Source organism: Providencia sp. AGC89, from assembly GCF_053543535.1.
The window spans coordinates 1-91134 of the sequence record NZ_JBIXLP010000072.1; the positions used below are offsets into that span (position 1 = coordinate 1).

General features: G+C 38.8%; 79 protein-coding genes and 1 pseudogene. 45 read left to right on the top strand and 35 right to left on the bottom strand.

The genetic code is table 11. The annotated features are described in order from the left end of the window. On the top strand, positions 1-407 hold a 407-nt coding region (locus ACIPUA_RS16155; protein WP_449059346.1), incomplete at its 5' end, for an IS1 family transposase. 6 nt (positions 408-413) lie between these two features. Here ACIPUA_RS16155 and sctW read toward each other — a convergent pair. From sctW to ACIPUA_RS16170, 3 genes are read right to left on the bottom strand one after another with little or no spacing between them, the layout of a single operon-like run. Next, positions 414-1259 carry a type III secretion system gatekeeper subunit SctW gene (gene sctW / locus ACIPUA_RS16160; RefSeq protein ID WP_449059869.1) on the bottom strand — a complete coding sequence of 282 codons (846 nt, stop codon included), beginning with the start codon at positions 1257-1259 and terminating at the stop codon, positions 414-416. Continuing rightward, positions 1250-2947, bottom strand: a complete 1698-nt coding sequence (gene sctC / locus ACIPUA_RS16165) for a type III secretion system outer membrane ring subunit SctC (protein WP_449059870.1) — start codon at positions 2945-2947, stop codon at positions 1250-1252. The genes sctW and sctC overlap by 10 nt, the downstream gene beginning before the upstream one ends. Next, on the bottom strand, positions 2937-3716 hold the full coding sequence (locus ACIPUA_RS16170; protein ID WP_042843339.1) for an AraC family transcriptional regulator: 780 nt from the start codon (positions 3714-3716) through the stop codon (positions 2937-2939). Before ACIPUA_RS16170 ends, sctC begins: the two co-directional genes overlap by 11 nt. A 194-nt stretch (positions 3717-3910) precedes the next feature. Between ACIPUA_RS16170 and ACIPUA_RS16175 the strand changes: the two genes are divergently transcribed. The 11 genes from ACIPUA_RS16175 (at position 3911) to ACIPUA_RS16225 (ending at position 10912) form a co-directional block, all read left to right on the top strand. Further along, on the top strand, positions 3911-5089 hold the full coding sequence (locus ACIPUA_RS16175) for a PrgH/EprH family type III secretion apparatus protein (RefSeq protein WP_449059871.1): 1179 nt from the start codon (positions 3911-3913) through the stop codon (positions 5087-5089). A 24-nt stretch (positions 5090-5113) separates the two neighbouring features. Further along, on the top strand, positions 5114-5437 hold the full coding sequence (locus ACIPUA_RS16180) for a type III secretion apparatus needle protein (RefSeq protein ID WP_042843337.1): 324 nt from the start codon (positions 5114-5116) through the stop codon (positions 5435-5437). 55 nt (positions 5438-5492) lie between these two features. Further along, complete coding sequence (gene sctI, locus ACIPUA_RS16185) at positions 5493-5789, top strand: type III secretion system inner rod subunit SctI (RefSeq protein ID WP_048605523.1); 297 nt, start codon at positions 5493-5495, stop codon at positions 5787-5789. 3 nt (positions 5790-5792) lie between these two features. Further along, on the top strand, positions 5793-6542 hold the full coding sequence (sctJ, locus tag ACIPUA_RS16190; RefSeq protein ID WP_129466904.1) for a type III secretion system inner membrane ring lipoprotein SctJ: 750 nt from the start codon (positions 5793-5795) through the stop codon (positions 6540-6542). After that, the gene (locus ACIPUA_RS16195) at positions 6526-7098 is read left to right on the top strand and encodes a hypothetical protein (RefSeq protein ID WP_042844294.1); all 573 of its coding nucleotides are present in this window, start codon (positions 6526-6528) and stop codon (positions 7096-7098) included. The genes sctJ and ACIPUA_RS16195 overlap by 17 nt, the downstream gene beginning before the upstream one ends. Then, positions 7076-7726: a hypothetical protein gene (locus ACIPUA_RS16200; RefSeq protein ID WP_042843333.1), complete on the top strand. Its 651-nt coding sequence runs from the start codon at positions 7076-7078 to the stop codon at positions 7724-7726. Before ACIPUA_RS16195 ends, ACIPUA_RS16200 begins: the two co-directional genes overlap by 23 nt. Continuing rightward, positions 7707-8192 carry a hypothetical protein gene (locus ACIPUA_RS16205; protein WP_048605527.1) on the top strand — a complete coding sequence of 162 codons (486 nt, stop codon included), beginning with the start codon at positions 7707-7709 and terminating at the stop codon, positions 8190-8192. Before ACIPUA_RS16200 ends, ACIPUA_RS16205 begins: the two co-directional genes overlap by 20 nt. Positions 8193-8495: 303 nt before the next feature. Continuing rightward, positions 8496-8924: a winged helix-turn-helix domain-containing protein gene (locus ACIPUA_RS16210; RefSeq protein WP_048605529.1), complete on the top strand. Its 429-nt coding sequence runs from the start codon at positions 8496-8498 to the stop codon at positions 8922-8924. Positions 8925-8938: 14 nt separating this feature from the next. After that, on the top strand, positions 8939-9370 hold the full coding sequence (locus tag ACIPUA_RS16215; protein ID WP_042843331.1) for a hypothetical protein: 432 nt from the start codon (positions 8939-8941) through the stop codon (positions 9368-9370). A 205-nt stretch (positions 9371-9575) separates the two neighbouring features. Beyond that, the gene (locus tag ACIPUA_RS16220; protein ID WP_042843330.1) at positions 9576-10205 is read left to right on the top strand and encodes an inverse autotransporter beta-barrel domain-containing protein; all 630 of its coding nucleotides are present in this window, start codon (positions 9576-9578) and stop codon (positions 10203-10205) included. A gap of 122 nt (positions 10206-10327) precedes the next feature. Beyond that, positions 10328-10912: a hypothetical protein gene (locus ACIPUA_RS16225; protein ID WP_449059872.1), complete on the top strand. Its 585-nt coding sequence runs from the start codon at positions 10328-10330 to the stop codon at positions 10910-10912. A gap of 60 nt (positions 10913-10972) precedes the next feature. Here the strand turns inward: ACIPUA_RS16225 and ACIPUA_RS16230 are convergent, their stop codons facing one another. Then, a complete protein-coding gene (locus ACIPUA_RS16230; RefSeq protein WP_042843327.1) occupies positions 10973-11434 on the bottom strand; it encodes a MarR family winged helix-turn-helix transcriptional regulator in 462 nt (153 codons plus the stop codon). A 109-nt stretch (positions 11435-11543) separates the two neighbouring features. On the opposite strand from ACIPUA_RS16230, the gene ACIPUA_RS16235 reads away from it, so the two are divergent. Next, positions 11544-13385, top strand: coding sequence for an FUSC family protein (locus tag ACIPUA_RS16235; protein WP_048605534.1), 1842 nt, complete (start codon positions 11544-11546; stop codon positions 13383-13385). A gap of 3 nt (positions 13386-13388) precedes the next feature. Here the strand turns inward: ACIPUA_RS16235 and ACIPUA_RS16240 are convergent, their stop codons facing one another. Both ACIPUA_RS16240 and ACIPUA_RS16245 read right to left on the bottom strand, forming a co-directional pair. Next, positions 13389-14903, bottom strand: a complete 1515-nt coding sequence (locus ACIPUA_RS16240) for an MFS transporter (RefSeq protein WP_042843325.1) — start codon at positions 14901-14903, stop codon at positions 13389-13391. Between the two features lies 1 nt (position 14904). Then, positions 14905-15987: an HlyD family secretion protein gene (locus ACIPUA_RS16245; RefSeq protein ID WP_042843324.1), complete on the bottom strand. Its 1083-nt coding sequence runs from the start codon at positions 15985-15987 to the stop codon at positions 14905-14907. 140 nt (positions 15988-16127) lie between these two features. On the opposite strand from ACIPUA_RS16245, the gene ACIPUA_RS16250 reads away from it, so the two are divergent. Then, positions 16128-16766 (top strand): TetR/AcrR family transcriptional regulator C-terminal domain-containing protein, encoded by a 639-nt coding sequence (locus ACIPUA_RS16250; protein ID WP_071547578.1) that lies wholly within the window; start codon positions 16128-16130, stop codon positions 16764-16766. 22 nt (positions 16767-16788) lie between these two features. Here ACIPUA_RS16250 and norR read toward each other — a convergent pair whose 3' ends face one another. Continuing rightward, positions 16789-18303, bottom strand: coding sequence for a nitric oxide reductase transcriptional regulator NorR (gene norR, locus ACIPUA_RS16255; protein ID WP_042843321.1), 1515 nt, complete (start codon positions 18301-18303; stop codon positions 16789-16791). Between the two features lie 179 nt (positions 18304-18482). Here norR and norV point away from each other — a divergent pair. Further along, positions 18483-19679, top strand: a pseudogene (gene norV, locus ACIPUA_RS16260) (anaerobic nitric oxide reductase flavorubredoxin); the annotation flags it as partial. 59 nt (positions 19680-19738) lie between these two features. Further along, complete coding sequence (gene ytfE / locus ACIPUA_RS16265; protein WP_449059873.1) at positions 19739-20401, top strand: iron-sulfur cluster repair protein YtfE; 663 nt, start codon at positions 19739-19741, stop codon at positions 20399-20401. A 47-nt stretch (positions 20402-20448) separates the two neighbouring features. On the opposite strand, the gene ACIPUA_RS16270 is transcribed toward ytfE, so the two are convergent. The 9 genes from ACIPUA_RS16270 to ACIPUA_RS16310 all read right to left on the bottom strand — a co-directional run bounded on the left by ACIPUA_RS16270 (position 20449) and on the right by ACIPUA_RS16310 (position 30399). Continuing rightward, positions 20449-20793 (bottom strand): hypothetical protein, encoded by a 345-nt coding sequence (locus ACIPUA_RS16270; RefSeq protein ID WP_042843316.1) that lies wholly within the window; start codon positions 20791-20793, stop codon positions 20449-20451. A 193-nt stretch (positions 20794-20986) separates the two neighbouring features. Then, complete coding sequence (locus tag ACIPUA_RS16275) at positions 20987-22357, bottom strand: class-II fumarase/aspartase family protein (RefSeq protein ID WP_042843315.1); 1371 nt, start codon at positions 22355-22357, stop codon at positions 20987-20989. Positions 22358-22371: 14 nt separating this feature from the next. Then, positions 22372-23928: a PTS transporter subunit EIIC gene (locus ACIPUA_RS16280; protein WP_042843314.1), complete on the bottom strand. Its 1557-nt coding sequence runs from the start codon at positions 23926-23928 to the stop codon at positions 22372-22374. 180 nt (positions 23929-24108) lie between these two features. Further along, entirely contained in the window at positions 24109-24849 is a 741-nt protein-coding gene (locus ACIPUA_RS16285) for a MurR/RpiR family transcriptional regulator (protein WP_042843313.1), read from the bottom strand. A 272-nt stretch (positions 24850-25121) separates the two neighbouring features. Beyond that, positions 25122-27677, bottom strand: coding sequence for a fimbria/pilus outer membrane usher protein (locus ACIPUA_RS16290; protein ID WP_449059874.1), 2556 nt, complete (start codon positions 27675-27677; stop codon positions 25122-25124). Positions 27678-28012: 335 nt separating this feature from the next. Continuing rightward, a complete protein-coding gene (locus ACIPUA_RS16295; protein ID WP_042848885.1) occupies positions 28013-28558 on the bottom strand; it encodes a fimbrial protein in 546 nt (181 codons plus the stop codon). 5 nt (positions 28559-28563) lie between these two features. Further along, on the bottom strand, positions 28564-29127 hold the full coding sequence (locus ACIPUA_RS16300) for a hypothetical protein (protein WP_449059875.1): 564 nt from the start codon (positions 29125-29127) through the stop codon (positions 28564-28566). After that, positions 29102-29776 carry a fimbrial biogenesis chaperone gene (locus ACIPUA_RS16305; RefSeq protein WP_048609192.1) on the bottom strand — a complete coding sequence of 225 codons (675 nt, stop codon included), beginning with the start codon at positions 29774-29776 and terminating at the stop codon, positions 29102-29104. The genes ACIPUA_RS16300 and ACIPUA_RS16305 overlap by 26 nt, the downstream gene beginning before the upstream one ends. 77 nt (positions 29777-29853) lie before the next feature. After that, a complete protein-coding gene (locus ACIPUA_RS16310; RefSeq protein WP_071548542.1) occupies positions 29854-30399 on the bottom strand; it encodes a fimbrial protein in 546 nt (181 codons plus the stop codon). A gap of 862 nt (positions 30400-31261) precedes the next feature. On the opposite strand from ACIPUA_RS16310, the gene ACIPUA_RS16315 reads away from it, so the two are divergent. The 4 genes from ACIPUA_RS16315 to yjiA all read left to right on the top strand — a co-directional run bounded on the left by ACIPUA_RS16315 (position 31262) and on the right by yjiA (position 35600). After that, entirely contained in the window at positions 31262-31711 is a 450-nt protein-coding gene (locus tag ACIPUA_RS16315; RefSeq protein WP_042848245.1) for a hypothetical protein, read from the top strand. 430 nt (positions 31712-32141) lie between these two features. Beyond that, the gene (locus ACIPUA_RS16320; protein WP_042848244.1) at positions 32142-34295 is read left to right on the top strand and encodes a carbon starvation CstA family protein; all 2154 of its coding nucleotides are present in this window, start codon (positions 32142-32144) and stop codon (positions 34293-34295) included. Between the two features lie 102 nt (positions 34296-34397). Then, positions 34398-34601, top strand: coding sequence for a YbdD/YjiX family protein (locus ACIPUA_RS16325; protein WP_042848243.1), 204 nt, complete (start codon positions 34398-34400; stop codon positions 34599-34601). A 36-nt stretch (positions 34602-34637) separates the two neighbouring features. Continuing rightward, positions 34638-35600: a GTPase gene (gene yjiA, locus ACIPUA_RS16330; protein ID WP_048608108.1), complete on the top strand. Its 963-nt coding sequence runs from the start codon at positions 34638-34640 to the stop codon at positions 35598-35600. Between the two features lie 106 nt (positions 35601-35706). Here yjiA and ACIPUA_RS16335 read toward each other — a convergent pair whose 3' ends face one another. Together ACIPUA_RS16335 and ACIPUA_RS16340 are read right to left on the bottom strand one after the other, a co-directional pair. Continuing rightward, entirely contained in the window at positions 35707-37026 is a 1320-nt protein-coding gene (locus ACIPUA_RS16335; RefSeq protein ID WP_449059876.1) for an L-cysteine desulfidase family protein, read from the bottom strand. A gap of 210 nt (positions 37027-37236) precedes the next feature. Next, positions 37237-38583, bottom strand: coding sequence for an MATE family efflux transporter (locus ACIPUA_RS16340; RefSeq protein WP_042848235.1), 1347 nt, complete (start codon positions 38581-38583; stop codon positions 37237-37239). A 197-nt stretch (positions 38584-38780) separates the two neighbouring features. Between ACIPUA_RS16340 and ACIPUA_RS16345 the strand changes: the two genes are divergently transcribed. The 3 genes from ACIPUA_RS16345 to ACIPUA_RS16355 all read left to right on the top strand — a co-directional run bounded on the left by ACIPUA_RS16345 (position 38781) and on the right by ACIPUA_RS16355 (position 41291). Beyond that, positions 38781-39677 (top strand): diaminopimelate dehydrogenase, encoded by an 897-nt coding sequence (locus ACIPUA_RS16345; protein WP_042848233.1) that lies wholly within the window; start codon positions 38781-38783, stop codon positions 39675-39677. Between the two features lie 176 nt (positions 39678-39853). Next, a complete protein-coding gene (locus ACIPUA_RS16350) occupies positions 39854-40591 on the top strand; it encodes a hypothetical protein (protein ID WP_042848231.1) in 738 nt (245 codons plus the stop codon). A gap of 4 nt (positions 40592-40595) precedes the next feature. Then, a complete protein-coding gene (locus tag ACIPUA_RS16355; RefSeq protein ID WP_048608106.1) occupies positions 40596-41291 on the top strand; it encodes a hypothetical protein in 696 nt (231 codons plus the stop codon). Positions 41292-41347: 56 nt separating this feature from the next. Here the strand turns inward: ACIPUA_RS16355 and ACIPUA_RS16360 are convergent, their stop codons facing one another. Continuing rightward, a complete protein-coding gene (locus ACIPUA_RS16360) occupies positions 41348-42175 on the bottom strand; it encodes a phosphoenolpyruvate hydrolase family protein (protein WP_042848226.1) in 828 nt (275 codons plus the stop codon). 12 nt (positions 42176-42187) lie between these two features. Further along, positions 42188-43408, bottom strand: coding sequence for a Tm-1-like ATP-binding domain-containing protein (locus ACIPUA_RS16365; protein WP_042848224.1), 1221 nt, complete (start codon positions 43406-43408; stop codon positions 42188-42190). Positions 43409-43788: 380 nt separating this feature from the next. Here ACIPUA_RS16365 and ACIPUA_RS16370 point away from each other — a divergent pair, with 380 nt between their 5' ends. Beyond that, positions 43789-44415 carry a TetR/AcrR family transcriptional regulator gene (locus tag ACIPUA_RS16370; protein ID WP_042848223.1) on the top strand — a complete coding sequence of 209 codons (627 nt, stop codon included), beginning with the start codon at positions 43789-43791 and terminating at the stop codon, positions 44413-44415. 185 nt (positions 44416-44600) lie between these two features. Then, complete coding sequence (locus ACIPUA_RS16375) at positions 44601-45641, top strand: AbrB family transcriptional regulator (protein WP_042848222.1); 1041 nt, start codon at positions 44601-44603, stop codon at positions 45639-45641. A 104-nt stretch (positions 45642-45745) separates the two neighbouring features. Here ACIPUA_RS16375 and ACIPUA_RS16380 read toward each other — a convergent pair whose 3' ends face one another. Further along, the gene (locus tag ACIPUA_RS16380) at positions 45746-46093 is read right to left on the bottom strand and encodes a YacC family pilotin-like protein (RefSeq protein WP_042848221.1); all 348 of its coding nucleotides are present in this window, start codon (positions 46091-46093) and stop codon (positions 45746-45748) included. A gap of 240 nt (positions 46094-46333) precedes the next feature. Between ACIPUA_RS16380 and cueO the strand changes: the two genes are divergently transcribed. Further along, positions 46334-47968 carry a multicopper oxidase CueO gene (gene cueO / locus ACIPUA_RS16385; protein WP_042848220.1) on the top strand — a complete coding sequence of 545 codons (1635 nt, stop codon included), beginning with the start codon at positions 46334-46336 and terminating at the stop codon, positions 47966-47968. 127 nt (positions 47969-48095) lie between these two features. Then, positions 48096-48632 carry a hypoxanthine phosphoribosyltransferase gene (gene hpt, locus ACIPUA_RS16390; RefSeq protein WP_042848219.1) on the top strand — a complete coding sequence of 179 codons (537 nt, stop codon included), beginning with the start codon at positions 48096-48098 and terminating at the stop codon, positions 48630-48632. Between the two features lie 79 nt (positions 48633-48711). On the opposite strand, the gene ACIPUA_RS16395 is transcribed toward hpt, so the two are convergent. Next, positions 48712-52896: a two-partner secretion domain-containing protein gene (locus ACIPUA_RS16395; protein WP_449059877.1), complete on the bottom strand. Its 4185-nt coding sequence runs from the start codon at positions 52894-52896 to the stop codon at positions 48712-48714. A gap of 426 nt (positions 52897-53322) precedes the next feature. After that, positions 53323-53976: a carbonate dehydratase gene (gene can, locus ACIPUA_RS16400; RefSeq protein ID WP_042848217.1), complete on the bottom strand. Its 654-nt coding sequence runs from the start codon at positions 53974-53976 to the stop codon at positions 53323-53325. 257 nt (positions 53977-54233) lie between these two features. Between can and ACIPUA_RS16405 the strand changes: the two genes are divergently transcribed. The 8 genes from ACIPUA_RS16405 to ACIPUA_RS16440 all read left to right on the top strand — a co-directional run bounded on the left by ACIPUA_RS16405 (position 54234) and on the right by ACIPUA_RS16440 (position 62678). Beyond that, entirely contained in the window at positions 54234-55175 is a 942-nt protein-coding gene (locus tag ACIPUA_RS16405) for an ABC transporter ATP-binding protein (RefSeq protein ID WP_042848216.1), read from the top strand. Continuing rightward, positions 55172-55942 carry an ABC transporter permease gene (locus tag ACIPUA_RS16410; RefSeq protein ID WP_042848215.1) on the top strand — a complete coding sequence of 257 codons (771 nt, stop codon included), beginning with the start codon at positions 55172-55174 and terminating at the stop codon, positions 55940-55942. The genes ACIPUA_RS16405 and ACIPUA_RS16410 overlap by 4 nt, the downstream gene beginning before the upstream one ends. Positions 55943-56652: 710 nt before the next feature. Beyond that, positions 56653-57198 carry a fimbrial protein gene (locus ACIPUA_RS16415; protein ID WP_042848214.1) on the top strand — a complete coding sequence of 182 codons (546 nt, stop codon included), beginning with the start codon at positions 56653-56655 and terminating at the stop codon, positions 57196-57198. Between the two features lie 49 nt (positions 57199-57247). Then, on the top strand, positions 57248-57925 hold the full coding sequence (locus tag ACIPUA_RS16420) for a fimbrial biogenesis chaperone (RefSeq protein WP_042848213.1): 678 nt from the start codon (positions 57248-57250) through the stop codon (positions 57923-57925). A 129-nt stretch (positions 57926-58054) separates the two neighbouring features. Next, a complete protein-coding gene (locus ACIPUA_RS16425) occupies positions 58055-60529 on the top strand; it encodes a fimbria/pilus outer membrane usher protein (protein ID WP_226619096.1) in 2475 nt (824 codons plus the stop codon). Between the two features lie 15 nt (positions 60530-60544). Next, a complete protein-coding gene (locus ACIPUA_RS16430) occupies positions 60545-61567 on the top strand; it encodes a fimbrial protein (RefSeq protein ID WP_129466338.1) in 1023 nt (340 codons plus the stop codon). Positions 61568-61583: 16 nt separating this feature from the next. Continuing rightward, on the top strand, positions 61584-62129 hold the full coding sequence (locus ACIPUA_RS16435; RefSeq protein WP_042848204.1) for a fimbrial protein: 546 nt from the start codon (positions 61584-61586) through the stop codon (positions 62127-62129). A gap of 9 nt (positions 62130-62138) precedes the next feature. Further along, entirely contained in the window at positions 62139-62678 is a 540-nt protein-coding gene (locus ACIPUA_RS16440; RefSeq protein WP_449059878.1) for a fimbrial protein, read from the top strand. Between the two features lie 57 nt (positions 62679-62735). On the opposite strand, the gene panD is transcribed toward ACIPUA_RS16440, so the two are convergent. The 7 genes from panD to sfsA form a co-directional block, all read right to left on the bottom strand. Further along, entirely contained in the window at positions 62736-63116 is a 381-nt protein-coding gene (gene panD / locus ACIPUA_RS16445; protein WP_042848200.1) for an aspartate 1-decarboxylase, read from the bottom strand. A gap of 140 nt (positions 63117-63256) precedes the next feature. Next, positions 63257-64120, bottom strand: coding sequence for a pantoate--beta-alanine ligase (panC, locus tag ACIPUA_RS16450; RefSeq protein WP_048608094.1), 864 nt, complete (start codon positions 64118-64120; stop codon positions 63257-63259). Positions 64121-64151: 31 nt separating this feature from the next. Further along, positions 64152-64943 carry a 3-methyl-2-oxobutanoate hydroxymethyltransferase gene (gene panB, locus ACIPUA_RS16455; RefSeq protein ID WP_042848196.1) on the bottom strand — a complete coding sequence of 264 codons (792 nt, stop codon included), beginning with the start codon at positions 64941-64943 and terminating at the stop codon, positions 64152-64154. Positions 64944-65001: 58 nt separating this feature from the next. Beyond that, the gene (gene folK / locus ACIPUA_RS16460; protein WP_042848194.1) at positions 65002-65493 is read right to left on the bottom strand and encodes a 2-amino-4-hydroxy-6-hydroxymethyldihydropteridine diphosphokinase; all 492 of its coding nucleotides are present in this window, start codon (positions 65491-65493) and stop codon (positions 65002-65004) included. Between the two features lie 20 nt (positions 65494-65513). Next, the gene (gene pcnB / locus ACIPUA_RS16465; RefSeq protein WP_206074972.1) at positions 65514-66857 is read right to left on the bottom strand and encodes a polynucleotide adenylyltransferase PcnB; all 1344 of its coding nucleotides are present in this window, start codon (positions 66855-66857) and stop codon (positions 65514-65516) included. A 742-nt stretch (positions 66858-67599) separates the two neighbouring features. Next, complete coding sequence (dksA, locus tag ACIPUA_RS16470) at positions 67600-68055, bottom strand: RNA polymerase-binding protein DksA (RefSeq protein WP_042848193.1); 456 nt, start codon at positions 68053-68055, stop codon at positions 67600-67602. A gap of 195 nt (positions 68056-68250) precedes the next feature. Next, positions 68251-68961: a DNA/RNA nuclease SfsA gene (gene sfsA, locus ACIPUA_RS16475; protein WP_071548538.1), complete on the bottom strand. Its 711-nt coding sequence runs from the start codon at positions 68959-68961 to the stop codon at positions 68251-68253. Between the two features lie 116 nt (positions 68962-69077). Between sfsA and hrpB the strand changes: the two genes are divergently transcribed. Both hrpB and mrcB read left to right on the top strand, forming a co-directional pair. Then, complete coding sequence (hrpB, locus tag ACIPUA_RS16480; protein ID WP_181468702.1) at positions 69078-71537, top strand: ATP-dependent helicase HrpB; 2460 nt, start codon at positions 69078-69080, stop codon at positions 71535-71537. 188 nt (positions 71538-71725) lie between these two features. Further along, a complete protein-coding gene (mrcB, locus tag ACIPUA_RS16485; protein ID WP_042848190.1) occupies positions 71726-74248 on the top strand; it encodes a bifunctional glycosyl transferase/transpeptidase in 2523 nt (840 codons plus the stop codon). A 979-nt stretch (positions 74249-75227) separates the two neighbouring features. Here mrcB and hemL read toward each other — a convergent pair. Further along, entirely contained in the window at positions 75228-76517 is a 1290-nt protein-coding gene (gene hemL / locus ACIPUA_RS16490; RefSeq protein ID WP_042848260.1) for a glutamate-1-semialdehyde 2,1-aminomutase, read from the bottom strand. Positions 76518-76729: 212 nt separating this feature from the next. On the opposite strand from hemL, the gene erpA reads away from it, so the two are divergent. Continuing rightward, entirely contained in the window at positions 76730-77074 is a 345-nt protein-coding gene (erpA, locus tag ACIPUA_RS16495) for an iron-sulfur cluster insertion protein ErpA (RefSeq protein WP_042848258.1), read from the top strand. A 483-nt stretch (positions 77075-77557) separates the two neighbouring features. Here the strand turns inward: erpA and btuF are convergent, their stop codons facing one another. Together btuF and mtnN are read right to left on the bottom strand one after the other, a co-directional pair. After that, complete coding sequence (gene btuF, locus ACIPUA_RS16500; protein WP_042848188.1) at positions 77558-78388, bottom strand: vitamin B12 ABC transporter substrate-binding protein BtuF; 831 nt, start codon at positions 78386-78388, stop codon at positions 77558-77560. Positions 78389-78459: 71 nt separating this feature from the next. Further along, positions 78460-79152 (bottom strand): 5'-methylthioadenosine/S-adenosylhomocysteine nucleosidase, encoded by a 693-nt coding sequence (mtnN, locus tag ACIPUA_RS16505; RefSeq protein WP_048608086.1) that lies wholly within the window; start codon positions 79150-79152, stop codon positions 78460-78462. A 244-nt stretch (positions 79153-79396) separates the two neighbouring features. Here mtnN and dgt point away from each other — a divergent pair, with 244 nt between their 5' ends. The 3 genes from dgt (at position 79397) to relA (ending at position 84676) form a co-directional block, all read left to right on the top strand. After that, positions 79397-80923, top strand: coding sequence for a dGTPase (dgt, locus tag ACIPUA_RS16510; protein ID WP_042848185.1), 1527 nt, complete (start codon positions 79397-79399; stop codon positions 80921-80923). A 173-nt stretch (positions 80924-81096) separates the two neighbouring features. Then, positions 81097-82428, top strand: a complete 1332-nt coding sequence (gene rlmD, locus ACIPUA_RS16515; protein ID WP_071548533.1) for a 23S rRNA (uracil(1939)-C(5))-methyltransferase RlmD — start codon at positions 81097-81099, stop codon at positions 82426-82428. A 16-nt stretch (positions 82429-82444) separates the two neighbouring features. Further along, complete coding sequence (relA, locus tag ACIPUA_RS16520; RefSeq protein ID WP_042848182.1) at positions 82445-84676, top strand: GTP diphosphokinase; 2232 nt, start codon at positions 82445-82447, stop codon at positions 84674-84676. A gap of 60 nt (positions 84677-84736) precedes the next feature. Here relA and ACIPUA_RS16525 read toward each other — a convergent pair whose 3' ends face one another. Beyond that, positions 84737-85366, bottom strand: a complete 630-nt coding sequence (locus tag ACIPUA_RS16525; protein ID WP_042848180.1) for a hypothetical protein — start codon at positions 85364-85366, stop codon at positions 84737-84739. 362 nt (positions 85367-85728) lie between these two features. Here ACIPUA_RS16525 and mazG point away from each other — a divergent pair, with 362 nt between their 5' ends. The 4 genes from mazG to ACIPUA_RS16545 all read left to right on the top strand — a co-directional run bounded on the left by mazG (position 85729) and on the right by ACIPUA_RS16545 (position 90756). Further along, positions 85729-86523 (top strand): nucleoside triphosphate pyrophosphohydrolase, encoded by a 795-nt coding sequence (mazG, locus tag ACIPUA_RS16530; RefSeq protein WP_042848178.1) that lies wholly within the window; start codon positions 85729-85731, stop codon positions 86521-86523. A 569-nt stretch (positions 86524-87092) separates the two neighbouring features. Then, the gene (pyrG, locus tag ACIPUA_RS16535; RefSeq protein WP_042848176.1) at positions 87093-88730 is read left to right on the top strand and encodes a glutamine hydrolyzing CTP synthase; all 1638 of its coding nucleotides are present in this window, start codon (positions 87093-87095) and stop codon (positions 88728-88730) included. A 65-nt stretch (positions 88731-88795) separates the two neighbouring features. Continuing rightward, positions 88796-90097, top strand: coding sequence for a phosphopyruvate hydratase (eno, locus tag ACIPUA_RS16540; protein ID WP_042848174.1), 1302 nt, complete (start codon positions 88796-88798; stop codon positions 90095-90097). 230 nt (positions 90098-90327) lie between these two features. Then, positions 90328-90756: a hypothetical protein gene (locus ACIPUA_RS16545; protein WP_449059879.1), complete on the top strand. Its 429-nt coding sequence runs from the start codon at positions 90328-90330 to the stop codon at positions 90754-90756. Here the strand turns inward: ACIPUA_RS16545 and ACIPUA_RS16550 are convergent. Beyond that, positions 90728-91134: IS1 family transposase (locus ACIPUA_RS16550; protein WP_449059346.1), on the bottom strand; the 407-nt coding region annotated here is incomplete at its 5' end. The two genes, ACIPUA_RS16545 and ACIPUA_RS16550, sit on opposite strands and share 29 nt — an antisense overlap.

Below are 91134 nucleotides of genomic sequence, written 5' to 3' on the forward strand. Positions count from 1 at the left end.
ATAATTTGCACATTGAACTCCTTTGTGAAGTCGATGAACAGTGGTCTTTTGTGGCTAATAAGAAACAACAACGCTGGCTTTGGTATGCCTGGGAACCTCGCCTAAAACGGATTATTGCTCATACGTTTGGTCGTCGAAACAAGAGAACTCTTCGCCAGTTACTGGCTTTACTGTCTCGGTTTAATGTGGCTTTTTGGTGCACGGATAAGTTCAGTGCTTATGAGATATTACCTAAACAAAAACACGTAGCAAGTAAGTTTTATACCCAACGAATAGAAAGAGAGAATTTGAATTTAAGAAATCGCTTAAAGCGTCTTAACCGTAAGACGTTAGGTTATTCGAAGTCGCCTGAAATGCATGATAAAATCATCGGCACATTCATAGAGCGGGAGTATTACCTATTGTGATGATCTCTATATTGAATACACGACCAATTTTTGGTTATCTATTTGATAACGAAAAAAATCCGCTTGAAAAATTTTCTGGCTAAAGATGCAATCAAGAGATTGCAGTTCACGTAAACGACCAACTCGAATAAAAAAATTACCAAATTCACTGATATTCACATCACCAAGCGGCAATGCTTGTAGATCACACGCTAAGGCTCGAGACAAATAACGCATCATATTTTCCCGCTCTTGGAGTTCCATGACTTCAACCCATTGTTCATATAAATATACGACAGGGCCGTCATAACCAATGAATTCACGGTAAACACTACGCAAGTTCCCTGCGCTTTGTTTCAATTTTTGAGCAAATGCCTTGGCAAGTAATGCCACGTTAGCGCCAGCTTGTGCACTACGCGCATTTTCTTCATTCAATAATTGCTCATAAAGTGTTTCGAGATATGCTATTTGCTCATTTTTAAACTTTTTGCGATGAATTAATGAAGCAAGCGCCATTAATAAATCACTAGGATCTGGAAAAAATTGCAATAATAAACTGCGTAATTGCCGAGGATTCACTAACTGCTTATTTAGCAGAGCCTCAATTTGGGTAATTTTTCCATCTGCATTGCTATCTAAAATACGCTCAGCAAAGCGCATCCATTCTTCTTCAGGGTCTTTACGAGAACTTCCTCTGCGAATATGGCTTGCCGCTAACATGGCCATTGAGGCATATTCGCTGCTGCTGTCAATGACCCCTAACCCTCGGGTTACCTCGTCACTGTCGTCAGTATTACTCTTCGCTGACGCCCTGCTTTTATCTTGCGTACCAACCGAAAAACGGTTGCTATAGTTCAGTGGCGTTATTGCCATGACTCGCTCATATACTGTTGGAGAAATTGTACCGTGCCATGCAACTGACTATTGTGCTGTGTAATACGCGTTTTTTCTGAAAACTGACGCCCATCCCAAGCTTCGTTTTCATCTAATAAACGCGGTTGGATCAAAAACAACCTTACCATTTTTTGCTGATTAACTGACGAGCTACTAAATAAGCCGCCAACAAAAGGAATATCGCCTAGTCCAGGAATTTTGCTTTCATTTTCAATATATTGTTCACGCGTATAACCACCGATAAGTAAACTGCTGTCTTTCGCGATACGAGCAACAGTATTAATGGTCGTGCGGTTAATCGATGGCAACCCCTCAACACTTGAAGCTTTACCATCACTTCCATGACTTTGTGCACCGTCTTCAATGTTAACTTCCATTTCGACCTGATGACCCGCAGAAATACGAGGCATCACACTGATCATGGTTCCGTAAGTCACTTGCTCTAATGTCGCAATGCGCTCACCTTGTAACTTAGCGTAAAAACTGGTGTTGTTATCGAATAAAGCAGGAATGTTTTCTTGAGTCAGTAAAACAGGACGTGACACAATATGCCCATTTCCCTTTTTACTTAATGCATCAATCTGTAATAAAAAATCTTGGCTATTTGATAGTGTGCTACGGTTAAATGCGACAGCCCCTCGACCCGCTTTAAAGGTGCCAACTTCCCAATTCACCCCCAAGTTGTCTAACTCTGATCGTGTTATGTCAATAATCCACAAAGATAATTCGACTTGTCGACGACGAGTATCTAAGGTCCTAACCAGTTGCCTAACATAGTTAATTTGTTCTTGGCTACCTTTGACAATCAAACTATTGCTATCAGAGTGCGCCACCAGAGAGAGTACATTTCTCCCTGACGAGCTTTTCACTATCACTTGTTTCTGTGATGGAACACTTTCACCAATAGGAGCATCTAATAATTCATCAATTGAATCTTCTACTGAGTTCAATTTGGCTGGCTGAACATTAATCGTTTCTTCAACGGTGTTTCCGTTATCTTTAAATAAAGCCGAAATGACCGTTAACATGCCAGGTACCGTTGTACTTTGGCCGCGCGATGTATAGCTTCGGTCAGTAACTGAGGCATGTTTTAAAGAGATAACCACAACCTCACTGCCCACTTGTTCTTCTTGTTGAATCTGCTTATCTAAATACAGTGCCGCAGCCTTAATTAGCTCAACATATAAAGGCGGCCCCGAAACAAACAATAAGCTATCACCTCCTTGAGAACGAACAGGAAAGCGTTCATCATAAATGCCATTACGTTGAATATAATTGAGAACCTGCCCACTACTAACACCATGAGTCGGTATAATCGTACTGCGCATTTCACTATTATCGTAAACATAAATACTGGCACCATCGTCATACCACACTAATGCAATACGGCGAGTTAATGCTTTAAACATCTCATCCGCATTGGCTAGATTAAAATTGCCCGTTACTTTTTTCTGTGCCGCTAATTTACTTAAAATAATAGGCTTGTTTAATTGCTCAGCGACCGCCTCAAAAACTTTGCCAACAGCAATATTATTTGCAACAAATGTGTCATGGTTTTTTTCTTGAGCTACCGGTTGTGCAACAAAAATTTCAGACTGAGCTGAATAACCACTCATCGATAATAAAAGGAGTGCCAGTAATACCACTCCTCTTTTGTTATTGCTCATATAAATTGTCTCCAAGATGTCTTATTTCTGAAGGGGTAAGTCCCAACTCTTTTTTAAGATCATTGGTGAAGTGTGAGGCAGAGCAGTAACCCGCTTCTAATCCCACATCCAAAATTGAGCTTTCACTTTCAATTAATTGCAAAATAGCGTTTGCCATGCGAACACTCATAATCTTTCGCTTCGCTGTTTTATTAAAGTTTTCTCGATAAAGCTGTCTAAAATAAGAGGCTGAAACTCCATAACGAGCACAAAGCTGATTAATATTGGCATTTTTATCACTCTGCGCTGCAGAAAGAATAAATCGCATCATTCCGTAGGCTTCATATTTACGCAATATATTGCACCAAAACTCAAATTCAGGTTGCTCTCTAATGACTAAATCGATGACAACATTTTTAACTGATATGGTTGTAAAAAACTCTTCATCCAATGGAATATATTCTTGTACTATTTCATTACTAGAACCACATTTCGCTTTCTTAGAAAGGAAAGATTGCTTTGTTGCAGTATCAATAACAGCAAGAATTTCAACTAACTCTGATAACTCTATTGAGTAAATATCCCAGTTTGGGTTGTTATTAGTACTCAACACTGCATCATTGGCGATAAATATAGCGTTTTTTTCAAATTGAATATTTAAGTTTGAATATGGAGATTTATAACAAAAAGTCGCTGCTCCCTCAGAGGGAACTGCCAAAATCAGTTTATCCTGCAAAGAAAAACAGAGATCCCCATGTTTCAATAATGCAGCAATGTCTTTCTTTAGCATTATATAAGCCCTTTCTATTGATTAATATTTAGAATCAGGGTGCGGGATGCTCGCACAAAACACAAAGGAATAAAGCAGAATACTTCATACTTTGCCTCCTCACCCCTTAGTGTAAATGAATAAGATCTATTCAGCTGACTGAATAATATTTTCACTGTTTAATACGTTTAAATAATTTTATTGAGATTACATGTATGACAGACATAAATAACCGCACTTACATTATGAGGATCGCCAGTGGTGAAATGTGCGATCAGGAAATAATAATAAATTTAGATGCTAACTTGATTATTATTGGTGAGGATAATGATTATAAAACTAATATTTCTGATGAAGGGTTCACGAGTTACTCGATACCCAGCCATCAGGAAGCTTTTACCTTCTCAATCATTTCCTATGAAGACCAGATCGCGATTGACCTTCATACTAAAAATCAAAGTAAAATCATCCCAATCAATCTGCATGAGACTGTTTTAAAAGAGCTATTTCCTTTTGCGATTAAACGTATCGATACACCTTGGGAGCTCCCTCTTATGGAGGAAACTATTCCAGACAGTACTATTAAAACAGAAAAAATGAGGCATAAATTTAAAAAATCGCCATACGCCAGCAAAATAATAATCGGTATATCAATAATCACACTGGCATTTATCGGTTTCATGTCTATTCCCTATAATTCCGAAACAACAAAAACAATAGTAGAGAAAAAAAGACACGCTATTGAAGAGTTGATTAATGGAAACCATTACCCAGTCGTGGTCACTGAAGGCAAAAAAGATGAAATGCTGGTTTTAGTTAAAACTCAAAGGGATTTGGATTGGAGCATGCAACGTTTATTAAAATCTAAGTATCGAAACCAATTTAAAATTAATAAAATCAGTCATATCGAATATGAAATAGAAAATAAACTAGCAGAATTCATTCCTAATCTGTTAAAAATAAACATTGATAACCCATGTAACCCTACTATAAAACTATTAAATGGAAAAATATCAAGTAAAGAAACCGAATTTATTAACCAAACATTTTCAAGTTATTTTCAATGTTATAGTAAAAGTGAATTTAAAAATCTAAGCATCGCTGAATTAATAAAAAAATCCGAACTAGGATTAACAGAAAGTAATGTTCAATGGCATAAAATAACTGAAAACAATAAAACAATTTTTATTATTAAAGATAGCTTGAATGATAAACAAACTATTTCATTAATAACTTTTGCAAGTTCGTTTTATCAGCAATGGGGAGAAAGACAAATTCAATTTTCTATTTCATTAGCCAATAATGAATTAACAGGCAAGTCTTTTATCACAAAATCCAATGGTTATATTTTATTAGGTAACAACCATTGGTTATTCAATTCAAATAGATTTTAATATTAACAAAAAAGAGGAAATATTATGTCAACTAATGGTATGGCTGTAGATGCAAAGGGTAATTCAACTACGGGAGAATGGGTCTCATCGACTTTCGAAACCACCGACCCTATAAATAGTAAATATGGGATGATGTACCGTGCTTCCGCTGGCGTCAGTGCAAGAACAAAAGTGATTGCAGACGAATTACATACTATGCTTAATGATGGCAATCTTGAAGTAGATAACCCACTAGTGCTCGGTAAAATTACCGCATTAAGTGGTAACTATAATATGGCACGTCAATTACAAAGCAACGTCATGAAATCAATTAAAGACGCCGCTCAAGCAATCATTCGTAACGTTTAATAAGCATATAAGGGGCTGTTATGTACAGTACCCTTATTTTCTATAGGATAAATTTATGATTACCCCAATATCACTTTCTACATTGCCTAATATTACCGATGATATTAAAACAGCAGTACCGATAGGTTCATTTGAAGACAAAATAAAACAATTATTTTCAGAATATACAGCAGCAGTTAGTAATGAAAAAGCCAATTTAATTAATCAAGCTAATAATACAGATGTCAGTAATCCAACTAAATTACTTGAAATTCAAAATCAAGTCGGTAATTACAATTTAGCCATGAGCATGGTGAGTACACTAACACATAAAAGTGTTTCCGCGATTGATACGGTATTAAAAGCACAATAAGCCATGAATATTTTAAAGAAACTACTGTTAATTAGCTTTGTAGGTTTATTACTGGGGTGTGATAACCAATTACTACTCAGTAACTTAAGCCAACGGCAAAGCAACGAGGTGCTAGCGATCTTGCAGGAGCATGGCGTTGAAGCTCACCGTAAACACGATAATAAAACGGGAGACTCCATTCGAGTTTCCCCCGACAACTTCGTGATTGCTGTCGACTTATTGCGCCAGTATAACTTGCCATCAAAAGACCCAGTCGAAATTATCCAAGCCTTTCCTGGTGATTCACTGGTCGCTTCTCCGCAAGCAGAGCGAACACGTTTACTTTCTTTGATTGAACAACGCCTTGAACAATCATTACTGTCTATTCCACAAGTCGTCAATGCCAGAGTACATGTCAGCTACCCATTAAATGGCAATGGTTCGGCTAAACAAGTACAAAAAATATCAAGTCTGGTGACATATTCAGGGAATGAAGACCCCAAGATGATGATGAATAAGATCAAACTGTTTTTAAACAGTAGCTTTGCAGAAACCACTTACGATAATGTTTCTGTGGTGATTGTTAACCGACCACCATTGCAATACCAAATTAAATCAGAACCGACAGGTTTAATTAACCCAATCATTCTGGGTGCCATTATTAGCATTATCGTTTTATTGTTTGGCTTATTAGTTTTTATCTGGAAGCGCCAAGCAAATAAAAAAGCCCCCATAAAAATGGTTGAGAATGCGCCCAATGCAGAGACTAAATAAACTCCTTATTCAACAGCAAGATATTTTTCTTGCACCTGGTAGCTATTTCCACTCAGAATTTAATGGTGATTTTTATCATCAATTACCCGTTTTATTACAGGAGCAGCATAACCAAAAGTTGATAGAACAATACGCATTACCCAGCGCAAACCCTCGTACTCCCTTATTACCTAACGTACTATCCATACACTGGAAGCAATTACCCATTGTGGCAGTGCACATTGGAGGGGTAATGCAAACTGAGTCTCAGCAACAATCAAGGAAATTACCAAATAGTGAAACATTACGCCGATATTTCCGCAGGCCATTAAATGCCCAAGATATATTAAACAATAATGCACCTACCGCATTAATTGCATTAGGTGCTGCAAAGGTTTTATCGAGTTTAGCCCCTTTTGGCAGCGCTTATATCCTACGTGCTAAGTATATGTTTAATCGTGAAATTCAGCAAATGATCCCAGCACATAGAGAAACAATGTTGCCTTGGAATATCATTGAAGAAATATGCCATTATATTAATAGAAACAAAAACAATGAAAATACCGCCATCAGTTAAAGAGACTTCACAAGAAAGAGTGTTAATTAAAAAACGAGCTTTAAGTGCCTCTCAATACCAAAAAAATGTAATTCAATATGCTCAATCTAAGGCAAATGATTACTACCAGCAGGCAGTAAGTGAAAAAGAAAGCATATACCAAACCGCTTATCAGCAAGGTTATAATGATGGTGCTAAACAATTACTTGCCGATTTCATTGAAAGCCTTAATAACAGCGAAATCGCATTACAAAAACGACTTAGCCAAAGTGCAGAACAACTTGAAACGTTACTCGTTAAATTGTTTAGTGACCCACGCATAAAGGATATTGTGGCAGATTATTTTCTTCATCAACAGGAAAACCCTTGTAATATAAACCTACACCTTCCTGCTGATATGCAACCCTTTTTGAAAGAGCAGCATTCTGGAATACAAGTTCAAACAAATACAAGTAGCGCAACCATTGCATTAGAGGTAGATAATAAAATTTGTTATTTTTCGCCATCAATTGCTGCCAAAAATACGTTACCGCAAATTTTTTCTGTCGCTAACCGCTGCCTAATTATAGAAAAACGGAAAAAAGCGTATCAAGCGCTAATTACATTATTGAACATTCATCGAGGCGAACATGACTCTATTAGTAAATAATCTAAACTCATCACCACTGTTGACGTTAACGCCAGAACTTACTTTGTCATCGAAGCAAGACATTCAACAAAAAATGACAGCGGCGTCAAACCCAACCTCTTCATATACTTTAAATGATAAAAAAACTACGGCTATCCCCATGTCATCGGAGGCAAAAATGAAAATTGATCTTTTCATTAATCAATTAGAACAAAAAGATAGCGAGAAAGAGTTCTTTGCCTACTTTTTTAAGACCATGATCCACTTAAGTAAAAATGAAAAAGAAGAGTTTATTGCTGGAGCTTCTCAAGCCCTTTCATCACGCCCAGATGAAAAAGTCCCGTCACTTAGTGACCGATTTAATAAAGCTTTAAAGCGTTATATCTCAATCAGCCTGATGAGTGCACCTATATCAGAACAACTAAACCGTAATATTGGTCAGATAAAATTAGAAACTGATGATGAGGATGATGTTGAGATCATTTAATTTTACCGCCCCCATCAATTTCAATTGTTGGGGGTATTATCAATCATTAATAAATTTCGTCTTAATTTTTAATAAAAAACATACGACCTGAACTCGCCCAACAAAAAAATAAAAAATATCACTATTTTTTTGATATATATCCCCACCATAAATGCCTTAAATTTACCCTGTTGTCATAATATGTCTTAATATAAAAAAACGACCTTATTTTTATGTAACATCATTTTTTTATATTGAAGCATATATTATCGCTAGTTAGGGTAGATATGACTTATTATCAATTTATTAATTATGGAAAAATGTATGAGTAGTGTTGATTACAATGAAATCGAGCCAACGGTCTTATTAGCTGAACAAGTCGTTTATGACCCATTAAAAAGAACCCTTTCACGAGGGAAAATATCCGCTAATCTTACCGAAAACGAGTCTTGTTTATTAAAAATATTATTAACTAAGACAAGCAACAAGAGAGAAGTTATGTATGAAATTTGGGAGAAAAGAGGAACTATTGTGACTGAAAGTAGCTATTACAAGCTAGTTAGGCAATTACGCCAATCTTTTAAAAAGGTTGAGTTAGACGAAAATTTGATTATGACCTTACCTAGAATTGGCATTTTATATACTGGGGAAAAATCAGAGATGCCTATTTTATCAAAATACAATTTAGGAAACACATTATATTCTTATATTAAATGTTTCTTCCAGAAAGTCTTTGTCCGTTCATTCCAATAAGTTGAGTTATTATCATGCTAATTATTAAAGCATTAAGAAAAGCATATAAGTCTTTGTTACCTATATTATTTATTAGCACATTGTTAGGCTGTAGCTATTTTCCTAAAAACTTTCTAAGCAACACAGACCACCAATTACAAGGGGAGATTTATTCACAGTCAATCATTCCTGAAAATTCAGAAATTACTTTATCTATCAGCCCAATAGATACATTAGCATCACCAAAAGAGAGTTTATTAAACTATCAACTACACACCAATGAAGCGAGCAAGGTCATTAGTTTCAAACTCGATTTACTTGAGGAGCTTGTTAATAATGCTCCAAATTTAGGCATTAGCATCCGAGTTGAAAAAAATGGTGAGTTAATCTTGATGAGCAATAAAGTAACAGAATTACCTAGGAATTTGTCAGAAAAAATCACACTTTCAGTATCATCAACAAAATAAGTATATAAATAATAATTCAATTAAAATTCCGTGACGAGTTTATACAAAAATCAATATCATTAATGAAATAACCGCTCAAATAAAACCATAAAATAAATTAATTATCACTCTATGACGTTTATTTTAGCCCCAAGGATGGAGCTAGGTATTTCCATTGAAATACACCATAAACATATTCTTAATTTATTCTATTCGGAGCTATTTGATGAAAACCGGAGCACGGGCCCCTATTCCTAAACATTACAAAATAATAACTTGGCTAAATATTATTAGCCAAATTAGTTTTCCTTTGGCCTGTACCTTCACCCCGATTATGGCGAGTAGTTCAAATAACAATAACGTTAAATGGTTGCCAAACACCGCCTCTCTAAACTACCGTCAAACCCAACCCTATGTTTTAAAAGAGGGAGAAAGCACGGCGACCATCGCTAAACACTATAATATGTCCGTGGATTCACTAAGGAAATTGAATCAATTCCGTACCTTCGCCCATTCATTTGAACAATTAAAGCCGGGTGATGAATTAGATATCCCCATGGCTCCCCTCCCAACAATCCAGTGGGATGATATAAAACAGCCCCAACCGGCAGCAACGCCAACCCCCGAAGAAATGAAGTTCGCTCAATTCACCACTCAAGCGGGTAAATTTCTCTCAAATAAACCCAGTGTAGATTCAGCCGAAAAGCTAGCTCGCAATATGGCGATGTCAACAGCAAGTGATTCTATTCAACAATGGCTAAATCGAACTGGCAACGCTCAAGTTCGGCTCAAGGCAGACAAGGATTTTTCACTCAGCAAGATTCACGCATTGGCCTCAACATTAACTATTATTTAGGAAAAACGTGAAAACAACATATTGACTCAGAAGCTGTTAGTAAGCTTCGTTCATTAGTTGGCAGTCGCTACGATTTTGTTAACCGAAATAATAATATCATTCTACAATATCAAAAAAGTGATGTGATCCACCTGTCATTCACTGATGTTATCACTGGTTTTGCGGGAGAGAAAAAACCTTTACCTTTCAATGTGAATAGCAAGAATGGCTTCGATCACGTCAAATCGTCAGCCCCTCAAGTCGTTGCAGCCGTCGGTCAAATTATTGATGAAAAAAATGGCAAATACAGCATCATAAAGCCCGACTATAAATTTGAAGTTAATAAAGATGATAGCAATAATAAATGTAAAGCGAATTTGGATATCTTTAGAAACCCGCGACATTTTATGATCCAGCCAATCACTAAACTGGATATAGGCAGTAAAAAATTACTGACGCCACTGCGTATTAACCATACCGTTGAACACGTCAAAAATAATGCAGATAATGTTGATTTTCATAACTATTTTGAATTTACCACGTCAGAACGATATAAATTCAATAGTATCGAGAGAAAATACTCTGTACTAAGTAATTGTTTACGCAGTGAGTATGGAACGGGGAATCTAAAAACTCATTTGAAATTTGGTGATAAATCAGCAACTGTTAACGAAATAGAGTTTTATTGGGAAGGAGGAAACCGATATCCTCATAAACCTAGTATTTAAATAACAACTTGATTTAACCACTAAGCCAGTTGCTAAACTCAACTGGCTTTTTATTGAGTCTCACTGCGTTTTCCCTTCGCATATCAAAGGAAAATCATCTGCTGAACTTTCAACCGCACGCTTAGCTAGGCTCTCCAAGGAAGCAAATAATTGCTGCGCTTCCAGTTCAGATAGATCAGCGGCTAAGTAGTCATTCCACTTATCTAACTTATCATTCAATTCACCCACGATAGTGTGACCAAGTGGCGTCAACGATATATGGTAAGCCCGTTTATCAGTTTGGCTATTGGTTTTCACTATCCAGCCTTTGTCTAAAAACTTACCGATCCCTCGCGTTGTTACCGATTTATCCACCACCATCGCTTTCGAAATTTGTTCTAGTGTAGAGGCATCATATTGATGAACATGTAAAATCATCAAACATTCAATCGCATTGAGCCCATAAGGCTCCCCCATCCATTTCATATAATGGTGAGCCGCTCGACTGATCACCCCAAATACCCGAGCCTGTTCTGTACGCATAAAACCCTCTTTAGTTGATTTTATCAACTAATTAGTCGATAATCACACCGCAATTGGTTGATTTTATCAACTACTAACCCATTTAACACGCCAAATTTATCGATAATCTATGCCACATAATACAAATTTACTGCTTCGCTTAGGGTTTAACCCTATGCGCTTTCGTTTTGCTATCATTACCGCTTGCGCATCGATTGCCGCCCTTTTTATTGCACAATATTTACAACTTGTTCACCCACAATGGGCCGCTATGACCGTCTGGGCCTCAGCACAACCTTGGCGTGAAAACCTACTGGAAAAAAGTTGGTGGCGTTTCGCGGGAACCGTGATAGGCGTATTAGCTGGGGTGGTATTAATTCAACTACATCTCATCAACCCCTTATTGTTTATCGTAGGATTAGCTATGTGGTTAGGTGCATGTAGTGGCATAGGCCAACTACAAAAAGGCTTCGTGGCCTATGGCACCTTTTTGGCAGGTTACTCTGCGGTGATGGTCAGTATGCTCAGTGTTCACAGCACCGATGACTTGTTTATGGTAGCTTGGGATAGATTGTGGACAATCCTTGTCGGAGTGCTTTCAGCGGTGGTATTCAATTTTTTGTTTACCCCAAAACGTGAACAAGAACCTGTGATTACCCTTAAAAACCAAATTGATACGCAGTTTTATCAAGTTATGCACCAAGTGATCGAGAAAAAAAAGCCTATCAAACAACAGGATATTGAACAACTGTGGCAGGCAATGGTGAGCTATGAAGATATTTTAGAAGCTAACCGTATTGGCTGGCGTTATCACCGTAAACAGGTCGCCAAAGCACGGCAAAAACTCATTTCCCAAAGCCAGATATTGCTACACTTAGAACAATTTCAATCCATGCCATCTTTCTATTTCCCATCACAGGAGCCCACGGATACCCAATGGAAACATATTTTATCTTTGTGCCCGAATGGTGCGCTCAAAACACTGCTAATCCCCCTTTACTACGCAATGTTAGGTAAATCAATCAAACGCACGAATCAAAATGACCCGCTAAAACTTCATCAAAATAAGATTTCTGCTTGGCATGCTTTTACGCGTTCCTTTGTTACCATAGGTGCCGTGGGGGTTTTGTGGCTATGGACACAATGGCAAGCTTTAGCCTATCTCACACTCGGTCTTTCCGTAATGTTAGCACTGTTTGCTTCTATCGATTACCCAGCAAAGTTTATGAAATACATCTTTACCGGGCAATTTTTTGGCGCGATTGTCGCATTAATTTGCACTTGGTGTTTATGGCCTTTCGCCTCATCATCATGGCAGATGACATTGTTAATCATCCCAGTAATCATCAGTGGCGTTGTGATTTATTCACACAATAAATTAATTCTGATCGCATTTGACTACATCATGGTTTCGCTGATTTTACTACAACCTAGCTACCCATTTCCCCTCACATTTACGCAAAATGTGGGTAATGCCATCGCAGTGGTATCCGGCCCGCTCGTCGCGATGGCGGCTTTTGCTTGGATTTTCCCAACCAACCCTAAAAAACGTTACCAGCAATTAATTCATCTCTCAGAACAGCAATTTAAGCAAGGGATAAATTTGCTATTAAAAGGCAACAAACCCTCAACAACCCAGATAATGCATCGCTTACTTAGCGGGTTATTACTAGCAAGGAAAAATAAACAACCTTTTACCTCTACAATACATTTTTTTGAAATCAACCATGGTATTTGGCTAAATTTATTTATCCTTAACAAAAAATTTGCCCATTCTCCATCCAAGAAACGTGCATTACTTGTCCTTGAAAAACGAATACAGCAAAATCGCTTAGAACCTAATAAGCTAAACCAACTTATTAATCGGTTACAAAACCAAAATAAGCCGATTAAAGAACTTGAACAATTGAAAGAATACTTAATCAAGAAAAACTCAATGCATTGTTTTCTCTCTCCCCCTGAAGGAGGTTAGAGATTAGCGACTAAAAGGGACAATATGATTCTCTGGGCTAGGTTTTAAAAAACAAATCAGTACAAGTACGATGATAGCAATGACGAAAATAAGACTAAATCCATCAATAAACGAGCCAACATATGATTCTCGATTAATTAACGATACTATAGACATAGTATTATTTTCAGTACTTAGCATTTGTTCACCTGTTTGAATAAACGCAGTTTTATGGCCAAAATGCTCATCAAAAGAAATACGTAAATACGTATTCATTAATGCCCCAGCAAGCCCGGGCATTAGTACTCTTGCAATTGAAACATAAGCACCTAAATGCAGCGCAAATTGCGGTTGCATATTCACGACAAATAACGAAATTAACCCGATTAATACTAAACATTCACCAACGGATTGTATGATCATTAACGGAATAAATTCATGTATACGCCATTGGTAATCAATTTGCATACCGAGCAGGCAACTATAACCCATTAATACAACACCAAGCGTCATTAGTAATCGGCCATCAACCCGCTTAGCAAACCAAACGGCAATTGGGCTAAAAATTAAATAAGCGATAAACGCAATATTCGTGACTTCACCAATTTGGAATGGTTTTAACCCCCCCACAGACGATAAAAATGAAGGAATAAATAGGGAATTAGTCAACATTAAGAAACCGTACAAACAAGAAATAATAAAACAAATACACAAATTTCGATTAGCTAACCAATTGGGATGAGCAAAGGTCTGCTCAAAATATAATGCTCGCACGATAAAAATAGTAAACAGTGAAGCACTCCCGATAAGACAAGAAATAATAAAGCCGGAATCCCCCCAACCCAACATCTCACCTTGTACAACACCTATATATAATAAAACCAAACTTAGAATTTTAAGGAGCATTCCTCCCCAATCTGTTTTCTCAAAAAGCCCATAATTTATTTCACTTAGCGGTAATCCTTTCCATGCGAATATGCATATCATTGCAGCAAACAATGCGCATCCCCAATACAGCCACTGCCAGCCAATAACCTCAATAAATGACCCAGAAACACCAACCCCCGCATCCATTCCTAAAGAAACCCTTAAGCTGTAAGCGGCCATGACAATCAACCAGACATTAGGTTGTAAATTTCTTAGTGCTAAAGAAATTGTCATTGGCAAATAAACACCTAAGCTCAAACCAATAATAAAATGAATAACTAGTAATTCTGTAAACCCATAATTTCCTCCAATAATAGGAAAAACAACAAAAACACCCAGTAAAATAGCACTTGTTGCCATCAATATCCTTTCAGCGCCTAAAATAACCATAAACCAAGGGGTTAATGTCATACTGGTTAATTGAGCTGCATTTAAAGCAATGTTTAACCAACTCCCCTCCTGAACACCAAGCGCAAAAACACCCCGTAAATCACCTAATGAAAGGGAAAACATACGAGTAAATAATGTCGATAAAATAGCGCCAAGAAAAACAGAAACTACAGCTAATAAAGGTTTTGTTTCCTTTGCACCGTGAAATAAGCTTAAGAACATCTTATTTACCTTTTCTAGCCATACTTTGTGTATCAATATCCACAACTACTGACATACCTGGACGCAACCTATCTAAATGATTTTGTTCAGATAAAAAACTAATATAAACCGGTATACGTTGAACAACCTTAGTAAAATTCCCACTACTGTTATCCGCGGGAATTAATGCGGATTCCCCACTGCTTTGCGCTCCAATATCGCGCACAACACCTTTAAAAGTGGAATCTGGAAAAGCATCAACCATGATAGATACCGCTTGCCCCGCATAGACATTTTTCAGTTGTGTCTCTTTTAAGTTTGCAATGATATAAGGCTGCTTATTAGGTGTGACAGTAACAATCTCTGTACCGGGTGTAACAAGGCTACCAATATTCAATTTAACTTTATTTAATTGCCCATCAAATGGAGCGGTAATAGTGGCATAAGAAGTTTGAGTCTCCGCTTGTTTTAAATTCGCAAAGGTAATATCCCGTTCTGCGACCCGTATTGATTCTTGCTGGCTTAATATATGTAACGATTGTTTGGCTTGTTCCCATTCCGCTTTCGCTGCTTGTTCTAATTTCATTAAGCGTTGTAGATCTGAATTGGCATCCAAATAATTTTGTTGGGTAATTGCGCCACTTTTAATTAATGCTTTACGTAGCAATGGGCTCCGCTTCATTTGCTGAACTTCAATACTCGCAGCTTGGTAACGGCTAAATAACATTTGAACAGTCAGGTCTTGCTCTTTAATTTCATCCGCTAGATTGCTGAGATTTTGTTGAGCCTTTTGGTAATTAGCTTGCGCTATTTGCTGCTTGAAATGCTCTTCTTGATTATTAATTTCTGCGATAACGTCACCACGCTTAACCAATTGATAATCATCAACTAAAATACGAGAAACATACCCTGTCATACGCGACTTTAAGATAGCTGAATCTGCTTTAATATAAGCATTATTTGATTCTTGGTAACGTTTAGTTCCCTGCCATTGGTCCCAATTCAAGGTTGCAAAAAAGATCAAAAAACCAATGCATAACACACTAAGCCACGGTGTTAAGGAAATGATTCTTTTTGATAATGTTTTAGATTCATTTGTCGTCATTTTATTAACCTCAATGCGGCCTAACAGTATGTTAAGCATTGCCGACTGGATGAATAATATTGATAATCTAACATTGTTAGGTTTATAAAATATGTTAAACTAACATTGTTAGATAATAAAGAACAAAATGAGAATTATTTATGAGAACGCCAAAAATCACACGTTTACAGGTACTTGAAACAGCCTTAACACTGCTTGAAACTGAGGGGATTGAAGGGTTAACCATGCGAAAACTTGCCGATGCCATAGGTATTAAGGCAGCTTCGTTATACTGGCATTTCAGTAATAAACAAGCCTTGCTTGAAGGAATGGCTGATCACATTGTCGCGACAGTGGCGATTAATTTTCAATATAAACAAGATTGGAAAGCGAATCTGATTACGCTCACATCTCAACTAAGAGATGCATTATTACAACATCGAGACGGCGCCCGTGTTTTTGCTGGAACCTATGTTATTTCCGATAACGTATTACGCATTAATAACGCGTTGATTAAAACATTTGTGCAATCAGGGGTTTCTGCCAATCAAGCCGCTAGCAGCACCATGACTGTTTTCTATTTTATTTTAGGTTGCTGTATTGAACAGCAAGCCGCTATTTTTTCTGCTGATAGCGATTTAATTAATAAAGAGTCTGAGTTTAATCAGTTGTCGCAAGACAAATTCCCCTACACATGGGAAGCAAAAGAAATGCTATTTTCTAACAACTACGACCAGCGATTTATTGATGGGCTAAATCTTATTATCAATGGGTTAGAGAAAATAAGCACCAAAGGCTAACAAACTCTCAGTATTCTAGAGCTTATTTAAGGCCTAGTCGTTTTGCTAATCGGTGTAAGTTGGCAATATCTAAAGAGAGCTCCCTTGCACAAGCAGACCAGTTTTGATGGTTTTGCTCTAATACCTGTGTGATCAGTTTGCGCTGAAAATCATCTGTCGCATCGCGTAAATTTTTTATCGTTGGAATTGCTAATGGAGCCGTAGTTGTTAATTCATGGTCATGGTAATCAAATGTGAAATGTTGTGGCTGTAAAATAATATCGCCAGTCTCACTTGATGCACGAGTCAAAACTATCGCACGATGTATCGCATGCTCTAGTTCACGGACATTGCCCGGCCATGAATAGTTAAGTAAATACTGCTGCAATGGCGAACTCAATACCACACTAGACAACCCAAATCGCAGCCGATACTGTTCACAAAAATAGCCTGCTAATAACATAATATCTTCGCCGCGCTCTTTTAGAGGCGGCACAAATAATGGGAATACACTTAAACGATGAAATAAATCTGCACGGAACCTTCCTGCCAAAACTTCTTCACGTAAATCTCTGTTCGTTGCAGCTAATACACGCACATTTACCCGTAAACTACTGTCATCCCCCACTCTTTGTATATCACCATATTGTAAAACTCGCAGTAATTTAGCTTGCAATGATGGTGACAATTCACCAATTTCATCTAAGAATAGAGTGCCATTATCGGCCATTTCAAATTTGCCCCTGCGGTGGGTAATTGCCCCCGTAAAAGCCCCCTTTACATGCCCAAATAATTCACTTTCTGCAACACTTTCTGGTAATGCCGCACAATTTAAATAAATTAATGGATGGTCAGCACGAAGGGATTTTTCATGGATGGATTTTACAACGAGTTCTTTGCCTGTTCCGGTTTCTCCCCCCACTAAAACATTTAATTCAGAGGTCGCAACAATCTCAATTTCTTTCTTCAACTGTTGCATACGGATTGATAAACCAATAATTTCAGTCTGACCTGTCGGTTTAAATAAAGCGGGCTGGCTGGGGAGTATATTTTGCTTTTCAAGCTGTTCAATCAGCAATGCATTATTTAATGCTCCTGCGGTTAGTGCGCTAACCAATCTTAACGCTTCATCACTAAATGCATCGAATTGGTCTGGCTCCATACCATCTAACGTCAACGCACCAATTAAATTTTGCCCTGCATACAAAGGTAAGCCGACACAAGCATGAACTTTAAGGTGTTGATGATGCGGTATTAGTCCATCGTAGGGGTCTGGAAGTTGGCTGTCGGCAGGAAAACGTACGACATCTCCGGCCCTTGCAATGGCTTCAAGGCGTGGGTGAGCGTCTAATAAAAACCGCCGCCCTAAAACATCAGGCATTAACCCATCAATAGCCAACGGAATAAATTGACCCGATTCATAACGCAACAAAGCACAGGCGTCACATTTTAGTGATTGCCTTAACGTGGTGATCAGGCGCTGAAAGCGGTCTGAATGCTCGATGCCACTTTGTAACTCTATTGCGATTTTTGCCAAGGCCTCTACGGAAAACCCCATCATGCATCCTTATAGTCAATTTGACTAAAATTATAGTCATAATGACAACTCTAAGTATAGTCATTATGACCTATATTTAATTCTCAAAATACAAAAAACGCATAAAATCAATAAATTATATTATTGGCATGAATATTGATTATGTATCTCTATATACCGAAAATATAGGGAAAATTAAGATGGCTATTCATGTAAAAAATAATATTCAATGGGTTGGGCAACGTGATTGGGAAGTACGAGACTTTCATGGAACTGAATACAAAACACTGAAGGGAAGCAGCTATAATAGCTATTTGATTCGTGAAGGAAAAAATGTACTCATTGATACCGTCGACCATAAATTTAGCCGTGAATTTGTTCGTAATCTCCGTGCACAAATAGATTTAAACACGATTGATTATATTGTGATTAACCATGCAGAGGAAGACCATGCGGGTGCATTGACTGAACTGATGAGCTATATCCCTCGCACTCCTATCTACTGTACCGCCAATGCCATAGACTCAATCAATGGTCACCATCATCACCCAGAGTGGAATTTCCAAATTGTTAAAACCGGTGACACCCTCGATATTGGCAATAATAAGCAATTAATTTTTATTGAAACGCCAATGCTGCATTGGCCAGATAGCATGATGACTTATCTTACTGAAGATGCAGTACTTTTTAGTAACGATGCTTTCGGACAGCATTATTGTGATGAACGCTTGTTTAATGATGAAGTTGACCAAAATGAACTTTTTGAACAATGTCAGCGTTATTACGCCAATATCCTGACGCCATTTAGCCGTCTTGTCACACCAAAAGTGAACGAAATTTTAGGCTTTAACCTACCCGTCGATATGATTGCAACCTCTCATGGTGTTGTATGGCGCGATAACCCAACACAAATTATTGAATTATATTTAAAATGGGCTGCGGACTACCAAGAAGATCGCATTACTATTTTCTACGATACGATGTCTAATAATACGCGTTTAATGGCAGATGCAATTGCCCAAGGCATCAATGAAGCAGATCCGAACGTTGCAGTTAAAATATTCAATGTCGCTCGCAGTGATAAAAATGACATTATTACTCATGTATTTAGGTCTAAAGGTACACTAGTCGGTACCTCAACGATGAATAATGTCATGATGCCTAAAATTGCAGGAATGCTAGAGGAACTTACGGGTTTACGTTTCTTAAATAAAAAAGCCGCGGCTTTTGGTAGTTTTGGGTGGAATGGCGGCGCTGTTGACCGCGTGCAAACTCGTTTAATGGATGCTGGCTTTAATACCGCCTTGTCTTTAAAAGCCAAATGGAAACCAGATACAAAAACGTTAGATGACTGCCGTGCATATGGACGAGATATTGCTCGTCAATGGGCGCTGTCAGCTTAAAACCGACTCACAATAACAACCTCAAGGCTGTATTATTTTTAAAGGACCCCAACATGCAATTAAGAGATAAAACACTCGGACAATTGGCGTTATCTATTCCAAGAGCCTCATCATTTTTTCGCCAATATAATATGGATTTTTGTTGTGGTGGAAAGCAAACACTAAGCCGTTCCGCGGAAAAGTTAAATTTAGATATTGAGCTGTTAGAAAACCAATTAGCTGAATTATCTACAGAGACATTAGAAAAAGATTGGCGAGAAGCACCACTTAGTGAAATTATTGATTTCATTGTTGTTCGTTATCATAACAGGCATAGAGAACAGTTACCCGAGCTCATATTACAAGCGCAAAAAGTAGAACGAGTTCATGCCAACAAACCCACGGTACCCAATGGGTTATCCAAATACTTAGAAGCTCTACTTGAAGAGCTTGCAAGTCATATGATGAAAGAAGAACGTATTTTATTTCCAATGATCAAAAATGGATTAGGGCAAAATGCAGCTGGCCCCATTGGTGTTATGGAGCAAGAACATGATGACGCTGGCGATTTATTAGAAGCGATCAAAAGCATTACTCATAATGTAACGCCACCACCAGAAGCCTGTACGACTTGGCGCGTTTTATATAATGGTATTAATGAACTAATCGATGATTTAATGAACCATATTAATTTAGAAAATAATTTATTATTCCCTAGAGCATTAGCTGGAAATTAAAATTATCGTCATAGCATATCGCTACTCAGCAGTGAGTAGCGATGGTTTTACGACGGCCAAAGCCCCTCAGATTCAATCGCTAACGAAACGATATCATAGGTATTTTTATTCCATTTATTTTCTGTACAAGTGAAAACGAGTTCAGTTGGAGGAACAAAGCCCGTTTTGGCATCAACCCCTTTTGAACCAAAAACAAAGGCGAGCAAAGCCGTAAATGGTGCTGAGTTTACGGCCAAATCAGTGAGATCTAATTTGATTTTTTTTATTTCCTCGTCATTATCAAAATAGCCCGTAGCATAAATATAAATAGTACTTTGTTTTTCTGAGGCGTGGTTAATACTCGGTAATAAGAAATCAATTTTTTTCGCAGTAAATCGATATTGTTTTAACATAGATAATATCCATCTTGATGAGATAATAATTACCACCAATTTAAAAAGTATATCTATATATAATGAATAAGTTTCTTATATTCAAACATATCAATTAACACAAACTATAAAATTATATAACAGCACTGTTATATAATTAAAAAGAGTTACCTAATAAAATAGGTAACTCTTAATTTAGAAATGACTAATGATTTTATTTATAGTGTTGCTTGATTTGTTGCGAAATAGCCAATCCACGCCTTGCTTCTTTTTCCGCGATTTCCACCGATAAACCAATATAGGATCTTGGGTCCAACATGGCTTTGATTTCGTCATCACTGAACGCTGCGGTGATCACACTATTTTTAGTCAGGTTGGTATAAAAATCTTCACCATCAGCTGCCGTCTTAATCGCTTCTTCGTATAACAGTGCGTGAGCTTTATCTTTACCTAATTTTTCTGCCATCTTCATCATGACGTACTCAGTATTATCTAATCCTTTATTTCTAAGTACGTTATGTAGCATTCTGTCCTCATGAGGAACGATGGTTCTAGACAGCTCTTCCGTCCTTAAGAGAATTTCTGTCGTCAATTCTAAAGCTTCTTCTATTAGCCCATCGAATAACATATAGGAACTACTGTCCCCTTCATATGGTCTTACTGCAGAATACATTCCTACACTTGGTAAGGAATAAAGTTTCTGCGAATTAGCAATAATTCCCTTGGCTAATTTTGGGTTAATTTTATGGGGCATCGTACTACTGCCAACGGTACCCTTAGTAAACCCTTCAGAAACTTCCGCTATTTCTTCTAAGGTTGTGCTATAAACTTCTTCGCCGATTTTATGACAAATGTTAGCCATCAGTGCCAAATTCGCCATATATTCTAATTTATGGGTACTGAGGTTTCTTGATGGCACTTCCATCGCTTCCATTCCAGTTAATTCAGCGACTCTTTTTTGCACTGCCATGCCAACTTCTGGCATCGAGTTAAATGCACCAACCGCCCCTCCCATCATAATGGTGAATACGCGTTTTTCACATTCTTGCATGCGCTGATAACAATCAATGAAATCACTGATCCAAACTGAAACCTTATAGCCATAGGTAATCGGAATAGCATGACGCCCATGAGTTCTTCCTGGCATGACCATATGTTTGGTTCTTTCGGCTAAATTCGATAAGTTCTCAATAATTTCGCTCAGCAACAACATAAATTTGTTGTGTACTGTTTTCATCATATACAGCTGTGAACTTTGCTGAATATTCTGCGTAGTAATACCGTAGTGAATGTATTTACCACTTTCTTCTGAGCAGGCGTTCACGAGTACCTTCAAAAAAGGTACAAAGCCATGGCCAATTTTTTGGTAAATACGGTTCATTTCTTCAAAATCAATATTCTCTATAACCGCTTTTTCTTTTATTTCATCTGCCGCAGACTGGGGAATAAACCCCAACTCTGCTTGCGCTTGAGCTAACATTGATTCAAACATTAACCAAGTTTTATATTTCGCTTCATTAGATAGCAGATCTTTTATACCACGGTCATCAATTGTTTTACTTTTAGAATCGTATAATGCTCTCATTTTGTGTCCCTTCTCTATTTCTTCATTGCTTCATCAACAGCATTGCGAACAAACTCAACCTTCGGTCCATAAACAACGTGGACATGGTTTGCCGATGGAAAGAAGAATGCGGTACATCCTGATTCCAACATTAAATCTTTATTGATTTTATTGACTTCTGCGACATCGATACGCATACGGGTAATACAGTTATCTACGTTACGAATATTTTGTTTACCGCCTAAAGCTTCAACCAGAATTTCCGCAATTTCCCCATAACGCTTTTCTTTAATTAATGTATTTTTCAAGTTACTCGATTCTTCACGTCCTGGCGTTTTAATATCAAATTTGATAATCGCCCAGTAGAAGATGAAATAAGTGACAACCGCTAAACAGCTCCCGATGATGACTAAGAATATCCAATTAGTGTGCTCGTACAGCAATCCAAAGATAGTAAAATCGAATACTGTTCCTCGAATATAACCAATAGCGACTCCAGCCAAAGACAGTAATACCGCGCCGATACCTACAATGATGGCGTAAATTAAATACAGTAAAGGTGCAATAAATACGAAAGTAAATTCGAGTGGTTCAGTCACGTTTCCGAGCATCGCAGTTAATACCATCGTAACTAACATGGATTTCACTTCTGCACGGTTTTCTTTTTTCGATGTTTTATAAATCGCTAATGCGATCGCTGGGAACAAGAACAAGGTCACTAACATTTGCTGCTGTGCCATAAAGCGAGTCAAGCTTGGCATCATAGCCCAATATTCACTGTCAGGGCCTTGTTTAAATAAGACTTCTGTTAATGCAGGAACAACACCGACAAAGGTTTGTCCATCAATAACATACGTACCACCCGCTTCTGTAAATCTAAATAATACGTTCCAAACGTGGTGTAAACCAAAAGGAATAAATAAACGCTCACCACCCGCAGTAAAGAACGGACCTACTGGGCTTAAAAAGACGGCTGATAGTTTCATTAATCCCATAACTAACACTTCCCAGATGAAAGGAAGTGTCGCACCAACTATGATCATCAAGCCAATCATAATGATGGAAACAGATTTCTTACCTGAGAAAAATGCAAATGCGGTTGGTAGTTCAAGGTTATAGTATTTTTCGGTTGCCCATGATGCAATTAACCCTGTAATGATCCCCCCCGCAGCACTGATATTTAAGGTTTGTATGCCAAGTACTTTTATCTGCCCCACTTGACTCATGATTGCTGCATCAGCAAGTTTACCTGTTAGAACTAACCAGATATTCATGGTAATCAACAAGGTCAAGTAACCGACTACGGAGGCAAAAACCGCAATCCCCTTATCTCTTTGGTTCATACCATAAGCAACCCCCATGGCGAACAAAAGAGGAATATTATCGAAAATTACCCCTGCAATAGAACGAATACTGATGAGTAATGCGTTAACAGTTTCATTTCCAAGGAATGGAAAACGCGCGATCATATAGGTTTGAACTAACGCGCCACTGATGCCCAATATCATACCAATAGGTGCTAAAACACCGATCGGAAGGAGTAATGTTCTCCCAAAGCGTTGAACAGATTCACCAAACTTTCTTCTGGCCATACTTTTTCCTTATGACTTCTATTATTAGAATTAAAGGCATACTAGCTCGGGGGTTTTATAAAAGAAATGATGTCTCGGTTTTAAAGATTATCTTAGGTCATGATTTATGACCTAGGTCATTTTGAAACGACACTTTTTAAAAGCGTGTTAAGTGAAAATTAAAACTAAGTGGAGCAGTAACTAAAGTAAGCTTTCTAGTTCATTAATCAGTAAATCGACGAGAATAAAAAAACCAATTCTCGATTTTGTGTCATCGCGCTTAGTGTCATAACTATCAGCAAAGCAGAAAAGCGAGTTATCAGTATAGGTGGTTAACTCATTCGTATTAAATGCAGTCATACTAATGATATTCGCCCCTTTTAACTGAACAATTTTAGCCGTTTCAATAATTTTTTTAGTCCCACCAGATAAAGAAATAAATATCACGGTATCATCTTTGCTGACTAACCGAGTGAAGGAATCAGAAAGATTGTAGTCATTGATAAAAAAGCAGTGTAAACCGAGTGCAAAAAGTAAATGCTCAAGGTAGTAGCCAACCGCTTTGCTTGTCCCTCTTGCAACAATAAAAATATTTCTAGAGCCATGCAGAATCTTAGCGCAATCCTTAATTTGTTCTTCATTTATTAAGGTAAAGCTCTTATTAATATTCTTTTCTAACTGTTTTTTATACGATGATATATTTACTTTTTCTATTTTATTTTGTTCTAAAATAGAGTTGTTAATTTGAAACTTAAGCTCTTTGAACCCACTAAACCCTAATTTTTGGGATAAATTAATAATTACCGTTTTTGATACAAAGGTTTTAGCAACTAATTCATTGATATTTAAATAAGGGATATCCGCTATATTATCTGTAAGATATTTTAATACTTTCTTTTCGCTAATGGTTAAATTATCGTAATTTTTCAAAAAATCTAGCATACCCCCTCCTATCAATGTGATGAGTTAACCCATCATATTATTGACCTAAAAATAACTTTAGTCAGTCACATTAAATCAATGTAGGTGCTCAATCCGCCGATTATACGATAGATCATAGTGCGATGGGGGAGTTAAAGAGAGTTTTTTGTGAGTTAGCCCGACAATTTAATGAAAGCAAAAAAATTACCTATCTTTTGCTTAGTATCGATGAATGAACATAAGCAAAAAATAGGTAAAAAATAAATAATAATGTGTCTTTTTAGCCCGTCTGACTACTGGCATTCCGCCGTTAAAGTTCTTACTGGCGAATCTGCAGTAACTGCAATCGTGTCTAATGCAGAATAGTTAATGGTACACTGACCCGATTGACCACCCCATTTAACGTTAATACGACCAGTATTTGGTAACCCACTCATGTAAAGTTGGCCATTTGAACCCACAATTCCGGTATTGATATCGTTTTCATCGTCTTCTGATACTAACGTCGCGATCGCCCCAAAAGGTGGGATTTTCCCCGTAGCTTTCAGATTAATAATCGCTTGATAACCAATTTTGGTTTTAAACTTACGCTTAATAACCGCCCCTTCCGTTGGATATACCATCATCGAGGTGTCTTTAAAGGTCGTATCATCCGGTAATGTGTTCACATTAACCGCAATTTGGTTAGCCGTGTTACTGGATAACTGAGGAATAATGGCATTCCCAAAGCGGTCAAATTGCGCGCCAGAGGATAATGACGCCCCTTTTGCCCCCTCTGCGGTGATAATCGCAATCGTATCCCCCACGTTTGGCGACAATGTGATCCCATCTGAATGCGCAACTACACCGCCACTTAGGGTACCGTTCATTGAGCGGCTCATATCTGAATAGCTGTAACCGGCTGATAATGTTGCGTTATTCGCGGAGTAAGTCCCATTCAGGCTTCCCCCGTAGTTGTTATTGTAACTGTCATAGTTCTGGTAGATACCATAACTAAAGCGACTCTTCATCGCGCTACCAGTTAACCCTGCTTGATGACGAGTTTCACCGTGCTGATCTACACTGACCCCATAACGCGCGCTCATGGTTTGTGCCATTTCACTGTTCGTTAATAAGCTGAGCGGCACAGACACATCAAAGGAAACCACGCGGTTCTCAGGCCAAGTATTGTTATAGCTCTTCACGCGGTCAACCATATAACTGAGACTATAAGAAACCCCTTTATAGTTATTGTTATAAGACACCCCAACCGAGGTATTTGAGTTTTGGCCGCCCCAATAAGTATTTTTTGACGCTCTTAAAGAAAGGGAACCATAAGAGTCAAAAGATTGGTTAATTGAGGTTTGGAAACTATAACGTTGACGCGCTCCCGTCCAAGGCGCTAAGTCATCTTTAATCGCATAACCGGCATTATTGTAATCTGAGAACGAATAGAAGTTCTCAGAGGTATAACGTAATGCCGTTAAGTCAAATGAGGTCCCCGTTGACAACAAACTTTTTGAGTAACGGATACGATAGGATTGCCCTTTGAGGCTTTTCCCTGAAAACCGAGCATCCGAGTGGGTAATATCGGTAGATAACGCCCCTAATACACCCAACGATAAGCCGACCCCACCCACAAAGGAGTTATACCCATTAGAAACTAACACCCCACCATAAGTGGTAATGTTATGTGGTAGCCCGATGCTGAAGGAACCAAGCGTAAAGTTTTTCCGCTCAGAGTCCACGGCAATTCCGCCATTGTAGCGACCCGCGGAAATTTCATAATTATAAGCGCCTTGGCGCTCCATCATTGGCAGCGAGGAATAAGCCTGAGTGAAAACGGTTTGTTTGCCGTTTTCTTCTTCAACCGTGACTTCCATATCCCCGGCTAAGCCGCTGGCAGGGATGTCACGAATAATAAAACGCCCTGGCGCCACAAAAGTTTGGTAGACCACACTGCCGTTCTGGCGCACAGTGACAGTCGCATTGGTGTTCGCCACCCCTTCCACTATAGGTGCAAACCCTTGCATGCTGCTAGGGTCAAGCTGAGGGTTTGATTTTAGCGTGGCGCCTTTCATAGGAATGGCGTCAAAAATATTCCCACCGGTCGAGATTTCCCCGGCTTTTAGCGTTGATTTAATCGCATTAATGGTGCGATAGATATAAGTATTGGAAAAGTTGGAGTCACTTGTGCTGGAAGCCCCACTGCTTTTACTGTAGTTATATAAATAGCTCGTTCTTAGGCGCCATGGCCCCATGTTAATCCCTGCATTGATATTACTAAACAGAGAATCACTGGTACCTGCTTTTTGGTGATATTTGCCCAGTTGGCGGTTATTACTGTAGTTAAAGACATAGTCCATCACTAACGCGGTAACACCATCATCGCGTAATTCAGGCGGTACATAGCCAGCAAAGTTTGGCACCATGGCAATTTGAGGTACGGATAAATTCACCGTCAGCGTTTGTACATCAAAGGTGATGGCAGCATCGGCAATGTAACTGGATAAGTTTTCAATCTTCGTGTCTTCACTCAAATCTCTTAACTTGGGCAGAGATGCCGTATTAACACCCAGTTTTTTCAGTTCGCCGACTGTAAAGACAGGGGCAACATGACCATCTTGCTGTTTTTCAAATGCGAGATTAAATTCCCCTGACGGGATCATGTTAACATTAACGACCACGTCATAGACGCCGGGCGTTAATGTATTGTTATCCGCAAAGTCATTTAAATCGAGTTGAGAAACGTCTATCCCACTGCCGTGCATTAATAGGCCGGGGTCAAAATACGATTCGGCATGCATAAAAGAGGGGGCCATTGCATAGCAACAAATAAAGACCTCTAATGCAATTAATTTTATTTTCATCCCTTTCACTGCATCACCTTTCGTTATTTATTCTTGTTATTTATGTTTCAATCGATGTTTATTCTATGGATTGAGGAGGTAACTCCATTAAATTTTCATCGGTAAATCGCCATTCGATTTTTCCAGTTTGCGAGTGAACTTCATTTGTTTCGCTAAATAGTTTTTTGTTTATTTAATCGATTTAAGGCGATATAGATATTTAAAATAGAAATTAATAGCGAGTTGAAATCTATTTTCTATTTTAATTTATTATCAATAACAAGATTATTTTTTAATGGAAATTTATAATGAAATATAATTATAAATGGTTATGTTCAATAAATATTATCTATATATCAATCGGCATAATAGCCAATAGTTAATGTTGCAGAGAAATCACCATCGCTAGGGTTACAATTGCTTTCAGCGCAACGTAATTTGGCTGTCACCATTTTTGTTTCACTGACACTTTGAATATTATCCCAAATTATTGAGGCTGCATCTGGCTTTAATAATGAGCTCTGATTAACATCAATAACCCGATTTCCTTCTAATAACTGAACACCAATGACACCATTTGGGTCATCATTGAAGAAGTTTTTGCTGCCATTTAATGTATTACCTGATGCTAAATAAACCGCCGCCGTTTTTTGATCCGTCGTAGTACAATTTCTTAAACCAATCGAGAAATTCTTTGCCACTGTATCCTTTTTAATTTCACTGACGGTTGTGACACCAGATGCATTACCAAATATAATTTCATTTGGGACATCAATTTCACAGGTTTTAGCTAAAAATAAAACAGAAAATTGGTATTCTACCTTGTAATCATCTGCCGCCATCACGGGGTAATGCATGAGGAGCATTAAAAAAGTCAGTAACCCCTGTTTTATTTTTTTCATGGCTCTTAATCCTGATAATATTCAAAAGTAACCGCAGCATTAGCATCGCCTGGCTTAACGTTATTCTCTCGTTTGACAAGGCTAACTTGGTAATTCACAACAATTGAATCGCTGGTTGTGGAAGGAAATGTGGAAATCCCTTCATCTTTCACCGCCTGACAATTTTGGTTGTTATTGTCGCAGGATTCAAGTAAAAAACCCGTTTTAGTTGTATCTGCTAATCCAAAAAAAATACCATTATTAAATGTTGTTGATGCGGCCGATTTAGATTTTATTTTAATTTTTTTTTCAGTACCTGCCGGGAAATTCTGACAAGTAATGGTATAAGAAAAACTTTCAGTTTTTATCGGTTGATTAATTGGGCTTTTGTCAACATCAGATGCTGTTAGCATTCCACTTTTATTAAAATCAATATATTTATCTAACTCACTGTTATCATCAAACTCACAAGTTCCTTTTATGATTTTGGTTTTGAACTGTATTTGCCCATTCTGAGCAATAATTGAGCCTGAGAATACAATGACACTTAGCGCTAATATCCCTTTACTCAACAGTCCCATGATATTCATTGTATCCTCCAAGGTCGTTGATAACAGCCCACTTAACAGCGCCCACTTTTGATTGAGAAACAAAGTTCATTTCAGCAAATGGGGCAATAACATTATTTTGTTTATTAAGCTTAATCGCTTTGTTATTAACAGATAAACCAGCCAAATTGATATAGTAAGGCGAGTTATTGACTACCTTAACGCCATTGGAGGTACTTTTAGTTTTGATGCCTTTAAATGCTTCTTCTTGCTGCATCGGCAGATTAGCCGGTCGATAGAAAATTTTAATAACACTTTCTAACCCGACTTTTACCCCATCCGCTTTATCGGATTCAGGGACATTTCTTGAGTGAAAGTAATACATACTTTCACGATCTTTTGGAAACTTGTGTGTGAGCGCTTTTATTTTAATAATATTACGTTGTTTTGGCGCTAATTTAAAAATAGAAGGTGTAATGACAAAGTAACCTTCAGAAGGTGTTTTGCTGTCTAATTTTTGTGTAATAAAACTGGCGACTAAATACGATTTACTGTCTTCATTTCGTGCAGTAATTGCAGCAGAGTTTGTTGCTTCATCAATAACAATACGCGTTTGACTTAAACCGACACCCGCTTGAGAAGAAAACGAAAAAGCAAATAAGATAAAAAGTAAGGATTTTAATTTTAGCATTCTTTTTTTCTCTTATAATTTGCAGGCAGCAATAAATCACTGCCTGCTTTACTAGCTAAATTAACGCACGACGGTGATTAGTCGTATGCTACGCTGAATGTTACTGGCACATTTAAGTTTTGTGCGACAGCATCAGAAGCCGTTGCGTACAGACCAGCAACAACTGGGATGACGTAGTCATTTTTACCCGTTACTTTCAGGTCAGTAATTTCAGTTGCGATGTTAGGTTTAACTTCAGTTTTTGCTTTACCAGCAGCTAATTTAACACCGATTTGTGATGCTTGAGCGTCAGCAAACATATCTGAGTGACCAGTTAATGCTTCACCAGTTGCTAAGATAGAAACAGTCGTTGCATCAGCAGTTTGGTTTGTAGAATCGTCATAAACTTTAGTACAGTTATTTAAAACTAAGTTAAAGTTTGCTTCAGATAATGCTTTAGTAGTGTCTAGGTTTTCAGTTGAGTGTGTACCTAAGCTAACTAAATCTTTAGAAGCGCTGATATCACAAGTTGCAGCAACTAAACGTGCATTAAAGTTAACAGTTGCATCTTGTGCAGCAAAAGCTTGAGAAGAAAGAGTAGCAACCGCGAATGCACCAACTAAAGCAAGTTTATTCAATTTCATAATAATCATTCCTAAGTATGTGAGAACGTCTTAATTTAAAGATTAAATTAATGGGTATATAAATTTTAGAATTACAGATTAAGTTTTTATTTTATTAATGTAGATTTAATATGATTTATCTCATTATTAAACCCAAACAAATAAATATATTTATTCGGCCATTTAATAAAAATTAAACTAGCTTATAAGTAAAAACTTAACTTTAAAATATCTTCATGTCTATTTAATTAACTCTTGTCTACCAGAGTTCGTGGATAATATTAATTCTACTCATATAGGTTGTCAAACTGGTGAAAAATCCATTTTTAGGGTTTTTAAATAGTTTTCAAATTGTTATTTTCAGTTAATATCAATAGGTTATGTTTTTTATATGTAGCTTAACTAATATTTCGAGTTGTGATTCAGTTATATATTCTAAAAATAATTTAATTAACATGTTAATTCAGACATAAATGTTGAAATTAACATTTACACACAATTTGTCGCTAAAAATAACACACAAGATGCGTATGCAGGCTAAATGTTACGAATAACTACGAGGTGTGATAAAAATGCCTATTATTTATTTTCTATTAACACTTAAATTAATCTTGATCATTTTTTTGGTAACTTACATAGAACACCATTAATTAAAAGAAGATAGTTGTTAGCCTCATCGAAATAGAGGGAAATGTGAAAACAATGTTTTTCTATTTTTTCTCTGGGATTATTCTTATAAAAATTTGCTATTTCTGTTTATTCTGAGTTTCACACGGGGAGATACTCGTTATAGTATCTAGTGTATAAGTGAAATCACTAAGCGATAGTGTCTGATTATCATAAAGAACAATTGATACAGGCTGACTTAAAACAAGGGAAAACCATGATGCATTATTTTATAAGTGTTCTTTCATTAGTTTTTGTCTCTTTTTTGTCTGTTGGGCAAGGCCTTGATGAACAATTTCGTTTATGGGTTTCTGGTGAGAAAGACAATATTCAGTGTTTTGACAACCAATCTTATTTTCAATATTGCTTACGCAAACTACCGAATAAGGGGTTAGTTGTGGTCGATAAGAAGGGGGATGAGGTTTATCAACTTTATTATTTTGATAATTGGCCTGATGAACCTCAAGAGGGGTTATATCGGTTTCGTAAAGGGAACAAAATAGGTTTTGCAGACGAAGTCACAGGGAAAATTGTATTCGATGCTATTTATGATTGTGCTTACCCTTTTAAAGGTGGGAAAGCGAAAGTCGGTATTGGTTGTGAAACACAAACGGATGGCGAGCACAGTTGGTGGGCAGGTGGTAAATGGACAACAATTACTCACTAGTAACGTGTTTTGATATTTAAACACATTAATTACGAATGATTGGCTGTTTTTACGTTTTATTTGCCATTTATTTACAATAATACTCATTTTAGTTAATTAATTTATAGTAATTAACTAATTGAAAACTAATTGTAATTGTTATTTAGATCACAGTTTTTATCTTGTTTAACCCCCCTAAAAACCATTCACAGCAAAAAATAAACCGCTTAAGTCTGTATAACACCGCTTAGCATAACTTTAAACAATGACGGCGTATAATTTATTACCATAGACCCCATGGCAGAACTCATTTTTATTTTTACCGTTCAACCACTGCCAATAAAAAATCATCAGTGATGAATGACACGCTAGCAATAAATAGTTATCCATTTTTCACTGATGGTAAATACAAAATCAAAGGCATGTTCGTTTTACCTCAGAAGGGTGTTCTATGAACAAAAATGGCATTTTAAAGCATATTCCGTGGATGATCCTTGGAATTATTGGTGCAGTCTGTTTAGGTGTAGTCGCGCTTAGACGTGGCGAGCACATCAGTGCGCTATGGATAGTTGTTGCTTCTGTAGCGGTCTATCTCATTGCATATCGATATTACAGTTTATACATCGCTAAAAAAGTGATGAAGTTGGATGAAACTCGTGCAACACCCGCCGTCATTAATAATGATGGATTAAATTATGTACCAACAAATAAAAACGTTCTTTTTGGTCACCACTTTGCTGCAATTGCAGGGGCGGGGCCATTAGTTGGACCGGTGCTTGCTGCTCAAGTTGGTTATTTACCCGGTACGTTATGGTTATTGGCCGGGGTTGTGCTTGCGGGCGCGGTGCAAGACTTTATGGTGTTGTTTATTTCTTCACGCCGTAATGGGGCATCATTAGGGGAGATCGTTAAGGAAGAGTTGGGGCCAATCCCAGGTACTCTAGCACTTTTTGGTTGCTTCCTTATTATGATCATTATTCTTGCTGTATTAGCATTGATTGTGGTGAAAGCTCTAGCGGAAAGTCCATGGGGGGTATTCACTGTTTGTTCTACAGTACCAATCGCATTGTTTATGGGGATATATATGCGATATATCCGGCCGGGACGTGTGGGTGAAGTTTCGGTTATTGGTATTGTATTACTTGTCGCATCAATCTGGTTCGGTGGGGTGATTGCTCATGACCCATATTGGGGACCTGCACTGACCTTTAAAGATACAACTATTACCTACGCATTAGTTGGCTATGCATTCATTTCTGCATTATTACCTGTTTGGTTAATTTTAGCGCCACGTGACTATTTAGCGACCTTCTTAAAAATTGGGGTCATCGTGGGTTTAGCCATCGGTATTGTTATTCTTAACCCTGAACTGAAAATGCCAGCAGTAACACAATTCGTTGATGGAACTGGCCCAGTTTGGAAAGGGACATTATTCCCATTCTTGTTCATTACCATTGCATGTGGTGCCGTATCTGGTTTCCACGCATTAATTTCTTCGGGAACAACTCCGAAATTATTAGCAAACGAAAAAGATGCGCGCTATATCGGTTATGGTGCCATGTTAATGGAATCTTTCGTTGCTGTTATGGCGCTGGTTGCTGCTTCAATTATCGAGCCTGGTCTGTATTTTGCTATGAATACACCGCCAGCGGCTTTAGGTATTACAATGCCTAACTTGCACGAACTCGGTGGGCCTGACGGCGCAGCTATTATGGCTCAACTGAAAGATGTTTCTGTTCATGCGGCGGCAACAGTCAGCTCTTGGGGCTTCGTAATTTCACCTGAACAAATTATGCAAACGGCGAAAGATATTGGTGAGCCGTCTGTTTTGAACCGTGCGGGTGGTGCGCCAACTTTAGCTGTCGGTATTGCATTTGTATTCCATGAAATTATGCCAGCGGCAAATATGGGCTTCTGGTATCACTTTGGGATCTTGTTTGAAGCGCTGTTTATCTTAACTGCACTTGATGCAGGAACTCGTTCTGGCCGCTTTATGCTGCAAGATTTGTTAGGTAACTTTGTTCCATTCCTGAAGAAAACGGACTCATTGGTTGCGGGTATTATCGGTACCGCAGGGTGTGTTGGTCTATGGGGTTACTTACTGTATCAAGGTGTTGTTGACCCTCTGGGTGGTGTTAAGAGCTTATGGCCATTGTTCGGTATCTCCAACCAGATGTTAGCTGCGGTTGCATTAGTCTTAAGTACAGTTGTTCTGATTAAGATGAAGCGCAGTAAATATATAATGGTTACCGTATTACCAGCAGTATGGTTATTAATCTGTACTACTTGGGCGCTAGGTCTGAAACTATTCAGTGATAATCCACAATTAGAAGGCTTCATGTATTTAGCTAAATCTTATAAAGATAAGATTGCAGCGGGTGGTGCGGAATTAACGGCACAAGAAATTACTAATATGAATCACATTATTATTAATAACTACACCAATGCTGGCTTGAGTGTTCTATTCTTAGTGGTTGTTTACGGTATCATTTTCTATGGTATCCGCGTCGGGATGAAAGCACACAAAAATCCGCAGCGTACAGATAAAGAAACACCTTATGTTCCTGTACCGAAAGAGGGCGTGAAAGTTTCATCTTCACATTAAGTCACCCTTCAATCATGCTGAGTTACCGAAAGGTACTCGGCAACTGAAAGGTCGCCCTACATTGTGTATTCATAATGTAGGGCATTTACATTGGAGAGGCTGATGTTTGGAAACCTCGGCAAAACAGGTAAGTACCTTGGGCAAGCTGCGCGTATGTTAATCGGTATCCCTGACTATGATACTTATGTGCAGCATATGAAAGATAATCATTCCGATAAACCGGTGATGACGTATAACGAGTTTTTTCGTGAAAGGCAGGATGCACGATATGGTGGCAGTGGCAAAGGCGGGTTTCGCTGCTGTTAATGATTACTTCGGTAAATGAATGCGGTGGGGGTAATAATGAAACCAATTAATGTCACAATTTTAACCGGTTTTCTCGGTGCAGGTAAAACGACACTCCTTAGTCATATTCTTCATACAGAGCATGGCCATAAAATAGCGGTGATTGAAAATGAATTTGGCGAAGTGCCTATTGATAATGCATTAATTGGCGATCGAGCGACACAAATTACCACATTAAGTAATGGATGTATTTGTTGCAGTCGTTCCAATGAATTAGAAAATGCATTATTAGACCTATTAGATGGGTTGGATAGTGGGAAATTAGACTTTGACCGTTTAGTGATTGAATGTACTGGCATGGCAGATCCAGGGCCAATTACTCAGACGTTTTTTTCCCATGAGGTATTGTGTGAACGTTATTTGTTAGATGGTATTATTACTTTAGTGGATGCCGTTCATGCAGAGAAACAACTGAATGATTTTGCTATTGCTCAAGCGCAAATTGGTTATGCTGACCGCATTTTACTCACCAAAACAGATATTGAGCCGAATACTGAAGCTTTAATTGAACGCCTACAACGGATCAATGCGAGAGCTCCGATTTACCCTGTTATTCATGGGGACATCAATTTAAATTTATTATTAGATATTGAAGGTTTTTTACTCGATTCAACACTGAATGTGAAACAACCTACTTTCCGTTTTGCACCTAAACAACAAAACGAGGTGGGGTCGATTGTACTTGAATTTGATTACCCTGTTGAACTGATGGAAGTTTCCCAAGTGATGGAAGATTTGTTGCTCAGTTTTGCTGATAATCTATTGCGGTATAAAGGTATTTTATCCATTAAGGATGAACCTAAGCGGCTCTTATTTCAAGGGGTTCAGCGTCTTTATAGTGCAGATTGGGATAGAGATTGGGAAGAGGGTGAACAACGTAGCAGTGTGTTAGTCTTTATTGGCATCGACCTTCCTGAAGCGATGATCCGTGAAAAATTTGCGGCATTAGAAGCCAAATAAAGCATGGCTGAAAAACGGATTTAAAGCGGTTTATTTCAACGAAAAGTCATTAGCGCTGATGGGGAGCAATGAATTTTAAGGTACCATCAGCGTTCAAGACGAAGAGTTAACGTGCTTTAGCAGCCATAATCTCAATGATTTGCACATCCGTATATTTCATTGAACCAGCAGCAAGTGAGCATAAATTAGCGATAGATTGGTCAACATCGTCAGAAACAATCCCATCAGACCCTTTGACACAGCTATTATCTAACGCCATGAGTACGGCTTTATAGGCTGCACTTGCACTCGTGGAAACTTTCATTGCACAACTGTTTGATGCACCGTCGCAAATCATCCCACTGACATCGCCAATCATGCTAGAAATTGCCATAGCGACAACTTCATAGCGGGATTCTAATAACCAGGCTATCCCCGCGGCAGCACCCATTGCAGCGGTAGTTGCTGCACATAGCGCCGACAGGGCTGGGAGTTGATTATGGATGTAAATTGCTATTAGGTGCGACAACATTAATGCACGAGCCAGTTGCTCCTCAGAGGACTGTAAATAATCGGCGGTGACAACAACAGGCATGGTTGCGGCAATACCTTGGTTACCCGAACCTGAGTTGCTCATCGCGGGTAAAACGGCCCCTCCCATTCGCGCATCAGAGGCAGCGGAGGTGCGGATCATAATTTCTGACATTAGATCTTTTGACAGCAAGCCACGGTCACGTTGAGTTTGCAGTGTTTTACCAATATGTAAACCATAGACATTACGTAGCCCTTCTTGAGATAACGCTTCATTTAAATGTGCGGCTTCTAAGATGAAACGAATATCTTCCAGTGGTGCTTGGGTCGCAAATTGATAAACTGACTTCGCGGTGACAGGGGGAAGGGCAACATCTGCTGCACAGTCAGCAGCATCATCGGATTGAGGTTTGTTTAATGTAGCATCGAAGCATATTTGCTGGTTATGAATGATTTTAACGATATTTGTGTGAGAACCCGCAATAATAACGGTAGCTGAACCCGTTTGTGTATACACCGTTGCTTCTGAATATATAACGTCATTGCATGGATGTTTAATATCAACGGTGATAGCTCCTTGTTCTAACATCGTTTTACTTAGTGCAATGGCCTGCGCTGATGCGGATTTTAGAACTTCTAAACCCGCTTCTGCATCACCACCAATGGCGCCTAATGCTGCTGCGATAGGCAAACCCACCATACCGGTTCCAGGAACGGTGACACCCATACCATTTTTCATTAAGTTTGGTGAAACAAAGGCACAAACACGAATAACTTGCCCATCAAGGAGGGACGCCGCTTTAGCGGCTGCATATGCCAATGAAATTGGCTCAGTACAACCTAAGGCTGGTTTGACTTCTTGTTTTACCGCATTGATAAAATATTGCCAAAGTAATGGTTGTGATTGAGCATGCATGGCAAGTCCCCCTTAATAAAATCTTTTTTGATTTTGTTATTTTAAACAACAAGCTGGAGAAAAACTTCGCTATGTTTGGGGGGATATAAGATGCAAAGAGAAAAATTTTCCCTAATTTAATTTATAAAGAATAAATTTTCCCAATGTTGAACTCGGTCACTTTGCCCTGCTGCTTAAAAATGAGCAAGACAAAGTGATCATAGTAGGTTACTAACTTTCAAGGTCTAGGCGTTTGCTTTGCCATTTGCGTGAACGCCAGCGCCATGCATTGGTTAAACCACGTAACCATTCATCGGCGAAGAAACCGAGCCAAATACCGAGTAAGCCCATTTCCATTTTAATGCCTAAGAAATAACCTAACGGAATGGCGACACCCCACATAAAGATAATTGCAGTGCATAGTGGAAAACGGGCATCTCCTGATGCGCGTAATGCATTCACCATCACAATATTAATGGTCCTACCTGGTTCTAAAAAGACAGACAGTAAGAACAGTGGCAATAGTAGTTCAATAATACCTTGGTCATCAGTAATGTTATTTAGGATAGGGTCACGTAATAACCAAAAGGCGATCACCACACCAATAGTGACGTAGAACCCCATCTTGAGGCTTTTCACTCCCCGATTAAAGGCATCTTCAAAACGTTTTGCACCAACAAGGTGACCAACCATAATTTCATTACCAATACTGATAGAAATACCAAATAGCATGATAAATAAGGATAATTGAAAATAGAGTGTCTGCGCTGCTAGTGAGGTTTCGCCCATTAAACCAATAAAGGCAGAAGCCGTCATAAAGTGTAGGATCCAGACAAGGTTTTCCCCTGCAGAGGGGAGACCAATATGCAAGATTTTGCCCAGCATTTTACGTGACCAGTGGACCAACATTATCGGCACAAATTTGATACGTAGGCCATAAAACAGCAGGCAAAAGAGTAGGATCACGGCAACAACACGACCGACAACTGTCGACCATGCAACGCCTTCAAGACCGTATTGAGGTAAGCCAAAGAAACCATAAAGTACAATAATATTTCCAAAAACAGTAATTACGTTGGCAATCAATGTAACCCACATGGCTGGCTGAGCCTTTCCATAAACCCGCAAGCATGCGGCTAAAATAATGGAAATAGCTTCAGGTATTAAGCAAATACCTAAAATACGTAAATAAGTATAACCGTCAGCCATCAAATGTGATGGCATATTCATAATGGTTAAAATACTGTAACCAAAAAATAAAGCGACGAGGGCACTAGAAAAGCCAAGAATAAAGTTAAATGCGATAGAAATATGGATCGCTTGGCTTGCCTTTTCACGGCGTCCAGCCCCTAAATATTGAGCAATAACAACACTGCACCCCACACTAATAAAGTTAAAAATAGTAATAAAAAGGTCAAACACTTGGTTACCTACACCCATTGCAGCTAAATAGGCAGTAGAAACGTGGCTGACCATATAGGTATTAATTAATAAAGTGGCCAAATGGAGAAAAATATCGATAAAAATTGGCCAGCTGAGCGAAAAGAGTGATCGCTCAGTCACATCGGATTGATGCATTGAGAACCTTTATATTCATAAGTATTTGGGAAAGTATTCTGAACCGCTAATTCTACATGGATTCCAACAATGAAAATAGGGTTAAAATGCTTCCATCTGAATAAAGCTAATGTTTTGTTTACTTTTACTTATTCTGTTAGATTTAATTTCGCTATAAATTAATTAATAAGCAACATCAGAACTGTATAGGAGTAAAAATGACAAAAATTAAAGCAGCAATAGTGGGCTATGGCAATATTGGTCGCTATGCACTAGAAGCTGTTCTAGCCGCTGAAGATTTTGAGCTGGTTGGCATCGTGCGTCGTAATACACAAGATATTCCTGCTGAACTTTCCGCTTATAAAGTGGTTGATGATATTGAAAAGCTAGGGAAGGTAGATGTTGCTCTACTGTGTTCGCCAACGCGTGCGATCGCGCCATTAGCAGAAAAAATACTGGCCAAGGGGATTAATACTGTTGATAGCTTTGATGTTCACTCAGATATTGTGGCGTTAAAACATCGTTTAGATGACGTGGCTAAACAGCATAATAGTGTGGCGGTTGTCTCTGCTGGCTGGGACCCCGGCTCAGATTCTATCATGCGTACTTTAATGTTAGCTATGGCGCCAAAAGGTGTGACTTATACTAACTTTGGTCCCGGTATGAGCATGGGGCACAGTGTGGCAGCCAAAGCCATTGATGGGGTAAAAGATGCTCTATCTGTGACTATTCCGTTGGGAACAGGGGTTCACCGCCGCATGGTATACATTGAACTTGAAGCGGGTGCAAAGTTTGATGATGTGGCTCAAGCCATTAAAGCGGATAGTTATTTTTCATCAGATGAGACGCATATTCGCCAAGTCGATAGTATTGATGCACTAAAAGATGTTGGTCATGGCGTTCATATGACCCACAAAGGGGTTTCAGGGGCAACACATAATCAGTTATTTGAATACTCAATGCGCATTAATAACCCGGCGTTAACCTCACAGTTTATGGTTTCTGCTGCTCGAGCTACCATGAAGCAAGCTGCGGGTGCTTATACTGTGATTGAAATCCCACCAGTGAATTTCCTGCAAGGTGACTTAGATACATTAATTGCCAAATTGGTTTAATCACAATAGGTAATTTTTCATTAATGGCATGGAGGTTCATTCCATGTCATCTTGTCTTAATTTATTACAGTTGTTCTTACGCTAAATTTGTTATTCAGATTTAAGGCACTGTTTATTATTTGTATTATCAAGTAGCTTATAAAGAAAAAATATATTGTTGAAAACGGAGTAAGATAATGGCGAAGTCGTCAGGGAATGGACAAGTGGAAACCAAAACAAATAAAAACCAAGGTTTTTTCCCAAAAGAACCAGCAGTAAAAAGTGTGCAAGAAAGTTCACATTCTTTTAGTCTTATTCGCGTTTTTTCAAAGCTAATTAATTATGGTTTCTCTCTTTTCTATGTTGGCTTTATTTTATCAGTGTGGTTTTTTCCTGAGTATTACACGGTGGAAATTATCTATAACCTAACGCTGATCCTGATCTTTGAATTTATTTTAGTTCACTCCGGTGTATTTATGGCGGTATTTCGTGATTGGCGGATATTAATGCTATTTGCGTTGCTATATGGTTTATTTGCATTAGCAATTAATATGGCAGTATTAGGTGACTCTCCGCTAATCTTATACTTGTATAGTGCTACTGTGGCGAACCGAATGCTTTTTGGTATCAGTAGTCGTACAGAACAAGAACGCGGAGAAAATATGGGCTATTCGGCTTTGATGGCATTAAATTTCATGTTTTGTATTTTCTTTGTAATTATTTTGTCTTTTCTTGTTCCTTATGGTGGATTAACGCCAGAGTATTTAAGGTCCATTGATTATTATTCCAGTATTTCTTCAGGCGGTGAATTTCCAGAAAAACCTCATGTGGCTTTTGCTTTTGGTGTTCTTTACTTTGGAATGCCGTTATTTATGGCCTGCCTAATGCATTTTTTGTGTAAAGGGCACTCTATTTACCAAAAAAAAGAGAAGTAATATTGTGGCAAGGAAGATCAGAAATAGAAAACATGCCAATAAACGCTCGACATCATTTACAGCGAAAGGGAAACGTCATTTTGTTGCATCAGACAAACAGCAAGGAATGATGAGTTTTTTACCTGAGTTAGTGGATCACGGCTTAACTATTTTTTATATCGGTTTTTTATTGTCTTTATGGTTTTTCCCCGATTGGTCGGGGGTTGAAGTTGTTTACAATATGGTGTTGATTCTGCTGTTCGAATTTATTTTAGTGCATATGGGCACGATGATGGCAGTGTTACAACGTGGTTTTTTCTTTGTTTTTGTGGCTGCTATTTTAGGCGGTGTGGCCTATATTTTTCATACAACACAGATTAATTCTTCTGCTATTCTTTATATTTACGCTGCTACGTTAATTAATCGAATTATCATTGGACGCCAACAAGGGAGCCAATTTGATAATTTTAATGCCTTCGATGAAGGGCTTGCAAAATTACGCCATTATGTTGCGTGTTTTATCATTGCTGTATTTCTAACGCATTATTTACCCCAAGGGGGGCTCACTGAGCAATACCTTGAAGAGAATAATTATTATGGCATGTTAAAAATGACAGGCATGACAGAAAACCCATTAATCATTATTCAATTTGGCGTTTTGTACTATTCTACTTCTCTGCTTTGGGTGTTGTGGCGTTTTTTAAAACGGCATAAAAAATAAAAAAGCGCCTATCGAAATAGGCGCCTGGTGTTGGCAAAACAAAAAAATAATAAAAATTAACGTGTTATTGTTTTAAATTGCTGTGTAGTCTTTGTGAGTGCGACTTCGGTAGGCAAACGTTCCATTGAACTTGCGCCATAAAAACCATGGCAGTCAGGGCAGTTTGCTAAAATATATTCGGCATCTTCAGGTGTTGCGATAGGGCCACCGTGACAAAGCACAATAACATCATCACGTACTGCTTTAGCGGCTTTAGCCCATTCATTGATTAGTGGCACACAATCTTTCAGTGTCAGTGCGGTTTCTGCACCAATATTACCACCTGTTGTTAGCCCCATGTGTGGCACGATGATATCAGCGCCTGCTTCAGTCATCGCTACAGCATCTTCAGCGCTAAATACGTATGGCGTTGTCAGGAGGTCTTTTTCATGTGCCATACGGATCATATCGACTTCTAGGTCATAACCCATTCCCGTTTCTTCCAAATTAGCACGGAAATTACCATCGATTAAGCCAACTGTTGGGAAGTTTTGTACGCCCGCAAAGCCTGTTGTTTTGATGTCATCTAAAAACTTATCAAATTGGCAGAATGGGTCAGTACCGTTTACACCAGCAAGAACAGGGGTGTGCTTAACTACTGGTAATACTTCTTTTGCCATATCCATGACAATTTCATTGGCATTGCCGTAAGCGAGTAAGCCTGCGAGTGACCCACGACCCGCCATACGGTAACGGCCTGAATTATAAATAACAATTAAATCAATACCGCCAGCCTCTTCACACTTAGCAGATAGACCCGTACCAGCACCACCGCCGATAATTGGTTCGCCACGAGCAATCATTGCTCTGAATTTTTTTAATAAATCTGCGCGGTTATGTTTCATAATTAACCTCTATTATTTGTTCAAAATATCCTGGTGTAGTTGAATAACCTGCTCACAAAACTCTTGGGAGTTAATGTGATAAGGACTCAAAATAAGCTGTCTTTTTTCTGTTTTAATTAAATTTTCATTGAGCGCATCAATAAAGGCTTGGTCAGCAATTGGGTCCCAGAAAGGAGCCCCATCGATATCTAATGCTGAAAACCCTGCTGTTGGAACAATAAAACGGATCTCTCCCTCACAACGATTTAATTTTTCGGCGATCCAGCGGCCCATCTGTTGGTTTTCTTCTTTTGTTGTTCTCATCAATGTGACTTGGGCATTATGATGATAAAATAAGCGGTCTTGGTAATGTTCGGGAACCGTAGAAGGGCGGCCAAAATTGACCATATCCAAAGCGCCACAGGACATAACGCAAGGTGTCTGAGTGCGTTCGATAGCGCCAAAACGATCTTCATCACAGGCTAACACGCCGCCAAAAAGGTAATCACAAACCTCAGTCGTCGTGATATCTAATACGGAATGAAGTAGCTTACTATCAATCAGTTTTTCCATCGCTTTACCGCCACTGCCCGTTGCATGGAATACAAGGCAGTCATATTGTTCTTCTAATTGCGCGGTTAATTGCTGAACACATGGGGTGGTGACACCAAACATAGTTAAGGCAATTGCTGGTTTCAAATCAATGTTTTCTTCGGTGTCTTGATCAAACCAAACAGCCCCAGCGATTTGGTTCGCGGCATTTTTTAATACCTTACGGGAAATTACATTTAATCCTGATACATCTGTTACGGAGTACATCATAGAAATATCACTGGCTCCGATATAGCCAGAAATATCTCCTGAGGCCATAGTGGATACCATGAGCTTAGGAATACCAACGGGTAATACTTGCATTGCTGGTGTGATTAGCGCAGTACCGCCTGAGCCGCCTAAACCAAGAATTGCAGCTACATCTGTTTGGGCTGAAAGATATAAGCTAAAGGCTTGTGCCATCGCTTCTATTGCTTTACCTCTATCGCCACAGAATACGGCGTTTGCACCAAGAGGGTGAAAACTTGCTACAGTACTTGCACTGACATCTGCATTTTTTTCTAATTGAGTCTTTTGTGTTGTCAGGTCAACAGTACGCACAGCTAATCCGGCACTTTTTATTAATTCACTGACATAAAAAACTTCAGCGCTTTTGGTATCAAGTGTTGTTGCAACATAGATAAAACCCTGATTTTTTTTCATTGAAAAATCCTTTCAGATAGAAGCGGGTCGTTGAATTTCCCATCACAATGAGACTATAGTATCATTTTGGATAAATGTAAAATGAGACTATCGTCTCATTTTTAGGTTTGTTGTAGAGGTAAATAGTTGTTAGTATCTATATCTTATTGATAAATATTAGTAATTGTTTTTTATGATGGTGAATCAATGATTAGGTTGGTAATACAAAGTTACAGTATAATTTATCATGAATGATAATTTGTTTTATGGAGAGCAGGGAAAAGCTCGAGGTGACAGCGTAAATTCATCTTTTTAATAGAGATGGTTACTTGCTTGTTGTTGTGCTTTATTAGTGACATTGACTAAACTTGTGGTAAGAAACAGTATTTTAAGGGTAAATAATGCCGAAGATTAATTCAGAACTACAATATAAGGGCACTCGAAAACGTACCTATGTACTATTGGTCACTACGGCTTTAGATTTATTTGAAAAGGGAGCTATGCCTTCTGTTTCGGAACTCGCTTTAGAAGCAGGAGTTTCTCGTGCAACTGCATATCGATACTTTCCAACACAAACTGATTTAATTACCGCAGTAGTTAATGAGAGTTTAGGGCCTATTTTAACTTGGCGCCCACAAAGCGTAAAAACGGAAGAGCGCATTGATGAGCTATTAACATATGCTTTTCCTCGAATGTTTGAACATGAAGGAGTATTGCGAGCGGCGTTACAAGCATCATTACAACAATGGGCTCAAGGTCGGTCTACCCCACTCAGTATAAAAGACAAACGGCTGGAAAGAGGTAACCGTAAAGATATCCTAACGATGGTGACGTCACCAATGAAATCAGAATTTCCGCAAGAAATTATTGATAAAGTGATCCGTGCTTTTTCTGTTATTTACGGCTCTGAAATATTTTTAGTGTTGAAAGATATTTGGAAAATGGAAGATTCCCAAGTCACCGAATTAGCGCAGTGGATGGCAAAAGCGATCATGAACCAAGCCGTTGCAGATAATGCGAATAAGTAAATATTCGTTAACGGACTTAACTGGTTTTTATCGACTGAAGTCAAAAAGATAAAATCAAAGTCTGATAAATAATCAATTAGTAGTGAATAATTACTATGGTGATAATTAAATCGATACTAGCCCCATATGGCATCGTTAATATGATATAAACTAAGGCTATAAATAATCTGAACGGTTAATGCCATATGATGAAGTTATTGAAAATGATAGGTGGGATTGCCATCTGTTCATTGATCGGCGGTGGGCTTACTTACCTAGGTATCCCACTTGCACTTATGTTTGGGCCGATTATCGCTGTTATTATTTTTCATCGTTTTGGTGTTTCTTTTGCTGTACCTAAGCATACGATTACTTTCGTTCAAGTTACCTTAGGGACTTCTGTTGGCTTGATGTTTAATCAGGTTTCCCTTAATGAGGCAGATAATTTATTTCTTTTATTATTAATGTTAGTTGTATGTTTAGCGGTACAATTTTCATTTAGTTTTTTTTGGTTTTATCGAAAAGTTGGTTGGACGAAACAAGAAGCAATGCTTGGCTCAGTGCCTGGGGCAATGGCCGCTATTTTAGCCTTAACTGACCATACCCATACGCCACCACAAAAAATTGTTATTTCACATACAATTCGCTTAATTATCCTGATTCTATTAGCAGGGATTGTTGTAGGTAGTGATGGTGATCCGCAACCTATCATAGAATTACCAGTACTAACTTTAACCTCAACGCTATGGTTATTGGTGATTATAGCGGTTGGTTTGGGGGCAGGGCTTATTTTGCAGCGTTTAAGGGTTCCAGCCCCTTTTATGCTAACGTCATTAGCTGCAGCAACGTTGATTCAAAGTTTTCTAGATATCCCATTAAGTTTCCCATTGATGTTAACTGAACTGAGTATGGTATTAATTGGGATGAACATTGGTAATCATTTTATTGTTTTCCCACTTTCCTCATTGATTAAAAATATTTACTCCTCTGCACAAGTGGTTATCATTAATATCGCATTAACTTTCCTGATTACTGTATTTGCCTCTTGGGTAACGGGTTATGATATTTCTGTACTCTTACTGGCTTGGGCTCCAGGTAGTATGGAAGCAATGACCTTTGCTGCGATTACGATGAACCTTGATGCTGGCTTTGTTATGTCAAACCATATTATCAGAATGGTTATTATCCAAAGTATTCCATCGATTGCTTTATTTTGGCAGGAAAAAAAGGCTAAAAGGCAAGGTTAATGTAGCGTGGTAAAAAGAAAGAAAACAGACAGAAAAGGTACGGGTGTGTTTTCTTTCTTTTGTTATACTTGGTTTTAAACAACCTGTATTAATTCATTTTAGGGTTATTTAACGTAAGCAAAAAGGCCGAGGGAATCCCGAGCAAGTGATTGGCATTTAAACTCGGTTGTCAGTGGTATTCCTTTTAAGTCTTTATAACTTTCTTTATTGAGAACGGTCATTTTTTCAGAATTATAATTGCTCAGATCCCATTTATTACTTTTAGCGAAGTAAACAATAGCCCGTTCGATTTCCCTGTCAGGGATTTGGGAGTACCCACAGTCATATTTTAGATAAATGAAAACAGCCGTCAGATCAGCGAGATCTTCAGCTTCATTGTTAGAAAGTGCTCTGGAAGAATTGGTTATCCCTAACAGAGTCATCAGGCATGACATCAATATAAATTTGCGCATTCGTTATTCTATCTGTTTTCTATGTCAAGTTACGTTAGCATAAGAATAGAATTGTTAGTCAACTATATTTTTCTTAAATCCATGTAATAAACCCACAATTATAGAGTGGATTTATTGACCTTCCTGTAAGGGGAGGCTTTATCATTCCTTTATTAAACCATGTTTTGCATAGAAAGGGTAATTTGCCATAAATTACTCTGATAATGATTATTTATTTGATAAACAAAAGGAAGGTTATCAATGCTACGTCGCGATTTTCTTAAGTTAAGTGCTATCACATACGCTGCAAGTGCGCTGCCTATTTGGAGCCGCATCGCGGTCGCAGCCGAAAATTACCCAACTCTTGCTATTCCGCCATTACTAGAGCCTGATGAGCAGGGAAATATTCAGTTAGCAATTCAGCAAGGTGTTTCTCAATTTGTCCCTGGAAAGAAAACGACAACATGGGGCTATAACGGAAATTTACTGGGGCCTGCGGTTAGTTTGAAAAACGGGCAAAGTGTGAATGTGAATATTATTAACCAGCTACCGGAAGAAACCACTGTTCATTGGCATGGTTTAGAAATCTCAGGTGAACAAGATGGTGGTCCGCAAGCGATTATCCAACCAGGAGCAAGCCGTAAAGTCAATTTTACGGTTAATCAAAGCGAAGCAACTTGCTGGTTCCATCCTCATACTCATGGAAAAACAGGCCACCAAGTGGCGATGGGGTTAGCGGGCTTAGTGATAATTAAAGACGATGATAGCACCAAGCAGGGGCTGCCAAGTTCTTGGGGAGTGGATGATATTCCTGTTATTTTACAAGATAAACGTTTAAAAGATGATGGTCAGATTGATTATCAACTCGATGTGATGAGTGCTGCGGTGGGTTGGTTTGGCGATATGATGCTAACTAACGGGGCTGTTTATCCAAAACATGTGGCACCTAAAGGCTGGCTACGCTTGAGATTACTGAATGGCTGTAATGCTCGTAGCTTAAATATTTCGACCAGTGATGGGCGTAAAATGTATGTTGTTGCCAGTGATGGCGGTTTACTCGCTGAGCCAGTTGCTCTAACTGAATTACCTATTTTAATGGGTGAACGCTTCGAAGTACTTATTGATGCTTCAGATGGTCGCGCTTTTGATCTTGTGACCTTACCTGTTGGGCAAATGGGTATGACTATCGCACCTTTTGACCAGCCATTACCTGTTTTACGTATCGAAACAACATTAACACCGAGTGAAGGAAAACTGCCTTCAACGCTTGCTGCAATACCGGCTATCCCTTCTCTTGCTGGTTTAAATCGCCGCCGGTTCCATTTAATGATGGATATGCGTTTGGATATGCAAGGTATGATGATGTTACGTGAAAAATATGGTCCGCAAGCGATGGGCAATATGGGCGGACATGGCGCTATGATGGGAAATATGGGTCATGGGGCGATGATGAATAATGGAGAAATGAACCATGGGAACATGGGACAAGGAAATAAACGTGGTGGGATGGGAAATGGAGGCCATTGTGGAACTAATTCAGGTGATTTAGACATTCACAATGCAAATACTATTAATGGACAAGTTTTCTCAATGACGCATCCTGCATTTAATGCCCCAATAGGTAAGCAAGAGATTTGGGTTGTTTCAGGGCGTGGTGACATGATGTTACACCCATTCCATGTGCATGGAACGCGTTTTCGTATTTTGAAAGAAAATGGCCAAGCGGTAGCGCCACACCGGCAAGGTTGGAAAGACATCGTTAAAGTTGAAGGGCAAGTGAGTGAAATTTTGGTGGAATTTAATCACCCTGCAACACAGCAGCATCCTTTTATGGCTCACTGTCATCTACTTGAGCATGAAGACACCGGCATGATGATGGGCTTTACTGTAAGTTAAGCGATATCCTAATTTTTAGGACAAAATGCAGTACTAAATTTTAGTACTGCATTTTCCTTTATTAGTATCTAGGTTCTGCCTATGCTAAAATTACGCGCTTTCCATTTCCATAGATGCGTAATTGAAGATGAAACATACCCTTGAAGTCATGATCTCTGAAGAAGAGATTGCACAACGAATCAGTGAATTAGCAGATAAAATTAGCACTCATTATCAACAAGTTGATGGTGAGTTAGTCCTTGTTGGTCTGCTAAAAGGTTCCTTTATTTTTATGGCTGATTTGTGCCGTAAAATTAATGTTCCCCATGAAGTCGATTTTATGACTGTTTCAAGTTATGGCAATGCAATGACATCGAGTCGTGATGTGAAAATTGTCAAAGATTTGGATGAAGATATTCGTGACAAACATGTCTTGATCGTGGAAGATATTATCGATTCAGGCAATACCTTAAATAAAGTCCGTGAGATTTTCGAATTACGTGGCCCTAAATCAGTCGCAATTTGTACATTACTTGATAAGCCTTCACGTCGAGAAGTGGATGTCCCTGTCGAGTGGATTGGCTATTCAATTGAAGACAAATTTGTGGTTGGTTATGGTATCGATTACGCTCAACAGTACCGTCATTTACCTTATATTGGTCATGTAACCTTACTTGAAGATTAAGGTATAAACAACGAATAACTAAAAAGGACAGCAATGCTGTCCTTTTGTTTATTCTCATTGAAATTTCAATGAATTATTTTTAGTTATTCTCGATAATTACAGGATAACCAGTAATCTTTCCATTCTTATTATCAAGGTAAGGCGTAATCAGTGTAGTGATATCTCCTGAACTGATTTTTCCATAATAATTAGAAATAGAATAGTCTGCTTTAGCCGTTAAATCAAGACCTGCACTCATAATACCGTCATAGTTAGAAATCTCGTTCGCACTCGCATTTAGATTTCCTGCACTATTAATTTGAGCATAGTTATTAATGATTTCGTTGCCCATTGTAATATCAATGTCAGCTTGCCCTGCTGCGGGGAAGATAGCATTTGTCTGAATAATCCCTGACTTATTATTCAGCTGATAACCTTTGATATTAATGCTACCATCATTAGCGATAATTCCGCCTTTTTGAGATGATGATAAGCCAAGGTGGAAGGTACCTCTTTTAAAGTCGGCAGCATTGGTATTGCTAACGTATTCAGCATTCATCACTATATTATTGTCAGCTTTAATTAATCCACTACTATTATCTAGATACTTAGAGATAAAGTTAAGATCAAAACCTTTAATATAGCTTAAATTGTTTACCAAATTACCAATGTTGAATGTGGACTTACCATTGTTAGAAACAATAGTACTACTCTTAACATTGGTTAGCTTCGGTGATGTGATATTCATCAATTTGTCGCTACTAATAGTCGATACAGTATCGTTGATGATTTCTCTGCTGGCGGTGATGTCCATTCGACCCGTTTCCGCTTTAATTACCGATTCTTTGTTTGATAGGTAAGTACCGTCAATATTCACACGACGATTAGCATTAATGGCACTAGAACGATTCTCTAATTCAGTGCCCGTAAAGCTAAAGTCCCTCCCAGCTGTTATAGCTGAATGTTCATTTATTATCCGAGCATCAGTAATATTGATATCTCGGCCTGCGATCAGCCTATTTTTTCCGTATTTACTATTGCTATTTTGCCTATTATAAACAAGACCGTTCTTAACATTAATATCGCCTTGTTCAGCTAAAACTAAACCGCCTGTATTGTTAATGGTGGAGGTGGAGTGAAGATTCAGGTTGACGTTTTTCTTTGCACTGATTAAGCCATCATACATATTAGCTATGTAACCAGTAATAGCGGTAATAGTGATGCTTCCATCAGTTGAAATAATGGTTCCTTTATCATTCAGAAGCGCCATTTCAGTTCCATGAAGGTAGTTGACATCTGGGGTGCCAGTTATATTAATATCCCCTTTACTTTTTATGGTTCCTGTATTATTTATCGAATAAGAATCCACAGTTAACCCACCGTTTCCAGCATTGATTAACCCTTTATTCTTTAAATAATTGTGTTTAACATTAACATTCAGGTTTATTTTGTTGGCATTTAAGCTGCCTTTAGAGTCAACAGTGATACCATTGAAATTTGGATCATAAGAAGCTTCCGACAAGCTAGAAAGTGTCTTACCATTTGGGTCAAACAGACTCGCGCCTGCTGATATATTTAGCTCATTGGCTTCGACCTTACCCTTAACCAATACAGCAGAGGAAATAAGGTCAATAGTATTATTGGATGTTAGGTGGTTATTAACTGTGATTTTGCCTTTATTGACGTTATATCCAATTAAGTTATCACCAGCCATAAGAGGGGTGCCTGCTACAAAGGCACCACGTGATGCATTAATAAACCCACAGCTATTACAGGTAATACCGGAAGCATTAGCTACAATCACTTGCGCTGTTTTGCCTGCAACTTCCATCATCCCATTTATAACACTAGTTTTGTTAGAAACTACTTCATTTAAAATAACTTTAGCTTCATTACCAGCAGTTAAGTTACTATTACCGAAGATGCTTCCTGCTAATTGAGTGTTAGTCGTTGAACTACTGTTATTGAAAATAACACCCTTTTCACTCACATTGAAGCTGTCAAAAGTATTATGTGAAATACCTTTATCAGTTGGTTTTTTAATGTGAATAATATTAGGGCCATTAGTATTATAAATGATACCTGTACCATCTAGACTATAAGTTTGATTGTAATCAGTAGATGAAAAATAAGGAGTGTATAACTCTGTTACATCTTTAGAATTAAGCTCACTATAGCGGTGATAGATTCCATCAGAGCCTTTCAGTTTTATTTTTGCACCTGAATTTATTTTAGCATCATAGTTATATATCTCTTTGGCATTAATAACGATATCTCTATCGCTGTTTAGTTCACCTCTTCTATTATCAAAGTTTCCTGTTAAATTAAACTCTATTCCACCTTTGCTAGCAGCTCTTTCTCTTATTTCGCTTTTAAAGAAACCATAGTCGCTGGATATTATATCACCATTGACAGTGATACCGCCATCTAAAGTTTCAATCCCACCAACGTTATTAGCTAATCCAAATTTGTATGCAACTTGATTGAAATTATTCGAGTATGTGTTATATAACTGATTAACATTAAGCGTTATATCATTATATGAACGAATATATCCGCCACTGTTGCTTAGTGAGTTAGCATCAACATTGAGTTTGTTTGCATTAATAAAACCCAGTCCATTATCAATGGTGTTTGACTCAATATTTAGCTGGTCACCTGAGATATGCCCACCGTTATTCTGAATATTATTGGCTTTAATATTGGATATATAGGTTGGTGTGGTGCTAGCTGTATTTGTCGCAGAAACTATTTTTCCTTTATTGGTAAGCTTATTAGCGGTAATATTTAATCCTCTTCCACTACTAATAATTGAGTTTGCATCATTACTAATTTCATCTGAAACGATTAAATCTAATTTAGCATTCTTCGCAGTAATTGATGATGCTTTATTTTTTAGTGTATAAGCATTAAGTGCTAGTTTACGATTGGCAGTAATGGATGAGTTAGTAATTTCACTATAACCTGCAGTTATATTGACATCTCTACCTGCTTTAATTTTTGCATTTTCGTTATAAATACGGCCAGCATTAATATTGACATCTCTGCCTGCAATAATTCTATCTTCAGATCTTGAAGTATCACGCCATTGATAAAGAGTGTCTCTAGTATCGACATTAATATCGCCTGTTTCAGTTTTAATTAAACCACCACCATTCTGAATAACATTGGACTTAATGCCAACATTATTTTTAGCATTAATTATGCCACCCCTGGTATTTGATATCAGGCTATGGGATGTTAAATTGATATCACCAGAGGTTGAAGTAAGGCGGCCTCCCTGATTATTAAAAGTCGTATCAATTTCACCAGGTTTTCTAGCGATTATATTAAGATCTTGTTTGGCAGTAATAGCAGCTTCACTGTTATTCAAGGTGTCAGCATTGATATTAATATTACCAGAAGATTCAATTCTCTTATAGTTAGTCAACCCACCTGCCGTGTTAACGGATAGCCCTTGATCTCCGGCTAAGATAGTTCCTTGGTTTTTTACACCCACTCCACCTTCTGTGGTAATTAAGGTAATTTTATCCGCATACATACCACCTAACGCAGAGACATCAATACCGACAGATGGACGACTTCCTGTACCCGCAACAGACGTTACTGCAGTTCCATTCGCATCAACAAAATTATTGCCGGTAACCACTTTAATTTCTTCAGCTTTTAACCGCCCATTGATGAGCGCAGAACGAGAAATAAGCTCTGTTGGTGAGTCTGAATTTAAACTATTATTGACAATGATTTGCCCTTTGGCAACATTATAGCCAAGGAGTTCACCATTTGAAACCAAAGGCTTACCAGTCGTCAATGTTGTACTTTCAGTATTAATAAAACCACATGAGTTACAAGTAATACCTGATGGGTTAGCGACAATAACTTGAGCTTTCTTACCCGCAACTTCAACCATACCATTCAGGGTAGTTGCATTATTAGAGTTAACCTCATTTAGGATAACTTTTGCTTCACCACCTGATAGATTAAGGTTCCCGTTAATTAAACCGCCTAATTGTGTATTAACATTATCTTTACTGTTATTTAGAATAGCGCCGTTTTTATCAACATCGAACTTACTGTATATATTGTGAGAAACACCTTTATCACTAGGTTTGTTAATATGAACAATGGTAGGACCATTGTTTTGATTCATGACACCAGCACCGTTAGTATTGATTATTTCTGCGTGAGCAATAGAGGTAACTCCTAAAATTGCTGAAACGCATAAAACGATTGGTTTTAGTTTTAACGTGGGGGTTGATGACCCACTTTTAATAGGCAAACTCATAGAAATATCCCTAAATATAATTGGAGATTGATATTTATAAACTAATAATATTCCATTATAGCCAGTAAATTATGATAGAATTAAAAAATAAGTATATTTAAAAGTGTTTAACTGACTTTGTTTTTTATTTGATAAAATTAAATACCATTAATAAACTAAATATGGATTAAAATGTAGTTTTTTTTACTAAGTCCTTTAGTATCAATGAATAAGGTTTACTCTGCGGCAGGATAATTATGTGTTAATACTTAAATGTCTATACTTACATAATTTTTCTTATTTGGAGTTAATGTTAAGTTTCATTGAATATATATATTTTGTTTTGTTATTTATTACCTTTAATGAATCTCTATTTTATTTTATTTTTATATTACTCTAATTTTGGATTAAATAAAAAAGCCCTCATATGAGAGCTTTGAATTTAAATTATTTTTTTTGAGTTAATGTTGCAATAGCTTCTCTATAACAGAGTTCAAGTTTTTCTCTGCTGTCTGCAGTGATATGTAAATCTTGTAAACGACCATTATTAATCCCGTAAACCCAACCGTGGATCATAACATTTTGTCCACGCTTCCAAGCTGATTGCATAATTGTTGAATGGCCTAAATTATAAACTTGTTCAACTACGTTTAGTTCGCATAAGCGGTTAAGGCGCTCGCATGGTTTGAGTTCACCTAACATTGAGCTGTGGCGATACCAAATATCACGTATATGCAGCAACCAGTTATTAATTAAACCGAGCTCGGTGTTATCAACAGCAGCTTCAATCCCACCACAGCCGTAGTGACCGCAGATAATAATATGTTCGACTTGAAGCACATCAACCGCATACTGTATAACTGACAAGCAATTGAGGTCTGTGTGTATAACCAAGTTAGCGACGTTACGGTGAACAAATAGATCACCAGGGGCTGCGTTAATTAATTTTTCTGCAGGTACTCGACTGTCTGAGCAGCCTATCCATAAGAATCTCGGCTTTTGCGCTTTTGATAATTCTTTGAAGAATTCAGGATCTTGTTCTTTTACTGATGCTGACCATGCTTCATTGTTAGCAAACAGCTCTTCGATTTTTCTCATCATGACTTATAGCCTAGTTGTGTTACTTTGCGATAAAATCTTATACAACATTTATTGATTAAATAATAATTAGTTATACTAATTACAGTATCCTTATGATGAACCTCTCTTTTAGACAAGACAACCATTAATTACTAACTCATTGAATTATTTTAAATAAATCAATTATCTCTTTTCTGCATAACATAGAACAGAAAAAAGTGGCATCATAAGATTATATTGCCTGTAAACCGTCTTAAGAATAAAGGTTTTTTTTACATATGACATATGCACTTGAGTTATCACAGTTAACCAAAACCTACCCTGGTGGAGTGAGAGCCCTAAGAGGAATAGACCTAAGCGTTGAAGATGGAGACTTTTATGCTTTGTTAGGGCCAAATGGCGCGGGTAAATCTACAACAATTGGCATCATCAGTTCATTAGTTAATAAAACTAGTGGTTCTGTAAAAGTTTTTGGCTACGATTTAGAAAAACAAGTTGTTCAAGCTAAGCAGCAACTTGGTTTAGTCCCTCAGGAATTTAATTTCAACCCATTTGAAACAGTATTACAAATAGTGCTTAACCAAGCGGGTTACTATGGCGTAGCTCGGCCCGTGGCTGTACAACGTGCCGAGCAATATTTGTCGCAGCTTGATTTATGGGAGAAGCGTAACGAGCGTGCGCGTAATTTGTCTGGGGGTATGAAACGCCGTTTAATGATTGCTAGAGCATTAATGCACCAACCGAAACTGTTAATTTTGGATGAACCAACCGCTGGAGTTGATATCGAATTACGCCGCTCAATGTGGACATTTTTAAAAAGTTTAAATGCGCAAGGGACAACCATTATTTTAACGACACATTATTTGGAAGAAGCTGAAATGTTGTGCCGTAATATTGGTATTATTCAACATGGCGAATTAGTTGAAAATACCAGTATGAAACAATTGTTAAGCCAACTGGAATCAGAAACGTTCATTTTCGATTTAGTACCCAAAAGTCCTATCCCTCAGTTATTGGGGTATGAGTCCCGTTTAATTGATACATCAACTCTTGAAGTTGATGTCAAAAGGGAACAAGGGCTGAACAGTGTTTTTAGTCAACTTAGTGAGCAAGGTATTCAGATTTTAAGTATGCGTAATAAAGCTAACCGTTTAGAAGAGTTATTTGTGAACTTGGTTAAAAAAGAAAATAATGTGACTGAAAAGGGGATAGTGTCATGATCTCATTATATTGGGTTGCATTGAAAACCATTTGGATAAAAGAAGTTACTCGATTTGGTCGTATATGGGTACAAACCTTGTTACCACCAGTTATTACAATGTCATTGTATTTTGTCATTTTTGGTAACCTGATAGGTTCTAGAATTGGTGATATGGGGGGCGTGGACTATATGCAATTTATAGTACCAGGTCTGATAATGATGGCAGTGATCACGAACTCATACTCAAATGTATGTTCTTCATTTTTTGGGTCTAAATTTCAGAAAAACATTGAGGAATTACTTGTTGCTCCAGTTCCAACCCATATTATTATTGCTGGTTTTGTTGGTGGGGGGGTTGCAAGAGGGATTTTAGTTGGCTTCTTGGTTACTTTAGTATCACTATTTTTTATTCCATTACAGGTTCACTCATGGGTTATGGTCATAGTGACACTTCTATTAACTGCAATTGTGTTTTCATTAGCTGGGTTATTGAATGCTATTTTTGCCAAGACATTTGATGATATTAGCATTGTTCCTACCTTTGTATTAACACCACTAACTTATTTGGGGGGTGTTTTTTATTCATTGTCATTACTACCGCCATTTTGGCAAGCAGTATCCAAGCTGAATCCCATCGTTTATATGATTAGTGGTTTTAGATACGGTTTCTTAGGTATTGCTGATGTTTCTATCGGAATTACCCTTGGGGTGCTTATGATTTTCTTGGTTGTTTTCTATTTGCTGACTTGGTATTTAATTGAGCAAGGTAGAGGGTTACGCAGCTAACTTAGCATATTTTATTTTTCTTAAGGCCATATCTAAATTTGTTATTTAATTAATTAGATATGGTCAGTTTTTAAGTATAAATACGCAGGTGATTTAAAATTAAATTAACTGGTAAAAATACTTAGTTTATTAGAGATTAAGTTTGGTAGTATAAATTTTGGAATAAATTTAGCGATTATTTACATATGAAATAGTTTTATTGGGAAACTGCAAGGTTTATAACATCTCATTCGGAATATTCCGAACTAAATCTATAGCTTTTTTCAATAAATAAACGGTTATTTATAACACCCCCTTCAAAATATATAGTTATTTATCTCTGATGTAATTAAAATTTAGAGTTAAAGACTCAAAATACAATTAAAGTATTTATATTATTAACTCGTGCTTATTATAAGTAGACAAAGTAGTTGTTATAGCTGGTTATAATTATATTTTAACTTAATTAGCTTGTTTTGTTATCGTTAACAAATGGTTTTTCTTTATTTTTTGATATATTTCTCTAAATGATCATTGTCAATAAGTTTAATTATGGATTTAATTCTTTCCTTAAATTAAATTTGCGAGTTTACTCTTAATATGGATTTTATCTAAAAAAGCTAATATACTTTTTGTGAATTAAATATATGGGGTATTAAGTATTTAAAAGTAATTTAACTACTAGTCTTGTACATAATTAATAATTATTTACTGGTATATAAGAGGTTTATATGATTTTAAAAAAATCTGTATTAATGACATCAATTATTATTGTGTCATTATCGGGCATGGCACATGCAGCGGTTGATAGTGGTAATGCTAGAGGTACGATAAATTTTAAAGGGCAATTTATTGATACAACTTGCACTATTGAAGTTAATAATACAAATAAAAATGAAGGTACTGTGCAACTGGGTACTTGGATGACAAATACCTTTGATAAAATCGGTGAATTAACAGAAGCTGTTCCTTTAACAATAGGCTTAAGTGGCTGCCCTGCAACATTAACTCGGGCACGAGTTACTTTCGGTGGGACGGCACATGCTGATGACAACAAACTATATGCGGTTAGTGAAGCAACAGGTGTTGGTATTGGTATTTCTGGTGATGTAAATGGAACAAATTTTTATACTCCAGACACTGAAGCTGATGGTATTGATTTAACGAGTAATGGCGGTGAGAAAACCTATTACGCACGCTACGTTACAACTGCGAATGAAGTTACAGCAGGTAAAGCGAATGCTGATGTCACAGTAACTATTCAATACAACCAATAATTAACTTAATTAGGGAACGATTGTTCCCTCTTTTTGATAGGGGAAAATTTTGAAAAAATCTCTTATTTTGCTAGTACTTCTATGTATGACAGCAGTTAACGTAAATGCTAGTGTGGTTTTAGGTGGTACGCGCGTCATTTATGAAGGTAATAAAAAAGAAGCCTCTATATCAGTTCGGAACGATGAAAAAATCCCTTTTCTTGTTCAGTCGTGGGTGAATAGTTTTGATGATAGTGAAAAACAGAAAATACCATTTACAGTAACACCGCCTCTTTTTCGTATTGAGCCTGAATCAGTAAATGCAATTCGAATTGTATTAACGGATCCTAAATTACCATCAGATAAAGAGTCTATTTATTGGTTAAATGTTAAATCAATACCGCCGTCTGACCCTAATGCAACAAATAATTTAACTATCTCAATTAATAATAAAATTAAGTTAATTTATCGCCCAGTGGATTTACCAACAGCAGATGCATTTACTGCCTATGAAAAGCTCACCTTTGAAAAGAAAGGAAATAGCTTAAAATCTAAAAACCCAACACCTTATTATGTGTCATTTGGTGAACTAAAAATTGGCAATAAAAAAATTACTGATCCTGGCATGGTGCCTCCAATGGGAGAAGCAACTTGGAATATTTCAGAAATCCAAGCAAATCAGGTGACTTGGAGTGCTGTTAATGATCATGGAACGATAACAAAAACAAAAACTCAGACATTAAAATAATTCGTTGGAAGAATATACATTATGCGTTGTATTCCAAGAAAACAACTCTTATCAATTTGTTGTGCTAATGCTATAACCTGTTCGCATAATTGGGTAATGTATTTTCGGTTAAAGAAAGTATGTCAGGCAGTGGCTGCAATTATTTTCACTGGTATGAATGTTAATTATGCATTTGCTGATGACTATTTTAGCCCAAGCTCATTAAGTGTGGTTGATGGTCAAAATATTGCAGATTTACCGAATTTAAATCAATTTGCTAATCCGGGTGGCCAGCTTGCAGGGGAATACCATGTTGATGTAATTGTAAATGGTATTTTAATGGAATCGAAGGTCGTTGAGTTCATTAAGGATAAGTCGTCAAATCAGCTAATTCCCCTATTAACGAAAGAAGAATTAGCACTTTGGGGTGTTAAAGTTGATGCAATTCCTGCGTTAAAAGCTCTTCCTGAAAAACAAGAAATTGTTCCTATCAGCGAATATATACCTGATGCAAAATCTATATTGGAATTGAATCAACAAAAGTTAAATATTTCGATCCCTCAAATTGCGATGGACAAGCAAGCATTAGGTACTGTGCCAACAAGTCAGTGGGAAAACGGTGTTCCCGCTTTGGTCTTAAATTATTATTATAGTGGTTCAAATAATTGGAGCCGCAATAAGTCTAAAGACTCCAATTCTCATTACTTTAATTTGCGAAGTACTGGAAACCTAGGTCCGTGGCGTTTAAAAAACTACTCAACCTATACAGATAATAATGGGAAGCGTGAGTGGGAGAACATTGAAACCAGTTTAGAAAGAGGAATTAATTATTTAAAATCACAATTAACAATAGGTGATACTGCTACACCAAGTGAAATATTTGAAGGATTTCAATTTCGAGGCGTACAGTTACGAAGTGATGAATCTATGCTACCTAGTTCAATGAGGGGATTTGCACCCGTTATTCGTGGTATAGCACAAAGTAATGCAGAAGTTACAGTTAAACAAAATAACTATGTTATTTACCAATCTTATGTTTCGCCCGGAGCATTTGAAATTGATGATTTATACCCAACAGGAACCAGCGGTGATTTGACTGTTTTGATTAAAGAAGCAGATGGTTCTGAACGTTCATTTGTAGTTCCTTTTTCATCAATTGCCATAATGCAACGTGAAGGACAGCTCAAATATTCACTAACTGGAGGGAAATATAAGTCTAATACTTCAGGTGAGGTTGAGCCAAACTTTTTGCAAAGTACATTTATTTATGGATTACCCAAAAGTATTACGGGGTATGCAGGGACTTTATTATCCAAAAACTACCAGTCTTATGCGGCAGGAATGGGGATTAACTTAGGAAGTTTTGGGGCATTATCGGCAGATATAACACAAGCTAATAGCCAAAACTTATTAGGGAAAGACAATACTGATAGCGGGCAGTCATATCGTTTTCAATATTCTAAAAATGTCACGTCTACAGGTACTTCAGTAACGTTAGCAAACTATCGTTATTCAACTGAAGGGTTTTATACATTTAGTGAAGCAAATAGCAATCAGCCTAAAATCTATCGTAATAATAAAAAAAATCGTTTTCAGGTTTCGCTTAACCAATCACTAAATGAATTCGGTAATGTCTATTTTTCGAGTTATCAGCAAGATTATTGGAACCGTTCAGGTAAAGAACGCTCATTGAATGCAGGTTATAATAATAATATTGGCGGGATCACTTACAATTTTAGCTACAGTTATACTGATAGTGCTTATCAACGTAAAGCGGATAACTATTTTTCTTTTTCAATGACTATTCCTTTGAATGATTCATCAGGCAACTACACATCGATAAACAGCAGCGTTACAGCTGATAACAGTGGTAATACGGATGCAATGATGGGGATAAGTGGTACTTTAGGTGAGAGTAATAATTTTAATTATGCTATTCAACAATCCTATGGGAATAAAGAAACACGTGCGAGCGGAAATGCATCAGCATCTTATCGGGGAAGCTATGGGGTTGCAAATGCGGCTTATGGATATGATAAATATTCACAACGAGCGAACTATGGTCTAACGGGGGCCGTTGTCGCTCATCCACATGGAATCACATTGTCTCAGCCAATCAATGATACTTTTGCTATTGTCCGTGCTCCTGGGGCGAAAAATGTACAAGTTTCAAACCGAGCAAATATTTCAACGGACTCTCGTGGTTATGCAATTATTCCTTATTTAAACCCTTATACGAAAAATGAAATTACGCTCAACATAGATTCATTACCAGATAATGTTGAATTAAAAACGAATACCGTGAGTGTCGTACCAACGAAAGGTGCAGCGATTCTGGCAAGTTATCAAACGCATGTGGGTTACAGACTATTATTTACTGTAACGCATAATGGCAAACCTGTGCCTTTTGGTGCAATGGCACAATTCTCTCAAAGTGATGATCAAAATATAAGTACAGGTATTGTGGGCGATAATGGTGATGTTTATCTCAGTGGAATGCCGGAACAAGGGCAATTACAGATAAAATGGGGTAAAAGTTTACAAGAACAATGCATTGCAGAATACCAATTAACCGCGGAACAATTAAAACAGCATTTACCTATATTGCCTGTTAATTGCCACTGAGAATAGGTTTTTAATATGAATATAAAACAGATTATTACTTCGATTGGTATTACATTGTTTTCATTTAGTGCATGCAGTATTGGGCAATTTCGTGTCAATTTAGGGGATTTAGAAATTGATTCAGCGGCACATAAACTTCCCCGTGAATCTATACTCGGTAATGGATGGAAGCAATTTGAACCTAGCGCTAACCATGAATTATGTGTTGCAGAAAATTCGGGAAATTTTAAATTTATGTTACAAGCTAATAGTCAGCCGACCGGAATGACTATTAATGATGGTTCAGGTAGTTACCCTGTTTTTAGTACTGGGATTGATGGTGTTGGTTATGTGGTTGGTGTAAGGCAAAAAGGAACGAGTCAATGGTATCCATTAACGGGAAGTAATAGCGAAATTAATGCAGTTGATGGCTCATCGGCACTACAACTTGAAACGCGGATGATGTATATCAAAACGGTTCAAGGGGATATTGAAGGGTCAGAAAAAGTTGCTACACATTTTAGCACAATTAAAGTGCAATGCACTGGTGATATGAATTGGATATCATCAGTTGGCGAAATATTACCTGCATCAACTTTAATTTCATGGGCACAGCGTACTTGCTCTATTTCATCTGTTCGTCAATCTGTTGATCTTGGAGTTCACGATATTGCTAAAGTTCGTTCACTTAATATAGGTGATACTTTTGGTCATGCTCAGCAGTCGATCACGATTAATTGTCCAAAAATAATGTCTGTTGCCTATACGATCGCAGATAATTTGCACCCCAGTAACATCAATACAGATATCATTTATTTGGAAAATAACAATGAGAACCCAGGATTTGCTGTACGTGTATATGAATCTGGGAAGTCATCTCCGTTGAGGTTGGGGGGAGATCGCTCATTATCTAATAGTTATGTATATTCTCTGCTAGATAAAACGAGTCTAAGCCCGATTATTACAAAGACATTTGAATTCAAGTACGTCAAAACGTCTAATGAAGTGAAAGCGACTAATGGTAATGCACAGGTCACGGTTACCCTTGTGTATAAATAGAAAAGGTAAATTATCAATGAATTATATAATTAATTTGCTCGTTTTTTTATTTTCTTTAACCTATATGAATGTTCTTGTCGCGGACGAATATATCAAGGTGAATTTTAGCGGCTCAATCAAAGCTAAGTCGTGTACCGTGTTCTCTGCAGCACAGAATATTGATTTAGGGACTTGGTTTTTAGAGGGAAATGGGCGTAACTTTGCTCGCGATTCAGTCACTGATTGGGTGGAATTTGATTTGGCGTTTAATTGTTCACCGGACAAGCGGCAAGTGGTCGGTGTATTAGAAGGTACGCCAGCCGAGTTAGATAATAAACTATTTGAGTTAGATAAATCAGCTGGTTCAGCAAGCGGAATGGCCATTCAAATTGAAGCTTATTCACCAGAGAATAAGCGTTGGGAAGAAAAAAATGCGAATGAAGTGAGCACATTAATTAGTTTTGCGGGAACAACATCAGGAATGAATACGGTTCAATTGCGCGCACGTTATAAGCAACTAGCAGACAGTGCAACAGGAGGAGATGCAAATGCCTCTATTACATTTGTTGTGCGAAATAACTAAGGAAAAGCAATGAATCAAAATATTAGATATGCGACTTATGTTTTTGCAATAGCACTGCTCTTTTTTTCTACAAAATCTATGAGTTATGATGCTATTTTTAATATTACAGGGCGAGTATCTGCAAACACGTGTTCAGTTCAATCTGCGAAAACATTCAATGTTAATCTTGGTGACAACATAATTGGTTGGAGTGGTTTTGGTTCTGGTATCAATACGAAATCTAAAAAGGTAGATTGGCGGATTGATTTTAACTGCGATAAAGATGCTACCATTTACTTTAATTTTCGGGGAAATAATTCTAGTAGAGATCGTGAATTACTAATGTTGAGTCCTTTGCCTGGAAGTGCTAAAGGGGTCGGAATAAAGACGGAATTGGATTTCGGAACTAGCAGTGTAACCATAGGATTTTATAGCAGTATATTGGCATCATATAGTGGCGTTGAAGGAAAAAGAACACTTATACTTAGATCGTATTATGTACAAACAGATAGTGTAGTTACTCCTGGTATCGCGAATGCTTCGATGGATATAGAAGTGACCTATCAATAAATAATAGATATTGAATAAACTAAAGCGCCATTAATATGATGACGCTTTAGTCTTATGTTAAGCCACTTGCACGGGTACCGCTTTTGCCACACGACTCATGACGTTATTTTCATCAAAGTAAGCGACTTTAGGCTTATGAAGGCGAGCATCTTCATCTTCAATCTGTACATAAGAACAAATAATAAGTTTATCCCCAACAGCGGCACGACGTGCAGCCGCGCCATTCACAGAGATAATCTTCGAACCTCGTTCACCTGAAATCGCGTAAGTTGAAAAGCGTTCCCCGTTATCAACGTTATAAATATCAATCGCTTCGTATTCAAGGATACCGGCTGCATCCATGAAGTCTTGATCAATAGCACAGGAGCCCTCGTAGTGTAAGTCAGCCTGAGTAACAGTGACGCGGTGTAGTTTTCCTTGCAACATTCTTCTTAACATTTTTTCTTCCTCATTCGGCCCACAGCGTTGTTGACGTTCTCCCTCCCTAGTCTTAATCTCCTAGAGATTCGTTTATTGAACGCCTAGCTGTAAACTCTGTAATTGCAGTGTGTTGTTTTATTGTTATAAGTACTTTGTTTTTATGCAATATCGACGGGAAGGTCAACTTGCAAATTGTCAATTAGTCGAGTCTGCCCTAACCATGCTGCCATCAGGATGACGGCTCGTTTACTCGACCCATTAAGGGGTAACAAGGTTTCTGCATCACGAATAAATAGCTCATCTGGTGTAAAACCAGCTTGGCGTAAAGACTCTTCCATTTCATTGACAAGGTCATTTGCAATGCTAGGGGTTTCTGCTAATTTTTGCCCGGCTTGTAACATAATTTGATAAAGCTGAGGGGCTATTTTTTGCTCTTCAGCAGATAAATTATTATTGCGAGAACTTAAGGCTAGCCCATTTTTTGCTCTAACTGTTGGAATACTGATGATTTGGGTATCGAATGATAAATCATTAACTAATTTACGAATCAATTGTAATTGCTGATAATCTTTTTTACCAAACAGCGCAATATCAGGTTGTACTAAGTTGAACAGCTTAGTAATAACAGTTGCGACACCACGGAAATGCCCCGGACGACTTGCGCCTTCTAGTATCGTTGATAGTTCAGGGACTTCAACATATGTCTGCTTTTCCATCCCGTCAGGGTAAAATTCGAGAGGAGAAGGTGCAAAAACTAAATTGATACCAAGACGTTTTAATTTCTCACAGTCTTCTTGCAACGTTCGCGGGTAATTTGCTAAATCAGACTGCCTATCAAATTGCATTGGGTTAACAAAGATACTGGCAATAACAATATCAGCTTGCTGTTTAGCTTGGTCAATGAGTGTTAAGTGACCATCATGCAAATTGCCCATTGTTGGCACAAGTGCAATACGTTTGCCTTCTTGTTTCCAGCGACGGATTTCACGGCGTAGTATAAGTGCCGTTTCAACGATAAGCATACGTGTGTTCCTTATGGTTTTTTGTAGTCAATTAGGAAAAGGAGTGAGCTTCACTTGGGTAAATCCCATCTTCCACTTCTTGAATATACATGCGGATAGCATCATTGATATTACCCGCTTGCGCTAAAAAGTTTTTAGCGAATTTTGGTGGGCGGGCTGTAATACCAAGTGCATCATGCATAACGAGAATCTGACCATCAGTTTCATTTCCTGCGCCAATACCAATAACGGGGAGCAGTAATTCTTCAGTGATATGACTCGCTAATGAAGTAGGAACACATTCAAGTACTAATAATTGCATTCCTGCATTTTCGAGGGCGATTGCATCTTTCAAGACTTGATTAGCAGTCACTTCATCACGCCCTTGGACTTTATAGCCCCCGAGTATATTGACGGCTTGTGGTGTTAAACCAAGATGGCCACAAACAGGAACGGAGCGTTCACATAGCATTTTTACGGTGTCACACAACCAACTGCCGCCTTCAATTTTTACCATATTGGCGCCTGCTTGCATTAAAATAGCGGCATTTGCACAAGCTTGTTCTGGTGTGGCGTAGCTCATAAAAGGCATATCAGCGATGATAAAGGCGTTTGGAGCCCCTTTACGAACACAACGTGTGTGATAAGCAATTTGTTCAACGGTAACGGGTAATGTGGAAGACTCGCCCTGAATAGTCATGCCAAGTGAATCGCCAACGAGCATGACTTGAATTCCTTGCTCATAAAATAATTGAGCAAAACTAGCATCATAGGCTGTCATGGTTGCGAACTTGCGTTTGTCTTGTTTAAACTGACATAAATCAGCCAGAGAAATTGGTTTCATTATAATAACCTCCGGAAATGATCTCCTTGCGACCATACCTCATAAGAGGTTGCACACTTTAAGGGGTAATGTCCCAAAGCGTCAGGCCATTGCGAGGAACTTGTGTGAGTCTTTCCAAAAGCGTTTCGCCATCAGGAAAAACTAGGGTGGGGGCAATTTCACTGAGCGGATACAACATAAATTCCCGCTCTTTTAGCCCGTAATGTGGAATGGTTAACCGGGGGGTATGGATAACTCGGTTACCAAAAAGCATGATATCAAGGTCAAGAGTGCGAGGACCCCAACGTTCTTCTTTACGCACTCGTCCAAGATCTAATTCGATTTTTTGTGTGTGATCAAGTAGCTCTTCGGGCTCGAGATCTGTTTCTAGTAATACAGCCAGATTGAGAAAATCTGGCTGATCCTGTGGCCCTAAAGGCTTAGTTCGATAAATAGAAGAGATTGAAACGACACGACTGTTAGGAATCGCATCTAATGCTGCAATAGCTTGCTGAGCCTGTTGTAGTGGCTTACCAAGGTTACTTCCTACAGCAATATAGACTTGTTCCATGGTACTCTCTCTATGTATTACTATGACTTATTAGGCTTGCGAGCCCCAGCGTTTGATGAGCGTTGTGGGCGGTGACGCCGACGCGTTGGCATATTGCCTAATTCGGAAATCATCTCACGCTGCTTGCTATTATTAGCTTGTTGGAAATCCGCCCACCACAATGTTAATTCTTGTAGTTCATTCCGGTTTTCGACATTGGCTCTTAGTTCTAATAAATCAAACGCAGCACGGAATTTAGGGTGCTCCATTAGTTTATTTGCACGGCGGCCTTGACGACGAGGTAATCGAAGTTGTAATAACCAAATATCACGCATTGTGGTTGTGATACGTTTCGGTATTGCAATCGACCGACATTGTTCGTCTAAAATGTCATTCATGGCCAGCGCAAAGGCATCATAATAAGCCAATCCGCCCTCCTGAGTAAGCTTTTCAGCATGCTCGGTTACGGGGTACCATAACATAACCGCAAATAAAAAAGCAGGGTTAACGCGTTTATCATTTTTAAGCCTGAAATCGGTATTTTTCAGGACTTGCTCAATGATTTTTTCCATTGGTGAGTCACCGTTTTCAGTGAAACGGCTAGCAACAACAGGGAATAGCTGCTCAAATAAACCATATTTTTTGAGCATCATATAAGTGGTATAACCTTGCCCAGCTTGTAGCAACTTAAGTGATTCTTCAAACAGCCTTGCCGACGGTATCTCTTTTAATAAATGAGCGAGTGAATAAATAGGATCTGCGGTTTTTGGCTCGATACTCATATTGAGTTTGCATGCGAAGCGTACCGCTCTTAGCATCCTAACTGGGTCTTCACGGTAACGGGTTTCAGGGTCGCCAATTAAGCGAATAACCCCATCCTTTAAGTCTTTTAACCCATTAACGTAGTCACGTACGGAGAAATCATCAATATTGTAATAGAGACTATTCACTGTGAAGTCACGACGAATCGCATCTTCTTCAATAGAGCCGAAGATATTATCACGCAGCAACATGCCGTTTTGTGCTTGAGAAGACAGGTTTTTATCTTCTGAAGCATTTTGGTCATGATTCCCCCGGAACGTTGCCACCTCAATAATTTCAGGACCGAACATGATATGAGCCAAACGGAATCGGCGGCCGACTAGGCGACAATTACGAAATAGCTTACGAATTTGTTCCGGTGTTGCATTGGTGGTGATATCGAAGTCTTTAGGTTTTTGACCTAAAAGTAAATCGCGAACCCCTCCGCCGACTAAATAGGCTTCAAAGCCACTTTTATTTAATCGATAGAGGACTTTTAGAGCATTATCACTAATATCACTACGGGAAATAGAGTGCTCCGCACGGGGAATAACAGTAATGTTTTCGTCGTTAACGGTTGTCATTATGGTGTGTTTCTCAGGCGTAGGGTCGGCACGTTGAGATTGACGAACCGTTTTTTTAATAGGCGCTGTTTTATGAGTTTGCTTAGTGTTCTGTTCTTTTGATGCAGTTTGCGCATCAGCAGAATGAGTGACTGGCCTTTTACCGGCTGCCTGAGTATCTCGTAAAATGTCACGATGCTGTGATGCATCTTCATCTGATGCATTTGTATTGCGAGATAAAATATTACGGCAGAAATTTGCTACACGGTTAAAAATAGTACACCTCGATGTGATTACCAATATTCATTAAACAAAATAAGCGGCTAATCATAGCTCACAGAAGTTTCTTTGAGAATGGTTAAACGCATAAAAGTCATGTCTAATCATTAATTTTACCAATAAAATTAACTCAAAAAATAGCATAATTTATTTTTGCTTTCGTAAGATATGACCTGCAATGCCTTATTTTAAGCTATTTTAGGGCGTTAGGTTATTTGTTTTTTTTAATCATTGGCCAAAAAAATGGCTAATTTTAAGCCCTCTAAAATTTTAGGTGTAATGGATGAGTATTATTTAGTATTAATGATAATACTAAATTTAGATAAAACAGCAAGATAGCTTAAAAATACCATAAAAATGCAGGGGGTAACCAATATAAACCATGACTAACGGGGAGGAGAATGCTGGGAGAGCAAGTTTTCACGGTGACAAAACCTTATAACGGCGCACGTAATATGCGCCGTTTAGGACTCCATCTGAGCTATTAGCCTGCCATTTGCTTTTCGCGAATTTCAGCTAATGTTTTACAGTCGATACATAAATCAGCAGTAGGACGGGCTTCCAAACGGCGGATACCAATTTCTACGCCACATGATTCACAAAAGCCAAAGTCATCATCTTCAACTTTTTTCAGGGTTTTTTCTATTTTCTTGATCAGTTTACGCTCACGATCCCGGTTACGTAATTCAAGGCTGAACTCCTCTTCCTGAGCGGCTCTATCAACGGGGTCTGGAAAGTTAGCTGCCTCATCTTGCATATGAGTAACAGTCCGGTCCACTTCATCTCTGAGTTGATTGCGCCATGCTTCGAGAATGAGCTTAAAATGCGCCAACTGGGCCTCGTTCATGTACTCTTCGCCAGCTTTTTCATGATAGGGTTCAACCCCAGCAATGGCGAGAATGCTTAAGGACGATGTCTTACGTTTTTGCCCTTCTTGCATAATGCTTCTCCTACACACGCAAATTTTACAAAAACCCCAAAGGGGAAAAATTAAGGTCGCTATAAATAGCAGAAGAGAGCTCTCTTGGCAATCGTTCCTGCAATGAGTTTTGTAATGCTGTGAGGGCGAGCGTGTTTATTCCCTTTCTAGCGCCCAGAACTCAGCGGCCTCGTATAAAAATTGGTTAAAAAAACTTTATTTAATAGAGTTAAAGCAAATCTGCTTCCCTAACGCCATTTGTTGAACAGTTATATCAGCTTGATAACAAAGTACTTCAACACCACTTTGCCGTGCCTCCTCTAATAACTGCGCATATTTTTTATCAATATGTGCAGCCGCAGATGCTACGTGAATACCTGTGTGTAAAGCAACAAACAATAGTATGGCTCTTTTTCCTTCTTTAGCAATCTGTGATAGCTCGCGTAAATGTTTTTGCCCTCTTAGCGTGACGGTATCAGGGAAAAAACCGTGGCCATTTTCAAGTAAAGTTACTGATTTAACTTCAATAAAGCAATCTGGTAATTCACTGTTTGAGAGAAAAAAGTCAATTCGGCTATTTTCTGAACCATATTTCATTTCTGGCTTTATTATGCTGTACTCGGATAATTCTGGAATGTGTTTTTCGGCTAAAGCTTGAGCAACTAATTGGTTCGCACGCAGCGTATTAATACAAATAAAATCGCCATTAGCTGTTTGGGTAAGTTCCCAGCTGTAGGGATATTTACGTTTTGGGTTATCAGATGTGGAATACCAAATAGTATCACCCGGTGTCGCACAGCCAGTCATTGCGCCGGTGTTAGCACAATGAATAGTGATTTCTTCACCATTAGGCAGGGTGACATCAGCCAAAAAGCGTTTATAGCGCTTAATTAGCGTGGCCGATTTTAAACAAGGATTAAACTCCATATATTCTCCGCTGTCATACGAGGTGAGTTGTCAATACACTGATTTTAATATGATTGAAAGTGGCTAATGCTACAATGTCTGATAGTAAAAGTTAAATGCATGGAGTGATAACCAAAGTGTTCCCCATATTAGACGTCAGAGAATCACTAATTACCGCATTAAAATCATCCCCTCAAGTGCTATTACATGCACCGACGGGAGCCGGTAAATCCACCGTTTTGCCATTGGAAATCTTAAAAAGCGGGGTGGTTAATGGGCGGATTATTATGTTGGAACCTAGGCGTCTTGCGGCTAGAGCAGTTGCCGCGCGTTTAGCGGAGCAACTTGGGGAAGAAATTGGCCATACCATTGGTTTACGTATGCGTTCAGAAACTAAAGTTAGTCGTGATACTCAGTTAGAAATCGTAACGGAAGGCGTCTTAACACGGCTATTACAAAATGACCCTATGCTTGAAGGGGTTGGGTTGGTGATTTTAGATGAATTTCATGAACGCAACTTACAAGCAGACCTTGGCCTTGCATTATTACTTGATTCACAACAAGCTCTACGGGATGACCTGCGGGTGTTATTGATGTCTGCTACCCTTGATAACCAAGGGCTCTCCCAGTTGTTCCCTAATGCTCCAGTGATCACTTCACAAGGACGCAGTTTCCCCGTTATTCGTGAATATCATCCCATAAATCCTAATAAATTATTTCATAAAGAAGTCGCGGCGGCAGCATGGCTGTTTTTGCAGCAAGAGAAAGGGTCACTATTATTATTTCTCCCGGGCGTGGGGGAAATAGAAAAAGTAAGAGCTGAATTAGCTTCGATAGTGAGTGAGGACATACTTTTGTGTCCTTTATATGGGGCTTTACCTCTTAAAGCACAGCAGCAAGCAATCCAAATAGCCCCCGAAGGGAAACGTAAAGTTGTGCTAGCGACTAATATTGCGGAGACCAGCTTAACTATAGAAGGTATTCGCTTAGTGATGGATAGCGGCCTGGAGCGAGTAGGGCAGTTTAACCCTCGTTCAGGGATAACAAAATTAGTTAAGCAACGCATTAGCCAAGCATCAATGACACAGCGAGCTGGACGAGCGGGGCGCTTAGAAGCTGGGGTATGTTGGCATCTATTTAGTGAAGAGCAAGCGGAGCGTGCGGCTCAATTTAGTGAAGCACAAATCAACCAAAGTGACCTCAGTGGGCTATGGCTTTCTTTACTACAGTGGGGCTGCCATGATGTGACACAATTATCATGGCTCACCTTACCCCCAGCCCCCGCGATTGGGGCGGCAAAAAATCTACTTGCTAAACTTGGCGCGATTGATGCACAAGGGAAACTGTCTATCATGGGACAGAAGATGGCAGAACTAGGTAGCTCAGTACGTACTGCCGCGATATTGTATAAAGCACAAGTCGCTAAAGATGAGTCAGTTTTGCAATTAGCCGCATTATTAGTGGCTATTATTGAAGAGCCGCCAAGAGGTGGTGAGTGCGACTTACGTTATTACTTAGACCGGCCAAGCGAAAGCTGGTGCCGGCGTGCGACCATTTTAAGTGGGCGAAAAGTTAACGCGAGTATAGGGCAGCAAACCGCACTGATAAGTAAGTGGTTACCAACCTTATTAGCAGCCGGTTTTCCCGACCAAATAGCAAAAACGAGGGACAATCAATTGCGTTATCAGTTATCCAGTGGGCTTGGAGCATCGCTACACGAAACGGATAGGCTATTGGGAACTTCTTGGTTAATCGTGCCATTGTTGTGGCAACCAGAAAATAGCGCAGATGCACGAGTGGCACTTGCGTACCCCATTGATATACAAGAATTGCAAAAAGATTGTACTGAATTATTTAATGAGCAAGAAACCGTTGAATGGGATGAGCAAAAAGGGACATTGCTAGCATGGAAGCGCTTGCAGTGCGGCCAGTTAGTGGTGAAATCAGAACGCATGAGTAACCCAGATAAAGCTGATATCAGTAAAGCGTTGGTTTATTGGCTAAAACAAAATGGGCTGCAACAATTGAATTGGCAAGAGGATGCGTTGCAACTGTGTATTCGTTGTACGTTAGCACAGCAATATTTCCCTGAGTTTGAATTACCATCCTTTGATGAAAGTACATTGTTATCAACATTAGATGAATGGCTTGAGCCTTATCTTATTGAGGTAACCAATAAACAAAAGTTGCAGCAAATTAATTTAGCAGAATTGCTAATAAACCGGTTAGATTGGCAACAACAGCAGTGGCTAGCGAACATGTTCCCTACAACTTACCGCGCACCTTCTTCACATGATGTGAGTATTCACTATGCATTGGATAAGCCGCCTGTCATAGAAATTCGTATGCAAGAAATGTATGGTGAGAAAACGAATCCAACTGTTGCGCAAGGGAAAATGACGTTAACGGTTTGTTTGCTTTCCCCTGCGATGCGCCCATTACAAATTACACAAGATCTCGGCGCATTTTGGCATGGAAGCTACAAAGAAATACAAAAAGAAATGAAAGGCCGCTACCCAAAACATTTATGGCCCGATGACCCAGCAAATACAGCACCAACGCGGCAAACAAAAAAAGCGATGATGGGTGCGAAATAAACTATTTTTATGCTCTAATAGCAGGTTCATAAAAATGGCTTATCCCTGCTTAATGTGAGTAAGGAAATGTAATTAAGAGCTTTCTTTGGTGAAATCTCTAAGGTTATGAGCCAAAATTAACCACTAAGCTATTCAAATAGTAAATGATTATGTTGTTAAGTTATTTTGTAAGGTGATATGGAGCGACCATGTCAGGTAAAGATTTTGAACCAATAGGCAGACGCAACAAAAAATCTGCTGGGAAAAAACAATCTTCATCCCGCCGTCGCAGAGACCGCGATGATTATGACGATGAAGATTTATTCGAAAATGATGATATTGACCAACAATATCTCGATGATGAAGACGAAGAAGAGCAAATGGCTAAAAAAGGCTCGAAAAATAACAAACCACGTAAAGTGAAAAGCAAATGGCGTTGGTTCTGGCTGTTAGTCAAACTAATGATTGTGTTTGCTGTTTTATTAGCAGCATACGGTTTTTATTTAAATCAACAAATTAAAGAACGTCTCGATGGTAAGGTGTGGGATTTACCTGCGGCAGTATATGGCAGGATGGTTAACCTTGAACCGGGAATGGACTATAGCCAAGCTGAAATGGTTCGCCTGCTCGAAGGTATGCAATACCGAAAAGTGAGTAAAATCACCACCTCCGGCGAATTTGTGGTTCGCGGTAATAGCATTGAAATTTTACGCCGTCCTTTTAATTTCCCTGACCAAAAAGAAGGGCAAATATTAGCGCGTATGGTGTTTGAAAATAATGGGTTAAGTAAAATTGAAAATATGGAAAATGGCCGTTCATTTGGCTTTTTCCGATTAGACCCTAAACTGATCACGATGATGCAATCGGCGAATAATGAACAACGTTTAGTATTGCCATTGTCTGATTTCCCCGAATCGTTGGTCAAAATTTTACTGGAAACCGAAGATCGCAACTTCTATGAGCACGATGGGGTCAGTTTATACTCTATTGGCCGTGCTGTTGTTGCCAACTTAACGGCTGGGCGTTCGGTTCAGGGGGGCAGTACCCTGACGCAGCAGTTAGTAAAAAACTTATTTTTAACTAATGAACGCACATTAAAACGTAAAGCCAATGAAGCTTACATGGCTATTTTGCTGGATTATAACTACAGCAAAGAACGTATTTTAGAGCTGTATCTAAACGAAGTGTTCTTAGGCCAAAATGGTAATGATGAAATTCGTGGCTTCCCGCTAGCAAGTTTGTATTATTTCGGTCGCCCAATTAATGAGTTAAGTTTTGACCAGCAGGCACTGTTAGTGGGTATGGTACAAGGGGCATCAACTTATAACCCATGGACTAAGCCACAAAATGCAATTAAACGCCGTAACATTGTGTTGAAAATCTTGGAAACACGTGGCGTAATCGACCAAGAAATGTACCAAGTGCTCAGTGCAAGGCCTCTTGGCGTGAAAAATAAAGAAGGGTTGGTGGCTTCTCAGCCTGCCTTTATGCAAATGGTACGTTTAGAGTTAAATCAAAAACTGGGTGATCAAGTTAAAGAGTTATCCGGTGCAAAAATCTTTACAACCTTAGACCCTGTCGCTCAAACGGCTGCGGAAAATGCGGTGGAAAATGGAGTCGCTGATTTACGTAAGGCTCGTAAGTTAGACGATATCGAAGGCGCAATGGTGGTCGTTGACCGTATTAATGGTGAAGTTCGTGCCATGGTTGGTGGCTCTCAACCTCAGTTTTCTGGCTTCAATCGAGCATTGAATGCACGCCGTAGTATTGGTTCGTTAGCGAAACCTCCTGTTTACCTTGCTGCACTGAGTGAGCCTGATCGCTATCGTTTAAATACATGGTTAAAAGATGAACCACTCACTGTTAAGGTGGGTAATCAAAATTGGAGCCCAAGGAATTATAGCCGTAATTTTAATGGACGTATGATGTTAGTCGATGCACTTGCTCGCTCACAGAATATCCCAACAGTAAACTTAGGGTTGGAAGTTGGTCTAGATCAGGTATTTAATACCTTTGTACGTCTAGGAGCCCCAGCTGCAGCAATGGAAAAAGTGCCTGCGATGCTACTAGGGGCGGTAAATTTGACGCCAGCTGAAGTCGCACAAGTTTATCAAACCATTGGCGGCGGCGGTAATCGCGCTAAATTATCTGCGCTGCGTTCAGTGATTGATGGTGATGGTAAAGAGATTTATCAAAGCTATCCATCTGCAGAGCGTGCTGTACCTTCACAAGCTGCCTACTTAGCGTTATACGGTATGCAACAAGTGGTTAAGCAAGGGACTGGCCGTGTATTATTGTCTAAATATGGCAAATATAACTTAGCAGGTAAAACAGGGACAACTAACGATTTGCGCGATAGCTGGTATGCCGGCATTGACGGTAAGGAAGTCGCGATTGTATGGGTAGGTCGTGATAACAATGGCCCTACGCAATTAACAGGCGCAACAGGAGCACTGAAGGTATATCAACGTTATCTTGATAATCAAACACCTTTGGCATTAATCAATCGTGCCCCAGAAGGGGTTGTAGATATGCAAGTGACTGCCGATGGGCAATTAAGCTGTTCAAATTTTGGTGGGGGTAGAATGCTACCAATCTGGACGGATAACCCCGATGCTTTATGCCAAGCATCAGAAAACCAAGACCCAGTTTGGAACCTAAATGGCAATAACGATCAGACACAAAATGATGCACCGGATTGGGTTAAGGATATGTTTGGCAATAATCCCTAAATTCTCGTCATACTTCAACCTGTAGCGTTGTTGGTTGCACTCGCTAGACCTAGTCACATACTATTGTATGCTCCTAGGTTCTAGCTCACTTACCGCCTAGCTACAGGCTGAATTATTTAGAGAATTGCCGCGTAACGTTTCACTTTTTAGCGTTGTTGGCTGTATTCACTAGATTTAGCCCCACACGGTTGTATACCTTAAGTTCTAGTTCACTTACCGCCTAGCTACAGGCTGAATTATTTAGAGAATTGCCGCGTAACGTTTCACTTTTTAGCGTTGTTGGCTGTATTCACTAGATTTAGCCCCACACGGTTGTATACCTTAAGTTCTAGCTCACTTACCGCCTAGCTACAGGCTGAATTATTTAGAGAATTGCCGCGTAACGTTTCACTTTTTAGCGTTGTTGGCTGTATTCACTAGATTTAGCCCCACACGGTTGTATACCTTAAGTTCTAGCTCACTTACCGCCTAGCTACAGGCTGAATTATTTAGAGAATTGCCGCGTAACGTTTCACTTTTTAGCGTTGTTGGCTGTATTCACTAGATTTAGCCCCACACGGTTGTATACCTTAAGTTCTAGCTCACTTACCGCCTAGCTACAGGCTGAATTATTTAGAGAATTGCCGCGTAACGTTTCACTTTTTAGCGTTGTTGGCTGTATTCACTAGATTTAGCCCCACACGGTTGTATACCTTAAGTTCTAGCTCACTTACCGCCTAGCTACAGGCTGAATTATTTAGAGAATTGCCGCGTAACGTTTCACTTTTTAGCGTTGTTGGCTGTATTCACTAGATTTAGCCCCACACAGTTGTATACCTTAAGTTCTAGCTCACTTACCGCCTAGCTACAGGCTGAATTATTTAGAGAATTACTAAGTACAGTTTGAGTTATTGCGTGAGGATATAGTTATCTATCGTTAACTATAAGAAGAATAGAGGTGAAAGTGGAGATAGCTTCACCTCTATAATGTTAGTGTAAATTAATTGTTTTTAATTTTCATCAGTGCAGTTTCGGCGGCTTTGATCGTTTTTTCAATGTCTTCATCACTGTGAGCGATAGACATAAAACCAGCTTCAAAAGCCGAAGGTGCAAGGTAAATGCCTTGTTCTAACATATAATGGAAGAATTTCTTAAACCGTTCTACATCGCACTTCATCACGTCTTGGTAGCAAGTTACAGTCGGTGCATCAGTAAAGAAAACCCCAAACATACCGCCCACATGGTTGATTACCATCGGGATACCTTGTTCTTGGGATACGCGTTTTAAACCACGGGCTAATTTTTCTGTTAGCTCATTTAAACGTGAGTGGACGCCTGGCTGAGCGACTTCTTTTAAGCAAGCGAGACCCGCTGCCATCGCGACAGGGTTACCCGATAATGTACCAGCTTGGTAAACAGGGCCAATTGGCGCGAGTTTTTCCATGATCTCAAGTCGGCCACCAAACGCGCCAACAGGCATACCGCCACCGATAATTTTACCTAAACAAGTTAAGTCAGGTTGAACATCGTAATAGTCTTGTGCGCCGCCCAGAGCTACGCGAAAGCCTGTCATGACTTCATCAATGATTAATACAGCATTGAATTCATCACAAAGCTCACGTAAACCCGGTAAAAACTCAGCAGTAGGAGGGACGCAGTTCATATTGCCAGCAACAGGTTCAACAATCACACAAGCAATATCTTCAGGGTAGTTTTCAAATGCTTGGCGAACTGAGGCAAGATCGTTATAAGTACAGGTTAAGGTGTGTTTAACAAAATCTTCAGGGACTCCTGGAGAATTCGGCTCCCCCATAGTGAGTGCCCCTGACCCTGCTTTTACTAATAAGCAGTCTGCATGGCCGTGGTAACAACCTTCAAATTTGATAATTTTATCACGTCCAGTGTAGCCCCGAGCAAGGCGGATAGCGCTCATGGTAGCTTCTGTTCCTGAATTCACCATACGTACCATATCCATAGAGGGCACTAGTTCACAGACGAGTTCAGCCATTTCAACTTCCGCTGCGGTTGGCGCTCCAAAACTTAAACCTTTATGCACAGCTTTAATTACTGCATCACGAATAACTGGGTGATTATGCCCTAAGACCATCGGCCCCCATGAGCCAACGTAATCCACATAGGCTTTGCCATCGACGTCATAAATATATGAACCGTCAGCCTTTTCTATAAACAAAGGGGTTCCGCCAACACCATTAAAGGCACGAACTGGTGAGTTTACACCACCAGGAATTTGTTCTTTTGCTAGTGCATAAAGTTTTTCAGATTGCGACATGGCAGGGCTCCAAAAAGAGGCTAAATAGAAATTTGCCTCCATTCTAAAGCACTGTCTCAATTAAACCAAATGTTGATCCTAAGATATGCACAATGTGTCTAATTGTGTAACAACACTTGAACGATTTAGTCAAGTGGCGGATAATTAGATTAATTGATCTGGGGCGGCTTTTGCTTCCCATGAATTTACCGGTTACCGGTTTGGAGCTAAAAATGAGTGATGATTCAGCTCTGCCCTTACAATTTACTGATGCGGCAGCAATAAAAGTTAAAGATCTAGTTTCTGACGAGGATAACCCAAATCTGCGTTTACGTGTTTATATTACCGGTGGCGGATGCAGTGGTTTCCAGTATGGTTTCACATTTGATGACCAAATCAATGAAGGTGATATGACCATTGAGAAGCAAGGTGTTGCTCTTGTGGTTGACCCAATGAGCTTACAATATTTAGTTGGCGGAAGTGTTGACTATACTGAAGGTTTAGAAGGCTCGCGCTTTATTGTGACGAACCCGAATGCTAAGTCTACTTGTGGGTGTGGGTCGTCCTTTAGCGTCTAATTTTCGTCATATTTCGAGCTGTGGCGGTGTTGACCTCATTCAGCTACTCGGGTCACATACTTGTGTGTGCTCCCCGAGGTATCTTCATTCGCCGCCTTGCCAAATTTTCGTCATATTTCGAGCTGTGGCGGTGTTGGCTTCATTCAGCTACTCGTGTCACATACTTGTGTGCGCTCCCCGAGGTATCTTCATTTGCCGCCTTGCCAAATTTTCGTCATATTTCGAGCTGTGGCGGTGTTGGCTTCATTCAGCTACTCGGGTCACATACTTGTGTATGCTCCCCGAGATATCTTCATTTGCCGCCTTGCCACAACTCGAACTATTTAGAAAATTTCTGTAATCTGCAATCTGTAATCTGTAATCTGTAACCTGTAACCTGTAACCTGTAACCTGTAACCTGTAACCTGTAACCTGTAACCTGTAACCTGTAATCTGTAACCTGTAACCTGTAACCTATAATTCTCGGATTTTAGTTCCTAATTATCAATTATATAGTGAGTTTAGCTGTTCGCACAGTTGTTCGGTTGCATTCACAATCCTTGGGCCTGCTCGATGAAACCAATCTTCGTTTAACCGAATAACAGGGACATTGAGTTGGGGATGCCAAAATTCTTTCACTGCTTTTTCCTGTTCTGCTGAACCTGTCATGATAATCACATCTGGTTTGCGGGTGAGTACTTGCTCACGGCTGACTTGCGGCCATTGCACTGTACTATTAGCAAAAATATTTTCACCACCACAAAATTCCACAACATCATTTTGCAATGTCTGATTACCAGTACTAAATAAAGGCTGGATACCTAATTGAATAAACACACGTTTTGGTTTGTTGATTAAGGCTTTTTTATTTTGATAAGAGGCTAAGGTTGCCCGCATCATTTCAATATTGTGTTGTGCAATTTTGGGGTTAGGACTGTATTGTGCTAATTCAGTTACTGAATTAATCACTTCATCGATGCTTTGCGGGTCGAAATAAATAATAGGAATACCAAAAGATGCGAGTTGTTCGAGAGGGCGCTGTGGGTTTCCTCCTCGCCATGCAAGAATTAAATCCGGTTTAAGTGCGATAATACGCTCCACATTTAGCCCTTGCCAATCAGCAACTTGTTCTATTTTTTTTGCTTGTTCTGGATAGTCGGAGTAAGCACTAACTGCAACTAAATTATCACCTAATCCAGCCGCGTAGGCGAGTTCGGTGTTTGCTGGTGATAAACTAATAACCCGTTGTTTGGGGGTAGCTAGAGCAGAAAAAGTAACCAACAAGGTACATAACAAGGTAACAGTGAAGGAATAAAAATGAGGAATTCTTTTCATGACTATCATTTATCTTAGCTGCAATGAAAAAGCATAACGGAATGTTAGTTATGCTTTTTCATAGGAGAAAATTAAGCGAGTTTTGTTAAAATCGCGTTGATCATCAGTGAAGATTGGCGAGCAGCAATAGGTAAAAACTCATCAAAACTGGTATGAGACTCTTTATCGGCTACATCAGAAATGGCGCGAACGACAACAAATGGTACGCCAAACTGGTGGCAAACTTGCCCTATCGCAGTCGCTTCCATCTCAACTGCAGCAACTTGAGGGAACATGGCTTTGATACGAGCTAATGGTTCTGCTCCATTAATAAAAGCATCACCACTACAGACTAAACCACGTACTGCATTCATATCCAATAAATTAATGCACTGTTCCGCAACGTTTATCAGGTTGCTATCCGCGACAAAAGCTGGTGGGCATTGTGCCATTTGGCCTGGCTCATAGCCAAACGCGGTGACGTCGGCATCGTGATAACGAACTTCAGTAGAGACAACAATATCACCAACATTTAAACGAGGATCTAACCCACCTGCGGACCCAGTGTTGATAACTACATCAGGTTGGCAATGTTCTAGTAATAATGTTGTACCGATTGCAGCCGCAACTTTACCAATACCTGATTTTAATAAAGCAACGTCAACACCATTAATTTTTCCGGTATAAATTTCACAGCCTGCGCGGCTGATCGTTTGGCAATTTTCAATTTGTGAGCGCAAAATAGCAACTTCTTGCTCCATTGCACCAATGACCCCAACTTTCATTTTGTCTCCTTCACCATATTCCCCTACTTAGTGTTTACAACACATTATTTAGGGAAAATAGAATTTTGTTGTGTTATTGCTTTGATCTTCGAGCGCTATCGCAACTAATATTGCAATATCTCATGTTTAAGCAATGAAATTACAAAGCTGTACGAAGTGTAGCATTGAAAGTTGAGGCGTGAAGTATTTTTCCTGCACTTTGGTTATATAATGACTAATAAATTTAGATAAGGGAGAGGAAAGAATGGGGGAGATTAACTTTCTTAAAAAGCTAAGCTTTCAGCGTAATTATACGAGTAGCGCAAAGAATCAAAAAGTTTCGGAAAAAGATGAAGACGCCGTTAATCGCTTATTTGAAAGTGATCGGGGGCGTATCATTAATTCTGCTGCCATTCGTCGCTTACAACAAAAAACACAAGTTTTTCCGTTAGAACAAAATTCTGCTGTACGTAGCCGATTGACTCACTCACTAGAGGTTCAGCAAGTGGGGCGTTACATTAGTAAAACCGTTTTGGGTGAATTAAAAAAGAGAAAGTTATTAGAAACCTATGGGTTAGATGAAAGGTGTGACGCCTTTGAAAGCCTCGTTGAAATGGCTTGCTTAATGCATGATATCGGCAACCCACCTTTTGGTCATTTTGGTGAAGCTGCAATACAGCGTTGGTTCAGTAAATTATTGGCTCCCGGCTATCTTTATACACCAGACTCTCCTGATCCATGCCAAATACACGCCTTACAATTGACAGGTAATGAAAAGCAAGACCTTTTTCGTCGTCAATTGAAGCACGATTTGTGTTCATTTGAAGGCAATGCTCAAGGGTTGCGTATGGCTCATCGGTTGCTCAAATTAAATTTGACCTACGCACAGATTGGTTCAATTTTGAAATATACTCGCGGGGCTTATGATTTAGCTCCGATCCCTGCAGAATTTGACTATTTAATGAAAAAACCGGGTTATTATTGGTCTGAATCAGATTTTGTCAGTGAATTGACAAAAAAACTCGATATGGAGAAATATTGTCGCTTCCCTCTCTCTTATATTATGGAAGCGGCTGATGATATTTCATATTGCATTGCTGATCTGGATGACGCTGCTGAAAAAGGTATTTTTACCGTCGAAAAATTAATCGATTATTTAAAGGCAGAATGGGGTCCTATTGAACCAAACGATTTGTTTGACCAAACCATTATGCGTGCTTATAACAATATTAGTGATAATCACACAAGGCGCATTCAACAAGATCAGTTTTTTATGTACTTACGCGTCAATATTACGAGTAAATTATGCCATTACAGTGCTCAACAGTTTATAAAAAACTTACCTGAAATTTACCATGGTAATTTTAATAGCGCATTACTGGAAGATAAAAGCCCTGAGCATAGGTTATTGAAAGTATTAAAAACAGTGGCATTTAAGCATGTTTTTAACCACCATGAAGTTGAGGAACTAGAACTTCAAGGGTATCGCATTATTAGTGGGTTACTCGATTTCTATAGCCCATTATTAATGATGAGCAGAACAGATTTTGCGGAACTAGTGGACAAAAACTATCATAAGCATTTTTTTATTGAAACTCGTTTATTCCATAAGTTATCTAATAAGCACCGCTTATCTTATACTGAAGCGCTTGAAAAAATTTCTGCGACCAATGAGTCTGACCGCTCAATCCTCGAGTTTTATTACCGGGCACGTTTAATACAAGACTATATTAGTGGGATGACAGATCACTATGCCTATGAAGAATATAGAAAATTTATGGTCAGCAACTAACATTATATTGATGTTATGTAATAAATTCGCAAAGTATTCAATAAAATGATAGGAAAAACAGGTATACTAAGGGGACAGGTTTTTCCTTATTAATAGGCGGAAAAAGCAACGTGTTGAAACGGGAAAAACGGCAATCATTATTTTTATAACTTAATACTCCGTAGTGACTACTTATGGCTCAATTTTACTCTCCGAACCGCCGTACTACTTCACGCCGTCAAATAACGGTTATTGCTGAAAGCCTTGATGCTGCTGGGCAAGGTGTCGCTCGTGTCGATGGCAAAACGATTTTTGTGGCAGGCTTATTGCCTAATGAAGAAGCTCAGATTGAATTAACAGAAGATAAACGTCATTTTGCAAAAGCGAAGATTATTAGGCGGTTGAGTACCAATCCACAAAGGGTTAAGCCACGCTGCGGTTACTTTGAACAATGCGGTGGTTGCCAACAACAGCATGTTGATATTGAACTACAAAGGGAAAGTAAAGCCCTTGCTTTACAGTATGTAATGTTACGCGAAACGGGGGTAGATAAACCAGCAACCCCGGTTATCAGCGGTGAGTCATATGGCTACCGTCGACGAGCACGCTTGGGTTTGCAATACCATTCTAAAAGCCATCGGTTAGTCATGGGCTTTCGAAAAACTCAATCGAATACTTTGGTTGATATAAAACATTGTCCTGTTTTATCACCCGATCTAGACATATTGCTTGAGCCGCTTTCACAATGTCTCAACCAGCTCAGTATTGCCGCGAAACTGGGGCATGTTGAATTAATTTATGCGGATAACTGCAAAGTTGTATTGATCCGGCATTTGGCTCCTTTGCTATCTTCAGATAAGCAAAAACTCATTGATTTTGAAAATCAGCACGGAGTGTCTATCTGGTTAGCAGGTAATGATGAAAACTTACATACGCTGACTGAGGCTTCCCCATTACCTGAATATCAAGTCGCAGGGGAAAGGTTGAGATTTAATCCGTCAAACTTTATTCAAGTTAATGCGCAAGTTAACCAACAAATGGTCGAGCAGGCGTTAGCATGGTTGGATATCAACAGTGAAGACAGGGTATTAGACCTGTTTTGTGGAATGGGTAATTTTACACTGCCTATTGCTCGGCTAGCGAAATCTGTCGTTGGGGTTGAAGGTGTTGAAAATTTAGTCGAACAAGCACGAAACAACGCTCAGCTCAATACTATTTATAATGTAGCATTCTATAATGAGAACTTAGAAGCACAAATTCATACACAGCCATGGGCAGCTCAAGGGTTTAATAAAGTGTTATTAGACCCTGCAAGGGCCGGAGCTGCTGGTGTAATGGAACATTTAATTAAACTGATGCCAGAAAAAATTGTCTATGTTTCATGTAACCCCACAACATTAGCTAGGGACAGCAAGGTTTTGCTTGGTGGGGGTTATCAATTATTACATTTGCGGATGTTGGATATGTTTCCGCACACTAGCCATTTAGAGTCAATGGCATTATTTATCCGTCGCCCAGAGGTTTAATCGGTAGGGAGAATATATGGTTGCAGTAAGAAGTGCACATCTTACCCCAGCAGGTGAGTTTGCCCCAGAAAATTGGGTTAATGGTTTAGGTTTGGGCAATAAGCAATCAGAAGAAAAGCTCATCCATACCTGGCAATACTGTCATGACAAATTAGCTGGACAAGAAAAAGCGCCTTTATTGCTATGGCGCGGCATTGAAATGACCGAGATACTCTCTACATTGAGTATGGATATCGGTAGCTTACAAGCAGCTTTGCTTTTCCCTTTAGTCGAAGAAGGGGAGCTAAAAGAGCAAGATGTGATTGATGAGTTTGGTAATTCTATTAACGAACTTGTTAAGGGCGTGTTGGAAATGGACGCAATTCGCCAGCTCAAAGCCACGCAGTCGAGTGAAACAAGCTCGATACAAGTGGATAATATCCGTCGTATGTTACTGTCGATGGTAGAGGATTTCCGCTGTGTTGTCATAAAATTAGCTGAACGCATCGCACATTTACGTGAGGTAAAAGATGCAACAGAAGATGAGCGCGTATTAGCCGCTAAAGAATGTTCAAATATCTATGCGCCTTTAGCAAATCGTTTGGGGATAGGCCAGCTAAAATGGGAACTAGAAGATTTTTGTTTCCGTTATTTGCACCCTGATGAGTATAAAAAAATTGCTAAATTACTCCATGAGCGCCGTATCGATCGTGAAGAATACATTGATAACTTCGTAGGGACATTACGAAAGTATATGTTAAAAGAGAGTATTCAAGCTGATATCTACGGTCGCCCTAAGCATATTTACAGTATCTGGCGCAAAATGAAGAAAAAATCTTTAGCGTTTGATGAACTGTTCGATGTGCGTGCAGTGCGTATTGTCGTCGAACGCTTGCAAGATTGTTATGCTGCTCTAGGGATTGTACACACCCACTTTCGTCATTTGCCGGATGAGTTTGACGATTATGTGGCGAATCCAAAACCAAATGGTTATCAATCGATTCACACGGTGGTACTTGGGCCAAATGGTAAAACCCTTGAAATTCAAATACGAACTCGTCAAATGCATGAAGATGCAGAGTTAGGGGTTGCAGCGCACTGGAAGTATAAAGAAGGCGCAACGGGTGTTGGCAAGGGCAGTAGCTATGAAAACCGCATTGCATGGCTGCGTAAGTTAATTGCATGGCAAGAAGAAATGGCCGATTCTGGTGAAATGCTGGATGAGGTGCGTAGCCAAGTATTTGATGACCGAGTCTATGTCTTTACACCTAAAGGTGATGTCGTTGATTTGCCAACGGGTTCGACGCCACTTGATTTTGCATATCATATCCACAGTGATGTGGGTCACCGTTGTATAGGGGCTAAGATTGGTGGTCGCATCGTGCCATTTAGTTACCAACTACAAATGGGGGATCAAATTGAAATTATTACGCAAAAGCATCCAAATCCTAGTCGTGACTGGTTAAACCCTAACCTTGGCTATGTTACCACTAGCCGTGGACGAGCGAAAATACAAAACTGGTTCCGTAAGCAAGATAGAGACAAAAATATCCTTGCGGGTCGCCAAATATTGGATAGCGAGTTATCTCACCTCGATATTAGTCTTAGAGAAGCAGAAAAGCTGTTGATAGCGCGGTATAACGTTCATTCATTAGATGAAGTTTTAGCGGGTATTGGTGGTGGTGATATTCGTATCAACCAATTAGTTAACTTCCTACAAAGTAAGTTTAATAAGGCGACAGCAGAAGAAGAAGACCGTGCAGCGATGAAGACGCTGGAAAGTAAGTCTTCAGTTCCAAGGGCACCATCTCATGGAAGTGGTCGTGTGGTCGTCGAAGGGGTGGGTAACCTGATGCACCATATTGCGCGTTGTTGCCAGCCAATCCCGGGTGATGAAATTGTCGGTTTTATTACCAAAGGGCGAGGGATTTCCATTCACAGTGCGGATTGTGAACAGTTGGCTGAATTGCAAAGCCATGCCCCTGAGCGTGTTATTGATGCCGTATGGGGGGAAAACTATTCAAGTGGTTATTCTTTAGTCGTCAGGGTAGTCGCAAACGATCGTAGTGGGTTATTACGCGATATTACGACAATTTTAGCGAACGAAAAAGTTAATGTCCTTGGTGTCAGTAGTCGTAGTGATGTTAAACAGCAACTAGCGACAATAGATATGACAATTGAGCTTTATAACATTGAGGTACTAAGCAGGGTACTCGCAAAATTAAATCAGTTACCTGATGTGATAGAAGCAAAACGCCATTCATCATAGGTTGTCGTCAGATATTGAGCCGCAGCGTTGTTGGCTGCGGTCTTTTACTTTAGCCAAATACTATTTTTTTGCGTGAGCAGGGTAATACTTATGAACACTCGCGATCATCGTTTTTTCTTGTGGTGTATTGTGGTCAATGACCGAAAGTAGAGGGTCAACATTGGGATTAGATAAATATTCAGAGGTATCATTACCTCTTAGCACACCTCCATCCCCATATCCTATGACTTCTCTGTTTAATTCATTTGCAAATGATTGATAGACACCATTAGTAACACCAAAGCATGATAGGACATGCAGTGGTTTTTGGGAAACCGTAAGGTCAACATTGTGAACTGATTTTATATGAGATATCGCCTCTTTTACCGTTAAGTATTTTCTATTGGCCGTATTATTCGAATACATTGAAACTTGTCCATTAGGAGTTCCGTGTATGGTTAAAGCCTCTTCCTTCATTCCTTTAAAATCACTGATATAACCGATTTTAAAGTAGATATCTGATCGAGTACTTTTCTCAAAGCTAAAGGCTTTGCAAGTTTCATACCCTTTACCAACTCCTTTCGGATGAAGGTTGATTGAAGAGTTGCTAATTAATTTTACTTTTTTTGAAAACAAAGATTTAAGGCGATTTTTTGGTGTGATATCCGTTGTGTTTAGTTCACTGACTGGATACGTAATTTTATTAAACATGCTATTAGCTCTTTAATGTTTTTCTTACCATACTTATTTTTTGGACAGTATTTTTCATAAATAAAGGTAAAAATGTCGAATTTGTTTTTTTATCGTCATTGATAGTTGATGAAGGGGAGATAGCTTATTGAATTCCCATATTATACTCGTCATACTTCAAGTTGCATGGAACGGGCATTCAGGTAACTGCATTACGCATTGGTGTATGCCTATCAGACTATTTTTGTTTGTCGTCTACATGCAATTTGCATTAATTAAAGTATAAAACTGGCATTGTAAAAATCGTTTCAGTTGGTTCTATCTTGTAATCAGTCAGTGATAAAAACCAACGCGTACAAAATCAAAGAAAAAAGGGAATAAAAATGAGTCAGGCCAATCCTCAGATAGAACGCTTATTGTCTATTATGGCACAGCTACGCGACCCTCAAAGCGGTTGTCCATGGGATAAAGTACAGACGTTTAAAACTATCGCACCATACACACTTGAAGAAACTTATGAAGTGTTAGATGCAATAGAGCGCGAAGATTTTGCTGACTTAAAAAGTGAATTAGGGGACTTATTATTTCAGGTGGTTTTCTATGCACAAATGGCGAATGAAAAGTCATTGTTTGATTTTAATGATGTCTGCCAAGCCGTGAGTGATAAGCTTGAGCACCGCCATCCCCATATCTTTGATGCCGATAATACGCTGAGCAGTACAGAGGTGATTGACGGGTGGGAAAAACGTAAATCGAAAGAGAGAGCTGAGAAATCCCAGTTTTCTGTACTGGATGATATTCCAAGCTCATTACCCGCGCTGATGAAAGCGTATAAAATTCAAAAACGATGTGCATCAGTGGGTTTCGATTGGGATACACTGGGTCCTGTAGTTGGTAAAGTTCATGAAGAATTAGAAGAGGTTATGGAGGAAGCAACTCAGGTTGTTGTCGATGAAACGCGCCTTGAAGAAGAAATTGGTGATTTATTATTTGCCACAGTAAATTTATCTCGCCATTTGGGGCATAAACCTGAAATAGCGCTACAAAAAGCATGCAACAAATTTGAATCTCGTTTTCGTCAAATTGAAAAATGTTTAGCTGAAAGTGGTAAATCTACAGAAAGTGCTACACTTGAGGAGATGGAAGCGCTCTGGCTGCAGGTTAAAAGCCAAGAATAAAATGTCTCGTCATATTTCGCACTACAGTGTTGTTGGCTGCGTTCGGCTACACAGGTCACATACTTATGTATGCTCCCCGAGATATCCTCTCTTGCTGCCTAGCTGTAATGCGAACTATTTAGAGCCATTATATGTAAGTATTGAAACTATCTGTCGTTTTAAGATTTGGATATTGTTGGTTTATTCTAAAAGTAATTTATTCAACATTCCCAAACAAAGCTTCAAAAACAATGAATAACGTGGCATTTTTGGGCGTTAAATAGCGGGTGATAGAGTAAATAGTTATTCAAAATCAAAGTTAGTGCAGAATCGCATTTTTTACGCCATATAATCAGCTGAAAGGATTTAGCTTTTGCCTTTAAACTGTGTTAATCTATAAAAACAGACATAGATGACTACTTTTAAAGCGATAAATAATTTTCGTTTTTAACTTGCTGATAATATTAGAGTATTGATGAAATTTAGCCTTATTATGCTTAGAACATTTGTAGCGAAATTAAGGTTCGGGTATACTGTTTTCCCGTCCTGTTATATCCATCATCTTTTAAACCTAAACTTTCAGGTTCAGCATGAAAACTAATTATATTTTTGTGACCGGCGGGGTCGTATCCTCTCTGGGTAAAGGCATTGCCGCAGCCTCTTTGGCGGCTATACTCGAAGCCCGTGGACTCAATGTGACGATTATGAAACTGGACCCCTACATCAACGTAGATCCAGGTACAATGAGCCCTACCCAACACGGGGAAGTTTTCGTTACAGAAGACGGCGCTGAAACTGACTTAGATTTAGGTCATTATGAGCGTTTTATCCGTACCAAAATGACACGTCGCAATAACTTTACGACTGGGCGTGTTTATTCCGAAGTTCTGCGCAAAGAGCGCCGTGGTGATTACTTAGGTGCGACAATTCAAGTTATCCCGCATATCACTAATGAAATCAAAGACCGAATTATCCGTGGTGGCGAAGGCCATGATGTCGTTCTTGTCGAGATTGGTGGTACTGTTGGTGATATTGAATCATTGCCATTCTTAGAAGCTATTCGTCAAATGGCGGCAGAAGTAGGTCGTGAGCGTACTTTATACTTACACTTAACTTTAGTGCCATACCTTGCAGCAGCGGGTGAAGTGAAAACTAAGCCAACGCAGCATTCTGTGAAAGAGTTACTATCAATTGGAATTCAGCCTGACGTATTAATTTGTCGTTCAGACCGTGTTATCCCTGCGAATGAGCGTGCAAAAATTGCGTTATTCTGTAATGTACCAGAAAAAGCGGTTATTTCCTTAAAAGACGTTGATTCTATTTATAAAATCCCAGCATTGTTAAAATCACAAGGTTTGGATGAATATATTTGTAACCGTTTCCGTATCGAATGCCCAGAAGCGAATTTATCTGAATGGGAACAAGTTATTTACGAAGAAGCTAATCCTGCAGGTGAAGTCACTATTGGGATGGTAGGTAAATATGTTGAGTTACCAGATGCATATAAGTCAGTTATTGAAGCACTAAAACACGGTGGTTTGAAAAACCGTTTAACAGTGAACATTAAATTAATTGATTCACAAGATATTGAAACTCGTGGTGTTGAATTACTAAAAGGCTTGGATGCTATTTTAGTTCCAGGTGGTTTTGGTGAACGTGGCATTGAAGGGAAAATTCTGACGGCAAAATATGCACGTGAAAATAACATCCCTTATTTAGGTATTTGTTTGGGAATGCAAGTTGCGTTGATTGAATTTGCTCGTAACGTTGCCAATATGGAAGATGCAAACTCAACAGAATTTAAAGCAGATTGTAAATACCCAGTTGTTGCGTTGATTACAGAATGGCGTGACGAAGAGGGTAACCTTGAAGTTCGCTCTGAGGAGAGTGACCTTGGGGGTACCATGCGAGTCGGCGGTCAGCCATGTCACTTAGTGAATGGTAGCTTAGTGCGTGATATGTATGGTTCAGAAACCATTATTGAACGCCACCGCCATCGTTACGAAGTAAATAATTTACTGTTGAAACGCATTGAAAATGCAGGCTTGAAAATTGCAGGTCGTTCAGTAGATAACAAATTGGTGGAAATTATTGAAAATCCAAATCATCCATGGTTTGTGGCATGTCAGTTCCATCCTGAATTTACTTCTACTCCAAGAGATGGTCACCCATTGTTTGCAGGTTTTGTTAAAGCCGCTGGTAAGTACCAGAAAGGTGAGTTGAAATAAGATATGGGGAAGTCGGCGCAGGTGTGCCAGCTTCCCGAAATTTAACTTGTACTGAGGAAAACCTAATGTCCAAAATTGTTAAAGTGATCGGCCGTGAAATCATTGACTCTCGTGGTAACCCAACTGTAGAAGCTGAAGTTCATTTAGAAGGCGGCTTTGTTGGTTTAGCAGCTGCACCATCAGGTGCATCTACAGGTTCTCGTGAAGCACTGGAACTGCGTGACGGTGATAAAGCACGTTTTCTGGGTAAAGGTGTTCTGAAAGCAGTTGCCGCTGTAAATGGCCCAATCGCAGAAGCCCTAACTGGTAAAGATGCAAAAGATCAAGCCAATATCGACCAAATCATGATTGACCTTGATGGCACAGAAAACAAATCTAAATTTGGTGCAAACGCAATTCTGGCTGTTTCTTTAGCAAGCGCAAAAGCAGCAGCAGCAGCAAAAGGCATGCCTCTGTATGAGCATATCTCTGATCTGAATGGTACTCATGGTCAATATTCTATGCCTTTACCTATGATGAACATCATCAATGGTGGTGAGCATGCAGATAACAACGTTGATATCCAAGAATTTATGATCCAGCCTGTTGGTGCACCAACACTGAAAGAAGCGGTTCGTATGGGTTCTGAAATCTTCCATCACTTAGCTAAAGTACTTAAATCTAAAGGTATGAATACAGCAGTTGGTGATGAAGGTGGTTATGCTCCTAACTTGGAATCAAACGCAGCAGCTTTAGCCGCAATTAAAGAAGCCGTTGAACAAGCTGGTTATGTATTAGGTAAAGACGTTACTCTAGCGATGGACTGTGCAGCATCTGAGTTCTATAACGCAGAAACGGGTAACTACGAGTTAAAAGGTGAAGGCAAAACCTTTACTTCACAAGAGTTTACTCACTATTTAGAAGAACTGACTAAACAGTATCCAATCGTTTCTATCGAAGACGGCCTGAACGAATCTGACTGGGACGGTTTCGCATACCAAACTAAAGTACTTGGTGACAAAATCCAATTGGTTGGTGACGACCTATTTGTAACGAACACTAAGATCTTAAAAGAAGGTATTGATAAAGGTATTGCTAACTCTATTCTGATCAAATTCAACCAAATCGGTTCGTTAACTGAAACTTTGGCTGCAATTAAAATGGCGAAAGATGCCGGTTATACTGCGGTTATTTCTCACCGTTCAGGTGAAACTGAAGATGCAACTATTGCAGATTTAGCTGTAGGTACAGCAGCAGGCCAAATCAAAACCGGTTCTATGAGCCGCTCTGACCGTGTTGCTAAATACAACCAGCTGATTCGTATTGAAGAAGCATTAGGCAAAAATGCGCCATTCAATGGCCTGAAAGAAGTGAAAGGCCAAGCTTAATTTAGTTTGACCTCAATAATATTATTACATGGGAAGCTTAGGCTTCCCTTTTTTATCTACTATTCATAGATAATAAATTTAAATAATTAATATATTATTTTCTACCAGCTGAATTAGTTCTTATTTTAGTTCTATTACCTAATGAGTTATTGCTTAAATTTTTTATAACTAATAGTGTTTAACTGTTTTTATATTAATTTTAACCTGTATTCAATAGGGATGGGTATTTAATGATTGTAATAAATGATGCGCAAAAAAAAATAGGAAAAGAACTAATTAAAAGCAATGATATTAATTTAATTACGTCTAATTTTATCGAGTTTACTCAAAGAAATGCCATTAATACTGATAGCATAACACATTTTGAGCAGCCATTTACAGAAGGTCGAATACAATTCATTAAGGTTGCGGATGGCGCTTATAGTATGGAATATGCCAGTGGTTCTGACGTACTTAGGGATGGAGAAAGTATTGAAAGTTATTTTTTAGGGTGTAACAGAATAAACGATAATAATAAGCGACCTATTTATATAGATATCCCTAAAAATGCAAAAGAAATAAAGTTTTTATTTACAGGGACGCTTTCAGGTCACTCAATAATAGTAGGTCGTGTATTCAATATAGAGATCATCACAATAGGTAATACTCCCGCTCTATGAATGTGCCGATGATTTTATCATGCATTTCAGGCGACTTCGAATAACCTAACGTCTTACGGTTAAGACGCTTTAAGCGATTTCTTAAATTCAAATTCTCTCTTTCTATTCGTTGGGTATAAAACTTACTTGCTACGTGTTTTTGTTTAGGTAATATCTCATAAGCACTGAACTTATCCGTGCACCAAAAAGCCACATTAAACCGAGACAGTAAAGCCAGTAACTGGCGAAGAGTTCTCTTGTTTCGACGACCAAACGTATGAGCAATAATCCGTTTTAGGCGAGGTTCCCAGGCATACCAAAGCCAGCGTTGTTGTTTCTTATTAGCCACAAAAGACCACTGTTCATCGACTTCACAAAGGAGTTCAATGTGCAAATTAT

What these genes read in the sequence shown, in the direction of transcription:
- sctW (WP_449059869.1), bottom strand. Translation starts at nt 1,259, where the DNA reads ATGGCAATAACGCCACTGAACTATAGCAACCGTTTTTCGGTTGGTACG.
- sctC (WP_449059870.1), bottom strand. Translation starts at nt 2,947, where the DNA reads ATGAGCAATAACAAAAGAGGAGTGGTATTACTGGCACTCCTTTTATTA.
- ACIPUA_RS16170 (WP_042843339.1), bottom strand. Translation starts at nt 3,716, where the DNA reads ATGCTAAAGAAAGACATTGCTGCATTATTGAAACATGGGGATCTCTGT.
- ACIPUA_RS16175 (WP_449059871.1), top strand. Translation starts at nt 3,911, where the DNA reads ATGACAGACATAAATAACCGCACTTACATTATGAGGATCGCCAGTGGT.
- ACIPUA_RS16180 (WP_042843337.1), top strand. Translation starts at nt 5,114, where the DNA reads ATGTCAACTAATGGTATGGCTGTAGATGCAAAGGGTAATTCAACTACG.
- sctI (WP_048605523.1), top strand. Translation starts at nt 5,493, where the DNA reads ATGATTACCCCAATATCACTTTCTACATTGCCTAATATTACCGATGAT.
- sctJ (WP_129466904.1), top strand. Translation starts at nt 5,793, where the DNA reads ATGAATATTTTAAAGAAACTACTGTTAATTAGCTTTGTAGGTTTATTA.
- ACIPUA_RS16195 (WP_042844294.1), top strand. Translation starts at nt 6,526, where the DNA reads ATGCAGAGACTAAATAAACTCCTTATTCAACAGCAAGATATTTTTCTT.
- ACIPUA_RS16200 (WP_042843333.1), top strand. Translation starts at nt 7,076, where the DNA reads ATGAAAATACCGCCATCAGTTAAAGAGACTTCACAAGAAAGAGTGTTA.
- ACIPUA_RS16205 (WP_048605527.1), top strand. Translation starts at nt 7,707, where the DNA reads ATGACTCTATTAGTAAATAATCTAAACTCATCACCACTGTTGACGTTA.
- ACIPUA_RS16210 (WP_048605529.1), top strand. Translation starts at nt 8,496, where the DNA reads ATGAGTAGTGTTGATTACAATGAAATCGAGCCAACGGTCTTATTAGCT.
- ACIPUA_RS16215 (WP_042843331.1), top strand. Translation starts at nt 8,939, where the DNA reads ATGCTAATTATTAAAGCATTAAGAAAAGCATATAAGTCTTTGTTACCT.
- ACIPUA_RS16220 (WP_042843330.1), top strand. Translation starts at nt 9,576, where the DNA reads ATGAAAACCGGAGCACGGGCCCCTATTCCTAAACATTACAAAATAATA.
- ACIPUA_RS16230 (WP_042843327.1), bottom strand. Translation starts at nt 11,434, where the DNA reads ATGCGTACAGAACAGGCTCGGGTATTTGGGGTGATCAGTCGAGCGGCT.
- ACIPUA_RS16235 (WP_048605534.1), top strand. Translation starts at nt 11,544, where the DNA reads ATGCCACATAATACAAATTTACTGCTTCGCTTAGGGTTTAACCCTATG.
- ACIPUA_RS16240 (WP_042843325.1), bottom strand. Translation starts at nt 14,903, where the DNA reads ATGTTCTTAAGCTTATTTCACGGTGCAAAGGAAACAAAACCTTTATTA.
- ACIPUA_RS16245 (WP_042843324.1), bottom strand. Translation starts at nt 15,987, where the DNA reads ATGACGACAAATGAATCTAAAACATTATCAAAAAGAATCATTTCCTTA.
- ACIPUA_RS16250 (WP_071547578.1), top strand. Translation starts at nt 16,128, where the DNA reads ATGAGAACGCCAAAAATCACACGTTTACAGGTACTTGAAACAGCCTTA.
- norR (WP_042843321.1), bottom strand. Translation starts at nt 18,303, where the DNA reads ATGGGGTTTTCCGTAGAGGCCTTGGCAAAAATCGCAATAGAGTTACAA.
- ytfE (WP_449059873.1), top strand. Translation starts at nt 19,739, where the DNA reads ATGCAATTAAGAGATAAAACACTCGGACAATTGGCGTTATCTATTCCA.
- ACIPUA_RS16270 (WP_042843316.1), bottom strand. Translation starts at nt 20,793, where the DNA reads ATGTTAAAACAATATCGATTTACTGCGAAAAAAATTGATTTCTTATTA.
- ACIPUA_RS16275 (WP_042843315.1), bottom strand. Translation starts at nt 22,357, where the DNA reads ATGAGAGCATTATACGATTCTAAAAGTAAAACAATTGATGACCGTGGT.
- ACIPUA_RS16280 (WP_042843314.1), bottom strand. Translation starts at nt 23,928, where the DNA reads ATGGCCAGAAGAAAGTTTGGTGAATCTGTTCAACGCTTTGGGAGAACA.
- ACIPUA_RS16285 (WP_042843313.1), bottom strand. Translation starts at nt 24,849, where the DNA reads ATGCTAGATTTTTTGAAAAATTACGATAATTTAACCATTAGCGAAAAG.
- ACIPUA_RS16290 (WP_449059874.1), bottom strand. Translation starts at nt 27,677, where the DNA reads ATGAAAATAAAATTAATTGCATTAGAGGTCTTTATTTGTTGCTATGCA.
- ACIPUA_RS16295 (WP_042848885.1), bottom strand. Translation starts at nt 28,558, where the DNA reads ATGAAAAAAATAAAACAGGGGTTACTGACTTTTTTAATGCTCCTCATG.
- ACIPUA_RS16300 (WP_449059875.1), bottom strand. Translation starts at nt 29,127, where the DNA reads ATGAATATCATGGGACTGTTGAGTAAAGGGATATTAGCGCTAAGTGTC.
- ACIPUA_RS16305 (WP_048609192.1), bottom strand. Translation starts at nt 29,776, where the DNA reads ATGCTAAAATTAAAATCCTTACTTTTTATCTTATTTGCTTTTTCGTTT.
- ACIPUA_RS16310 (WP_071548542.1), bottom strand. Translation starts at nt 30,399, where the DNA reads ATGAAATTGAATAAACTTGCTTTAGTTGGTGCATTCGCGGTTGCTACT.
- ACIPUA_RS16315 (WP_042848245.1), top strand. Translation starts at nt 31,262, where the DNA reads ATGATGCATTATTTTATAAGTGTTCTTTCATTAGTTTTTGTCTCTTTT.
- ACIPUA_RS16320 (WP_042848244.1), top strand. Translation starts at nt 32,142, where the DNA reads ATGAACAAAAATGGCATTTTAAAGCATATTCCGTGGATGATCCTTGGA.
- ACIPUA_RS16325 (WP_042848243.1), top strand. Translation starts at nt 34,398, where the DNA reads ATGTTTGGAAACCTCGGCAAAACAGGTAAGTACCTTGGGCAAGCTGCG.
- yjiA (WP_048608108.1), top strand. Translation starts at nt 34,638, where the DNA reads ATGAAACCAATTAATGTCACAATTTTAACCGGTTTTCTCGGTGCAGGT.
- ACIPUA_RS16335 (WP_449059876.1), bottom strand. Translation starts at nt 37,026, where the DNA reads ATGCATGCTCAATCACAACCATTACTTTGGCAATATTTTATCAATGCG.
- ACIPUA_RS16340 (WP_042848235.1), bottom strand. Translation starts at nt 38,583, where the DNA reads ATGCATCAATCCGATGTGACTGAGCGATCACTCTTTTCGCTCAGCTGG.
- ACIPUA_RS16345 (WP_042848233.1), top strand. Translation starts at nt 38,781, where the DNA reads ATGACAAAAATTAAAGCAGCAATAGTGGGCTATGGCAATATTGGTCGC.
- ACIPUA_RS16350 (WP_042848231.1), top strand. Translation starts at nt 39,854, where the DNA reads ATGGCGAAGTCGTCAGGGAATGGACAAGTGGAAACCAAAACAAATAAA.
- ACIPUA_RS16360 (WP_042848226.1), bottom strand. Translation starts at nt 42,175, where the DNA reads ATGAAACATAACCGCGCAGATTTATTAAAAAAATTCAGAGCAATGATT.
- ACIPUA_RS16365 (WP_042848224.1), bottom strand. Translation starts at nt 43,408, where the DNA reads ATGAAAAAAAATCAGGGTTTTATCTATGTTGCAACAACACTTGATACC.
- ACIPUA_RS16370 (WP_042848223.1), top strand. Translation starts at nt 43,789, where the DNA reads ATGCCGAAGATTAATTCAGAACTACAATATAAGGGCACTCGAAAACGT.
- ACIPUA_RS16375 (WP_042848222.1), top strand. Translation starts at nt 44,601, where the DNA reads ATGATGAAGTTATTGAAAATGATAGGTGGGATTGCCATCTGTTCATTG.
- ACIPUA_RS16380 (WP_042848221.1), bottom strand. Translation starts at nt 46,093, where the DNA reads ATGCGCAAATTTATATTGATGTCATGCCTGATGACTCTGTTAGGGATA.
- cueO (WP_042848220.1), top strand. Translation starts at nt 46,334, where the DNA reads ATGCTACGTCGCGATTTTCTTAAGTTAAGTGCTATCACATACGCTGCA.
- hpt (WP_042848219.1), top strand. Translation starts at nt 48,096, where the DNA reads ATGAAACATACCCTTGAAGTCATGATCTCTGAAGAAGAGATTGCACAA.
- ACIPUA_RS16395 (WP_449059877.1), bottom strand. Translation starts at nt 52,896, where the DNA reads ATGAGTTTGCCTATTAAAAGTGGGTCATCAACCCCCACGTTAAAACTA.
- can (WP_042848217.1), bottom strand. Translation starts at nt 53,976, where the DNA reads ATGATGAGAAAAATCGAAGAGCTGTTTGCTAACAATGAAGCATGGTCA.
- ACIPUA_RS16405 (WP_042848216.1), top strand. Translation starts at nt 54,234, where the DNA reads ATGACATATGCACTTGAGTTATCACAGTTAACCAAAACCTACCCTGGT.
- ACIPUA_RS16410 (WP_042848215.1), top strand. Translation starts at nt 55,172, where the DNA reads ATGATCTCATTATATTGGGTTGCATTGAAAACCATTTGGATAAAAGAA.
- ACIPUA_RS16415 (WP_042848214.1), top strand. Translation starts at nt 56,653, where the DNA reads ATGATTTTAAAAAAATCTGTATTAATGACATCAATTATTATTGTGTCA.
- ACIPUA_RS16430 (WP_129466338.1), top strand. Translation starts at nt 60,545, where the DNA reads ATGAATATAAAACAGATTATTACTTCGATTGGTATTACATTGTTTTCA.
- ACIPUA_RS16435 (WP_042848204.1), top strand. Translation starts at nt 61,584, where the DNA reads ATGAATTATATAATTAATTTGCTCGTTTTTTTATTTTCTTTAACCTAT.
- ACIPUA_RS16440 (WP_449059878.1), top strand. Translation starts at nt 62,139, where the DNA reads ATGAATCAAAATATTAGATATGCGACTTATGTTTTTGCAATAGCACTG.
- panD (WP_042848200.1), bottom strand. Translation starts at nt 63,116, where the DNA reads ATGTTAAGAAGAATGTTGCAAGGAAAACTACACCGCGTCACTGTTACT.
- panC (WP_048608094.1), bottom strand. Translation starts at nt 64,120, where the DNA reads ATGCTTATCGTTGAAACGGCACTTATACTACGCCGTGAAATCCGTCGC.
- panB (WP_042848196.1), bottom strand. Translation starts at nt 64,943, where the DNA reads ATGAAACCAATTTCTCTGGCTGATTTATGTCAGTTTAAACAAGACAAA.
- folK (WP_042848194.1), bottom strand. Translation starts at nt 65,493, where the DNA reads ATGGAACAAGTCTATATTGCTGTAGGAAGTAACCTTGGTAAGCCACTA.
- pcnB (WP_206074972.1), bottom strand. Translation starts at nt 66,857, where the DNA reads ATGACAACCGTTAACGACGAAAACATTACTGTTATTCCCCGTGCGGAG.
- dksA (WP_042848193.1), bottom strand. Translation starts at nt 68,055, where the DNA reads ATGCAAGAAGGGCAAAAACGTAAGACATCGTCCTTAAGCATTCTCGCC.
- sfsA (WP_071548538.1), bottom strand. Translation starts at nt 68,961, where the DNA reads ATGGAGTTTAATCCTTGTTTAAAATCGGCCACGCTAATTAAGCGCTAT.
- mrcB (WP_042848190.1), top strand. Translation starts at nt 71,726, where the DNA reads ATGTCAGGTAAAGATTTTGAACCAATAGGCAGACGCAACAAAAAATCT.
- hemL (WP_042848260.1), bottom strand. Translation starts at nt 76,517, where the DNA reads ATGTCGCAATCTGAAAAACTTTATGCACTAGCAAAAGAACAAATTCCT.
- erpA (WP_042848258.1), top strand. Translation starts at nt 76,730, where the DNA reads ATGAGTGATGATTCAGCTCTGCCCTTACAATTTACTGATGCGGCAGCA.
- btuF (WP_042848188.1), bottom strand. Translation starts at nt 78,388, where the DNA reads ATGAAAAGAATTCCTCATTTTTATTCCTTCACTGTTACCTTGTTATGT.
- mtnN (WP_048608086.1), bottom strand. Translation starts at nt 79,152, where the DNA reads ATGAAAGTTGGGGTCATTGGTGCAATGGAGCAAGAAGTTGCTATTTTG.
- dgt (WP_042848185.1), top strand. Translation starts at nt 79,397, where the DNA reads ATGGGGGAGATTAACTTTCTTAAAAAGCTAAGCTTTCAGCGTAATTAT.
- rlmD (WP_071548533.1), top strand. Translation starts at nt 81,097, where the DNA reads ATGGCTCAATTTTACTCTCCGAACCGCCGTACTACTTCACGCCGTCAA.
- relA (WP_042848182.1), top strand. Translation starts at nt 82,445, where the DNA reads ATGGTTGCAGTAAGAAGTGCACATCTTACCCCAGCAGGTGAGTTTGCC.
- ACIPUA_RS16525 (WP_042848180.1), bottom strand. Translation starts at nt 85,366, where the DNA reads ATGTTTAATAAAATTACGTATCCAGTCAGTGAACTAAACACAACGGAT.
- mazG (WP_042848178.1), top strand. Translation starts at nt 85,729, where the DNA reads ATGAGTCAGGCCAATCCTCAGATAGAACGCTTATTGTCTATTATGGCA.
- pyrG (WP_042848176.1), top strand. Translation starts at nt 87,093, where the DNA reads ATGAAAACTAATTATATTTTTGTGACCGGCGGGGTCGTATCCTCTCTG.
- eno (WP_042848174.1), top strand. Translation starts at nt 88,796, where the DNA reads ATGTCCAAAATTGTTAAAGTGATCGGCCGTGAAATCATTGACTCTCGT.
- ACIPUA_RS16545 (WP_449059879.1), top strand. Translation starts at nt 90,328, where the DNA reads ATGATTGTAATAAATGATGCGCAAAAAAAAATAGGAAAAGAACTAATT.